Annotated in this window: 107 protein-coding genes and 2 tRNA genes (1 of these 109 running past the window's edge); 58 read left to right on the top strand and 51 right to left on the bottom strand. The window is 47.6% G+C overall.

What is annotated here, in order from left to right; all coding sequences use genetic code 11:
• Window positions 1–107: 107 nt before the first annotated feature.
• Window positions 108–4,082 (bottom strand): trifunctional transcriptional regulator/proline dehydrogenase/L-glutamate gamma-semialdehyde dehydrogenase, encoded by a 3,975-nt coding sequence (putA, locus tag M988_RS07765; RefSeq protein ID WP_064573577.1) that lies wholly within the window; start codon window positions 4,080–4,082, stop codon window positions 108–110.
• A gap of 595 nt (window positions 4,083–4,677) precedes the next feature.
• Here putA and putP point away from each other — a divergent pair.
• Window positions 4,678–6,159 carry a sodium/proline symporter PutP gene (gene putP / locus M988_RS07770; protein ID WP_008813820.1) on the top strand — a complete coding sequence of 494 codons (1,482 nt, stop codon included), beginning with the start codon at window positions 4,678–4,680 and terminating at the stop codon, window positions 6,157–6,159.
• Window positions 6,160–6,239: 80 nt separating this feature from the next.
• On the opposite strand, the gene csgC is transcribed toward putP, so the two are convergent.
• The 3 genes from csgC to M988_RS07785 are packed head-to-tail and all read right to left on the bottom strand — an operon-like array spanning window position 6,240 to window position 7,788.
• A complete protein-coding gene (gene csgC, locus M988_RS07775; RefSeq protein ID WP_064573582.1) occupies window positions 6,240–6,569 on the bottom strand; it encodes a curli assembly chaperone CsgC in 330 nt (109 codons plus the stop codon).
• Between the two features lie 60 nt (window positions 6,570–6,629).
• Window positions 6,630–7,226, bottom strand: a complete 597-nt coding sequence (locus M988_RS07780; RefSeq protein ID WP_008813818.1) for a hypothetical protein — start codon at window positions 7,224–7,226, stop codon at window positions 6,630–6,632.
• 52 nt (window positions 7,227–7,278) lie between these two features.
• Entirely contained in the window at window positions 7,279–7,788 is a 510-nt protein-coding gene (locus M988_RS07785; protein ID WP_064573584.1) for a curlin, read from the bottom strand.
• Between the two features lie 834 nt (window positions 7,789–8,622).
• Here M988_RS07785 and csgD point away from each other — a divergent pair.
• From csgD to aqpZ, 5 genes are all read left to right on the top strand, one after another.
• Window positions 8,623–9,270 carry a biofilm master transcriptional regulator CsgD gene (gene csgD / locus M988_RS07790; protein WP_039186896.1) on the top strand — a complete coding sequence of 216 codons (648 nt, stop codon included), beginning with the start codon at window positions 8,623–8,625 and terminating at the stop codon, window positions 9,268–9,270.
• Window positions 9,271–9,273: 3 nt separating this feature from the next.
• Window positions 9,274–9,663 carry a curli production assembly/transport protein CsgE gene (gene csgE, locus M988_RS07795; RefSeq protein ID WP_039186897.1) on the top strand — a complete coding sequence of 130 codons (390 nt, stop codon included), beginning with the start codon at window positions 9,274–9,276 and terminating at the stop codon, window positions 9,661–9,663.
• A gap of 9 nt (window positions 9,664–9,672) precedes the next feature.
• Entirely contained in the window at window positions 9,673–10,083 is a 411-nt protein-coding gene (csgF, locus tag M988_RS07800) for a curli production assembly/transport protein CsgF (RefSeq protein ID WP_008813814.1), read from the top strand.
• A gap of 16 nt (window positions 10,084–10,099) precedes the next feature.
• The gene (csgG, locus tag M988_RS07805) at window positions 10,100–10,933 is read left to right on the top strand and encodes a curli production assembly/transport protein CsgG (protein WP_008813813.1); all 834 of its coding nucleotides are present in this window, start codon (window positions 10,100–10,102) and stop codon (window positions 10,931–10,933) included.
• Between the two features lie 983 nt (window positions 10,934–11,916).
• Window positions 11,917–12,612, top strand: coding sequence for an aquaporin Z (gene aqpZ / locus M988_RS07810; RefSeq protein ID WP_008813812.1), 696 nt, complete (start codon window positions 11,917–11,919; stop codon window positions 12,610–12,612).
• A gap of 83 nt (window positions 12,613–12,695) precedes the next feature.
• On the opposite strand, the gene ydfZ is transcribed toward aqpZ, so the two are convergent.
• On the bottom strand, window positions 12,696–12,899 hold the full coding sequence (gene ydfZ / locus M988_RS07815) for a putative selenium delivery protein YdfZ (protein WP_004092906.1): 204 nt from the start codon (window positions 12,897–12,899) through the stop codon (window positions 12,696–12,698).
• 381 nt (window positions 12,900–13,280) lie between these two features.
• On the opposite strand from ydfZ, the gene M988_RS07820 reads away from it, so the two are divergent.
• Complete coding sequence (locus tag M988_RS07820; RefSeq protein ID WP_064573586.1) at window positions 13,281–14,387, top strand: glycerol dehydrogenase; 1,107 nt, start codon at window positions 13,281–13,283, stop codon at window positions 14,385–14,387.
• Window positions 14,388–14,745: 358 nt separating this feature from the next.
• On the top strand, window positions 14,746–16,392 hold the full coding sequence (gene fumA, locus M988_RS07825) for a class I fumarate hydratase FumA (protein ID WP_064573588.1): 1,647 nt from the start codon (window positions 14,746–14,748) through the stop codon (window positions 16,390–16,392).
• Between the two features lie 99 nt (window positions 16,393–16,491).
• On the opposite strand, the gene fetB is transcribed toward fumA, so the two are convergent.
• The 3 genes from fetB to pyrC form a co-directional block, all read right to left on the bottom strand.
• A complete protein-coding gene (gene fetB, locus M988_RS07830) occupies window positions 16,492–17,250 on the bottom strand; it encodes an iron efflux ABC transporter permease subunit FetB (RefSeq protein ID WP_008813808.1) in 759 nt (252 codons plus the stop codon).
• The gene (gene fetA, locus M988_RS07835; RefSeq protein WP_064573590.1) at window positions 17,247–17,909 is read right to left on the bottom strand and encodes an iron efflux ABC transporter ATP-binding subunit FetA; all 663 of its coding nucleotides are present in this window, start codon (window positions 17,907–17,909) and stop codon (window positions 17,247–17,249) included. The genes fetB and fetA overlap by 4 nt, the downstream gene beginning before the upstream one ends.
• Before the next feature lie 68 nt (window positions 17,910–17,977).
• Window positions 17,978–19,021, bottom strand: a complete 1,044-nt coding sequence (gene pyrC, locus M988_RS07840) for a dihydroorotase (protein WP_039186351.1) — start codon at window positions 19,019–19,021, stop codon at window positions 17,978–17,980.
• A 269-nt stretch (window positions 19,022–19,290) separates the two neighbouring features.
• On the opposite strand from pyrC, the gene M988_RS07845 reads away from it, so the two are divergent.
• Window positions 19,291–19,581 (top strand): putative quinol monooxygenase, encoded by a 291-nt coding sequence (locus M988_RS07845; protein WP_008813805.1) that lies wholly within the window; start codon window positions 19,291–19,293, stop codon window positions 19,579–19,581.
• Between the two features lie 303 nt (window positions 19,582–19,884).
• Here the strand turns inward: M988_RS07845 and rne are convergent, their stop codons facing one another.
• Complete coding sequence (gene rne, locus M988_RS07850) at window positions 19,885–23,283, bottom strand: ribonuclease E (protein ID WP_064573592.1); 3,399 nt, start codon at window positions 23,281–23,283, stop codon at window positions 19,885–19,887.
• Window positions 23,284–23,902: 619 nt separating this feature from the next.
• Here rne and rluC point away from each other — a divergent pair.
• Window positions 23,903–24,859 carry a 23S rRNA pseudouridine(955/2504/2580) synthase RluC gene (gene rluC / locus M988_RS07855; RefSeq protein WP_008813803.1) on the top strand — a complete coding sequence of 319 codons (957 nt, stop codon included), beginning with the start codon at window positions 23,903–23,905 and terminating at the stop codon, window positions 24,857–24,859.
• A 47-nt stretch (window positions 24,860–24,906) separates the two neighbouring features.
• Here rluC and M988_RS07860 read toward each other — a convergent pair whose 3' ends face one another.
• Complete coding sequence (locus tag M988_RS07860) at window positions 24,907–25,506, bottom strand: Maf family protein (protein WP_064573594.1); 600 nt, start codon at window positions 25,504–25,506, stop codon at window positions 24,907–24,909.
• A 141-nt stretch (window positions 25,507–25,647) separates the two neighbouring features.
• Here M988_RS07860 and yceD point away from each other — a divergent pair, with 141 nt between their 5' ends.
• The 14 genes from yceD (at window position 25,648) to ptsG (ending at window position 38,089) form a co-directional block, all read left to right on the top strand.
• The gene (gene yceD, locus M988_RS07865; protein WP_004092920.1) at window positions 25,648–26,169 is read left to right on the top strand and encodes a 23S rRNA accumulation protein YceD; all 522 of its coding nucleotides are present in this window, start codon (window positions 25,648–25,650) and stop codon (window positions 26,167–26,169) included.
• A 16-nt stretch (window positions 26,170–26,185) separates the two neighbouring features.
• Window positions 26,186–26,356 (top strand): 50S ribosomal protein L32, encoded by a 171-nt coding sequence (gene rpmF / locus M988_RS07870; RefSeq protein WP_004092921.1) that lies wholly within the window; start codon window positions 26,186–26,188, stop codon window positions 26,354–26,356.
• A 27-nt stretch (window positions 26,357–26,383) separates the two neighbouring features.
• The gene (plsX, locus tag M988_RS07875) at window positions 26,384–27,418 is read left to right on the top strand and encodes a phosphate acyltransferase PlsX (protein WP_008813801.1); all 1,035 of its coding nucleotides are present in this window, start codon (window positions 26,384–26,386) and stop codon (window positions 27,416–27,418) included.
• A 6-nt stretch (window positions 27,419–27,424) separates the two neighbouring features.
• A complete protein-coding gene (locus M988_RS07880) occupies window positions 27,425–28,375 on the top strand; it encodes a beta-ketoacyl-ACP synthase III (RefSeq protein ID WP_008813800.1) in 951 nt (316 codons plus the stop codon).
• A gap of 104 nt (window positions 28,376–28,479) precedes the next feature.
• The gene (gene fabD, locus M988_RS07885; protein ID WP_008813799.1) at window positions 28,480–29,409 is read left to right on the top strand and encodes an ACP S-malonyltransferase; all 930 of its coding nucleotides are present in this window, start codon (window positions 28,480–28,482) and stop codon (window positions 29,407–29,409) included.
• A gap of 13 nt (window positions 29,410–29,422) precedes the next feature.
• Window positions 29,423–30,157 (top strand): 3-oxoacyl-ACP reductase FabG, encoded by a 735-nt coding sequence (fabG, locus tag M988_RS07890; RefSeq protein WP_008813798.1) that lies wholly within the window; start codon window positions 29,423–29,425, stop codon window positions 30,155–30,157.
• Between the two features lie 154 nt (window positions 30,158–30,311).
• Window positions 30,312–30,548 (top strand): acyl carrier protein, encoded by a 237-nt coding sequence (acpP, locus tag M988_RS07895; RefSeq protein WP_004092933.1) that lies wholly within the window; start codon window positions 30,312–30,314, stop codon window positions 30,546–30,548.
• Between the two features lie 89 nt (window positions 30,549–30,637).
• On the top strand, window positions 30,638–31,879 hold the full coding sequence (gene fabF, locus M988_RS07900) for a beta-ketoacyl-ACP synthase II (protein WP_008813797.1): 1,242 nt from the start codon (window positions 30,638–30,640) through the stop codon (window positions 31,877–31,879).
• Window positions 31,880–32,020: 141 nt separating this feature from the next.
• The gene (pabC, locus tag M988_RS07905; protein ID WP_008813796.1) at window positions 32,021–32,833 is read left to right on the top strand and encodes an aminodeoxychorismate lyase; all 813 of its coding nucleotides are present in this window, start codon (window positions 32,021–32,023) and stop codon (window positions 32,831–32,833) included.
• A gap of 18 nt (window positions 32,834–32,851) precedes the next feature.
• A complete protein-coding gene (gene mltG / locus M988_RS07910) occupies window positions 32,852–33,877 on the top strand; it encodes an endolytic transglycosylase MltG (RefSeq protein ID WP_061059946.1) in 1,026 nt (341 codons plus the stop codon).
• Window positions 33,867–34,508 (top strand): dTMP kinase, encoded by a 642-nt coding sequence (gene tmk / locus M988_RS07915; RefSeq protein ID WP_039186365.1) that lies wholly within the window; start codon window positions 33,867–33,869, stop codon window positions 34,506–34,508. Before mltG ends, tmk begins: the two co-directional genes overlap by 11 nt.
• Window positions 34,505–35,491, top strand: coding sequence for a DNA polymerase III subunit delta' (gene holB, locus M988_RS07920; protein WP_008813793.1), 987 nt, complete (start codon window positions 34,505–34,507; stop codon window positions 35,489–35,491). The genes tmk and holB overlap by 4 nt, the downstream gene beginning before the upstream one ends.
• A 49-nt stretch (window positions 35,492–35,540) precedes the next feature.
• Window positions 35,541–36,329 (top strand): metal-dependent hydrolase, encoded by a 789-nt coding sequence (locus tag M988_RS07925; RefSeq protein WP_008813792.1) that lies wholly within the window; start codon window positions 35,541–35,543, stop codon window positions 36,327–36,329.
• Window positions 36,330–36,655: 326 nt separating this feature from the next.
• Complete coding sequence (ptsG, locus tag M988_RS07930; protein ID WP_008813791.1) at window positions 36,656–38,089, top strand: PTS glucose transporter subunit IIBC; 1,434 nt, start codon at window positions 36,656–36,658, stop codon at window positions 38,087–38,089.
• A 78-nt stretch (window positions 38,090–38,167) separates the two neighbouring features.
• Here the strand turns inward: ptsG and ribA are convergent, their stop codons facing one another.
• On the bottom strand, window positions 38,168–38,755 hold the full coding sequence (ribA, locus tag M988_RS07935) for a GTP cyclohydrolase II (protein WP_008813790.1): 588 nt from the start codon (window positions 38,753–38,755) through the stop codon (window positions 38,168–38,170).
• 287 nt (window positions 38,756–39,042) lie between these two features.
• Here ribA and pgpB point away from each other — a divergent pair, with 287 nt between their 5' ends.
• From pgpB to yciH, 5 genes are all read left to right on the top strand, one after another.
• A complete protein-coding gene (pgpB, locus tag M988_RS07940; protein ID WP_064573598.1) occupies window positions 39,043–39,807 on the top strand; it encodes a phosphatidylglycerophosphatase B in 765 nt (254 codons plus the stop codon).
• Between the two features lie 253 nt (window positions 39,808–40,060).
• Window positions 40,061–40,366: a LapA family protein gene (locus M988_RS07945; protein ID WP_004092950.1), complete on the top strand. Its 306-nt coding sequence runs from the start codon at window positions 40,061–40,063 to the stop codon at window positions 40,364–40,366.
• 5 nt (window positions 40,367–40,371) lie between these two features.
• Window positions 40,372–41,541, top strand: coding sequence for a lipopolysaccharide assembly protein LapB (gene lapB, locus M988_RS07950; RefSeq protein ID WP_008813788.1), 1,170 nt, complete (start codon window positions 40,372–40,374; stop codon window positions 41,539–41,541).
• A gap of 100 nt (window positions 41,542–41,641) precedes the next feature.
• Window positions 41,642–42,367 (top strand): orotidine-5'-phosphate decarboxylase, encoded by a 726-nt coding sequence (gene pyrF, locus M988_RS07955; RefSeq protein ID WP_039186372.1) that lies wholly within the window; start codon window positions 41,642–41,644, stop codon window positions 42,365–42,367.
• Window positions 42,368–42,379: 12 nt separating this feature from the next.
• Window positions 42,380–42,706 (top strand): stress response translation initiation inhibitor YciH, encoded by a 327-nt coding sequence (gene yciH / locus M988_RS07960; RefSeq protein WP_008813786.1) that lies wholly within the window; start codon window positions 42,380–42,382, stop codon window positions 42,704–42,706.
• A 74-nt stretch (window positions 42,707–42,780) separates the two neighbouring features.
• Here yciH and osmB read toward each other — a convergent pair whose 3' ends face one another.
• Entirely contained in the window at window positions 42,781–42,999 is a 219-nt protein-coding gene (osmB, locus tag M988_RS07965) for an osmotically-inducible lipoprotein OsmB (RefSeq protein WP_004092957.1), read from the bottom strand.
• Window positions 43,000–43,369: 370 nt separating this feature from the next.
• On the opposite strand from osmB, the gene araD reads away from it, so the two are divergent.
• The 3 genes from araD (at window position 43,370) to gntU (ending at window position 46,307) form a co-directional block, all read left to right on the top strand.
• Window positions 43,370–44,065, top strand: a complete 696-nt coding sequence (gene araD / locus M988_RS07970) for an L-ribulose-5-phosphate 4-epimerase (RefSeq protein WP_064573605.1) — start codon at window positions 43,370–43,372, stop codon at window positions 44,063–44,065.
• 363 nt (window positions 44,066–44,428) lie between these two features.
• Window positions 44,429–44,965 carry a gluconokinase gene (gene gntK, locus M988_RS07975; protein ID WP_064573606.1) on the top strand — a complete coding sequence of 179 codons (537 nt, stop codon included), beginning with the start codon at window positions 44,429–44,431 and terminating at the stop codon, window positions 44,963–44,965.
• Window positions 44,966–44,969: 4 nt separating this feature from the next.
• Window positions 44,970–46,307 carry a gluconate transporter gene (gene gntU / locus M988_RS07980; protein WP_008813783.1) on the top strand — a complete coding sequence of 446 codons (1,338 nt, stop codon included), beginning with the start codon at window positions 44,970–44,972 and terminating at the stop codon, window positions 46,305–46,307.
• 78 nt (window positions 46,308–46,385) lie between these two features.
• On the opposite strand, the gene M988_RS07985 is transcribed toward gntU, so the two are convergent.
• Entirely contained in the window at window positions 46,386–47,234 is an 849-nt protein-coding gene (locus tag M988_RS07985) for a DUF817 domain-containing protein (protein WP_064573608.1), read from the bottom strand.
• 303 nt (window positions 47,235–47,537) lie between these two features.
• Here M988_RS07985 and M988_RS07990 point away from each other — a divergent pair, with 303 nt between their 5' ends.
• Window positions 47,538–48,773: an MFS transporter gene (locus M988_RS07990; protein ID WP_008813781.1), complete on the top strand. Its 1,236-nt coding sequence runs from the start codon at window positions 47,538–47,540 to the stop codon at window positions 48,771–48,773.
• A gap of 170 nt (window positions 48,774–48,943) precedes the next feature.
• On the top strand, window positions 48,944–49,591 hold the full coding sequence (locus M988_RS07995; RefSeq protein ID WP_064573611.1) for a DsbA family protein: 648 nt from the start codon (window positions 48,944–48,946) through the stop codon (window positions 49,589–49,591).
• A 78-nt stretch (window positions 49,592–49,669) separates the two neighbouring features.
• On the opposite strand, the gene M988_RS08000 is transcribed toward M988_RS07995, so the two are convergent.
• The 4 genes from M988_RS08000 to M988_RS08015 all read right to left on the bottom strand — a co-directional run bounded on the left by M988_RS08000 (window position 49,670) and on the right by M988_RS08015 (window position 54,351).
• Window positions 49,670–50,335: a DedA family protein gene (locus M988_RS08000; RefSeq protein WP_008813779.1), complete on the bottom strand. Its 666-nt coding sequence runs from the start codon at window positions 50,333–50,335 to the stop codon at window positions 49,670–49,672.
• Window positions 50,336–50,699: 364 nt separating this feature from the next.
• Window positions 50,700–52,220, bottom strand: coding sequence for a peptide MFS transporter (locus M988_RS08005; RefSeq protein ID WP_008813778.1), 1,521 nt, complete (start codon window positions 52,218–52,220; stop codon window positions 50,700–50,702).
• 543 nt (window positions 52,221–52,763) lie between these two features.
• A complete protein-coding gene (locus M988_RS08010; RefSeq protein WP_064573612.1) occupies window positions 52,764–53,198 on the bottom strand; it encodes a DoxX family protein in 435 nt (144 codons plus the stop codon).
• Between the two features lie 274 nt (window positions 53,199–53,472).
• On the bottom strand, window positions 53,473–54,351 hold the full coding sequence (locus M988_RS08015; protein WP_064573614.1) for an MBL fold metallo-hydrolase: 879 nt from the start codon (window positions 54,349–54,351) through the stop codon (window positions 53,473–53,475).
• A gap of 128 nt (window positions 54,352–54,479) precedes the next feature.
• Here M988_RS08015 and M988_RS08020 point away from each other — a divergent pair, with 128 nt between their 5' ends.
• A complete protein-coding gene (locus M988_RS08020; RefSeq protein ID WP_064573616.1) occupies window positions 54,480–55,376 on the top strand; it encodes a LysR family transcriptional regulator in 897 nt (298 codons plus the stop codon).
• Here M988_RS08020 and M988_RS08025 read toward each other — a convergent pair.
• Window positions 55,317–56,291 carry a DMT family transporter gene (locus M988_RS08025; RefSeq protein WP_064573618.1) on the bottom strand — a complete coding sequence of 325 codons (975 nt, stop codon included), beginning with the start codon at window positions 56,289–56,291 and terminating at the stop codon, window positions 55,317–55,319. The genes M988_RS08020 and M988_RS08025 overlap by 60 nt on opposite strands.
• Before the next feature lie 141 nt (window positions 56,292–56,432).
• Between M988_RS08025 and M988_RS08030 the strand changes: the two genes are divergently transcribed.
• Both M988_RS08030 and trhO read left to right on the top strand, forming a co-directional pair.
• Window positions 56,433–56,993 (top strand): helix-turn-helix domain-containing protein, encoded by a 561-nt coding sequence (locus M988_RS08030; protein WP_064573620.1) that lies wholly within the window; start codon window positions 56,433–56,435, stop codon window positions 56,991–56,993.
• A 217-nt stretch (window positions 56,994–57,210) separates the two neighbouring features.
• Window positions 57,211–58,260, top strand: coding sequence for an oxygen-dependent tRNA uridine(34) hydroxylase TrhO (gene trhO, locus M988_RS08035; protein ID WP_064573622.1), 1,050 nt, complete (start codon window positions 57,211–57,213; stop codon window positions 58,258–58,260).
• A gap of 4 nt (window positions 58,261–58,264) precedes the next feature.
• Here trhO and pdxR read toward each other — a convergent pair whose 3' ends face one another.
• Window positions 58,265–59,737, bottom strand: a complete 1,473-nt coding sequence (gene pdxR / locus M988_RS08040) for a MocR-like pyridoxine biosynthesis transcription factor PdxR (RefSeq protein WP_008813771.1) — start codon at window positions 59,735–59,737, stop codon at window positions 58,265–58,267.
• A 286-nt stretch (window positions 59,738–60,023) separates the two neighbouring features.
• Here pdxR and M988_RS08045 point away from each other — a divergent pair, with 286 nt between their 5' ends.
• Complete coding sequence (locus M988_RS08045) at window positions 60,024–61,070, top strand: AI-2E family transporter (RefSeq protein WP_039186400.1); 1,047 nt, start codon at window positions 60,024–60,026, stop codon at window positions 61,068–61,070.
• 746 nt (window positions 61,071–61,816) lie between these two features.
• Window positions 61,817–63,358: a glycine betaine/L-proline transporter ProP gene (gene proP / locus M988_RS08050; RefSeq protein ID WP_008813769.1), complete on the top strand. Its 1,542-nt coding sequence runs from the start codon at window positions 61,817–61,819 to the stop codon at window positions 63,356–63,358.
• A 109-nt stretch (window positions 63,359–63,467) separates the two neighbouring features.
• On the opposite strand, the gene M988_RS08055 is transcribed toward proP, so the two are convergent.
• From M988_RS08055 to M988_RS08070, 4 genes are all read right to left on the bottom strand, one after another.
• The gene (locus tag M988_RS08055; RefSeq protein ID WP_039186403.1) at window positions 63,468–64,094 is read right to left on the bottom strand and encodes a LuxR C-terminal-related transcriptional regulator; all 627 of its coding nucleotides are present in this window, start codon (window positions 64,092–64,094) and stop codon (window positions 63,468–63,470) included.
• 175 nt (window positions 64,095–64,269) lie between these two features.
• Entirely contained in the window at window positions 64,270–65,382 is a 1,113-nt protein-coding gene (gene solA, locus M988_RS08060; protein ID WP_064573624.1) for an N-methyl-L-tryptophan oxidase, read from the bottom strand.
• A gap of 207 nt (window positions 65,383–65,589) precedes the next feature.
• Window positions 65,590–65,844 (bottom strand): biofilm formation regulator BssS, encoded by a 255-nt coding sequence (gene bssS, locus M988_RS08065; RefSeq protein WP_004092990.1) that lies wholly within the window; start codon window positions 65,842–65,844, stop codon window positions 65,590–65,592.
• A 165-nt stretch (window positions 65,845–66,009) separates the two neighbouring features.
• A complete protein-coding gene (locus tag M988_RS08070; protein WP_039186407.1) occupies window positions 66,010–66,297 on the bottom strand; it encodes a hypothetical protein in 288 nt (95 codons plus the stop codon).
• Window positions 66,298–66,532: 235 nt separating this feature from the next.
• On the opposite strand from M988_RS08070, the gene tehA reads away from it, so the two are divergent.
• Complete coding sequence (tehA, locus tag M988_RS08075) at window positions 66,533–67,552, top strand: dicarboxylate transporter/tellurite-resistance protein TehA (RefSeq protein ID WP_008813765.1); 1,020 nt, start codon at window positions 66,533–66,535, stop codon at window positions 67,550–67,552.
• A 198-nt stretch (window positions 67,553–67,750) separates the two neighbouring features.
• On the opposite strand, the gene dinI is transcribed toward tehA, so the two are convergent.
• Entirely contained in the window at window positions 67,751–67,999 is a 249-nt protein-coding gene (dinI, locus tag M988_RS08080; RefSeq protein ID WP_008813764.1) for a DNA damage-inducible protein I, read from the bottom strand.
• A 333-nt stretch (window positions 68,000–68,332) separates the two neighbouring features.
• Here dinI and aphA point away from each other — a divergent pair, with 333 nt between their 5' ends.
• Window positions 68,333–69,046, top strand: a complete 714-nt coding sequence (aphA, locus tag M988_RS08085) for an acid phosphatase AphA (protein WP_004092994.1) — start codon at window positions 68,333–68,335, stop codon at window positions 69,044–69,046.
• 39 nt (window positions 69,047–69,085) lie between these two features.
• Here the strand turns inward: aphA and M988_RS08090 are convergent, their stop codons facing one another.
• From M988_RS08090 to M988_RS08105, 4 genes are all read right to left on the bottom strand, one after another.
• On the bottom strand, window positions 69,086–69,331 hold the full coding sequence (locus M988_RS08090) for a DUF2164 domain-containing protein (protein WP_008813763.1): 246 nt from the start codon (window positions 69,329–69,331) through the stop codon (window positions 69,086–69,088).
• The gene (locus M988_RS08095) at window positions 69,328–70,089 is read right to left on the bottom strand and encodes a DeoR/GlpR family DNA-binding transcription regulator (RefSeq protein ID WP_008813762.1); all 762 of its coding nucleotides are present in this window, start codon (window positions 70,087–70,089) and stop codon (window positions 69,328–69,330) included. Before M988_RS08095 ends, M988_RS08090 begins: the two co-directional genes overlap by 4 nt.
• Before the next feature lie 73 nt (window positions 70,090–70,162).
• Window positions 70,163–72,595, bottom strand: coding sequence for a formate C-acetyltransferase/glycerol dehydratase family glycyl radical enzyme (locus tag M988_RS08100; RefSeq protein ID WP_039186413.1), 2,433 nt, complete (start codon window positions 72,593–72,595; stop codon window positions 70,163–70,165).
• A 4-nt stretch (window positions 72,596–72,599) separates the two neighbouring features.
• On the bottom strand, window positions 72,600–73,499 hold the full coding sequence (locus M988_RS08105; RefSeq protein WP_064573626.1) for a glycyl-radical enzyme activating protein: 900 nt from the start codon (window positions 73,497–73,499) through the stop codon (window positions 72,600–72,602).
• A 156-nt stretch (window positions 73,500–73,655) separates the two neighbouring features.
• Between M988_RS08105 and fsa the strand changes: the two genes are divergently transcribed.
• Window positions 73,656–74,321: a fructose-6-phosphate aldolase gene (fsa, locus tag M988_RS08110; protein ID WP_004093003.1), complete on the top strand. Its 666-nt coding sequence runs from the start codon at window positions 73,656–73,658 to the stop codon at window positions 74,319–74,321.
• A 98-nt stretch (window positions 74,322–74,419) separates the two neighbouring features.
• Here the strand turns inward: fsa and M988_RS08115 are convergent, their stop codons facing one another.
• Window positions 74,420–74,707: a hypothetical protein gene (locus M988_RS08115; RefSeq protein WP_064573628.1), complete on the bottom strand. Its 288-nt coding sequence runs from the start codon at window positions 74,705–74,707 to the stop codon at window positions 74,420–74,422.
• 298 nt (window positions 74,708–75,005) lie between these two features.
• Here M988_RS08115 and fadR point away from each other — a divergent pair, with 298 nt between their 5' ends.
• Complete coding sequence (gene fadR / locus M988_RS08120) at window positions 75,006–75,725, top strand: fatty acid metabolism transcriptional regulator FadR (RefSeq protein ID WP_004093015.1); 720 nt, start codon at window positions 75,006–75,008, stop codon at window positions 75,723–75,725.
• 93 nt (window positions 75,726–75,818) lie between these two features.
• Here fadR and M988_RS08125 read toward each other — a convergent pair whose 3' ends face one another.
• Window positions 75,819–77,354, bottom strand: a complete 1,536-nt coding sequence (locus M988_RS08125; protein ID WP_008813756.1) for a SpoVR family protein — start codon at window positions 77,352–77,354, stop codon at window positions 75,819–75,821.
• A gap of 711 nt (window positions 77,355–78,065) precedes the next feature.
• Between M988_RS08125 and M988_RS08130 the strand changes: the two genes are divergently transcribed.
• Both M988_RS08130 and dadX read left to right on the top strand, forming a co-directional pair.
• On the top strand, window positions 78,066–79,370 hold the full coding sequence (locus M988_RS08130; protein ID WP_039186419.1) for a D-amino acid dehydrogenase: 1,305 nt from the start codon (window positions 78,066–78,068) through the stop codon (window positions 79,368–79,370).
• A gap of 145 nt (window positions 79,371–79,515) precedes the next feature.
• Entirely contained in the window at window positions 79,516–80,586 is a 1,071-nt protein-coding gene (gene dadX / locus M988_RS08135) for a catabolic alanine racemase DadX (protein ID WP_064573630.1), read from the top strand.
• Window positions 80,587–80,660: 74 nt separating this feature from the next.
• Here dadX and M988_RS08140 read toward each other — a convergent pair whose 3' ends face one another.
• From M988_RS08140 to M988_RS08150, 3 genes are all read right to left on the bottom strand, one after another.
• On the bottom strand, window positions 80,661–81,860 hold the full coding sequence (locus M988_RS08140) for a multidrug effflux MFS transporter (protein WP_008813753.1): 1,200 nt from the start codon (window positions 81,858–81,860) through the stop codon (window positions 80,661–80,663).
• A 53-nt stretch (window positions 81,861–81,913) separates the two neighbouring features.
• Window positions 81,914–82,483 carry a 3'-5' exonuclease gene (locus tag M988_RS08145; protein WP_039186423.1) on the bottom strand — a complete coding sequence of 190 codons (570 nt, stop codon included), beginning with the start codon at window positions 82,481–82,483 and terminating at the stop codon, window positions 81,914–81,916.
• A 65-nt stretch (window positions 82,484–82,548) separates the two neighbouring features.
• Window positions 82,549–82,764, bottom strand: coding sequence for a YccJ family protein (locus M988_RS08150; protein WP_004093025.1), 216 nt, complete (start codon window positions 82,762–82,764; stop codon window positions 82,549–82,551).
• A gap of 335 nt (window positions 82,765–83,099) precedes the next feature.
• Here M988_RS08150 and M988_RS08155 point away from each other — a divergent pair, with 335 nt between their 5' ends.
• Window positions 83,100–83,339 carry a YceK/YidQ family lipoprotein gene (locus M988_RS08155; protein WP_008813751.1) on the top strand — a complete coding sequence of 80 codons (240 nt, stop codon included), beginning with the start codon at window positions 83,100–83,102 and terminating at the stop codon, window positions 83,337–83,339.
• 12 nt (window positions 83,340–83,351) lie between these two features.
• Here M988_RS08155 and M988_RS08160 read toward each other — a convergent pair whose 3' ends face one another.
• On the bottom strand, window positions 83,352–83,606 hold the full coding sequence (locus M988_RS08160; RefSeq protein ID WP_008813750.1) for a hypothetical protein: 255 nt from the start codon (window positions 83,604–83,606) through the stop codon (window positions 83,352–83,354).
• A gap of 495 nt (window positions 83,607–84,101) precedes the next feature.
• Here M988_RS08160 and ompC point away from each other — a divergent pair, with 495 nt between their 5' ends.
• Complete coding sequence (ompC, locus tag M988_RS08165) at window positions 84,102–85,205, top strand: porin OmpC (protein ID WP_064573677.1); 1,104 nt, start codon at window positions 84,102–84,104, stop codon at window positions 85,203–85,205.
• Between the two features lie 59 nt (window positions 85,206–85,264).
• On the opposite strand, the gene M988_RS08170 is transcribed toward ompC, so the two are convergent.
• The 3 genes from M988_RS08170 to M988_RS08180 form a co-directional block, all read right to left on the bottom strand.
• On the bottom strand, window positions 85,265–87,040 hold the full coding sequence (locus tag M988_RS08170; protein WP_064573632.1) for an ABC transporter ATP-binding protein/permease: 1,776 nt from the start codon (window positions 87,038–87,040) through the stop codon (window positions 85,265–85,267).
• Window positions 87,041–87,199: 159 nt separating this feature from the next.
• A complete protein-coding gene (locus tag M988_RS08175; protein ID WP_004093035.1) occupies window positions 87,200–88,477 on the bottom strand; it encodes a YeaH/YhbH family protein in 1,278 nt (425 codons plus the stop codon).
• Window positions 88,478–88,582: 105 nt separating this feature from the next.
• Complete coding sequence (locus M988_RS08180) at window positions 88,583–90,517, bottom strand: PrkA family serine protein kinase (protein ID WP_008813747.1); 1,935 nt, start codon at window positions 90,515–90,517, stop codon at window positions 88,583–88,585.
• 471 nt (window positions 90,518–90,988) lie between these two features.
• Between M988_RS08180 and M988_RS08185 the strand changes: the two genes are divergently transcribed.
• Window positions 90,989–91,732, top strand: coding sequence for a MipA/OmpV family protein (locus M988_RS08185; RefSeq protein ID WP_008813746.1), 744 nt, complete (start codon window positions 90,989–90,991; stop codon window positions 91,730–91,732).
• Between the two features lie 81 nt (window positions 91,733–91,813).
• Here M988_RS08185 and M988_RS08190 read toward each other — a convergent pair whose 3' ends face one another.
• Entirely contained in the window at window positions 91,814–92,686 is an 873-nt protein-coding gene (locus tag M988_RS08190) for a D-hexose-6-phosphate mutarotase (protein ID WP_064573679.1), read from the bottom strand.
• Window positions 92,687–92,783: 97 nt separating this feature from the next.
• Window positions 92,784–93,779, bottom strand: coding sequence for a glyceraldehyde-3-phosphate dehydrogenase (gene gapA / locus M988_RS08195; RefSeq protein ID WP_008813744.1), 996 nt, complete (start codon window positions 93,777–93,779; stop codon window positions 92,784–92,786).
• 482 nt (window positions 93,780–94,261) lie between these two features.
• On the opposite strand from gapA, the gene msrB reads away from it, so the two are divergent.
• Entirely contained in the window at window positions 94,262–94,675 is a 414-nt protein-coding gene (gene msrB / locus M988_RS08200; RefSeq protein ID WP_008813743.1) for a peptide-methionine (R)-S-oxide reductase MsrB, read from the top strand.
• Between the two features lie 74 nt (window positions 94,676–94,749).
• Entirely contained in the window at window positions 94,750–95,025 is a 276-nt protein-coding gene (locus M988_RS08205) for a YeaC family protein (protein ID WP_004093042.1), read from the top strand.
• A 71-nt stretch (window positions 95,026–95,096) separates the two neighbouring features.
• On the opposite strand, the gene pncA is transcribed toward M988_RS08205, so the two are convergent.
• From pncA to sppA, 3 genes are all read right to left on the bottom strand, one after another.
• Entirely contained in the window at window positions 95,097–95,732 is a 636-nt protein-coding gene (gene pncA, locus M988_RS08210) for a bifunctional nicotinamidase/pyrazinamidase (protein WP_064573634.1), read from the bottom strand.
• Between the two features lie 36 nt (window positions 95,733–95,768).
• On the bottom strand, window positions 95,769–96,785 hold the full coding sequence (gene ansA / locus M988_RS08215; protein ID WP_008813740.1) for an asparaginase: 1,017 nt from the start codon (window positions 96,783–96,785) through the stop codon (window positions 95,769–95,771).
• Window positions 96,786–96,959: 174 nt separating this feature from the next.
• Complete coding sequence (sppA, locus tag M988_RS08220) at window positions 96,960–98,810, bottom strand: signal peptide peptidase SppA (RefSeq protein WP_064573635.1); 1,851 nt, start codon at window positions 98,808–98,810, stop codon at window positions 96,960–96,962.
• A gap of 427 nt (window positions 98,811–99,237) precedes the next feature.
• Here sppA and M988_RS08225 point away from each other — a divergent pair, with 427 nt between their 5' ends.
• From M988_RS08225 to M988_RS08245, 5 genes are all read left to right on the top strand, one after another.
• Window positions 99,238–99,786, top strand: coding sequence for an NAD(P)H nitroreductase (locus M988_RS08225; protein ID WP_008813737.1), 549 nt, complete (start codon window positions 99,238–99,240; stop codon window positions 99,784–99,786).
• A gap of 224 nt (window positions 99,787–100,010) precedes the next feature.
• Window positions 100,011–101,054 (top strand): selenide, water dikinase SelD, encoded by a 1,044-nt coding sequence (selD, locus tag M988_RS08230; protein ID WP_008813736.1) that lies wholly within the window; start codon window positions 100,011–100,013, stop codon window positions 101,052–101,054.
• Window positions 101,054–102,187 (top strand): tRNA 2-selenouridine(34) synthase MnmH, encoded by a 1,134-nt coding sequence (mnmH, locus tag M988_RS08235; RefSeq protein ID WP_064573637.1) that lies wholly within the window; start codon window positions 101,054–101,056, stop codon window positions 102,185–102,187. The genes selD and mnmH overlap by 1 nt, the downstream gene beginning before the upstream one ends.
• Window positions 102,187–104,106: a DNA topoisomerase III gene (locus M988_RS08240; RefSeq protein WP_008813734.1), complete on the top strand. Its 1,920-nt coding sequence runs from the start codon at window positions 102,187–102,189 to the stop codon at window positions 104,104–104,106. Before mnmH ends, M988_RS08240 begins: the two co-directional genes overlap by 1 nt.
• Window positions 104,103–104,402 (top strand): DUF1496 domain-containing protein, encoded by a 300-nt coding sequence (locus M988_RS08245; RefSeq protein ID WP_008813733.1) that lies wholly within the window; start codon window positions 104,103–104,105, stop codon window positions 104,400–104,402. The genes M988_RS08240 and M988_RS08245 overlap by 4 nt, the downstream gene beginning before the upstream one ends.
• Window positions 104,403–104,470: 68 nt before the next feature.
• On the opposite strand, the gene M988_RS08250 is transcribed toward M988_RS08245, so the two are convergent.
• The 7 genes from M988_RS08250 to M988_RS08280 form a co-directional block, all read right to left on the bottom strand.
• The gene (locus tag M988_RS08250) at window positions 104,471–104,893 is read right to left on the bottom strand and encodes a pyrimidine (deoxy)nucleoside triphosphate diphosphatase (RefSeq protein ID WP_008813732.1); all 423 of its coding nucleotides are present in this window, start codon (window positions 104,891–104,893) and stop codon (window positions 104,471–104,473) included.
• A gap of 5 nt (window positions 104,894–104,898) precedes the next feature.
• On the bottom strand, window positions 104,899–105,708 hold the full coding sequence (gene xthA / locus M988_RS08255; RefSeq protein ID WP_008813731.1) for an exodeoxyribonuclease III: 810 nt from the start codon (window positions 105,706–105,708) through the stop codon (window positions 104,899–104,901).
• Window positions 105,709–105,845: 137 nt separating this feature from the next.
• On the bottom strand, window positions 105,846–106,415 hold the full coding sequence (locus M988_RS08260; protein ID WP_008813730.1) for an LOG family protein: 570 nt from the start codon (window positions 106,413–106,415) through the stop codon (window positions 105,846–105,848).
• Between the two features lie 172 nt (window positions 106,416–106,587).
• Window positions 106,588–106,672: transfer RNA gene (locus M988_RS08265), tRNA-Tyr, on the bottom strand.
• 84 nt (window positions 106,673–106,756) lie between these two features.
• Window positions 106,757–106,841 (bottom strand) — tRNA-Tyr (locus tag M988_RS08270).
• 154 nt (window positions 106,842–106,995) lie between these two features.
• Complete coding sequence (gene purU, locus M988_RS08275; protein WP_008813729.1) at window positions 106,996–107,844, bottom strand: formyltetrahydrofolate deformylase; 849 nt, start codon at window positions 107,842–107,844, stop codon at window positions 106,996–106,998.
• A 49-nt stretch (window positions 107,845–107,893) separates the two neighbouring features.
• Complete coding sequence (locus M988_RS08280) at window positions 107,894–108,391, bottom strand: YchJ family protein (RefSeq protein WP_064573639.1); 498 nt, start codon at window positions 108,389–108,391, stop codon at window positions 107,894–107,896.
• 243 nt (window positions 108,392–108,634) lie between these two features.
• On the opposite strand from M988_RS08280, the gene rssB reads away from it, so the two are divergent.
• Together rssB and galU are read left to right on the top strand one after the other, a co-directional pair.
• On the top strand, window positions 108,635–109,651 hold the full coding sequence (gene rssB / locus M988_RS08285) for a two-component system response regulator RssB (RefSeq protein WP_064573641.1): 1,017 nt from the start codon (window positions 108,635–108,637) through the stop codon (window positions 109,649–109,651).
• Between the two features lie 218 nt (window positions 109,652–109,869).
• A complete protein-coding gene (gene galU / locus M988_RS08290; RefSeq protein WP_008813726.1) occupies window positions 109,870–110,784 on the top strand; it encodes a UTP--glucose-1-phosphate uridylyltransferase GalU in 915 nt (304 codons plus the stop codon).
• Window positions 110,785–111,567: 783 nt separating this feature from the next.
• Here the strand turns inward: galU and hns are convergent.
• Window positions 111,568–111,975 (bottom strand): histone-like nucleoid-structuring protein H-NS, encoded by a 408-nt coding sequence (gene hns, locus M988_RS08295; protein WP_004093062.1) that lies wholly within the window; start codon window positions 111,973–111,975, stop codon window positions 111,568–111,570.
• A gap of 619 nt (window positions 111,976–112,594) precedes the next feature.
• Between hns and M988_RS08300 the strand changes: the two genes are divergently transcribed.
• Complete coding sequence (locus tag M988_RS08300; protein WP_008813725.1) at window positions 112,595–113,170, top strand: thymidine kinase; 576 nt, start codon at window positions 112,595–112,597, stop codon at window positions 113,168–113,170.
• A gap of 371 nt (window positions 113,171–113,541) precedes the next feature.
• Here the strand turns inward: M988_RS08300 and adhE are convergent, their stop codons facing one another.
• A protein-coding gene (gene adhE / locus M988_RS08305) for a bifunctional acetaldehyde-CoA/alcohol dehydrogenase (protein ID WP_039186438.1) crosses the window boundary here: on the bottom strand, window positions 113,542–115,343 show its 3' portion. Its footprint extends 868 nt past the window's final position; 1,802 of the gene's 2,670 nt are visible here — the last part of the coding sequence; the start codon falls outside the window, past its right edge; its stop codon occupies window positions 113,542–113,544.

The following is a 115,343-nucleotide window of genomic DNA, read 5'->3' on the forward strand; positions in this document are numbered from 1 at the left end:
AACTCGGACGCTAGCACAATGGCTATGTGGATTTCGATGTCTTAAGCGTACGAAATCTTACACATACAATGCCCCCCCACAACCAACACCCCTCCAAATCTTACCTATCACCCTATCGTCATCAAACTCGCATTCCCACCAGCGGCGGCGGTATTCACACTCAGTGAACGCTCTAGCAGCAGGCGCTCTAGCAGAATACCGGTTTCTCCGTGTGAGAACCCTTGTACTGACACAATCGCACCAGGGCGTTCGGCGATTTTTTCGCACAGGCAGCGTAGCTGGTCGGAGTCACCGTGGTAGATCACCGCGTCAAACTCAACGCCCTCGGCATCCCACGATTTCGCTACGTTAATCTGCTGCTGTACGGCTTTAGGCAGGCGACGATAGAGCGCGCGCTGAACTTCGCTATCAATCCACTGAACACGGCTACCGACCGCGAGCACGGCAGCGAGCTGGGTCAGGGCGTCTTGCTCATTGTCGAACAGACATAGCACACGTTCACGCGGGAGGAGTGCATATGTATTGCGCTCTCCTGTCGGACCTGGCAATAAGCGGACGGTGCCGCCTTGCGCCCAATCACCAAACTCTTGGCAGCGCTGCGCCAGCGCGGTGTTTTTCTCTTGCTGCGCCCATGTTAGCAATGCTTGATGGGCTGCCAGCAATGGTTGGCGTAGGGTTGCGTCAACGTTTTGCTCATAGTCTTGACGTGCCAGCGTACGGCTTACCGCATCGTCTGGACGGCTAGAAAGCAGACGGTAGACGTAGAGTGGTCCACCGGCCTTAGGCCCTGTACCGGACAGTCCTTCACCGCCGAATGGCTGCACGCCAACTACGGCGCCCACCATATTGCGGTTAACGTACTGATTACCCACTTTTGCCTGTTCGGTTACCTGCGCGATGGTTTCATCAATACGGGTGTGGATGCCGAGCGTGAGTCCGTAACCCGCCGCGTTGATTTGCTCGATCAATGCATCAAGATTCTGGCGGTTGTAACGAACAACGTGTAACACGGGGCCAAAAACTTCCTGCTCGAGCTCGTCAAAGCTCTCCAGCTCAATCAGGGTGGGTTTGACGAAAGTGCCTTCAGACCACTCTTTGCTATCTTGTGGATGTTCAAACGCGGCCTGATAGACATTATGGCCTTTGGCGCGCATAGCCTGTATGTGACGATCGATATTGTCTTTAGCTTCGGCATCGATAACAGGGCCAATATCGGTTGATAGGCGTTCAGGATTCCCCATGCGGCATTCGGCCATCGCGCCGCGCAGCATTTGCAGTGTGTGATCGGCGATATCTTCTTGCACGCACAGAATGCGTAGCGCTGAGCAGCGTTGTCCGGCACTGTCGAAAGCAGAAGCCACGACATCGGTGACGACCTGTTCGGTCAGCGCGGATGAGTCTACGATCATTGCATTCAGACCACCGGTTTCGGCGATCAACGGCGTGGTGCGACCTTGAGGATCCAAACGCCCAGAAATATTACGCTGCAAAATACCGGCTACGGCGGTAGAGCCGGTAAACATGACGCCGCGTACGCGGCTATCACCGACCAGTTTAGCGCCCACGGTTTCACCTTCACCCGGCAATAGCTGCAGCACTCCGGATGGCACGCCGGCTTCAAGCAGAATGCGTACGGCTTGAGCTGCGACCAGCGGCGTTTGTTCGGCGGGTTTGGCTAACACGCTATTCCCCGCAGCTAGCGCGGCTGCAACTTGTCCGGTAAAGATAGCTAGCGGGAAGTTCCATGGACTGATACACACGACGGGACCCAGCGGACGGTGAGTATCATTGGCGAAATCGTGGCGTACCTGCTGAGCGTAGTAGTGCAGGAAATCGACCGCTTCGCGAACTTCTGCAATGGCATTGTTAAACGTTTTACCTGCTTCACGAGCCAGCAAACCCAACAGGCTCTGCAACTGAGCTTCCATTAAGTCAGCGGCGCGATCCAGCACGGCAGCGCGTTGCTCCGGCGGTGTAGAGAACCAGATGGGCCCCGCATTCACTGCGCTGGTCAGCGCGGCTTCAATATCTGCATCGCTGGCCGGCGTGACGTAGCCTACGATATCGCGTGGCTCGGCAGGGTTAATCACCGGCTGAGATGGCTGATCTCCACTGGCGGGATGCTCGAGAATAGGGGCACAGTTCCAATTATGGCTAGCGCTACTCAGCAGCGTGCTGGAGAGAGAGGCCAAGCGCTGCTCATTGGAAAGATCCAAGCCGCGTGAGTTACGGCGTTCTTCACCATACAGCCCACGCGGGGATGGAATACGCGGATGAGGTAGGCCAATAGCCCCCTCTTTGGCTGCCATCGATTCAACTGCGGATACGGGGTCGGCAACCAGTTCATCCAGCGGCAGCGAGTTATCAGCAATACGGTTGACAAACGATGTATTCGCCCCGTTTTCCAAAAGTCGACGTACCAAATAGGCTAACAGCGTTTCATGGGTTCCCACTGGCGCATAAATACGGCAAGGACGGTTGAATTTACCTTCGGCTATTTTTCCAACCACCTGCTCGTACAGTGGCTCACCCATGCCGTGTAAGCATTGGAATTCATACTGCCCAGGATAGTAGTTTTGCCCCGCGAGGTGATAGATCGCCGATAAGGTGTGGGCATTATGCGTGGCGAACTGCGGATAAATGGCGCTAGGAACCGCCAGAAGTTTACGCGCACAGGCTAAATAAGAAACGTCGGTGTAAACCTTACGGCTATAAACAGGATATCCTTCTAAACCATCCACCTGCGCACGCTTAATTTCGCTGTCCCAATAGGCGCCTTTCACTAAGCGAATCATTAGGCGGCGATGGCTGCGCTGGGCTAAATCGATGACATAATCGATAACCGCCGGACAGCGTTTCTGATAGGCCTGAATCACAAAGCCAATGCCGTTCCAACCGGCTAGTTCTGGCTCAAAGCACAAGCGTTCAAGCAGGTCGAGTGAGATTTCCAGACGGTCAGCTTCTTCAGCATCGATATTAATGCCGATATCATAGCTGCGTGCCAGCAATGTCAGGGAGAGCAAACGAGGGTAAAGTTCGTCCATCATTCGCTCATATTGTGCACGGCTGTAGCGAGGATGCAGAGCGGAAAGCTTGATAGAGATCCCCGGACCTTCATAAATACCACGACCGTTAGAGGCTTTCCCGATGGCGTGAATGGCCTGCTGATAGGAAATCATATAACGCTGGGCGTCAGCTTCGGTCAGCGCGGCTTCACCGAGCATGTCGTAAGAGTAGCGGAAGCCTTTTTCTTCGTGCTTACGCGCATTTGCCAGCGCTTCAGCGATGGTTTCTCCTGTAACGAACTGTTCGCCCATCAGACGCATTGCCATATCAACGCCTTTGCGAATCAAGGGTTCGCCGCCTTTGCCGATAATACGGTTCAGCGAGCTAGAAAGCTTGGATTCGTTGTGGGTGGCAACCAGACGTCCGGTGAGCAGGAGTCCCCACGTGGCGGCGTTAACGAACAGAGAAGGGCTACGACCTAAATGCGAATGCCAGTTACCATTGCTAATTTTGTCGCGAATCAGCGCATCGCGCGTTGCTTTATCGGGAATACGCAGTAAGGCTTCGGCCAGACACATCAGCGCCACGCCCTCTTGCGAAGAGAGTGAAAATTCCTGCAACAGGTTTTGAACAATCCCAGCTCTGCCATTGGCACTTTTTTGGTTGCGCAGTTTTTCTGCGATTTTATAAGCCATCTGGTGCGTCGACTGCGCGAGTTCAGGCGCCATACGCGCCTGTTCGAGCAGCATAGAGACGGCTTCATGCTCAGGACGGCGATAGGCCGCGGTGATGGCAGCACGCGCGACGGACTGAGGCAAGATTTGTTCTGCAAAATCAAGAAACGGCTGATGTGGTTGATCTGGCTGCGTTACGGTATCGTCGCCGTCGCTGGAAAGTGTGTCAGATACGGGAAGGGGCAGTTCAGGGAGCGTACTGCCACTCTCGACTCGCTCGAGATAATTAAATATCGCCTGCTTGATTACCCAATGCGGCGTGCGATCGATCTGCTGTGCGGCGGCTTTAATACGATCTCGCGTCGCTTCGTCAAGTTTTACACCCATAGTGGTGGTGCCCATGCCGTCCTACTCCATTTTATTTTTGTAAGGTAGAGCCTGAGCATATCCTGTTCATTATGAATGTTGCAACTTTGTGCAACCTTGTTAAAAGGTACAAGTTTTGAATGTGTGAAATGGCGCAGGTTTTATCCGGCGGTTTAGCTCAGGTAGGCACAAGGAAATGTGAAAGAAGTTATGTGAAGCATTAAATATTTCATTATAAATTAGATGGATATTTTAGCGGTGAGCTATGTCAAAGCACATGTTAATGGATCGTTGTTGCAACCTGATGCAGGTCAAAATGTGATGAATGGTAAACTTTGTGTAACTTTTGAGTTAAATAACTTGTGAATAAGCTAAGCCTGTTCATAAGATGCCGACGTTTAGATTTTCATTATTGGTTGTATTTAAGATGGGGTTTGGCCGCATCATCGTTCCGATGCGGCTGAGTTTTTAAAGCAGCTAGGTATTTAAAACCGAAATACAGCATAAAAATGCCTGATTGATAAGCATATAGCCTGAGTAGTTGGAGCTGTGTCTGAGTCGTTAGCTAGCATCGTTAATAACAGAAAACACTCCAAGTGTGACGGATAAAAATAAATACGGAGACACCTGCATGATAAGTACACCGATGTTGGTGACCTTTTTGGTCTACATCTTGGGAATGATCGTCATTGGCCTAGTGGCATATCGCGCTACCAACAACTTTGATGACTATATTTTAGGCGGACGCAGTTTAGGTAGCGTGGTTACCGCATTATCAGCTGGCGCATCTGACATGAGCGGCTGGCTATTGATGGGCTTACCAGGCGCGATTTATCTTTCAGGGATTTCTGAAAGTTGGATTGCCATCGGATTAACCGTTGGAGCGTATTTAAACTGGAAGCTGGTTGCAGGACGTTTACGTGTGCACACCGAGGCTAACAATAATGCTCTGACGCTGCCCGATTATTTTACCAGCCGCTTTGAAGACACCAGCAAGCTGCTGCGCGTAATCTCGGCGGTGGTCATTTTGGTATTTTTCACGATCTATTGCGCATCAGGCATCGTTGCGGGTGCGCGCTTGTTTGAAAGCACCTTTGGTATGAGCTATGAAACGGCTCTGTGGGCAGGCGCAGCGGCGACCATCCTCTATACCTTTATAGGGGGTTTCTTGGCTGTCAGCTGGACCGACACGGTTCAAGCTAGCCTAATGATTTTCGCACTGATCTTAACGCCGGTATTCGTTATTTTGGCCGTGGGGGGTATTGATACTTCCATGCTCGTCATCGAAGCCAAGAATCCGGCCAATCTTGATATGTTCAAGGGTTTGAACCTGATCGCCATCATCTCTCTGATGGGCTGGGGATTAGGCTATTTCGGTCAGCCACATATTTTGGCGCGCTTTATGGCAGCAGATTCTCATCAAACTATTCGCAAAGCACGTCGAATTAGTATGACCTGGATGATTTTATGTCTGGCTGGTGCGGTTGCGGTGGGCTTCTTTGGTATTGCCTACTTTGAAAATAATCCTGGCCAAGCGGGAACCGTGTCTGAAAACGGTGAACGTGTGTTTATCGAGCTGGCTAAAATATTGTTTAACCCTTGGATTGCAGGGATCTTGCTGTCGGCCATCTTAGCGGCGGTGATGAGTACGCTGAGTTGTCAGCTGCTGGTATGTTCAAGTGCAATTACTGAAGACTTGTATAAAGCCTTTTTCCGTAAGAAAGCATCACAGCGTGAGCTGGTGTGGGTAGGGCGTCTGATGGTTCTGCTGGTGGCATTGATTGCCATCGCTTTGGCGGCCAATCCAGAAAACCGCGTGCTGGGGTTAGTGAGTTATGCATGGGCCGGTTTTGGTGCGGCATTTGGCCCAGTGGTATTAATTTCTGTGATGTGGTCTCGTATGACGCGTAATGGCGCGTTAGTCGGTATGTTGATCGGGGCAATCACCGTCATCGTATGGAAGCAGTATGGATGGTTTAATCTGTATGAGATTATCCCTGGATTCATTTTCGCCAGCATTGCGATTGTGGTTGTTAGTCTGATGGGGCGATCGCCTTCACAGATTATCCAGACACGTTTTGCCAATGCGGAAGCAGAGTATAAAACCATCTAAATAGGAATCTATTGATGTGCAAAAGGAAATGTCTGCGAAGGCATTTCCTTTTTTTATGGGGGAACGTAGGCGACATTGGTTCAAACCTTATCGGGGAGTATCACTTGTTTCTCCAAGCGCACGCTATCGCCATCGGTTAAGACAACGGTAACTTGCAGCCAGTCACCTTGCAGTACGGAAAAACTCATTTGCCCTAACGCGTGTTTTCGGTTGGCCGTTAGTTGAACCGTGCCTGTCTGTTGGGAGATGCTTTCGCCATGAAGGCCGTGTCGGATTATGTCTACGGTAATATTGCATACGCAGCTATTGGTGATCGAAGCCATGGGCTTAAGTATGTAATATTGACCCTCTTGGGTAGTATCGAACCAAAGTTGATTAGATAAAACAGAGGCGATCAGAAGAGGATGCATTTGCGGCTCCGGAAATAAAAACAAGACAGGGCAACGCCCTGTCTTGTTGGGAGGAGAAAGTTAGTTCTGATTAACGTATGAGGCGTTGCCTGCACCGACTTGATTTACGTTGGAGTAAGAGAAGTCAGCTGTTTGTGAGCTATTAGCGTAGTTGGATGCACCGCTTTGGCGGACAACAATAACGGCGGCATCGCCGCTTTGACTGGTTACGGCATTATTCAAGCCAAAACCAGACTGAACCACGGCAGTTCTGGAGAAGTCACCACTTTGATTTGTGGTTGCGGTGTTGCCGAAGAGACCCGATTGAGAGACTTCAGTGACAGACCAGTTCCCGTTTTGACTTGAGGTGGCGGCGTTATTATTACCTTGCTGATTAATATCAACAACGCTGACGTTGCCATTCTGGTTTACCGATGCGTAGTTGCCCGTGCCACCTAATAGACCCCCGCTTTGAGATACGGATGTTTTAGAGAAAACCGCAGAATCTTGATTAACGCTGGAAATATTACTGGTGCCTTGCTGATAGACCTGCACCTCACCGCCTAATGCCCCGGTTTGAGGTGTGAATTGGAAAACGTAAGCTGGGTTAGTTAACGCCATTGCATTACTCATAGCAAAAACAAAGCTAGATGCTGCGATGATTTTCCACTTATTCATGATGTTACCCCGTCGGTTAAAGAATCAGATGTGTGTATCAGATAAACAATAACTAATGTTGTGTAACTCTAATGGCCATTCCTGAAGCATTTTGCACAACACCGGCTGAGCGGTTTGTGCCCGTTTGGGTAATCTGCGTTATATTATTTTTCCCGAAGGAAATGATATAAGCAGAATTACCAAAACTGTCTTGAATGATTGAATCACTATTTCCACTACCTAGTTGAGCAATAACTGCATTGTTATTGCTGCTAAGTTGAGTAATGTCCGCAGAGTTTCCCGAACCTCGTTGAGCAATTAATGCATTATTATTGCTACTGGATTGGGTAATTCTGCCTTGGTTACTATTTCCCTGTTGTACGATAATCGAATGATTGTTCGTACCTTGCTGATGGGTAAAAGCTCTATTATCGCTACCTATTTGGTTAATAAGCGCACTTTGGCTATAACGACTATGCAAGTCACTATAACCAGTGCTCATATCAGCGTTAGCCAAATCACTATTTGCTACTGCCAAATAAGGGGTGACAAGCAGAGCGGCTGACAAGACAATCTTTTTCATTTTGCCGTCCTAATGTAATCGGTGAATCAAATTATGACGTGATGAATCGTATGTTAACGTCCTGAGAACTCTTTCAGGAATATTCCGGTTTATGATTTGAGTATGTGCCGAAGAAAAATTAAATAACTCACCTAGAAGTCGTATTTTAAAAATAAAGCCTGATAAGAAAGTATGAGGCGATAATGTTTATTCGTTGTAATAAAAGCTAAAGAGTCGATTAGTCGAGCATTAACATGTTGATAGCTGTTTTTCATCTTACTCATGTAATGAAGTTTGCCACCCCAGCGCATGCGCTACGGGTATGACCTATGGCATCACTGACGCGTGGTAAAATTTCATGCGCTAGCATGAGCGCATTGTTTTCTAGCAAAGATACAATTCACATACCACTTACCTAAGGGAAATGCATGTGAATATACCAAGCAAGCTAATCATAAAGTGGTATTTCCCATTATCATGTGCGCTAAGTGCTTTGCTGAAAAGAATAAATTTACCCTCTCTATATTTTTAAAGAAGATCACCTGCTTGCTATTTCTTGGATGAATCTAAAGAAACGATTAAGGATTATGTAAATTAGAAGTAATGATAAGACTTATTTATAAATATCAAGTTACATTTTGAAACACAAATAGCACTTGCGTTAGAAGCGCCAATGGCTAGATTAAATCATGTAATATGCCCGCAATAACGGATGGCATATACGGCTCGTCTCTGTGCATATTTCAAATTTTTCTTGCACTGCCTTTTACACAGCAGCGGATAAGTAGCGCTCGATAAAAACTGTTTTTAATTAAGCAGGGAGTGTTGCGCTTCGCATAAATGCAGGGTTTTATTATGCTTGATGAAGTAGAGCGTAAGAAGTATTTATTGGTATTAATAACTAAACCGTCATTGCAAGCAACAGCACTACTGCACCAGCTTCAACTGACGTTACAGGTCAATACCAAGATACATAATATCAACAAAGATTTAAATGATCCCGTAGACAATACTCTCTATCTATTCGACCTTATGGAGGCTGACCGACGAACGACCGTTTTATGGCAATCAGAGCTGAGCCGTTGCCGGCAGAGAAATAGAATATTGTTATTAAATACTCCTGATGATTATCAAAACCAAGATATTGAGTCATGGCCAAACATTAGTGCAGTATTCTATCCATCAATGGATGAACGGACGCTAACGGAAGGAATAAAGAGTGTTATCAAGGGAGAATGTTTTTTTAGTCAGGGTGTTGCTAGTTATTTAATCAGCCAATCTTCACATTATCGTTATCATAGCCCAGAGGCAACAGGGCTCACTCATCGAGAAAAAGAAATACTGAATAAGCTAAGAGCGGGGGCCTCGAACACCGAAATAGCCAAGCTGTTATTCATCAGTGAAAACACGGTAAAAACGCATCTTTATAATCTATTTAAGAAAATATCGGTAAAAAATCGCACACAGGCGGTTTCCTGGGCTAACGATCATCTCAGGCGTTAAATGATGAAAAAAATTATGTTTATTCTTGTAATTGCCTCTATATGCAGTGCAGGAAAGAATGCCTCTGCGGCTGAAATTGAGGTTCCCGGATTAATTACCGATCACACGGTAACGTCAATAGGTCATGCCTTTTATCGTGATTTTAGCGACAACTGGGGAAAAGAATACCCGGGAACACTAACGATCAATGAAAGACCGAGTGCCCGCTGGGGAAGTTGGATCACTATCAAAATTGAACAGGATACGGTTTATCAAACGTTTTTATTTCCAAACAAACGCAGCTTTGACAAAGATGTTGCCGTAGCTATTGAAAGCGTTAACGAATCGCTATCTCGCCGTTCTATCGATAAAGCGCTTCTCAATACTGGTGACTTAACCGCAGATGAGTTTTAAGGAGTCACAATGCGAGTCACTTATCTAGCCTTTATATCAATACTAATTTCCCCAGTATCGTGGGGCGGTAATATGGTTTTTCAGTTTGTTAACCCTAATTTTGGAGGCAATCCGAACAATGGTGCATTTTTGCTCAATGAAGCGAATGCGCAAAATTCGTATAAAGACCCCAACGGATATAATTTTGATACCGCAACACCGTCGGCATTAGACAACTTCACTTCAGTTATTCAATCTCAGCTATTGGGGAATCTGATGGGCAATATTAGCCAAGGGAAACCAGGGCGTTTAGTGACCAAGGACTTCATTGTTGATGTGAAAAATATTGATGGGCGGTTAACCATGAATATTCTCGATCGCACTACGGGAAAATCCTCAACCATCGAAGTTGATGGTCTCTCAAGCGTTAATTCCAATTAGCACGGGATGATGAGACATGCGCAGCTATTTATTAATTATCTCAGTTCTTTTATTGAGTGGATGCCTAACGGCTCCGCCAAAGCAAGCGGCTAAACCCACATTAATGCCTCGGGCGCAAAGCTACCAGGATTTAACGCATCTGCCTGAGCCTGCGGGAAAGCTGTTTGTCTCTGTGTACAATATTCAGGATGAGACAGGGCAGTTTAAACCGTATCCGGCCAGTAATTTTTCGACCGCCGTTCCTCAAAGTGCGACGGCAATGTTGGTTTCTGCCTTGAAAGATTCAGGTTGGTTTATTCCTTTAGAAAGACAGGGTTTACAAAATCTATTAAATGAACGAAAAATTATTCGTGCTGCCCAAGAAAATGGTACCGCTGCTGTGAATAACCAGCGTCAGCTTTCATCTTTGGTTGCTGCAAATGTGCTTATCGAAGGCTCAATTATCGGCTACGAAAGTAATGTAAAATCTGGGGGCGCTGGAGCTCGTTTCTTTGGTATTGGTGCGAGTACACAATATCAGTTAGATCAAATCGCAGTTAATTTACGCGTCGTTGATGTTAATACCGGACAAGTATTATCATCGGTAAATACCAGTAAGACGATTTTGTCCTATGAAGTTCAGGCTGGGGTATTCCGCTACATTGATTACCAGCGTCTGCTTGAAGGCGAAATTGGCTATACCACAAATGAGCCAGTTATGCTCTGCGTCATGTCAGCGATTGAAACCGGCGTGATCTACTTGGTCAACGATGGTATTACGCGTAATTTATGGTCGCTTAAGAACCCTAAGGATGTCTCATCTCCGATACTCGAACGTTATAAGAGTACGATTGTACCTATAGCCTCTTAAGTATGCTTAAAGAAGCCAGTCGTAAGACTGGTTTTTGCCTTTTATCATTTATTCAATATGTTAGACGTAGACCGCAGAGGGAGAATCTTAATCATTTTGCATTGGAAAATTCGGCGAAGTCTTAGATTACAATATCTTGAAGGGGGGAGGCTTGAAAGTTTTAGCAAGCCAGCCTATCCTTGGATGCATTATGGAAGTGGTAACAGAGAAACGTGTTCGGCGCCTCCATGTAGCGCGTGTCTTTTCGTGCCGAGTGCGTTTCATCTGTTAGCATTATGTGCTACCTATCTTGTTTAGAGTAAGTCCGTAGAGCCTTAGTTTAACTTTCTGTTGTTAAAGTAGGGGTAGCCTACTTACATAGCCTAAAGAAGCTCCTACCTACTTACGATGAAAACAAAAATCTTACTTGTCCTTTCTTGCTTATTCGGCTTCATTATTTTTTGCTATATGATGGTTTTTGCCGTTGATAAGACCTGTGAAAGAATGCAAATTTTTACTGAAGTTTGTAAAAAAGCCGATATATCAAAACCTCATATTACCCCATAGGCATGGGCAGACAATCTTTTGTCTAAAAAGATGATGGCCTGAATGTTGTATAAAGTTCAGCCAGACAGCGTGTTGATTTGTTAAATAAACTCCATCTATGTAGGTGTTTTGTTCTAATTGATTGATTCACCATGATATCTGAGAATAATCTCACTATTTTTTCCTTGAGAAAAAATAATACATGTGGAAAATGCATCCAAAAAATGGATAGTTATATGAATAACACTTATATTGAGTACTGGAAGTCTCAGTGTTGAGTTTATTTAATCATGGATGTCAAAACTGTTTGTCTACGGAGAGCGCTAGGCAAAGGGTTTTATTTTTTTATTGTATAGAACATAGCCTGACGAAACAAAAGTGCCTATAGAAATATGGTGCTGGCGTTGCGTTTAAACGCAATTCTGTAGCCACCTTTTATTTTGATTGTTGAGGTAATAATGTTTAAAAAAATGTCGGCCGAGTTTTTTGGTACGTTCTGGCTCGTATTTGGTGGTTGTGGTAGCGCCATTCTAGCGGCTGGATTTCCTGAGTTAGGTATTGGATTTGCTGGTGTTGCATTGGCATTTGGCTTAACCGTTTTGACTATGGCGTATGCCGTTGGACATATTTCAGGTGGTCATTTTAACCCTGCTGTGACTATTGGCCTGTGGGCTGGTGGTCGTTTCAGTGCGAAAGACGTGGTGCCTTACGTTGTAGCTCAAGTGATTGGTGGTATTGCAGCTGCTGCCGTGCTTTATGTTATCGCTAGCGGTAAGGCTGGCTTTGATGCCACAGTCAGTGGTTTTGCATCAAACGGTTATGGTGAACATTCACCTGGCGGATTCACATTGCAATCTGCTGTTGTAGTTGAGATGGTTTTGAGTGCATTCTTCCTGATTGTTATTCATGGCGTGACAGATAAGCGTGCACCGGCTGGTTTTGCTCCATTAGCGATTGGTCTGGCGCTAACGCTGATCCATCTTATCAGTATTCCAGTGACAAATACGTCTGTAAACCCAGCACGTAGTACTGCAGTGGCTATTTTCCAAGGCACTTGGGCATTGCAGCAACTGTGGCTATTCTGGTTAATGCCAATTATTGGCGGCATTATCGGCGGTTTAATCTATCGTCATTTGCTCGAGAAGAAAGACTAAATTTGTTTATACCAGACAAAAAGCCTGAGCAATGCTCAGGCTTTTTTATATCAGTATCGTAAAGTGACTATCAGCCTTGTTTATTAATGGCCGAGTAAAATCAGATCCTGTGGTGCATAATATTCATTGCTATCGTTGCATACGACGCATTTTGCCGCGCGAATTTTTTCTCTTGCTAAATTCTTATCGTTAATCGCTTTAATCACCATGACATTACGCGTGCCGTTTTCTATAACGTGGGCGCCAACGCGTAAAGGGTTTCTGTTTCTATCGTAAGCAATCTGCATATAATTTCTCCATCAAAAGATAAGCAATAGGGCAATGCTAGCCCTATCAAATCTGTAGATAAAGTCCGTGCTTAGTTTTAATTGTAATATGAATTGATTTTTAATTTTCATCGAGAATAAAACCCTTCAGAGAAAAATCTGATGAATTTATGTCGCAAAATTTAAAAGCTCATTATCCTATTTGGCCGCTTAATTTTTCAGCTAAACCTAGCCTTTTCTCTAAAATCATCTCGCAGATAAAATAATAACCCTAAATAGTTAGTATTATCTTGTCTTAGGTAGTTTAGCGGTGGATGAAGGCGTATCCTTTTATGAAGATAAAATTTTTCTTAACGAAAGATCACCTTCAGCAAATCGTGCTGTTATTTTCAGGAGCGTCATATGAATAAAACACCTCGTACGGTTACTTCACCGAAAAAATTTGTTATTGGGCGCGGCCTTCTTCAACAAATGCATGATTACGTGAAAGATTTTGGTGATAATGCTTTTATCATCAGTGATGAGTTCATATTGCCACGAGTGAAAGATGAGGCCGTTACAGGGTTGCAAAAGGCGGGACTAAAAGGTACCTGTGAAAAATTTAACTACGAATGTACTGAAGTAGAAATTAAGCGACTTGGAGCATTAGCCGAATCGCAGAGTGCAAATGTTATTGTCGGCATTGGCGGAGGCAAAACCTTAGACGCTGCTAAAGCAGTCGCTTACTACCATAAATTGCCGGTTATTTTATTCCCAACGATTGCGTCTACCGATGCTCCATGCACTGCGCTGGCGGTCATCTATAGCGAAGAAGGGGAGTTCGAACGCTACCTATTTTTGCCGCAAAACCCTGATGCTGTTATTGCCGATACTTCAATTATTGCAGCCGCGCCGGTACGTTTCTTTGCTGCCGGTGTGGGTGATGCGCTTGCAACCTATTTTGAAGCGCGTGCCTGCTATGCAGCTGACGGCGTGAATTTGGTGCTGAAAAAGCCATCTCGAACAGGACTCGGTCTGGCTCAACTGTGCTATGAGCTGTTGAGCGAAAATGTCGATGCGGCGATGGATGCGGTAAGAAATAAAGTTTCTACGCCTGCGCTTGAACAAACCATTGAAGCGACGATTTATTTGAGTGGCGTTGGGGCAGAAGCGGGAGGGTTAGCCGCTGCTCATGCGGTCAACAACGGTATGTCTGCGGTGCCTGATTTACATCGTGCGCAGCACGGTGAAAAAGTGGTATTTGGTCTCCTTACCCAGCTTGTGCTGGAAAATGCCCCACGCACCGAACTCGACGAAGTTATTCGTATTATCAAAGTCGCTGGCTTACCTCTGACGCTACAAGACATGGGACTGAAAAACTTTGTAGAAGCTGAATGGCGCAAAGTGGCAGAAATTGCCTGTGCGGAAGGGGATACTATGGGCAATATGCCAATGGAATTAACCGCCGATGATGTATATGAAGCAATGGTTGCAGCAAATGCCATGGCTGAGCGTTACAAAAACGCTTAATACTTAATGCTGAATATGTTGCTAATGCGGCCTGATGGCCGCTTTTTTATGCCTATGTGAAAAGCAATGTCTTACATTGAGACTCTGATCGGGTCTCAGCGATTGTAATCATTGTGTTAACTGCGAGATAATGACTTTAGCAATTAAAAATCTGTACCCGCAGTTCTCACCCTGTGAAGATGGAAAGCCCCATTCAAAAAGTACCCCTTTATCATTAGAGGGTATATTTTGGATTTAGCTCAAGAATCAACAGGCTAAAAACACGTAAGGTGGTGGTGTTTTCTTTACACAGTGAGCCGACGAGAATACGTCGCGTGAGTGTGAATCTACTGAAGCTGATGTTGCAAGTGAGAAAAAAATGTCAAATAAGCCATTTCATTACCAAGATCCGTTCCCACTAAAAAAAGACGAAACCGAATATTATCTGTTGAGTAAGGATCATGTTTCGGTCGCTGAGTTTGAAGGGCAAGAAATCCTAAAGGTTGAACCGCAAGCGCTGACTCTCCTTGCCCAACACGCGTTCCACGATGCTTCCTTTATGCTCCGCCCAGCCCATCAACAACAAGTTGCCCAAATTCTTGACGATCCAGAAGCCAGCGAAAACGACAAATATGTCGCACTGCAATTCCTGCGCAATTCTGAAATTGCAGCAAAGGGTATTTTGCCAACTTGTCAGGACACTGGAACCGCGATTATCGTCGGTAAGAAAGGTCAGCGAGTTTGGACGGGGGGCGGTGATGAAGCAGCCCTGTCTCGCGGCGTATACAACACCTTTATTGAAGATAATCTGCGCTATTCGCAAAACGCCGCGCTGGATATGTATAAAGAAGTTAATACCGGCAGTAACCTGCCTGCGCAGATCGATTTATATAGCACCGACGGCGATGAGTATAAGTTCCTGTGCATCGCTAAAGGCGGCGGCTCAGCGAATAAAACTTACCTTTATCAAGAAACTAAAGCGCTTTTAACTCCGGGCAAGCTAAAAAATTATCTGGTCGATAAAATGCGTACTTTAGGTACTGCTGCATGCCCTCCATACCACGTTGCTTTTGTTATCGGTGGCACTTCAGCCGAAGCGACGCTGAAAACTGTGAAGCTCGCTTCTACCAAATATTATGATGGTTTGCCAACGGAAGGTAATGAACATGGTCAGGCGTTCCGTGATATTGAGCTTGAGCAGGAGTTGCTGAAAGAAGCTCAGAATCTCGGCCTAGGTGCACAGTTTGGTGGCAAATATTTCGCCCACGATGTTCGTGTTATTCGTTTACCTCGCCATGGTGCTTCTTGTCCAGTAGGCATGGGGGTTTCCTGCTCGGCAGACCGTAATATCAAAGCGAAGATCAATCGTGATGGTATCTGGATTGAGAAACTGGAAAGCAATCCGGGTAAATATATTCCTGAACACCTGCGTAAAGCCGGTGAGGGGGAAGCGGTTAAGGTTGATTTAAACCGTCCAATGTCTGAAATATTGCAGCAGCTATCTCAGTATCCTGTCTCGACACGTCTATCGCTGAGTGGCACCATTGTTGTTGGTCGCGATATTGCCCACGCTAAATTGAAAGAACGTTTAGACAAAGGTGAGGGGCTGCCGCAATACATTAAAGATCATCCGATTTACTACGCAGGACCGGCGAAGACGCCTGCGGGTTATGCATCTGGTTCATTAGGGCCAACAACGGCAGGGCGTATGGACTCCTATGTCGATTTGCTGCAGGCCCACGGCGGTAGCATGGTCATGCTGGCGAAGGGTAACCGCAGCCAGCAGGTGACTGATGCCTGTAAGAAACACGGCGGTTTTTACCTCGGCAGCATCGGTGGCCCAGCTGCGGTTCTGGCTCAGCAAAGTATTAAGAGCTTGGAGTGTCTGGAATATCCAGAACTGGGTATGGAAGCGATCTGGAAAATTGAGGTTGAAGACTTCCCTGCATTTATTCTGGTTGATGATAAAGGCAATGATTTCTTCCAAGTGATCCAGTCTGAACAATGTACTCGCTGTGTGAAATAGTATTTTACGCATAACCGTTATAAAAAAGCCCTGCTTATTGAGCAGGGCTTTTTGCCTATATACGTGTTATATGGTTGGCGTATTTACCAACGAATCAAACTACAATAACTGTGACCGATCAGAATAAAACTTTTTGTAGGCGAGATAGCCGGCAATGATGGTCGAGAGGCTGGCGGTAGAGAGCAGCATAAATGTCACCATGATCTGATAGCGAATCGCTTTCACAGGATCTATCCCCGCAAAAATAAGCCCCGACATCATCCCAGGTAAACTGACTAACCCGACAGTTTTGGCTGAATCAACGGTCGGTATTAGCGCGGCTTTGATGCTGGCACGGATAATTGCGGCAGATGATTGTTTAGGTGTCGCACCGAGGCTGAGCATTTCTTGTACTTTTTGTTTTTCATCCGCAAAACGCTGGCGCAGATTGTTGTAGCACAGTCCGACAGCGACCATCGCATTACCCGCAATCATTCCCGAAATAGGAATAACCTGCATAGGTGTAAATGTTATGGAGCCGCTGAGGATCAGCACTGCTAAGGTAAGCGCGGTACCCGTCACGATAGCGATTAGTGAGATAACAAAGGCATGGCTTAAATTTTTGCTGCGCTTCTTGGCGTTGTAAGCCGCATTGACGCAAATAAATAGCACCATTAAAAGTGTTAGCAGGGCATGATCAATATTAAAAATATACTTCAGGACATAGCCAACGATAATCAACTGAATAATGGCGCGGGTTACGCTCCATATAATGTCTTTTTCTAACCCCAGCTTTTCTTTACCGCTGATCAGGAGTGCGATAGCGACGAGTGCTAGAGCCATAACCAGTGATTGATCGGTTATATTATGTTCGCTCACTGTTCTTCCCCTTTGGCTTCATGTTTTTCCATGCGTAGAAGATTATGAGATTGACGGATTTCATCGCTGTTGTGTGTGACCCACAAAACGGCGATGCCAGAGCTCTTGATTAAATCATCAATGACCTGGTGCACAATTTCTTTATTCTTATCGTCAAGAGCGCTGGTTATTTCATCAAGCAATAAGATTTCAGGTTGGTATTGTAGATTGCGCAGCAGAGCCACACGCTGCTTTTCACCACCGGAAAGTTCATCAATCTTCTTGTCTAAAATGTGCAGAGGGAGATCGAACTGTAGCAATCCCTTTTTTATTTTTTCATTGTCGACTTTATCCCCGCGGATTTGATACGGAAATCTGAGGTTATCACTGACTATCTCACCAAATAGAACTGGGGTTTGGAAACAGTAAGAAACCTTCTGACGGTACTCTTCAGGTTTGATCGTAATAATATTTTTCCCATGGAGAAAAATATCGCCCGAGGAGGGGGGGAATAAAGAGGCTATTATTTTCAGCAGAGTGCTCTTACCGCAACCGGATGGACCGGTAATCACTTTGAACTCGTTGGGCTGAAGCGTTAAAGAGAGATTGTCGATAATGATCTGTTGATCGACGCTAAAACAAATATTGCGCAGTTCAAGCAGATTCTCCGTGTTACTCATTTTATGTTCCATCTGGTGTTGCAGCCCACTGAATAAGTGGGCTGGGCCCAATTCTGGATATTAGTCGTTTACTTGACCGTCCATTGAACGGTTTCTCCGGCTAAGAATGGGATCAATGTATCGTCACCACAGGAGATAGACTCGGCCACGGTGACGGGGGTACGTACCAGCTCGATATAGCTCTCGTTAACTGGCAGGTTATAGAATGCAGGGCCATTGAGTGAACAAAATGCTTCAAGGTGTTGTAGCGCATTTTCCTCTTCAAACACGGTTGCATAGGCCTGTACGGCCGTTGGCGCATTAAATACACCGGCACATCCACAGCTGGATTCTTTGCGATGGCGTGAATGTGGCGCAGAGTCGGTGCCAAGGAAGAAGCGACTGTTACCGCTGGTGGCAGCCTTACGCAACGCTTGCTGGTGCGTGCTGCGCTTCAGTATGGGCAGGCAGAACAGATGTGGTCGGATGCCGCCAACCAGCATGTGGTTGCGGTTAAACATCAAATGCTGCGGGGTGATAGTTGCGGCTAAAAAGCTATCCCCTTCGGTCACAAACTCGGCAGCCTCTTGGGTCGTGATGTGCTCAAAGACAATTTTCAGCTCTGGGAAATTTTTGCGCAGAGGCAGCATAACTTCATCGATGAAACGAGCCTCGCGGTCAAAGATATCCACGTCGTGCAGGGTAACTTCACCATGGATCAGCAGCGGCATGCCCACCTTTTGCATCTTCTCAAACAGCGGATATAGGCCAGGAACCGATGTTACGCCATGTTTAGAATTAGTTGTTGCATTAGCAGGATAGAGCTTTGCCGCAGTAAAAACCCCTTCGGCGTGCCCCGAGATCAGCTCATTAGCATCGAGATCGTCGGTAAGATAGCAGGTCATTAGCGGCGTGAAATCGTGCTCCGCCGGTACGGCAGCGAGAATGCGTGCGCGATAGGCCTGTGCCTGAGCAACGCTGGTGATCGGCGGAACCAGATTAGGCATTACGATGGCACGGGCAAAATGCTGGCTCGTGTGCGGTAAAACGGTTTTCAGCATCTCATCATCGCGAAGATGGAGATGCCAGTCATCTGGGCGGCGGATCTTAAGGGCGTGCTGCATTACGGTCATTACAAGGCTCCGGCTGACAAGACTGTCTTGAGTGATGTTGACGATACAGATCGAGCGAGACACATTCTTAAATTAACGATGAAAATGTGTTTTTATGGCGGGGAATAAGGATAAGGGGAAACGCGTCAATATGCACTCGTTTGTTGTGATCTATCGATAATTAGTATGATTCATGAGAATTCCTGCGGGATTTTGTGTGACAAAAAGCGTAATGTGAAAGCAGGTATTAAATGAATGAATCTGTGAAATCAAAGAAAAGGAGTACCACGATGAGTGAGATTCGTATAGTTGCAACCTTGATCGCTAAACCAGAGCATACAGCAACCATTCATAGAGCAGTAGAACGCGTTGTCGATCCTAGTAGACAAGAGGTCGGTAATATTCAGTATGATCTGCACGAAGAAATTGGCCATAAAGGCACCTATGTATTCTTTGAAGTATGGGCGTCTCAGGAAGCGGTAGATCACCATAACAATACCGTACACTTCCAGAATTTTGTGAAAGAAATTGAAGGGAAGTTGGAGATGCTTGATATTAAGGTTCTACATCAGATTGCTTGATGAATAAATAATAGCCAGTCTCCGGGGGCTAAGGTTTTCCTTCATGCCCATTGCGTCATGCAGCCGGAGACTGTGCGGAAATAATACATTGTGATGCCAGAAACTCTAGGCAAATTATATTTCATCTATAATAAACTTATCCTAGCTCAAACGATGAATAATAATTGTCCTAATTGTTGATGCATATATATTATTAAACATATGAGAATGGTTTTTATTATTTAATAAAGTAATTCTGAGGTCAGTTTACAAATAAAAAACCCGCCAATGGCGGGTTTTTTATTTAGTGCAATAGCCAACTCATCAATCAACGGCTGGTGGCTTAGTTGCCGGTGCTGTTGCCTGACTTACCGCTGCATGTCCACCGGCACCGCCTTTGCTTTGTAGATCCAAAGCAGGGCGCTGCCAAGTGCTCACAGCCGGAGTCGAAGGAACATACTCAGGTGCGGGAGCCTTAGTCATTGGTGCTGTTGCTACGCGCTGCGCTTTAGCCGCAACCACAATAACCGGTTTAGCTGGAGTCGCCACCGCAGGCTGTACAGGCGCCTCGACGACAGCGTCTTCAGTAGCCCTAGTCTCTACTGTTTCAGTCGCTGGCGTTTCAACCGCCGCCGTTTCTGGCTGAGTCTCTGCTAGAACAGGAACTTCAGCAGCATCGATTGCCGTGGATTCAGCAGTCGTTAGCTCTTCGCTCACTGATTCAGCAGGAGTTTCTGCCACTACGGGAGCAACAGCCTCCGCGGTTTCTTCAGTAACACTCTGCTCGACCACTGTCTCTTCGGCTGCTGTTTCTTCAACAACAGGGGCGTTAGAAGCAACTTCTACCGCGTCGATGCTCGGTTCTGCAGGTTTAACTTCAGTCACAGGCTCTGCCGCAACGGTATCCGTGGTTAACGATGCAGCCGGTGCCGCAGCAACTGAGGTTGCTACTACAGAAGTGACCACCGCAGGGATGATGACTGGCTTAACGACGGGTGCCGCCACAACGGTTTCAACCACTGGTTGTTCTACTCTGTGTTCCACAACGTTTTCAGCAACAGGAGAAACATGTGTTTCGGTCTGGTGTTGTTCGGTTGTAGAAGCATGCGCTTCAACTTCAGTCGTTGCCGTTGGTGCAACTGGATAGCTGATCCACACTTTGCCAGATGCCATCTCTGGAGAGGCGGCGGCAAATGCCAGAGGCATTGGCGACTGAGTTGGGTAACGCTCATCACGATAACGACGACGGCGCTGACCGCTAACACGCAGATGACGAGGTGAGCGGCGAGAACGACGAGGCATACCGTTTTCACCCTGACGGTTATCACGGAAGCTTTCTTCTTCGTTTGCCTGCTGCTGTGGTGCATCAGTCTGAACAGCCGGCGCAGGTTCAGATACCGTCGGCGTGACGACTACCGCAGGAACGGAGGCTTTAGCTAACGCTGCGGCATCGTCTTCAGCCTGCGTTGTGAAGCGTACTTTTTGAGTCAGTTGGCGGCGCTGACGGCGCGGCATGTGCTGATTCTCTTCACGGTTGCTTTCTTCGGCTTCGGTCGTGGCGACGACGTCGTTGTTTTCTAGCGCTTTTACTTCTTGCTGAGCCTGACGTTTATCCTCGGTACGACGACGCTGACGGTCGTTGTTACGTGGTTCACGACGTGGCTGCTGTTCATCACGCTGTTCAGTTGGCGCTGCATCAACGTTAACGTCAGTATTGACAGCTTGTGCTGGCTGGCGGCGATTACGGCGCTGGTCTTCACGGTTGCTGTTACGTTCGTTGCGATCGTTGCTACGCTCGTTATTACGGTCGTTGCTGCGTTCAGGGCGGTCGCTATTGCGGTCGTTATTACGATCGTTGCGGTCATTACGATCGCGACGTCCATTTTGACGGCGGTTGTTGTTGCGACGATCCTGATTCTGGCGGCGAGGTTCTTCCACCGGCGCAGCGGGTTCGGCAGCTGGTTTTTGCTCTGACTCTGAACCAGCAAACATATTTTTCAGTGCAGAGAAGAAGCGGCTAACCAAACCTGGTTGGGTTGGTTCAGCAGGCTTAGCAACGGCTTTCGTCGCAGGTGCTACGGTAGCAGGTGTGGCAGTTTCAGCCGGCGGAGCCTCAACATCCAGAGAGAACGGCGCTAGTGCGGGTTGTTCAGGACGTTTACGCTCAAGTACCGGTTCTTCTTCAGCAGTCAGGCTCTCTGCTTCATGGAGTTGAGGCAAGAGATAGCTGAGGGTGCTGGTTTCTTCACCTTTACGCACGCGTACGACGGAATAATGTGGTGTTTGCATCTGATCGTTAGGAACGACGATGACTTTCACACCATCCTGACGCTTCTCGATAGCACTCACGGATTCACGCTTTTCGTTCAGCAGGTATGAAGCAACCGGAACAGGAACAATGGCGTGGACTTCGTTGGTGTTTTCCTTCAGCGCTTCTTCTTCAATCAGGCGCAGAATCGAGAGAGACAGAGACTCATTGTCACGTACGGTGCCTGTACCGTTACAGCGCGGACACACGTGGTGGCTGGACTCGCCAAGAGACGGGCTCAGACGTTGACGAGACATTTCCAGCAAACCGAAGCGTGAAATACGGCCAATCTGAATACGAGCGCGATCCTGACGGACGGCGTCGCGTAGACGGTTTTCAACTTCGCGCTGATGGCGTACCGGTGTCATATCGATAAAATCGATCACGATCAGGCCGCCAAGGTCACGCAGTCGCAGCTGGCGAGCAATTTCATCAGCCGCTTCGAGGTTAGTATTGAACGCCGTTTCTTCGATATCACCGCCGCGAGTTGCACGAGCGGAGTTGATATCGATAGCGGTCAAGGCTTCAGTCGAGTCAATAACGATGGAGCCGCCGGAAGGTAGGCGTACTTCACGCTGGAATGCAGACTCAATCTGGGATTCGATCTGGTAGTGGCTAAACAGCGGGATTTCACCGGTATACAGTTTAATCTTGCTGCTGAAATCAGGACGCCCCAACGCAGCAATATGCTGTTTGGCGAGATCGAGAATTTTTGGGTTATCAATCAGGATTTCGCCGATATCAGGGCGCAGGTAATCACGGAATGCGCGAACGATAACGTTGCTTTCTTGATGGATTAGGAATGGAGCAGGGCGGCCTTCAGCGGCTTTTTTAATGGCATCCCAGTGTTTCAAGCGGAATGACAGATCCCATTGCAGAGCTTCGGCAGATTTACCCACGCCTGCGGTACGAACAATTAGACCCATTCCATCAGGCAACTGCAGAGAAGAAAGGGCCTCTTTCAATTCTGTACGGTCATCACCCTCGATACGACGAGAGATACCACCTGCACGCGGGTTGTTCGGCATCAATACCAAGTAGCTACCAGCTAGGCTGATAAACGTTGTTAGCGCTGCGCCTTTGTTTCCACGTTCTTCTTTATCAACCTGAACAATAACTTCCTGACCTTCGCGCAAAACATCTTTGATGTTTGGGCGGCCATGAGAGGAGTAATTGCTAGGGAAATATTCGCGGGCGATTTCTTTGAGGGGGAGAAAACCATGTCGTTCAGCACCGTAATCTACAAAAGCAGCTTCCAGACTTGGCTCAATACGGGTTATTTTTCCCTTGTAGATATTCGCTTTTTTCTGTTCGTGGCCTGGGCTTTCAATATCCAGATCGTACAGACGCTGTCCGTCTACTAGGGCAACACGCAACTCTTCCTGCTGAGTTGCGTTAATCAACATTCTTTTCATCTTAAACTTACTCATTTTTTTTGCATTGGCAACTAAGCTGCGGGCAAAATAACGTCCTGACCGAGAGGAAGACCGATGACCCCGAGTCTTATCGCAAAGTCGTCAACCTCACGGTTGTCGCCTGCATAGGGGCGCATATTTCGGTAAGCCTATGTTTCTTAGCGAAAAAACAGCTTTGTGAAACAGAGCACTGTTTATCAGTAGATAACCCTACAAAATTTGAGTATTACTGATTCCATGATTTTGGTCAGACTGCTACCCACAGCCCGCTAATTACTTGATTTCACACTACGTCTTACGCCATTGCTGCATTTCTGTGTCATCAAGTAAACGTCAAATCCCGTCGTTTTCCCTGTCTTAATGAGAATAAACGCGGAAATCTTTGTCATTATTCCACTGCAATGCCCTGTATAGCAAGACGACTTTTGCCCTTATCCGGAAGATTCTTGCAGTAGTTCACAACAAGGCTGTCTGGTTGCTCGTATATTAGGCATAATGCGGGCGCAAACGTTCTCTCAACCGTGTCCACATCGTCTCTTTTTCATTCCTTTCATGATTATCTTCGGCGAGTTCAAAAAAGAAGTGGCATGCAGAGAGTTGCCTCTTTAAAATCGCGCCCATGAATATGAATAACACCTCAGTAAAGTTAGTCACGATTGCCGCCGATGAGGCTGGGCAGCGTATTGATAATTTTTTGCGCAATCAGCTGAAAGGCGTGCCAAAAAGTATGATTTATCGCATCGTGCGCAAGGGCGAGGTGCGGGTTAATAAAAAACGCATTAAACCAGAATATAAACTGCAGTCTGGAGATGAGGTTCGCATTCCTCCGGTGCGCATTGCGGAGCGAGATGAAGCGCCTGTATCCGCAAAACTGGACAAAGTCGCCGCGCTCAACGACTGCATTATCTTTGAAGATGATTATTTGTTGGTGCTGAATAAGCCCTCTGGGACAGCGGTTCACGGCGGCAGCGGCCTAAGCTTTGGTGTTATCGAAGGATTGCGTGCGCTGCGCCCTGAAGCGCGTTTCCTTGAGTTGGTTCATCGTTTGGATCGTGAAACCTCGGGTGTGCTGTTAGTTGCTAAAAAACGCTCTGCTTTGCGTGCACTGCATGAACAACTGCGTATGAAGGGTATGCAGAAAGATTATCTCGCACTGGTGCGTGGACAGTGGCAGTCGCACTGTAAAGTGGTGCAGGCGCCATTGTTGAAGAACATTCTGCAAAGCGGTGAGCGTATCGTGCGGGTGAATGCCGAGGGCAAACCGTCAGAAACTCGCTTCAAAGTGGAGGAGCGCTTTGAGAATGCTACGCTGGTGAAAGCAAGTCCTGTCACGGGACGTACACACCAGATTCGTGTTCATACGCTGCATGCGGGGCATCCGATTGCCTTTGATGATCGCTATGGCGACCGCGAGTTTGATAGCGAACTGAAAGGCACAGGCTTGGATCGTTTGTTCCTACATGCTGCAGCATTGCGTTTCGAGCACCCGAATACGGGGGAAACCATGCGTGTTGAAGCGCCGTTGGATAAGAAATTGCGCCATTGCCTTGACGTATTGCGCAAGACAAAGGCGTAATACTTTTCTTATTGCTCATGAATAAGCCGGAGTGATTCCGGCTTTTTTTATGCTTTGTTTTTGCTGTGTAGCAGGGCGTTGTAACCTGATTTAAGTAGCATTTCATTGAGCGCAATCAGCGGGAGGCCGATCAGCGCATTGGGATCTCGGCCTTCGAGACGGCTAAATAGTAAAATTCCCGCACCTTCACACATAAAGCTTCCTGCGCAGCTGAGTGGCATTTCTAGCTTGATATAAGCGCGAATTTCTTCATCACTTAAATGACGAAAATGAACGTGGAATGTTTCACAGATCATCTCTCTATGCATGGTGTGACTATTAACTACGCACAGACCGGTATAAAAGGTGATCATTTTTCCACTGGCGGCGCGTAATTGGCGCTGTGCATTCTCCACCGAACCCGGTTTACCGACGATATTTCCATCGATGACACATACCTGATCGGAACCAATAATAAAATTATTTGGGAATTTATTTGTCAGCGATAGCGCTTTTTCTAACGCCAAACGTTGAACCAAATCGGTTGCTGACTCCCCATCTTTCGGCGTTTCATCGGTATCGGGCGCTGCGCAGATAAACTCAACGCCAAGCTTTTCAAGCAAAGCTCGGCGGTAAGGCGAAGTAGAGGCTAGAATCAAAGGTGACATATTTTTTCCATAAAGCATGGCGTAATTGAATCTGACATTTTAAACTGTCCGCCGCTCAGGAAGCGAATATTGGAGGGAAAGTGCGCCCACAAGGCCTTTTCCTTTGACTCTCGGTCTTTACAAAGTTAATATGCGCGCCCTATGCAAAAGGTAAAATTACCCTTGACCCTCGATGCAGTTCGTACTGCACAGAAACGATTAGATTACGTTGGTTTCTATTCGTCTGAGCAGGTAACGCGAGTTGCTGAATCTGTGGTCAGTGTGGATAGCGATGTTGCCGTGTCGTTGTCATTTAATATTGATAACCAGCGGTTAGCGGTGATTACTGGTCATGCCGACGTAACGGTAACGTTATGTTGTCAGCGCTGTAATCAGACGTTCCAACAGCAAGTCCATACAACGTATTGTTTCAGCCCGGTCGCCAATGACGAGCAGGCTGAGGCATTGCCGGAAGCTTACGAGCCGATCGAAGTCAACGAATTTGGTGAAGTCGATTTGCTGGCAATGGTAGAAGATGAAATTATCCTCGCCCTGCCGGTAGTTCCGGTGCATGAATCTGAACACTGTGAAGTGTCCGAAGCGGACATGGTCTTTGGCAAACTGCCTCCAGAGGCGGAGAAACCAAACCCATTTGCCGCATTAGCCAGTTTAAAGCGTAAGTAATCAAGGAGTAAGGTCAATGGCCGTACAACAGAACAAAAAAACCCGCTCTTGCCGTGGTATGCGTCGTTCACACGATGCGCTGACCACGACTACCGTCTCTGTTGACAAGGTTTCCGGTGAAACTCACCTGCGTCACCATGTCACTGCGGACGGTTTCTACCGCGGTCGCAAGGTTATCGTTAAGTAATACTTTTAGTATTTACAAGGCGATACTTTGACTCGTCTAACCCTAGCGTTAGATGCTATGAGCGGGGATTTTGGTCCTTGCATCACAGTGCCTGCAGCTTTGCAGGCACTGGCCTCTACTTCGTCGCTATACCTTCTGATTGTCGGACAACCCGACGCCATCGCACCTTATCTTGCTAAAGCCGATCCGTCGCTTCAAGAACGTTTGCGTGTGGTTCCTGCTGAGTCTGTAATTTCCAACGATGCTAAACCTTCTCACGCGATCCGTACGAGCAAGGGAACATCGATGCGCGTTGCTCTCGACTTAGTGAAGAATGGTGAAGCGCAGGCCGTCGTTAGCGCGGGAAATACCGGTGCGCTGATGGGGCTGGCAAAAATGATGCTTAAGCCTTTAGACGGTATTGAGCGTCCAGCGTTAATGACGGTTTTGCCTAATCAGCAAAAAAGTAAAACGGTAGTGCTAGACTTAGGCGCTAACGTTGAAAGTAGCAGCGCCATGTTAGTGCAGTTTGCCGTGATGGGTGCGGTAATGGCCGAAGAACTCGTTGGCGTAGCAACGCCACGCGTAGCCCTGCTAAATATTGGTGAAGAAGAGTGTAAAGGTTTAGACAATATCCGCGAAGCCGCCGCTGTGCTTAAGAGCACGCCAGCGATTAACTATATCGGCTATCTGGAAGGCAATGATTTGCTAACGGGCAAAACAGATGTGTTGGTTTGTGACGGCTTCGTGGGTAATGTTACGTTAAAGACAATGGAAGGGGTGGTGCGTATGTTCCTGTCCCTTCTTAAATCACCGGGAGAGAAGCGCAGACGCTCCTGGTGGTTAAAGTTATTGGGACGCTGGATACAAAAAAGAATCGCTAAGCGTTTCGGTGACTTGAACCCCGACCAGTATAATGGAGCTTGTCTGGTAGGATTGCGTGGCACCGTGATTAAAAGCCACGGCGCAGCGAACCAAAAAGCGTTCGCTGTTGCTATCGAACAGGCTGTGCAGGCGGTGCAAAGGCAAATTCCTCAGCGAATTGCCCTGCGCCTTGAGGCGATATTACCCAAGAGTGATTGATCGTACATGTATACAAGAATTCTCGGTACGGGGAGCTATCTGCCCGTACAAGTGCGTACCAACGCTGATTTAGAACGTATGGTTGAAACGTCTGATGAGTGGATTGTTTCCCGTACAGGTATCCGCGAACGCCGCATTGCAGCGCCGGATGAAAACGTGTCAACCATGGCATTTGAAGCGGCTAAGCATGCGCTTGAGATGTCTGGGCTTGATAAAGATGAGATTGGCCTGATTGTTGTTGCGACAACATCTGCGACTCACGCGTTTCCAAGCGCCGCTTGCCAAGTTCAAAATATGCTGGGGATCAAAGGTTGCGCGGCGTTTGATGTTGCTGCCGCTTGTGCTGGCTTCACCTATGCGCTGAGCATTGCCGATCAATATGTCAAAAACGGTGCGGTAAAACATGCGTTGGTGATTGGCTCTGATACTTTGAGCCGCACATTGGATCCTCAAGATCGCGGCACGGTGATCTTATTCGGTGATGGGGCGGGAGCTGTGGTGCTGGGCGCTTCTGACGAGGCGGGTATTTTGTCTACGCACATTCACGCTGATGGTCGTTATGGCGAATTGCTGACGTTACCAAATCGCCAGCGTTATACCGACGATCAAGCATACCTGACGATGGCAGGTAACGAAGTGTTTAAAGTTGCTGTGACAGAACTCGCCCACATTGTTGACGAGTCTCTTGCTGCGAATAACCTTGAACGCAGTGACTTGGATTGGCTAGTTCCGCATCAGGCAAATCTGCGCATTATCAGCGCGACGGCGAAAAAGCTGGGTATGACGCTGGATAATGTGGTGGTAACACTGGATCGTCACGGTAATACTTCTGCCGCATCGGTGCCTTGTGCACTAGATGAAGCGGTGCGTGATGGTCGTATCCAGCGTGGTCAACTGATTCTGCTCGAAGCCTTTGGTGGCGGTTTCACCTGGGGTTCTGCTTTAGTTCGCTTTTAATTGTTAAGCTTTTTCTAATAATGTGTGGGATGAAGTTATCCTAAGTGACAGGGTAACTTTGTTCTATCGTGCTGAATTAGAAATAGAATATCAGGAATATAAAAATGTCTAAATTCGCAATGGTATTTCCGGGGCAGGGCTCGCAGACTGTCGGCATGCTGGCCGATCTCGCGACTCAATTTCCGATTGTAGAGCAGACTTTTGCTGAAGCCTCTGATGCTTTGGGTTACGACCTGTGGAAACTGGTTCAGGAAGGTCCAGCCGAAGAGTTGAATAAAACTTGGCAGACTCAGCCAGCGCTGTTGGCGGCGTCTGTCGCTATTTATCGTGTATGGCAGCAGCAGAATGGTGCACAGCCTGCGATGATGGCGGGTCACAGCTTGGGCGAGTATTCCGCGCTGGTTTGTGCCGGTGTGCTGGATTTCAAACAGGCGATCCGTCTGGTTGAGCTGCGCGGCAAGCTGATGCAGGAAGCCGTTCCAGCAGGAACAGGTGCGATGTCTGCCATTATCGGTCTGGATAATGACGCTATTGCTAAAGCGTGTGAAGAATCTGCGCAAGGGGAAGTTGTTTCTCCTGTAAACTTTAACTCGCCAGGTCAGGTTGTTATTGCTGGTAACAAAGATGCCGTTGAACGTGCCGGTGCTGCATGCAAAGCTGCCGGGGCAAAACGTGCGTTGCCGTTGCCTGTCAGCGTGCCATCGCATTGCGCGCTAATGAAGCCAGCGGCTGAGAAATTGGCCGTTGCGCTGCAAGAAGTGACATTCAATGCTCCGAAGTTTGCAGTAATCAATAACGTCGATGTGAAAACCGAAACCTCTCCAGAGGCGATTCGCGATGCACTTGTTCGCCAATTGTATAGCCCAGTTCGCTGGAGCGAGTCGGTAGAATTTATGGCAGGTGAGGGCGTTGAGCATCTGCTGGAGGTTGGACCGGGCAAAGTTCTGACTGGCCTGACCAAGCGTATTGTAGACACTATGACTGCAGCAGCGATTAACGATGCCGCATCAGTGTCCGCAGCGCTTGCACAATAAGAAGAGGAAAATGATGAGCTTCGAAGGAAAAATTGCACTGGTCACCGGCGCTAGCCGTGGTATTGGCCGCGCTATTGCTGAAAGTTTAGTGGCCCGTGGCGCACGCGTTATTGGCACAGCAACAAGCGATAAGGGTGCTGCAGATATTAGCGCTTACCTTGGTGAAAACGGCAAAGGCTATAACCTAAACGTCGTCGATCAGGCTTCTATTGATGCAGTTTTAAGCGCTATCCGTGCTGAATTTGGTGAAATTGACATTTTAGTCAATAATGCCGGTATTACTCGTGATAACCTGTTGATGCGTATGAAAGACGACGAATGGCAGGATATTTTAGATACAAATCTGACCTCCGTATTCCGTCTGTCAAAAGCGGTTTTACGAGCTATGATGAAAAAACGCTGTGGCCGCATTATCACCATTGGCTCTGTTGTTGGTACAATGGGTAATGCAGGACAAGCAAACTACGCGGCCGCTAAAGCAGGATTGATTGGCTTTAGTAAGTCTCTAGCACGAGAAGTTGCTTCTCGTGGCATTACCGTTAACGTCGTGGCACCCGGTTTTATTGAAACTGATATGACTCGTGCGTTAACGGATGAACAGCGTGCCGGTATTCTTTCGCAGGTCCCGGCTAACCGCTTGGGTGATGCAAAAGAAATCGCGAATGCTGTTGCTTTTTTAGCTTCAGATGAAGCTGGCTATATCACCGGTGAGACCTTACATGTCAATGGCGGCATGTATATGATCTAAAAATCACGAAAAAAATTTGCGTTTTTTGAGGGAATGACCGCAAAATAGCGCAAAATCGTGGTTTGACCAGCCGGGATTTAGTTGCATCTTTTTCAACTTTCAATACACTACGAAAACCATCGCGAAAGCGAGTTTTGATAGGAAATTTAAGAGTATGAGCACTATCGAAGAACGCGTTAAGAAAATCATTATCGAACAGCTGGGTGTTAAAGAAGACGAAGTCGTGAATGCTGCTTCCTTCGTTGACGATCTGGGTGCTGATTCTCTTGACACCGTTGAACTGGTTATGGCTCTGGAAGAAGAGTTTGATACTGAGATTCCGGACGAAGAAGCAGAAAAGATCACTACTGTTCAAGCAGCAATCGACTACATCGAATCTGCGAACAAGTAATCGAACACATCTAGGCGGTCATTCGACCGCCTACGTTTTTTCCTGCTCTCATAGAGTTTCAAATTAAATTCCCTCCCTGGAGGACAAACGTGTCTAAGCGTCGAGTTGTTGTGACCGGACTGGGCATGTTGTCTCCTGTCGGCAATACTGTAGATTCCACTTGGGATGCTATCGTGGCCGGGCAGAGTGGCATCAGCCTAATCGACCATTTCGATACTAGCGCCTATGCAACGCGTTTTGCTGGCTTAGTAAAGGATTTTAATAGTGAAGACTATATCTCGCGTAAAGATGCACGCAAGATGGACGCCTTCATTCAGTACGGGATCGCTGCCGGTATTCAGGCATTTAAAGATTCTGGGATTGAAGTTACAGAAGAAAATGCTCCACGTATTGGTGCCGCTATCGGTTCTGGTATTGGCGGGCTTGGCCTGATTGAAGAAAACCATGGTGCGCTTGTTAAAGGCGGACCACGTAAAATCAGCCCATTCTTCGTGCCTTCAACCATCGTGAATATGGTGGCAGGTCATTTGACCATCATGTTAGGTCTACGTGGCCCGAGCATTTCCATTGCAACGGCGTGTACTTCTGGTGTGCACAACATCGGACATGCAGCACGTATGATCGCGTACAACGACGCAGACGTCATGCTGGCAGGTGGTGCAGAGAAAGCGAGCACGCCTCTGGGTGTTGGTGGCTTTGGTGCCGCACGCGCACTGTCAACGCGTAACGATAACCCGCAAGCGGCAAGCCGCCCATGGGATAAAGATCGTGACGGTTTCGTTCTCGGTGATGGCGCTGGTATTCTGGTTCTTGAAGAATACGAACATGCGAAAGCGCGTGGTGCAAAAATTTATGCTGAAATCGTAGGTTTCGGTATGAGTAGCGATGCTTACCACATGACTTCTCCACCGGAAAACGGTGAAGGTGCAGCACTGGCGATGGTGAATGCTTTGCGTGATGCGGGCTTGAATGCATCTCAGGTTGGCTACATCAACGCTCACGGAACTTCTACTCCGGCGGGCGATAAAGCAGAAGCTCAGGCTGTGAAAAGCGTATACGGGGCAGATGCCGGTAAAGTCATGGTGAGTTCTACCAAATCGATGACAGGTCACCTCTTAGGTGCCGCTGGTGCGGTTGAATCCATCTTTACCATTCTGACACTGCGTGACCAAATCGTTGCGCCAACCATTAATCTGGATAATCCAGATGAAGGTTGCGACCTTGACTTTGTACCTGGTGCAGCTCGTCAGGTGAAGGGTCTGGAATATGCGCTGTGTAACTCCTTCGGCTTTGGTGGCACTAACGGTTCTGTGATTTTTCGCAAAATCTAAGCTACGTTAGCGGGTAGCGTTATTATCTGCATAAATCGAATGGCCCTTATGGGGCCATTTTTTTTACCTGCGTAATTTGAAACGCTAAAATATGAAAATCACACTGAGATAGCGTGTCTTGGGCCGCGTCGGGAGTTTGTTATGTTTTGGCTTAATGGGAAACCTGCAGAGACGATACCGCTCGACGATCGGGGGTTGCACTACGGTGATGGCTGTTTTACCACCGCACGCTGCGTGCAGGGAAAAATCGATCATCTAGAAGCACATTTAAATCGAATGCAGACGGCCTGTGAACAGTTGCTGATCGGCAATGTGAACTGGACTGTGTGGCGAGATGAGTTTCTTTTTGTTGCACGATCTGCTGGGGATGGCTTTGTTAAAGCTATCATTACTCGCGGGAGTGGAGGCCGCGGTTATTCTATTGCGGGAGCCGATCAGCCAAGACGCATTTTCACTAACGGCCCGTTGCCGCCGCAATATTCCCAATGGCAGCAGAATGGTATCTCACTCGCGATTAGCCCAATCCGTCTAGGCATCAACACTACCTTAGCCGGCATAAAACATCTTAATCGTTTGGAGCAGGTACTGATTAAGGCAAGTCTTGAGCAGACAGACGCGCATGAGGCTTTGGTGCTTGACACCAAGGATAGGCTAGTGGAATGCTGTGCGGCTAATTTGTTTTGGCGTAAAGGAAAGCAGGTTTACACTCCGTCTCTTGAGTACGCTGGGGTAAACGGTTTGATGCGCCAACGGATTATGGCCTTGCTAGCAGACAGCGTGTACGAATTAGCCGTGGTTTCCGAACCTATGCAGACATTGCAGGATGCGGATGAAGTTTTTGTATGTAACTCTTTAATGCCGTTACTGCCAGTAAATGAAGTGGGGGAGTATCACTTCCATTCTCGGCAGTTGGCGAACTATTTATTACCAGGGTGTCTTAGCCCCGTGGCGTGAGTAAAGATTGGCGGTTGAATGAAGAAAAAACTGTTTGGACTCCTTGTTGTCTGCATGCTGATTCTGCTGGCGACCCTGTTTTGGGGCTATTATCAGGTGCAGAAGTTTGCCCGAACGCCTTTGGCGATCTCTCAGGAAACACTCTTTAAACTTCCGGCTGGAACTGGCCGCGTTGCGCTTGAAGGGTTATTGGTGAGAGATAAACTGATGACTCATTCTTATTACTTCCCATGGTTATTACAAATAGAACCAGAGCTCGCTAATTTTAAAGCGGGCACGTATCGCATTACGCCGGGGATGACCGTACGTCAGTTTCTTGAGTTGCTGAAAAGTGGCAAAGAAGCGCAGTTTACGGTGCGCTTTATCGAAGGGACGCGTTTACAGGATTGGATGCAGGTACTAGCTGCATCGCCTAGTTTGAAGCAAAACGTAGCCAATAAAAGCGAGGCTGAAATTGCTAAAATGCTTGGCTTACCCGAAGGGCGATCCCTTGAAGGCTGGCTGTATCCTGATACCTATCATTACACTGCAGGTAACAGTGATGAGATGTTGCTTAAGCGCGCCTATAGCCGCATGAACAAAGAAGTTGATGAAATATGGCAGGGACGTGAGAAAAATCTGCCGTATAAAACGCCGGAAGAATTAGTCACTATGGCGTCAATTATCGAAAAAGAGACGGGTGTGGGTGAGGAGCGAGGTAAAGTTGCTTCGGTATTTATCAATCGTCTGCGTATTGGGATGCGTCTGCAAACCGACCCTACCGTCATTTATGGCCTAGGCAACGCTTACAACGGCAACTTGACGCGGCGCGACTTACTGCAGCCAACCGCATACAATACCTACGTTATATCAGGATTGCCGCCAACGCCGATTGCTATGCCAAGCCGAGCCTCTTTAGAGGCGGCGGCGCATCCAGATAAAACATCTTATTTATATTTTGTCGCTGATGGTAAAGGTGGGCACGTATTTACCACCAACTTACAGAGTCATAATCAAGCCGTGCGGGATTATTTGCAGGTGCTAAGGGAAAAGAATGGAAAGTAAGTTCATCGTGATAGAAGGCCTTGAAGGGGCAGGGAAGACGACAGCGCGTGATACCGTGGTTGATGTATTACGTCAGCAGGGGATTCAGGATATCGTTTTCACACGTGAGCCCGGCGGTACACCATTGGCAGAGAAACTACGCGATCTCGTCAAACAGGGCGTCGAGAACGAAAAACTTACCGACAAAGCAGAAGTGTTGATGCTTTACGCCGCGCGGGTACAGCTGGTTGATAACGTGATTAAACCTGCGCTGGCTCGTGGGGCGTGGGTGGTCGGCGATCGTCACGATCTCTCTTCACAGGCGTATCAAGGCGGTGGACGTGGTATTGATTCTCGGTTGATGCAGTCGCTGCGCGATACTGTCTTGGGTGATTTCAAACCGGACTTAACGCTCTATCTGGATTTACCGCCGGCGATAGGTCTAGAGCGTGCGCGTAGTCGAGGTGCTTTAGACCGTATTGAAAAGGAATCTTTGGCGTTTTTTGAGCGTACTCGCACACGTTATCTGGAATTAGCGGCGCAGGACGCAAGCATTATCACCGTTGATGCATCACAAACGCTTCCTGAAGTAACCGCAGCGATTCGCTTAGCGCTTGAAGCTTGGTTCAAACAGCAGGAGCATGGCGAGTGAACTGGTATCCGTGGCTGAGTGCACCTTATCGCCAACTGGTAGGGCAACATCAGGCTGGACGAGGGCATCATGCTTTGCTGGTTCATGCGATTGCAGGATGTGGCGATGATTCGTTGATGTATGCTCTTGGGCGCTGGCTGATGTGTCAAAGGCCAAACGGCGATAAAAGCTGTGGCGAGTGCCATAGCTGCCGTTTGATGCTGGCCGGCAATCATCCCGATTGGTATCACTTACAGCCAGAAAAAGGGAAATCTAGCCTCGGGATCGAACCCGTACGCCAGATTATCGAGCAACTCTATGCGCATGCTCAGCAAGGGGGCGCAAAAGTCGTTCTCTTGCCATTGGCTGAAACCTTGACAGAAGCGGCGGCCAATGCGCTTTTGAAAACGCTTGAGGAGCCACCCGAGAAAACCTATTTTCTCTTAGGTACTCGCGAACCGGCAAACTTACTGGCTACCTTGCGTAGCCGCTGCTTCTATCTCCACCTTCCTGTTCCTGACGAAGCGCTAAGCCTACGTTGGTTGCACACACAGCAGCCAGGTGACGAAACGGCGATGCGTACGGCATTACGCCTGAATGGAGGCGCCCCAGTTGCTGCGTTAGCACTGCTTGAGCCAACTATCTGGAAACAACGCCTTCAACTATGTCAGGGATTGCAGCAGGCCATTCCTCAGCGTCAGTGGATGCAGTTATTGCCGCTGCTGAATCATGAAAACGTTGATCATCGTCTTACATGGTTATGTGCATTGTTACTGGATGCAATAAAACTTCAGCAGGGTGTCACTACGGCGCTCATGAATTTGGATCAGCAGCCGCTGGTACATCAGTTAGCATCAACTCAGGCAACCCTAGTGCTGCAACAGCAGCTAGAGCAATGGATTTTCTGCCGTCATCAGCTTCTCACCACCGTTGGGCTGAATCGTGAGCTTATGCTCACGCGTCAGCTGTGCTTGTGGAGCGAGTCTTTCCCTCCTGCCGTGTAGTAACGTCGTTGACGGCTGCACGGCTAGCTATTTTATCAGGTTATAAATTATGTATTTAGTTGATTCCCATTGCCATCTAGATGGACTGGACTACGAAAACCTGCACAAAAGCGTCGATAGCGTTTTAGCCGATGCAAAAGCTCGTGATGTGGGTTTTGTGTTGGCGGTAGCAACGACGCTGCCGGGATATCTGGCGATGCGCAAGCAAATTGGTCAGCGCGATAATGTTGCATTTTCCTGTGGTGTACATCCACTCAATCTGGATGGCGGCTATGATTATGCCGAACTGCGTCAGCTTGCTAGCGCGCCAGACGTGGTTGCCATGGGCGAAACGGGTCTGGATTACTTCTATCAGAAAGACAATATTCCTTTGCAACAAGAGTCATTTCGCCAGCATATCCGCATCGGCCGTGAGTTGCATAAGCCGGTGATTGTTCATACGCGAGATGCGCGTCAGGACACATTAGACATTTTGCGAGAAGAGCAGGTGCATGAATGTGGTGGCGTCTTGCACTGTTTCACTGAAGATCAGGACACGGCTCGCCAACTGTTAGATATGGGTTTTTACATTTCATTCTCTGGCATTGTGACTTTTCGTAACGCCGATGCGTTGCGTGAAGTTGCCCGCTACGTACCGATTGACCGAATGCTGGTTGAGACCGATTCTCCCTATCTGGCTCCTGTTCCACATCGTGGTAAAGAGAATCAGCCTGCCTATGTGCGTGACGTCGCTGAATATCTTGCGGTGCTAAAAGGAATGACGCCAGAGGCTTTAGCGCAACAAACGACAGATAACTTTGTTAGCCTGTTTGGAGTGGCTTTGCCACAACGTGGATAATATCTATTTATTTTATAGCTCGTAATTAATCATTCAAACGCGTATCTTTCTGGTCGAAAATAGCTTTTCAAAGGTTTGATACGCATCACAGTGGTGATTTTTTTAACGATTAAATACCAAAAGTGTTATTTAGATCTCTGTATTTGCTGAAGCGTGACAACCATCAAACACATTAGAGGGTATTTATTTTACCCTGTGTAAAAATTAAGGAAGTGCAACGACACTTCTACTGCGTTCAGGTTCTCTTCCTGCGCGTGGCGTGATTCTCGGGTATACGCGAACGCGCTAATAAAAGAGCACTATTTTATTCAGGAGCACTCTCAACTATGTTTAAAAACGCATTCGCAAACCTGCAAAAAGTAGGTAAGTCGCTGATGCTGCCGGTGTCCGTTTTGCCCGTTGCAGGCATTCTGCTGGGTATCGGCTCGGCCAACTTCACTTGGCTACCCGCAGTAGTCTCGCACGTGATGGCTGAAGCCGGTGGTTCGGTATTCGCCAATATGCCGTTGATTTTTGCAATTGGTGTCGCACTTGGCTTTACCAATAACGACGGCGTTTCTGCGCTGGCTGCAGTGGTTGCGTATGGCATCATGGTGAAAACCATGGCCGTTATTGCACCGCTGGTATTGCATATTCCGGCTGCTGAGATTGCCGAAAAGCATTTAGCCGATACCGGTGTGTTGGGGGGGATCATTGCAGGTTCTATCGCAGCCTATATGTTTAACCGCTTCTACCGCATTAAGCTGCCTGACTATTTGGGCTTCTTCGCGGGAAAACGTTTTGTTCCGATCATTTCAGGCCTAACTGCTATTGCGTTTGGTATTGCCTTGGCCTTTATTTGGCCACCGGTGGGTTCGGCAATTCAGTGGTTCTCTCAGTGGGCGGCCTATCAAAATCCAAAAGTAGCATTTGGTATTTATGGCCTCGTTGAACGTGCGTTAGTACCTTTCGGCTTGCACCACATCTGGAACGTACCATTCCAATTCCAAGTGGGTTCGTTTACGGATGCGGCCGGTCAGGTGTTCCACGGCGATATTCCTCGCTATATCGCGGGTGATCCAACAGCAGGTAAACTGTCTGGTGGCTTCTTGTTCAAAATGTACGGTCTGCCGGCAGCGGCGATTGCGATTTGGCATTCTGCTAAGCCAGAAAACCGCGCTAAAGTCGGCGGGATTATGATCTCGGCGGCGTTGACCTCTTTCCTGACGGGGATCACCGAGCCGATCGAGTTCTCGTTCATGTTTGTTGCCCCAATTTTGTATGCTATTCATGCTATTTTGGCCGGTCTGGCGTTCCCTATTTGCATCATGTTGGGAATGCGTGATGGCACGACATTCTCTCCTGGGTTGATCGACTTTATTTTACAAAGTGGTCACAGCAGCAAAATTTGGTTGTTCCCTATTGTGGGGATTGCTTACGGTTTGGTGTACTACGTTATTTTCCGCGTGCTAATAACCAAACTGAACTTGAAAACACCTGGCCGTGAAGATTCGTCTTCAGAACAGAAGGCCCAGAGCAGTGACGAAATGTCTGCGGCGTTAGTGGCTGCGTTTGGGGGCAAAGACAATATTACTAACCTGGATGCGTGTATCACTCGTCTACGTGTGAGCGTAGCGGATGTGGCGAAAGTGGATCAGGCTGGTTTGAAGAAATTAGGTGCCGCAGGCGTTGTGGTTGCTGGTTCAGGCGTACAGGCTATTTTTGGTACCAAATCAGATAACTTAAAAACGGATATGGACGAATACATGCGTAATCACTAATCCGTGATTGGACTATGAAGAAAAAGAAAGGAGGCCATGGCCTCCTTTCTTTTGTCGGTATAATGGTGTGATGCGGAATTAATCGAGCAGATGACCCATTTTAGCGGCTTTAGTCGATAGATAACGCTCGTTTTTCGGATTACGGCCAACAATAAGAGGAACGCGCTCGGTGATGTTAATGCCCGCTTCGGTCAGAATCTCAACTTTTTTCGGGTTATTTGTCAGTAACCGAACCTGATCTACCCCTAAGAGTTTGAACATATCCGCGCATAAGGTGAAGTCGCGCTCATCAGCAGCGAAGCCAAGTTGATGGTTTGCTTCCACCGTGTCTGCGCCCTTATCTTGTAAAGCGTACGCGCGGATTTTGTTCAGCAGTCCGATGTTTCTACCTTCTTGGCGGTGGTACAGCAAGATACCCCGACCTTCTTCTGCAATGTGCTCAAGTGCAGCTTCTAACTGAAAACCACAATCACAGCGCAAGCTGAAGAGTGCGTCGCCGGTTAAACATTCTGAATGTACGCGCGAAAGCACGGGTGTTGCGCCAGACACATCACCATAGACTAAGGCTAGATGATCATGGCCGGTAGCAATTTCTTCGAAGCCGACCATCAAAAAGTCACCCCAAGGTGTCGGCAATTTTGCTTCAGCCACTCGTTTAAGCTGCATGTTGATCTCCACAACTACATCTTTTTAGATACTGCCCATTATGGACACCGGTTATTGTGTGCTGCCGATGCAGGTGAGTGCAGGCACAACCGAAGTAAATCCGGAAAAACCGAATCTTTAATATGACGCCTATTTTGCCACAACTATTGGCGATACAGCAGTTTTCGGTGATGACCGCGTCTTTTTTGTTCTAAGCGTTCAATAAAACACCGCGTGATATTTCCTGATAGGCTTCATTGATATGGTATTGCTACACTGAATATTCAATAGAAAGAAAGGATTAATTGATGTTACAGATTGCAAAGCGTACCACGGTAGGTCTGATTGTGTTACTCGCCATGCCCGTGACCGTCTGGATGAGCGGCTGGCACTGGCAGCCAGGGGGGACTGATTACATTCTCAAAGCGCTGTTTGCGATGACAGAAACGGTGACCTCGCCGTGGGGGGCGCTCACTAGCATCATATTGGCAGGATGGTTTCTGTGGTGTTTACGCTTTCGGATCAAAGCAACGGTTATCTTATTTATTATACTGACAATAACTGTTGTTGTGGGACAACAAATAAAATCGACAATTAAAAATTGGGTGCAAGAGCCTCGTCCTTATGTCATGTGGTTGGAAGGTGAACACAATGTTGATGTGAAGGCATTTTATAGCCTCAAACGTGGTGCTCGCGGTGATTTGGTGACTGAACAACTACAGAATGAAACGCGTATCCCGCAGTGGTTAAAGGGCCATTGGGCATTTGAAACCGGTTTTGCGTTTCCTTCAGGGCACACTATGTTTGTTGCAACGTGGGCTTTGCTCGCGTTTGGGTTGTTGCTTCCACGACGTCGCTACATTTCGACGTTGGTGATCAGCATTTGGGCTATTAGTGTGATGGGAAGTCGTTTAGTGCTAGGGATGCACTGGCCGCAGGACTTGATTGTCGCAACCTTAATTAGCTGGGTATTAGTGACGATATCGTGCGCGCTGGTACAACGATTTTGCGGTTCTTTAGATATTAGTGCACCGGAATCTCAAGAGATAAAACAACGCACTGAAGACGAGTAACTTCAAGGAAAACTTGAAGTTTTAGGGGATAACCCCCATATAGTTCTCATATCTATATACTGGTTGTTTGACTGGGATACCTTTGAATCTCAAAAGTGAATTGCATGAGACATAATGAGATCTGGGAGTACTGAAACAGGGTTTTAGTGCTGCGTGGGGTTCCCCTACGATATAACTAAATGATAATTTAAGCATTCGGGTGCTGTTTTCTTTGGCATAATTCATCCGGTTAACCTGATTTACAGGAAGAAATGTGAAATATCTGCTAATTTTTTTGATCATCTTGGCTGTTTTTGTGCTTTCCGTCACGTTAGGTGCGCATAACGATCAGACTGTTGCGTTCAATTATTTGATCGCCCAAGGTGAATACCGCCTTTCTACGCTACTTGCGACGCTGTTCGCGGGTGGGTTCATTCTGGGTTGGATTATCTGCGGCTTATTTTATATACGCGTCCGTTTGGGGTTGGTTCGTGCCGAGCGTAAAATTCGCCGCTTAGAACAGCAAGCTGCGCCTGCGGAGCCTGATAATCTGGCGCCTCCCGCGACGCTGAAGGAATAGAGACTATGTTAGAGCTGCTGTTTCTGCTTCTTCCCGTTGCTGCCGCCTATGGCTGGTATATGGGACGCAGAAGTGCTCAGCAGGATAAGCAGCAGGAAGCCAGCCGCCTTTCGCGTGAATACGTGGCAGGGGTAAATTTTCTGCTTTCTAACCAGCAGGACAAAGCGGTTGACCTGTTCCTCGATATGCTTAAAGAGGACAGCAATACGGTCGAAGCGCATCTTACGTTAGGTAACTTATTCCGCTCGCGTGGCGAAGTTGACCGCGCTATTCGAATCCATCAGGCCCTGATGGAGAGTGCTTCTTTGACTTTCGATCAGCGTTTGTTGGCTGTTCAGCAGCTTGGGCGCGACTATATGGCCGCGGGGCTTTATGATCGCGCTGAAGAAATGTTTAATCAGTTGGTCGATGAGCAAGACTTTAAGGTCTCGGCGTTACAGCAATTATTAATTATCTACCAAGCCACTAGCGATTGGCAAAAAGCGATAGACGTGGCTGAGAAGTTGGTTAAGCAGGGCAAAGATCAGCAGCGCATCGAAATTGCACATTTTTACTGCGAGCTTTCGCTGCAGGCGATGGGGAGCGATGATTTAGAACGAGGCATGGCGCTGCTAAAAAAGGCCGCCTCAGCAGATAAAAATTGTGCGCGCGTGTCTGTGATGCTCGGTAGGATCTATATTGCCAAAGATGAGCCCGCCAAGGCGGTCGAAGCGTTGTCTCAGGTTTTAGACCAGGACAAGGATCTGGTCAGCGAAGTCTTGCCTATGATGCATGATTGCTATCAACAGCTCAATCAGCCCGAGCAATGGGTGGCCTTCTTACGTCGCTGTGTAGAGGAAAATACGGGCGCTGCGGCTGAACTTATGTTGGCCGAGGTCTTGGAGCAAAATGAAGGTATTGAGGCGGCACAGGTTTACGTTGGACGTCAATTACAGCGGCATCCAACTATGCGCACCTTCTATCGCTTGATGGATTACCATTTGGCGGAAGCCGAAGAGGGCCGAGCGAAAGAGAGCCTGCAATTGCTGCGAGATATGGTTGGCGAGCAAATTCGCACTAAGCCGCGCTACCGCTGCATGAAATGTGGGTTTACTGCCCATACGATGTATTGGCATTGTCCGTCGTGTCGCGCATGGGCAACCATCAAACCGATTCGCGGACTTGATGGGCAGTAATTTAGCGCCTCTCTGCGCTAGGCACACGGTCTAACGCTGTGTACAATGCCCTCCCTGATAAAGGCCTTATTTCATTTACCGCCAGCTTCAGGGAGTTGCCATGTCCATTTCTACGCCATCTCAGGCAAACGCTACCTCGTCACCGATCCTAGTTGCTCTTGATTATGCAGATAAAAATGCCGCTTTGGCGTTTGTCGATAATATCGATCCGCGTGACTGTCGCCTAAAAGTGGGCAAAGAGATGTTCACTCTGTATGGCCCTCAGTTGGTTAGCGAGCTACAACAACGTGGATTTGAAATCTTTCTCGACCTGAAGTTTCACGATATTCCTAATACGGCTGCGCATGCAGTTGCGGCTGCGGCTGAATTAGGTGTATGGATGGTGAATGTCCACGCCAGTGGCGGGGCTCGTATGATGAGTGCAGCGCGTGAGGCACTGGTTCCCTTCGGCAAAGATGCACCGCTGTTGATCGCCGTTACCGTTTTGACGAGCATGGAAGCGGAAGATTTGCGTGGCATTGGCATTGAACAATCACCCGCTGATTACGCTGAACGTCTGGCTAAACTCACTAAAGCCTGTGGACTCGATGGGGTTGTGTGTTCAGCTCATGAGGCAACGCGTTTAAAAAATAGCTGTGGTAAAGATTTCAAACTGGTAACACCGGGGATCCGTCCCGAAGGCAGTGCAGCAGGCGATCAACGTAGAATTATGACGCCGGTTGAGGCGGTTCAAGCGGGCGTTGACTATATGGTGATTGGCCGTCCTATTACCCAATCTGCGACGCCAGCAGAAACATTGCGCTCCATTTTAAATTCTTTAGCTTAAGCAGGAAGTTCTATGCAGGACAAGAACAGCAGACTAGTTTATTCAACGGACACTGGCCGAATCGATGAAGAAAAAGTACCAGTGGTACGCCCGAAAGGGGACGGTATTGTCCGAATTCAACGGCAAACCAGTGGGCGAAAAGGCAAAGGGGTATCTCTGATTACGGGTTTAGATATTGATGACGCCGAATTGCAAAAGCTGGCTGCTGAACTGAAGAAAAAATGTGGCTGCGGTGGCGCGGTGAAAGAGGGCGTGATTGAAATTCAGGGGGATAAACGAGACTTACTTAAGCAACTGTTGGAAGCCAAAGGGCATAAAGTCAAATTGGCTGGTGGCTAAGCATTACCTCAAAGTAGATCTCACTGATCCATGTTGTTTTATACGGGCTGAGATGATTCTCAGCCCGTGGCATATTATTTACCAACCTGATGGCCGATAATTCCGCCAACAGCTGCGCCGCCCACGGTACCGAGCGCGCTGCCATCGGTAAGAACGGCACCGCCCAAAGCACCTGCGCCTGCGCCGATTGCGGTGTTACGGTCACGCTTAGACCAGTTAGAGCAGGCACTTAGAGAAGCAACCAGCGTCACTGCCAGTGCTGCCGCTGCAAAACGTTTCATAGTGGTATTCATCACTTACTCCTTTTAAGTTTCTGACGATTATATTTCTCTATAAGTATAGGACATGATTTGTGCGAGAAATTAGCTGCTGCATATAGGTTGCCCCATGGGTAGTGCTCGCAAAAATCGTTTTTTGCAAAATATAATTCTACATAACAGCATGTCACAAGTGCGGCTCAGTATATTCATTTGCTAAATTCCTAATAGGTAAATATTCTTATTTTGAATCACTGCCTTTTAGCTTATCGTGCTAAGAACCACGACTGTCGATGTTCCCACGTTTTCTTATTCAGCTAATTCACTCGCGCTTTGTAGCCAGTTCTCCCATACCCGAACCGGATGGTGTTCTAGACAATAAGGTTATTAACGCGGGAGATAACTCATGCTGGAACAATTGAAACAACAGGTGCTGGCGGCCAATCTGGCGTTGCCAAAATATGGTCTGGTCACTTTCACTTGGGGCAACGTAAGTGGGGTTGATCGCGCAAGTGGACTGATGGTCATCAAACCATCAGGGGTGGATTACGAAGGAATGGGTATTGATGATATGGTCGTGGTCGATATCGTTTCCGGTGAAGTGGTGGAAGGTAAATGGAAACCATCGTCAGACACCGAAACTCATCGCGGGCTTTATTTGGCATTCCCTCATATTGGCGGAATTGTGCATACGCACTCGCGGCACGCGACGATTTGGTCACAGGCTGGTTTGGACATTCCCGCTTGGGGGACAACACATGCTGATTATTACTATGGCAACATTCCCTGCACACGCTTAATGACTGAGTCAGAGATTCAGCATGATTATGAGTGGAAGACAGGTCAGGTGATAATTGAAACTTTCCAGCAATCTCATCTAGATCCCGATCAGATGCCTGCTGTGCTCGTTCATTCACATGGGCCATTTGCTTGGGGTAAGGATGCGTTAGACGCAGTGCATAATGCTGTGGTATTGGAGGAGGTGGCGTATATGGCTATTTTTACGCGTCAGCTTAGCCCACAGCTGCCGGATATGCAGCAAGAACTGCTCGACAAGCATTACTTACGCAAACATGGAGCGAATGCATATTACGGGCAGTAGTGGCAGTCTATCGTTAGCAAAAAGAGCGCATAAGCGCTCTTTTTTTATGCTCTCATAATCGATTAACTAACTGATTTTATATAGAAATAATCACTCACATCAACAAAGTTGGGGCTAAAGGCAATTTAGCTCAAGCCTGTCAGTTCATCAATAACTGTTACATTTCTGTTATCTATTCTCATGGTGATTGTTTTGATGCTAATTAATTATGAGATATAGATCACACAAGAAGGTTTTGTGCGCTGGCTCACATTGCAAGTTTATGTAAAGCCGCTGACAATGTTACCGATAACAATTACCGGTAACATTGGCGAAGAATAGTTATTCGGCGCCAACCAACCATTCAATGTCTGGAGCCAATCTATGAAAAACACACTAAAACCTCACCATGTGTATGTCGTGATGGGCGTATCTGGCAGCGGCAAATCTGCTGTCGCAAGCGCAGTGGCTCAAAAATTGTCGTGTGGTTTCCTAGATGGCGATTTTCTACACCCGCGTAGCAACATTAATAAAATGTCCGAAGGTCATGCGCTGAATGATGAAGACCGTGCTCCGTGGCTGAGTGCTTTGAACGACGCTGCATTTGCCATGCAGCGCACCAACGATGTATCCGTCATTGTCTGCTCTGCACTGAAAAAACGTTACCGCGACCGACTGCGTGAAGGTAACGCTAACCTCTCATTTATCTATATGGATGGCGATTTCGAACTCATCGAATCACGTATGAAGGCCCGTAAGGGACACTTCTTCAAACCTCAAATGCTGGTTTCTCAGTTTGAAGCACTGGAAGTGCCAAACGCAGATGAACAGGATGTTTGCGCCATTGATATCAATCAGCCACTCGACGCGGTCATTGCTGACACGTTGAAACACATCCAACAACGTTCGATTCAGGAATAAATCTGTGGATACCATGACTCTCGTCGGCACCGCTGTCGGCTCTGTATTGCTATTACTCTTTTTAGTCATGAAAGCACGGTTGCATGCTTTTGTGGCACTGATGCTGGTCTCTATTGGTGCTGGTATTTTCTCAGGCATGCCATTGAGCAAAATTACTCAGGCTATGCAGGATGGTATGGGGGGCACCCTTGGCTTCCTGACTATCGTTGTCGCGCTAGGCGCAATGTTTGGCAAAATTCTGCATGAAACAGGGGCGCTGGATCAAATCGCCGCTCATCTGCTGAAAAGCTTTGGCGAAAAACGCGCTCACTATGCGCTAGGGATTGCGGGTTTAGTCTGTGCACTACCGCTGTTTTTCGATGTCGCCATTGTATTGCTGATTGGCGTGGTCTTTGCCGTAGCGCGTCGCACTAACGGTAACGTTGTCAAAATGGCGATCCCACTGTTTGCTGGCGTGGCCAGCGCTGCCGCGTTCTTGCTGCCTGGCCCCGTACCGATGTTGCTGGCGGCTCAGATGAATGCGGATTTTGGCTGGATGATTGCTATCGGTTTAGTGGCTGCTATTTTGGGGATGCTGCTAGCGGGTCCATTGTTTGGTAACTTCATTAGCAAACATGTTAGCTGGCCAATGCCAGAGGAAGAGAATGCGCCAGTACTGGATAAGTCCAATATGCCGTCGTTTGGTCTTAGCCTGATACTGGTGCTATGTCCGCTGGTGTTAGTCGGGATGAAAACCATTGGAGCGCGATTTGTTACACCGAATACCTCTTTGTATGATTGGTTAGAATTTATCGGCCATCCATTTACTGCGATTCTGATTGCCTGCCTCATTGTCATCTACGGATTGGCAAAGCCACGCGGCATGAGCAAAGAACAGATCATGTCTATTTGCTCGGCAGCCATTCAGCCGGCGGGGATCATATTGCTGATGACCGGTGCGGGCGGTGTATTTAAGCAGATCCTAGTCGATTCAGGCGTAGGCCCTGCGCTGGGGGATGCGCTGATTGGCGCGGGTTTGCCAATCGCAGTTGCCTGTTTTGTATTATCTGCCGCAGTGCGTGTGATCCAAGGTTCTGCCACTGTGGCATGTTTAACGACCGTGGGATTGGTCCTGCCAGTCACTGCTCAACTGGGGTTAAACGGGGGACAACTGGCGGCATTGGCGATTTGTATCGCTGGTGGGTCAATTGTGCTTAGCCATGTGAACGATGCCGGTTTCTGGCTATTCGGGAAATTTACCGGAGCCAACGAACTGCAAACGCTAAAAACATGGACCGTGATGGAGACCATTTTGGGAACCGTGGGCGGTATTGTCGGGATGATGGCCTTTACGCTGTTCTAATGGTCAGATTTTGATAAAAAGCCCACGGGGGAAACGCCGTGGGCTTTTTTGTCTCTGGTATCTGCTTCGAATCATGGGCTATTGGGCGATATGGATACGTCGCTTAATATTTTTCAGAAAGGTGGTAATCGTAAACGTCATGATAACGAGCAGCGCCCATGAACTCCATTTGCCGACGTGTACGGCCGACCATGCACCTAATTGATTAGGATATTTCCAGATCCCAAAGAAAGTGCTGATGTTTTCCGCTAGCCAAATGAAAAATCCAATGAGAATGAAGGCCAACAACAGTGGCATTTTACGTTCGCGATCGTAAGGTGTGAAAATCACCGTGCTACGAGCATAAATGCCTAATATAAAAGCCGTAATGTACCAGCGATAGTCACCGATATAGTGATGAGTGAAGAAGTTTATATAGATCAGTATCGCAACGCAGGTGCTGTAAAAATAGGGCGGGTGGTGACGAACTTTCAGATCGAATAGGCGCCATGACTGAATGATAAAGCTACCTACCGAGGCATACATAAAACCGGCAAACAGAGGAACACCAAACAGTTTGGTATAAGCAAAATCGGGATAGCTCCATGACTGTATGCTACCGGACGTTTTAAATACCTCGAGCGCAAATCCTACCATGTGAAAAAGAGTGATCGCTTTTAGCTCATCCCAGGTTTCTAACTTACTGGCGACCATCCATAGCTGAATAAAAATAGCGATAATAAATAAGAGATCGTAGCGAGCAATATGGAGAAAACCAGCGCGTGGCACAGAGAAAACGGCGATAAAAAATAGGCCGACAAATAGACAGGCGCGCGCTTCTTTCAGTCCAAAATACCAAAACTCAGTACAGAATCGACGTATTCCGGTGAGCTCAGGCGCATTTCGCTGGCGGAGCAAATGTTGATCGAGTAACGAGAATGGCGACATGGATGTCCTTATATCATTGGCCATTTTTAGGGGAGAAATCTTAACCTGACCATATTGCTACGTCATGGGATTCTCGCGAGATACTCAGCTTAATAACGTAATTCAGAATTAAGCTGCACTACCTGCCATCGCAGGCACATCGACCACAACAACACAGAACCGCAAATTCAACGAAAAATTAACAAAATAGTAGAAGCTAATAGGTAGCTTCGGTATTCTGCTCACCTTATTTATAATGTGACCTAAATCACTATTTCTGTCATGAACGGTGACACGAATATTTTTCTGATATCAGGGGCCGATATGTCAACATCATCATTGCCACCGACACCATCACCGGTGGCGCATCGCCGCGGCGCTGAAATTGCATTGGCCGTTGGCGGTTTCGGGATCGGCACCGGCGAATTTGCCATTATGGGATTGTTGCCTAATGTCGCTAAAGATCTGGCGATTTCGATCCCTCAGGCCGGACACGTCATCAGTATTTACGCTCTGGGAGTGGTGATTGGTGCGCCAGTCATCGCTACGCTCGCGGCGCGTCTGTCGCGTAGAACGCTGCTGTTACTGTTAATGGTGCTCTTCGCTGTGGGAAATATTGCCAGCGCGCTGAGTTCTAGCTATGGCAACCTGATGGTGTTCCGTTTTATTAGTGGGTTACCGCATGGTGCGTATTTTGGCGTGGCGTCGCTGGTGGCGGCTTCGATGGCAGGCGTCGGGCAGAGAGCTAAAGCCGTAGGGCGGGTCATGCTTGGGCTGACGCTGGCCACATTGCTAGGCTCACCGCTTGCAACATGGATTGGTCAACTGATGGGATGGCGAGCGGCTTTTGTGATGGTTGGGGTTATCGGTGCTCTGACCGCGCTTCTGGTTATGCTGTGGTTGCCGAAAGATCGCGTGGAGGAAGGGGCGAGCCCGCTGCGTGAATTGGGGGCTTTGAAGCGTAAGCAAGTCTGGCTCACGCTAGGTATTGCCGCTGTTGGATCGGGTGGACTATTTGCGGTGTTTAGCTATATCGCGCCGACACTGATTCATCAAACGGGAATGTCGCCATCTAGCGTGCCTTTAGTGCTGATTATTTTTGGTGTCGGTATGATTTTAGGCAATATTTTCGGTTCGCGTCTGGCAGATCGTTCACTGATGGGCACCATAGTCGGCGTGTTGATCTGGAATGTGGTTATCCTCACCACTTTCTATTGGGTCGCTGATATTGCTTGGGCAACGGTGCTGGTTGTGCTGCTCACCGGTGGTAGCTTTGCGTTGGTGCCTGCCTTGCAAACGCGCTTAATGGATGTTGCGGAAGATGCTCAAACGTTGGCTGCGGCGTTGAATCATTCGGCGTTTAATATCGCCAACGCGTTAGGCGCATGGTTGGGCGGTGTAAGCATTGCCGCAGGATTTGGCTGGTCTTCGACAGGTTGGGTAGGTGCAGGCCTCGCCGCTGGGGGGATACTGTTGTTTCTGTGGTCTTACTACTCAGATCCTGACATTAAACCTAAAAAATCGCGACGAAATAAAAGTATCCGTAGCATCGAACTTTAACGTTATTTATGGGTTAAACGACGGCGAATTCTGGTAGCAGGTGGCAACTCTATGATTTTGAGCCAGACTATAAATTATTCGCATGTCGAATATTGGCTGCATCACAAGCATCCATAATAGCTATTGCAGTACCCATGGTGCTATGAGCTGAACAACATCAAGGAGTCCGAATGAAGACCCGAGAACTTGTTTACCTTTTTGATCCCCTTTGTGGCTGGTGTTATGGCGCGTCGCCAAGAATTAGCCAACTGATAGACGATCCCGATTTTCACGTCACTTTCCGCCCGACAGGTTTGTTTGCTCGCGAAGGCGCTAGAGAGTTGACACCCGAGTTTGCTCAATATGCGTGGCAAAATGATATGCGTATTGAATCGGCAACTGGACAAGTATTTAGTGAAGCCTATCGTGAAAATGTGCTGAATCAAGGTGGCGTGTTTGATTCTTTCTCTGCCACGTTAGCATTGATAGCCGCCGAACTCAGCGAGCCTGAGCGCGTTTTCGCCGTGTTGAAAACGTTACAGCGAGCACGTTATGTTGAGGGCTTAGATAATTCCAGCAGTCAGGGAGTGGTTGAAATCCTAGAACGTGAGGGGTTTGAAACAGAAGCCTTGGCCGTTTCTCGACCAACAGAAGCATTATTACGCCGCTATGAGCATTGTTTGCGTGATACTCAGCGTTTATTGGACCGACATAATGTGAAGGGTGTTCCTGCTCTGGTCGTGGTTGGTGCCCAGGGAGAGCGTTTACTGCCTTCAGGTAAGCTCTTCACATCTTATGAGGAACTGAAGGCGGAACTGCTGCGATTCGAAAAGCTTTGATTCAGGCTGTTCTGCGGTTATCACAGTCCTGTAAGGTCAGTTTGAGGGCTTACAGGACTGTATCCATAACGTATTGATTTATTGCGCAGTGGTCTGACGTTTTCTACGTACAACCATCACAATGGTTCCCACCAATCCGCTAATGAGCAAAATGATAGGTAAAATCATCAAACAGGTCATGACCTGATCTTCGTGGCGTTTGACGAACGGAATATAGCTGATGGCTAAGCCAACCCCTGTCACAGAACAAACCCATAGCAATGCACTTAGCCAGTTAAATACCTGAAAACGGGCGTTCTTGAGCCCCGATAAACCCGCGATAGTAGGCAAAATCGTCCGTACAAAAGCCAAGAAGCGACCAACAAGCAGCGCAACCAAGCCGTGCTTATGGAACATGTGATAGGCACGCTGATGGTAATGCGCAGGTAACTGTACCAGCCATCCTTGTACCAGCTTAGTGTCACCTAACCAACGCCCTTGAATGTAACTCATCCAGCAGCCGAGGCTTGACGCAATAATCAGAACGCTGATGGTGGGAAAGAAAGGTAGAACACCTTTGGCGATTAACGCGCCGGCTAGTAATAGCAGGCTATCACCGGGTAAAAATGCTGCAGGAAGAAGCCCATTTTCCAATAACAGCGTGGTGAATAAAATACCGTAAATCGCCCATATCATTTTAGGGTCGCTTAGCACGGTGAAGTCCTGGGCCCACAGAGCGTGCAGGATCTCTTTAATTACTTCCATTACTCTACCTTTATGACTGCGTACGCTATGTGATCAAAGTGTACTTGGAAAAACCGAGCTCATGGGGTCATTGTAATCTAAATGCCACGAAGTTTCGGAGATACCGCTCATCAATTTACTGCTTATTGATAGTTTAATTGGCAAATAGGCTTATTTTTCAAATGGGGGGTTCCCGTAACGTTCTTTTGAAAAATGATTCACCTGCTTTTCTTGTATTTTACCATGTTTTTAGTATGACAAATGTAAATCTAGCGCAAAATGGATGGCGGTATGTGTCAGGTCTTCATCCCTAAATAACAGAAAAGGCACCCAGTAGGGTGCCTTAAGTGCGTTATTTTATTTGATGGGAGTAGAGGTGATTGGTTTAGATTTCCGCATTTTGCATCATACGGCGCATCGGTTTGATCAGCAGCGCCAGAACCACGGCACAAATCACCAATGCAATAGAGCAACGCGCAAACAGATCTGGCAGCATGTCGAGTTGGTCGGCTTTCACCTGCCCACCAATCAAGCCCGCGGCTAAGTTACCTAATGAGCTTGCGCAGAACCAGAGTCCCATCACCTGTCCGCGCATGCGGTCGGGTGCCAGTAAAGTCATGGTTGCCAGTCCAATTGGGCTTAGACACAGTTCACCCAACGTTAACAGTAGAATACTTCCCACTAACCAGAATGGCGAAACGGCTTCACTGGTTGCCAGTACATCTTGCGCAGCTAAAATCATGATGCCGAAACCTGCTGCGGCAAACAGGATGCCGATAACAAATTTTACCATGCTGCTTGGCTGCATTTTGCGGCGACCCAGCGCAGGCCATAACCAGCTAAACAGCGGAGCTAAGATGATAATAAACAGCGCATTCAGAGACTGGAACCAAACGGTTGGGATTTCAAAATCACCAAACTGACGTTGGGTATAGTCGTTGGCAAACAGGTTGAATGAGGTCGGTTTTTGTTCAAACGCTGACCAGAAGAACGCGGCGGAAACCAAAAGAATAAAGCAAACCAGCAAGCGAACGCGCTCTTCGGAGGCCAAGCCGGCAAAGGCAAACAGATAAACAAAGTACAGGGTCACCGAAGCGGCAATCACATAAACCATGACGCTGGCGATCAACACAGGATTGATAGGGATAATGCCGTAAGACAGCAGACCGATCAGTACAATCGCGCCGACGGCCAACAGTGAAATCCAGCGGCCTACGTTTTTACGTTCAACGACAGCGTGATTCCAACTGGAGTCTAAACCAACTTCGCGATCGTAACGACGCATAGAAGGCACTGCGAAGAAACGGAAGATCAGCAATGCCACCAGCATTCCCAGACCACCGATACCAAAGCCCCAGTGCCAGCCTTTTTCGCCGACCAGCAAACCGGTGACCAATGGCGCCAAAAATGACCCTAGGTTAATGCCCATGTAAAACAGCGAGAATCCGCCATCGCGACGGGAATCGCCATCTTTATACAGGGTGCCAACCATGACGGAAATACAGGTTTTAAATAGACCGGTACCAAGAACAATCAACAGCAGGCCGATAAAGAACAGGGTATTGCCCCATAGCGCGGATAGCGCAATGGCTAAGTGACCGAGAGCAATCAGAATCGAACCATACCAAACGGCTCGGCGCTGTCCTAGCCAGTTATCAGCCAGCCATCCACCGGGCAGAGCGGCAAGATACATGCTACCGGCAAAAATACCGACGATAGCAGAAGCCTGCTCGCGTGGAATGCCCATTCCGCCTTCGAAAACGCTGGCGGCCATGAATAAGATCAGAAGGGGACGAATACCGTAGAAAGAGAATCGTTCCCACATCTCGGTGAAGAACAGCGAACCGAGTGGATAGGGATGACCGAGGAAAGTACGGCCTTGCTGAGTATTATCAGAGGATTGCATGTTGTATTCCCATTAACTATACGCAAAGAACGAGAGCGTATGATTGATAACTTAAAATCTAAATATTTAACTTCTTGTATTTATAGCATTTATTAATGAACAATCAGGCTTTTGCCATGTTATTCGTATATTCATTAATAATGCGGGATTTGGAAACTAACATAGATTTGCACGCGAGGTCATCTTTTTATCATCAAAATCGTTGTTTTGTGAACAGTTATTTGGTTTTTTGTAACGAAAATGAGGTGTTAAGCAGGGTAAACATCGACGATTGTGAGGTTTTGTTGATGTTAGTCGCTAAGAATCGTTGTCATCGCCATAGCATGTTTTTAATCAAGACATCAGCCTGCTGGTTAAATACTCTGAGCAATGGAGTGGTGGTGTGATTTTATATCGCGTAGTCGACAGTGGTGGGATAAATGGGGAGTTTAGTTTTTATAGCAAGTTTCACGTGCATGGTGCTTAATGAAACTTGCCGTAGCTAATTCATTCTTGGTGATTGAATCAAGAGTGAAAGTGTTATTTCTAGCGGCGTGTTTTCCGTTATCTCAGCGCTTCATTACGCATAATTGAGTAGCGCCCGCACCCCAATAACATAACGACAATGCCGCCCATAAAGTACAGCATTTCATTTTCCAGTCCCCATGCGCCGACATCGGTCAAGGTAAAGAACTTACCTGTGCCCACCATGAGAGTGGCGACTAGTAAGTTGATGGCATAAATCAACGCGGCAGGGCGAGTGAATAGCCCTAAAATGATCAGAATAGGCGTCACGATCTCACCAATAAACACGCCATAGGCGATAAAACCGGGTAAGCCTTGTTCTTGTAGCATGGTTGAAATCCAACCAATGCCATGCTCAATTTTCGCGACGCCATGGAATAACATGAGTAGGCCAAAAGTGAGCCGTAGCAATAGCTTGCCGCCGTCCTGATGATCGGTTAAACGTGTAAAAGACTGATTTAATGAAGTGATCATTGCTACATCCTTAGTAGGCAGGGCATTTATCTGCACGAATAGAAAAAGTATTGGGTAAATAGAGTGTAATGCTTGTCAGGTAAGCCCGATTTTAGGGGAAGTACACCGATGGGGTCGTAGCGGCGAAACCGTCGGAGTGCCCTGCGGTGTACTAGCCCGTGTATCTCGATCTCTTAAATGAACAGCATGAGTCAATCGTGTGGGGATTATCGGGCCATTAAGGCCCGTAAGTAATTAGATAATCTTGATGAAAAACATCAAATTATCTGTCTAATTACCACTTCATTTCACCGGTATTCACTTTGGCACTGAGATCTAAGCTTTCAGCATCTTTGAGCGTCGGATAAGCCTTTTTCATTTCGTTAATGACAGCCTGACTGTTTTTGTTGGTGCTGAGCACCTGCTCAAATTTTTTCAGATAGTCACGACTAAAGACGATAGCGGCATCGCCTTTTGGTGCGGTTCCTAAATAGTGACCAGGAACGACGGTTTCAGGATGAAGTGCCTGCATGCGGTCTAAGGCCATAATCCAATTTTCACGCGAAGCTTTGGTTTGCGTATCCGCGGTCCAGATATGCTGATTAGCTGAAACGAGCACACCGCCCACGATGGCTTTCAGCGATGGGATCCACACATAGGTACGATCTGGGGAAGCGCTATCAAGATCTTTGATAATCAGTTTTTGGCCTTCAAGCACAATCTCATTGCCTGGTAACACCTCGGGGGTGATGATTTTCGCTGGAGCCTGATCTTTCATCAAAGGACCCCAGTATTGCAGCTTGGCCTGTTGGGTGGTTTTGATATGCGCTACCGTGGGCTGAGTTGCTACTACTTTAGCCTGTGGATAGGCCGCCAGCAGGGTATCTAGACCAAAATAGAAATCAGGATCTCCGTGGCTGATATAAATCGTAGTCAGCGTTTTGCCACTTTTCTTAATCATGTTGATCAGAGCATTAGCATCTTTTTTCTCAAATTGTGCATCAATCAGCACCGCTTCCTTGTCGCCGGTAATGAGCTCTGATGAGACGGGGAATAGGCTGGTAGCACCGGGATTATAGACCGAAATTTCAAGCGGCTTTGCCTGAGTAGCAAAAGCGGCTCCTGCGAGAATAAGTGACAAAACCAGCGGTTTAACTGCGATGATTGGTTGCATAATGACAGGCCTTTATTATTAATGTGAGTTATTACTGTTTGGCAGTATATTCAGCATTTGGCGAAAGAAATACGTCAGAATAGTAGACATACTGTTAACCAAATCGAGCAAATTGAAGGGAGAGGGACATGGATCGACTCAGCGCGATGCGGGTTTTTGTTTGTGTCGTTGAGCAAGGCAGTTTGAGCCGCGCTGCAGAAAAGCTGAATCTGTCACGTGCGATGGTTTCCCGCTATCTGGCTGATTTGGAAAAGTGGATTGGTGGACGTTTGTTACACCGTACGACTCGCAGCCAAAGCTTAACAAGCGCCGGAGAAGAGGTTCTCGCTCGCTGTCAGGCACTGTTATTGCTGAGTGATGAGATTGAACAGATCGTTGATAATAAACAGCAAATTCCGCGAGGGTTGCTGCGAATAACGAGCAGCCAATCACTGATTCAAGCTTTTCTTACGGATGCTGTATGTGACTATTTAACGTCCAATTCGGCGGCGCAAATTGACATTTGCCGACAGGAAAAAACGCTTAATTTGGTTGATGAACGAATTGATCTCGCTATTCGCATCACGAACCAGCTCGATTCAAATCTCATAGCTCGTCGTTTAGGCACCTGCTATTCCGTGATGTGTGCGTCGCCTAACTATGCGGAGCGGCATCCTTTGCCTCAAAAAATAGAGCAGTTGAGTAAGCATAACTGCCTAACACATGAGCACTATTCCCATCATCAATGGGGGTTCACATATCATGGGAACTCGGTAGTGGTCCCCGTGAGCGGTAACCTCAGTGCCAACTGCGCAACGGTACTCACGTCGGCTACGCTACGAGGATTTGGTATTAGTTTGCTGCCGCGTTATTTAGTTAATCAATTGCTAGAAGAGGGGCAACTACTGGAAGTGTTACCTGATTATCAGCCTGAAACGTTGGGCATATATGGCGTTTATACGTCGCGCCAATTTATGCCCACGACATTACGTGTGTTCCTCGATTTTCTGGTTAGCCGTTTTGCGTCTGACCCGCGTTTTGCCTGATCCGCGCGTGGACGCCAGACTATGTGCAATCATGCCTAAAATGACTAACGTGATACCGAGTAACGATATCGGTGCAGGCAGTGCAGCACCAAGAAAAATCATTTCGCCAAGTAGGGTGAATAGCACTTCTCCAGACTGAGTCGCTTCAACGGCGGCCAGTTGAGTGGGGTCATTGCGCACAATGTTCGTGGCGGCAAAAAAGAGCAGGGTGCCAATCACGCCAGAAAAGAGAGCGACCAGAACCGATTGTTCGACTTGAGTCGTGGAAGGCCATCCTACGCGTTGGTAAGCAACGAGCGAGAGCAGCAGCCAAAACGGCAGACTGGCGAGCGTCATGTTCAAAACACGCTGTAAGGTATCCACGTTGTAATGGCAGATATTCATCATCTTACGATTGCCTAGTGGATATAAAAATGCGGCGACAAGTACGGGAACCAGCCCTGCTACAGCCTGAAATACGCTGATATGCTCAGCCTGCTGCCATAGCATCAGGGCAATACCAAGAAGGATCAGCAGCGACCAGCGTAGTCCATACCACGGGATTTTGTGTCGAGGCTCACCTTTCACACCAAGCCATGGAACCAGCAGCGATCCCGCGATGATGGTGAACTGCCACGTTCCGGCGACTAACCAGCCTGGTCCATAGGTGCTGGCGAGGGTAATTAGGGCATAAAACAGGCCGAACCCTAAGGTGCTCCACAACAGGTAAGTGCCAATATTCTGCGACAAATGACTGAGACTTTGGCGCAGTTGGCCACGCAATGCGACTAAAACGAATAGCATGGGCGCCATAAACCAAAAGCGCAGACTCGCGCTCCACATCCAGTCACCACCGCCAATTTCCATTGCGCGATTTAGTATAAAGGTGAACGCGAAAAATAGGGAGGCGATCACGCCGTACACAATAGCCTGCATTAAGGTGTCCGAATTATTTATTTGAGACGATTGGTGACATGCGCGTACTGAGCTACAATTTCACCGGACATGTGCGCTATAACGCACAAGGTCAAAGATTAGCACTGTGCGTTATAACGCACAAACAAAAAAGAGAACCTCATGACCGATCTTTCCCTCCATATTGGACAAACTTTGCGTGACCTGCGTCAGCAGCGGGGATGGAGCTTAGACAAGACCGCACAGGCGACAGGTGTGAGTAAAGCGATGCTCGGGCAGATTGAACGCGGAGAATCTAGTCCTACGGTGGTGACGCTGTGGCGTATCTCCAGTGGTTTACAAGCTTCATTCAGTGAGTTTTTACCCAAACAGTTAACCGACGCGGAACCTGCAAGCCTTCATCATGAGGATGAAGCGATTACCGCCCAGACGCTGCTTGGCTATGATGTCCAACTCGGCTATGAGGTGCTGCTGATTACGCTACAGGCAGGTTACACCCATAACTCCTATGCGCATGATAAAGGCGTCGTGGAAGATATTTTAATGATTGAAGGTGAGGTGGAAGTACAAGTAGAAGGAACCTGGCATAGCGTTACCGTTTCCAAGCCTTTACGCTTCTGCGCCGAGCAGACTCACAGCTATCGCAATCGTGGTTCAGCGGTCGCAAAATTCCATAACATTGTGCATTATTCACAGCCCACTAAGATGCAGCGTGAAGTCTGACGGGCAACTATTTTAGATAACCACACACTCTGTCGGTGGAATATTCATCAATGAATATCCATAATCGCCGCCCTACACGATTTCTGCTCGTTATATCTAAAATAGTCAGAGTGGCATCAGACCTGCAAATGCGTGGGCTCGGAGGCTGCGACCAGTATGGCGGGATAACGTTAGCCAGATTCACCTGCAACGCCAAATATAAAAGGAAATGGACACCATGCCAGTGTTACATAACCAAATCTCAAATCAGGAACTGAAAGCCCGCATGCTGGCTGAGACGGAACCACGCACCACGGTTTCATTTTACAAATATTGCCGTATCGACGACCCGCAACGTTTTCGTGATGCGCTGTATATCACTTTTCGTGAGCTCAGCGTTTTTGGGCGAATTTATATTGCCCAAGAAGGCATAAACGCGCAGATTTCGGTGCCAGCTAGCCGTTATGAATCCATGAAGGCAGCCTTATATCAGGCTCATCCCGATTTTGACGGCCTACGAATGAATGTGGCGCTAGATGACGATGGAAAATCGTTCTGGGTGCTACGTATGAAGGTGCGCGAGCGTATCGTAGCCGATGGTATAGACGACCCAAGTTTTGATGCGACAAACGTGGGACAATATCTCAACGCAGCAGAAGTCAACGCCATGTTGGACGATCCTGATGCCGTTTTTGTGGATATGCGTAACCACTATGAATATGAAGTCGGCCATTTTACTGACGCTATGGAAGTTCCATCAGATACTTTCCGCGAGCAACTCCCGATGGCGGTGGACATGCTTCAGCAGGATAAAGACAAGAAGATTGTTATGTATTGCACGGGAGGTATCCGCTGTGAAAAAGCCAGCGCATACATGCGACATAACGGCTTTAACAACGTTTATCATGTGGAAGGCGGGATCATAGAATACACGCGACGTGCGCGTGAGCAGGGGCTACCGCTGAAGTTTATCGGCAAGAATTTCGTTTTTGACGAGCGCATGGGCGAGCGTATTACCGACGACGTAATATCGCATTGTCACCAGTGCGGTACTCCGTGTGACACGCACACCAACTGTTTAAACGACGGCTGCCATTTACTGTTTATTCAGTGCCCAGTCTGTGCCGAGAAATACAGCGGCTGCTGTAGCCCCGAGTGTCAGGAAGAAAGTGTGTTGCCGATAGAAGAGCAGCGCGCTCGTCGCGCAGGGCGTGAAAACGGCAATATGATTTTTAATAAATCACGCCACAAACCGCTGCGTCTTCGTATTCCCAACCGCGACGAATAATCAATCAAGCTTTGCCGGAGGACGAGATCCCCAGTTCCCGGCAGGCTTTGCCGATGATTTCGAGTGCCAACCGAATATGTCCCTGCGACAGTGCGCTGAAGCCAAACAACATCAGTGTATCTTGATTTTCAGCCAGATAGGCATTCTCGGAACCGTTACACATGCTGCCTAAGGTGTCGAAACGCACCCCCTCATGTAGGCAGCGCTCACGTAGCTGACTCACGGTATCAGCAGATAGCGCGGTTTTTAAGGTGATATGTAAACCTGAAGAGATGCCGAGCAACTTCGCTTGCGGAAAAAGCGTCATTAGACCTTCACACAATAGTTTTTGCCGCGCGCCGTATTCAATTTCCAGCTTACGCAAATGGCGGTGGTAGCCTTGATCATGCATGAAATCAGCCAAAAATTGCTGATACAGCCAGCTTGCGCCGTGATTCCACAGCGCTTTTAAATTCAGAATGGGCTCCACCAAGCGCTCAGGACACACCATGAAACCAATTCGCATTCCTGGCCCCAACGTCTTTGAGAAGCTGCTGAGATAAATCACGTTATTGGCATTTTCTAGCGATTTAAGTGCGGGCAGTGGCTGAGTCCCATAAAGAAACGTGGTGTCATAGTCGTCTTCAATCACGTACGCATTGGAACGTCGCGACCATTCGAGTAGTGTTTTTCGTCGTTCGAGCGGTAACGTTCCTCCCACGGGGTACTGGTGAGAGGGGGTTACATAGGCGAGCGCACATTGCTGATTTGGTAAGCGCTCTGTTTGTAGGCCAAAGTCATCAACGGGAATGGCGTGCCTGTGTGGTGTACAGCTACTGAACAAATTCCATGCGCCGGAATAGCAGGGGGATTCAACCGCAATATGCTCCTGCGGCGTTAGCAACGTGCGCGCGACTAAGGCGAGTCCTTCTTGAACGCCATTAGTAATGATGATGTGGTCAGGGTCAGTATGAATACCACGTGCATTCGCCAGATACTTCACCAACTCTTGGCGTAAAGACATCAGGCCTGCAGGGGGGTGGTAGCGCGTCATCAAAAGATGTTTGCTGCGTGACGCCTTATTATTCCAACTGCGCCAGCGCTGCCACGGAAATGAAGATTCATCTGGATTTCCTAGACTGAAGAACATCGGGCTATCGACGTCTACATAGGTGTCTGGAGCCTGAGTCTGCAAGACGCTTGGCGGATGATCTAAATCACTCTGCGGTGTTTTTATCTCGGGCAGCTCAACGCGAGAAGAGCGAATGACGTTATAGCCAACGCCTGGGCGGCTGGCGATAAAACCTTCGAGCACCAGTTTTTCATATACAGCGGTAATCGTGTTGCGCGAAACCTGTAACTTCTCTCCGAGTTCTCGAATGGATGGCAGTCGTTCTCCATTGGTTAACACTCCGTTGTGCAGCGCCGTATGAATTTGCTGATAAATCTGTTTTTGCAGCGACAATGAGTCGTGGCGATCGAGGTTAAACGACAGCATTCGGAATCCGGATCAAAGAGAGTAAAAACGCCAGTATACGTGATTTTAGTAAGTTGAATGGGATAACCATCAATATGTTGATACTAAATACATTATAATCAATTAATTACTTACCAATGCATCTCATTCGCTGAGCTTGTTTACCTATATTGGTCATGAGAAGCTTTCTTGCGATAATCTATAACGAGTTAGGGTTTCTGAATAGAGACAGCTGGCAAAAAATATTGGGTTAGCAAGATTGGGGGCGGAACGCGCCGATCAGGATGCATTTATACAAGGAAATACTATGTCCCGAACTGTACTGAGCGCTCAGGGGACGCGTATCGCGATTATGGCTTCAGCCTTAGTCATTATTTTGGCCGGCGTTCGCGCCGCATCAGAGATTATTGTGCCATTTCTTCTGGCATTGTTTCTGGCCATCATTCTCAACCCGCTAGTAAAAATTTTAATGAAGCTACGCCTGCCTCGTTCCGCCGCGGTGGGACTGGTGTTGGTCATCATTATTCTAGGTTTGACGCTAATGATTGGCATGTTGGGAGCATCGCTGAATGACTTTAGCCGAACCTTGCCACAATATCGTGGAATGCTCGCCAGCAAATTGGTGGCTTTGCAGCATATTGCTGAGCGATTAAATTTAAACTTTTCAGCTGTAGAGTTGGCGAACCATTTCGATCCCGGCGTGGTGATGAATATGGCGACACGAATAGTTACGCAGCTATCGGGCGCCATGTCGAGCCTGTTTCTGTTGCTGATGACCGTGGTGTTTATGCTGATGGAAGTTCCTCATTTGCCCTATAAATTGCGCAAATCCCTATCAAACGCCGATGCAGGGATGGGGAGTATTCAGCGTGCGCTCGACGGTGTAACGCAGTATCTGGCGCTCAAAACGGGGATCAGCCTGATTACGGGGGTAGTGGTATGGCTCATGCTGCATCTGATGGGCATTCGTTTTGCCATGATGTGGGGGGTTTTAGCCTTTGTTCTCAACTATATTCCGAATATTGGGTCGGTGATTGCCGCTATTCCACCGGTTATTCAAGCGCTGTTGTTTAACAGTTTTGGTGATGCAGTCATGGTGGCTTCAGGGTATATCGCCATCAATATGGTGTTTGGCAATATTCTGGAGCCACGAGTCATGGGGCGTGGTTTGGGGTTATCGACGCTAGTGGTATTTCTATCATTGATATTTTGGGGGTGGCTGCTGGGTCCGATAGGCATGTTGCTTTCAGTACCGCTAACTATTGTGGTGAAAATTCTTCTGGAGCTGACTCCGGTTGGCTCTCGGTTTGCCGTTTTACTGGGGGAAGGTATTGACGAGAGGAAAGCATCTTAGACATTCGCTGTTCTGCTTGCCCCCTTCTATTCGTGAAGGGGAGACGGCAAAACGGCGGTTTTAAGCGTAGAAAAGGTAAATATCTAACAGGAGTAGCAAAAGCGAAATAAAAGACCAGATGGCTACGAACATTGTTAATAATCATCTGAATTAATTTGTCAAACATGAGTGCTACTCAAAAATGTCGTTGCGGAAATTATAAATTTTTATATTTCAAATCACAATGTGACACGGATATTTATCATCACTTTTTTGTGACTATTTTGAACGGTATTTTTGCTTGATAAAGTTGTCATTTTTTGTCAATTCGTCCTGCCATTATCCTCAGAAAAAGAGGCATATTTCTTACTGAAATTAGCGTGTGATTTACCGTTTTTTATGCTTTATAAATGGCGATGATTTTATTTTAATTAACTGAAATATATAGATATTAATCTGAATCGGCTAGATTGGTAACGTCAGGAAATTAGTGGTGAGTTATCTTAGACAAAAAGTCAAAAACTTGACCAATGTCACTAAAATGTGTCAATATAAAGATATGTAAAGACCAAGCAAGAAATAAAAAAACAGCTAAGGAGCGATAATTAATACAATAATTTCACGGGTAAAATTAACGAGTTTTCGTTAACGCTGCTGCATAGATCTCGCCTCACGCTGCGATCCTTAAATGTGATTAAGCCGTAATTACGGGGACGCGAAATCTATGGTGCTGCTGAGAATTAATTTAATGCACATCAAGGGTAACTATGACTGATCCTAAAGATACACTCGTATCCAATTCGCGAGAGAATAGCGCGCAACCACATTCTTCACATCTCGCTTTCTGGCGTAAAAACCAGAAGACAAATCAAAAACCAGAAATGACCGTCGATGATATCACTATCGTAGACCGCAGCATGCTCAAGCGCGCTGTTGGCGCAGCTGCGTTAGGTAATGCTATGGAGTGGTTCGATTTTGGTGTGTACAGCTTTTTAGCCGTCACCATCGGTAAAGTCTTTTTCCCAAGCGGAAGTCCCGCGGCACAGTTGATTGCGACTTTCGCCGCCTTTGCTGCGGCATTTTTAGTTCGTCCATTGGGCGGAATGGTCTTTGGTCCCTTAGGCGATAGAATCGGTCGTCAGAAGGTGCTGGCCTTCACCATGATTATGATGGCGGTAGGGACATTCTGTATCGGCCTCATCCCTAGCTATGAAAGTATTGGTATTGCGGCGCCTATATTGCTGCTGGTTGCTCGTTTGGTTCAAGGCTTTTCGACCGGCGGTGAGTATGGTGGTGCGGCGACCTTTATCGCGGAATACTCCACGGACAAACGCCGCGGATTTATGGGGAGCTGGTTAGAGTTTGGCACCTTTGGCGGTTATTTGCTTGGTGCGATGTTGGTCACGGGTTTAACCGCGGCGATGCCAGAGGAAACCTTGCTTGCTTGGGGCTGGAGAATTCCGTTCTTTATTGCCGCACCTTTGGGACTATTTGGCCTTTATATCCGCCTGAAGCTGGAGGAAACACCAGCGTTCCAAAAACATATGGAAAAGCAGGAAGCTATCGAAGAGAGCAAGCCAAAAATGGGCTTGTTCGAAATGATGGGAACCTACTGGCAGCAGATGCTGAAATGTATCGGCCTAGTGCTGTTGTTTAACGTTTCAAACTATATGCTGACGTCCTATATGCCGAGTTACTTAACCGGCGTGTTAGGCCTGAGTGAATTGAGTGGCCTGATGCTGATTATGGTGGTGATGTTTATCATGATGCCGCTGACGTTACTGTGGGGGCACTGGAACGATCGGTTAGGACGTAAACCGGTGATTATGTTTGGTGCGCTTGGTTTGATTGTACTGGCTATTCCATCGTTGATGCTGATTGGTACTGGCAGTATGTGGGCGGTGTTCGCTGGCCTCATGATTTTAGGCGTATTGCATACCTGCTTTAGTGGGACGATGCCATCGGCACTGCCTGCGTTGTTCACTACACAAACACGCTATAGCGCGTTGGCCGTCGGCTTTAATATCTCCGTCTCTTTGTTTGGCGGTACTACGCCGCTGATTACCTCATGGTTGGTGTCTACCACGGGTAATCATCTGGTACCTGCTTACTATTTGATGGGGGCTGGTGTGATTGGTGCGATCACGGTGATGTTTATGCGAGAAACCGCACGTAAACCGCTACGCGGCTCGGCTCCTGCCGTTGCCACGAAGGCTGAGGCTAAGGCACTGATCCATAAGCTACGCTTACGCCGTCAGCGAAAAGAGCATGACCTTGTTCTACAAAATAACCAAAGTACTGTAAATTAATGCATTGCATTATTTAATTGTTGTATAAATAAGTATGCAATAATTTACATCACGATATAAACGAGTTTGATATAAGAAAGCCCGATTGTTCGGGCTTTTTAAGTTTGAATTAAGCTGTCGTTATTCTTGCTGGTGCTGGAAAAATAACATACTTGATAACGTTATAGAGATAGCAAAACTCAAGACGATTTCTAACATGCATCTTTTCGGTAATATGTTGCTTGTGAACATAAACTGTGCGACTGCATATATTGAGTCTACGTGCAATTTTATAGTTAGGCATTTCCTCCATCCAATATTGGATGATAGAGGATTCTCGTTCAGTGAGCACAGGGTAATCGCCAAAATATTGCTGTAACGTTTTTTGCAGGTTAGGCTTAAGGTGAAGGTCTGACAGGGTGACTAGTAACGGGATTAAGTTTTGTTTATTAATGATATAGACATGACTGTCTAGTATCACGGGTCTGGCGCTGTTCGGATACTCGGTATCGATGTATATGAATATTTTAGCCGAAGAGAACTGGGTGAAAAAATGGAGTAACGTTGAGTCCTGCCCATTAATTCGACAATAATCTGTCAGATTTACCAGAATAACATCGGGGTTAGGCATATCATTTTGTTCGGAAGCATCAATGACTGAATTCACATGGTGAATATTTATAGCGGGCGCTTCTGAAAAAAAACAAGAAATACCTATTCGTGTGTAGAGACATTTGTCTACAATTAATACGTTCATTCATCATCCTTGAAAATAACGTGTTATGTCGAGCACTAATGTTTATATAATCAAATCCCTTATAACTTAGTGGTTTTAAACCGTGGTTGTCAATTTAAAAATAACAATCTGACTGGATATCGATGAATTTCATTAATACTTGCCCGCATAGGCATGCGGGCAGATAGGCAATAAATTAGAAACGATTAAGTTTGAACGCGGAAAGATCATACGGAACCGGTTTCCCAGCAGCCTGTAGTGCGATAACTTCGCCGAGAACGGTAGCGAATTTGAAACCATGACCGCTTAAACCCGTCACAACGCTGATTTGAGGGGCGTCTGGCAGAGTATCGATAATGAAATCTTCATCGGGTGAAACATCGTAAGTACAGACCTCACCATGCAAACAAACGCCGACACCAGGTAAGAATCGGCGTAAAAAGCCGAAAACTTCGCTACCATCCTGAGGATTTGAACCGAACGGACGTCGTTGTTCAGGTCCACTGAGCGGTTGGCCGCCGTTGTGTTTACCGAGCTTCAATCCATCGTTGTTGAATGGGAAACCATAGAACTGATCTCCATCGGGAGTTTCAACGGTAAACGCGGGGAATTTATTGTTCTCGCTATAGCGCCCATCAGCCTGATACCAAGAAAAAACCTTACGCACCGGCGTCATAGGAAGTTCAGGTAGCAATGTTTTTGCCCATGTTCCCGCTGTTACTGCGACCCGCGCTGCGCTGAATTCACCCTCGGCGGTAGAGATTTTAACGCCGTCCTGCTCAGGGGTAATGGCAGTCACCGGACAGTTAAAATGCAATGTCGCTCCCGCCTCAGCCGCTTTCTCATTCAATAGTCCAACGGCTAATTCTGATTTCAGATATCCCGCGTTGGATTCTAATATGCCGATGTAGTCATCGGGGACACTCCATTCTGGCCAGCGTTGTTGTAGCTGGCTGGCGTTCATTTTTTCAACATTGAGCTGATAGTGCGTCGCACTGTTTTCTACGTTACGCATGAATTCAGATGTAGCAGGGCCGATGTTAAGTACACCGCTACGATGGAAAAGTTGGACGGCGGACACGTCCTCCAGTTTCTCCCAAAGCTGCTGTGCGCGAAGCACTAATGGAACGTATTTCTCACCTTCACCATAGGCGTGACGGATAATACGAGTATCACCATGATGGCTACCATGACGATGGGGCGGGGTATGGCTATCGAGCATGAGGACGTTGAGGCCGGACATAGCGGCATAATAGCCGGCTGCTGCACCGACAGAGCCACAGCCAATGATAGCTAAATCGTACTTCATAGGGGATCCTCCGTGTCATGGCTTTTTCCATGATTGCGCCATTATTGTTCGAAACCAGTATTGTGTTGTTTCAATCATTTGGAATTCACAACATCTATAATCTATTTTACAACCTGATGATAACCTCTGCACCGAAGGCGTAGGGCAATCGAAAGATAAAAAAACACCGCCTTGTGAGGGGCGGTGTTTTAGCGTTGCAAAAATATACTAATGTTTGAGGTAATCAATGTCTTGGTATTCCGAGGACTCTATTTTTTCAATTCCGGCTTCAAGGATGTCAATGAGCTGCCGCGCCACGTCAGTGGTTAACCACAGCGTGCGATCCACTTCCGCTTTCTCAGGATCTTGATCGCGTGAAGAAAGATAGTGCAGGCGAATCATTAGAGCATCATAGCTATCAACAGTACTAATATCCCAACCAACTACTGGGTGTGTCTGAATTACTTCATCTTTTCCATTCATAAAGACCCCCTATAACATAGTGACTGTCGTGAGCTACTAACCAGGATCTATGTGGCCCATAATGACTGGGCACTTTCAGTATACGCATCTAACTGTTTGAATGGCGCCTTTTTTGCGTTCTTTTACTAAAAAAGTTTTGTGATATCGGTTTGGCTAAAAATCGACTTAGCTGACGCGATCGCTGTTAGTAGACGGAATGTCCCCCATTCCTGAATTACGCATTTCAAACAGCTCAGCAAGTTTGGCGAAATACTGTTGCGTCTTTTCATCATAGGTTTGGTTGTTGGCTTCTAATTTCAAGCTATGAGTCAGCAATTGGCAGCTTTTTTTCTCGAGACCGAATGCCAAATAGGAAAAGGCAGTTTCCAATACATTGATTCTCCGCTGCTGATCGTGAATCAGTTCTAGAAGCTCACCAAATGTCATTGCATGTTCAGGGTTGTCGCTGTTCATTACTGCTGCTCCTCTGGCAAATGTCCTAGGGTATGAAATCTAAACCACATGTTGAAGTTAAGCGTAGACCACTCTTTTATACCAATACCATCAGACAAAGGAGATTTATGAGGATGAACAAAAGACATAACTCGTAAAAATAATGCTACTTTTCGCTTTTGTAGGATGAACGGCGATCCGTTCAAAGCCGTATCCGCTATAATTTGCGTCCCGTTTTTGGCTGGTTAAGATTTTTATGAATAGTTCTTTGCATCCTTCGACGCTTGAGCGAGCTCCTCAAGTCATCAATATTCCCGCGGGATACTTTGGTATGGTGCTGGGTATCATCGGTATGGGGTTTGCGTGGCGTTACGCATCAACGATCTGGCCGGTTTCGCCTTTCATAGGGGAAGGGCTAGTGGCGGTCGCCACGCTTATTTGGTTGAGCTTAGCGTTCGCTTTTGTATACCGCCTTTTACGTTATCCCTCGTTGGTTGTTGCCGAAATGCGCCATCCACTGACCGGTAGTTTTGTCAGCCTTTTTCCGGCGACGACCATGCTGGTATCCATTGGGCTAGCGGCTTATTCACAGACGCGTCTTTTAGCCGATATCCTATTTTTTGTAGGAGCATGCGTGCAGTTGTGCTACGCCGCATGGCAAAGTGCGGGATTATGGCGTGGCGAGCATCCGGCAGAGGCCACCACTCCAGGGCTATATTTACCAACGGTCGCGAATAATTTCATCAGCGCTATGGCGTGTGGGGCGTTGGGTTTTCACGATCTGGGAATCATGTTTTTTGGCGCAGGCGTATTTTCATGGCTGAGTCTAGAACCCGCAATTCTACACCGTATGCGTAGCCACGGAGAGATGGCAAAACCGGTGCGAACCTCGCTAGGGATCCAGCTAGCGCCTGCGCTGGTGGCATGCAGTGCCTATCTCAGCGTCAACGGCGGGCACACCGATTTTGTCGCCAAAATGCTGTTTGGCTACGGTTTGTTGCAGCTGATTTTTATGTTCAGGCTGATGCCTTGGTATTTAAAACAGCCGTTTAACGCGTCGTTCTGGAGTTTTTCATTTGGTATCTCAGCGCTCGCGACCACTGCTTTGCACCTCAGCGTGGGTGAGCAGGACGGTCTATTCTCAGCGCTTGCTGTACCGATGTTTATTTTCACTAACGGGGTGATCGCGTTGCTGATGATTAAAACGCTGATCTTGTTATTACAGGGGCGTTTGATTCCACGTAGCGAAAGGCCGTGTTGTAAGCTCGGTGAATGAAAAATGTCGTTAGCGCTAGGTAAAAAAAAGCCGGGAAGCGACTCCCGGCCTACGTATTTTATTATATCCGCAGATATCCGTAGAAATAGCCTATGGCTAACGGAGATGGAACTCATAGCCTATTGTCACCCATTACAGGCAGTGAACTAGGCCTATTATTGGCACAAGATTGGATATTTCTTATGCTGTTGAATTGAGTTATTCGCTAAATCCGTTATCGAACCAGTCATCGGCACTTTCCCACGTCTCTTGCAGGACTTCCTCGATGCGTTCTTTATCCGCTTTTAAGCCACCCATAACGGTCAGCGTATTCGAGTTAGTCATTCGTACCTGTACAGCGGTATCAGGATAGATATGGTTTACTCGCTTAGAAAATTCATGGTTTAATGCTTCCAGAGCACCCTCTGGGAGTTTGTTGCGTTTATCCAAAGTTAATTCAATGCGCATGGTCGCCTCCGCATTCATAATATACTGTATATATATACAGTTGCTGTAAATCTAACGCAATACTGTACAAGCAATATTTTTTGATTTCTCAGTCGTTATCGCCACATTTTCCCTGAATCTGCGAACCGCCTCCGGTTTATGCTTCTGCGTAGCATGCCAAATTCGAGCCAGTGCACATTTTCTAATGTTTATGCTGCATATTATGAAACCTCATTGTGATAAAGATCCTAGGTAAACTAGCGATAACTTGGCTGTGCAACGCTCCATTGGCGATGTTTTAGTTTGGGTATAGAAGCAATTTTATGTGAAAAACAACAAATAAAAGGATCCTCCATGCGTAAGATTACCTTGGCACTCAGTGCTATCGCTCTTGTGATTGGTCTAAACCACTCGGTACAAGCAAAGATATCAACGGATACGCCGCTTAATGCTGGGGTGACCGTGGCCCAATTGGCGCACCAAATGCCAATCCACTGGGTGTCCGTAGAACAGATTGAGAACAGTTTACAAGGCATTCCTGCGATGGCAGTCGGCTTTGATATTGACGATACCGTACTTTTTTCCAGCCCCGGTTTTTATCGTGGACAGAAGGAATATTCGCCACAAGATCAAAGCTATCTGAAGAATCCTGAGTTTTGGGAAAAGATGAACAACGGCTGGGACAGTTTCAGTATGCCAAAGCAGGTGGGCAAAGATTTGATCGCCATGCATCTTAAACGTGGGGATAGCATCTATTTCATCACCGGACGCAGCCCAACGAAAACTGAAACGGTGACAGAGACGCTGCGCGACGATTTCTCAATTCCGGCTGCCAGTATGAATTCGGTGATCTTTGCAGGCGATTTGCCCGGGCAAAATACCAAGGTGAATTGGATTAAGGACAAGAAGATTAAGATTTACTACGGTGATTCTGATGGAGACATCAACGCGGCTCGTGATGTTGGGATCCGAGGCATCCGCGTGTTGCGTGCTTCAAACTCAAGCTACCAGCCGTTGCCGAAGGCCGGTGCGTTGGGGGAAGAGGTTATCGTCAACTCTGAATACTAATGCATAGATTTAGCGGGGCAGAATGTCTGCCTCGCTAAGTTAATCAATCGGCTTTTGCAGCCAGGTTAAAGTATCAACCAGACTTTCAGTTTTTTCTTCCACCACGCGTAGTGCGTCTGCCATACCTTGGTTATAGAAATGAGCGCCGAGCTCTTTGGCGAAAAAATCCAGCAAAAACTCAGCGTCAAAATCGCCGATTTCCACGTCTAATTCGCGCTGCAGATACTTTTGCAGTTTATCCACCATGTGGGCCGTTTGGTCACGGCTGAACGTTATTTCACTCATAGCATGGCCTGATCTTCATCAACAGTATCAACAAGAATATTTTGCTGTTTAAGATGATTTTTATACCCATCGGCAAGGCGATAATCGGTAATGACTCGGGAAATAGCCTTCAGCGGTTGCAGCGGATTAGGATGAATTTGCCCAAATTTTGATGAGTCGGTAAGTATGATATTTTCCACGCCCTTGGCTAGCACCGTGTTGGCGACATCGGCGCGCATCATATCGCGTCCGGTAAAACCGGTTTCGGGATGATAGCCGTCAATTCCCAGGAAAGCCTTGCTGAAATAGACCTGCTGAATACATTGGCGGGTGAGCGGCCCAACCATGGTTTCACTTCCCTTTTGATATAATCCGCCCATCAGGATGACCTCACACTCGGTTTCTTTTAATAAGTGGGCGATATAGGTACTGACGGTGATTAACGTGACCCGTTTGCGTTCTGCCAAATAGCGAGCCAGTAGAGCGTTGGTGCTGCCGTTTTCGATGAAAATGGTCTCGCCATCGTTAACCAACGAGGCGGCATAGGCAGCAAGCTTCTGTTTTAGCGTGAAGTTAATCATCATTCGAGCATCAACGTCGTCGCTCTCAAAGGCAACGGCGTAGCCATGTATGCGCTTAAGGTAGTTACGTTTTTCCAACAGATTCAAATCCTGACGGATCGTAACTTCTGAAACGCCGGTATTACGTGACAAATCCGCCACGCTGACACGGCGTAGATCGTTAACATATTGCAGAATGGCTTGCTGTCTTGAATTCATGAGTTCCTTGGCTTAGCGTCGCATCACATCGGTGGCCGCAGCCACCGATGGTTCAGAGGTGAGTCGCCACACATCAAAGCGTATGTTCGGTACGGGCGATAATATCATCCTGAGCGTCAGGAGATAAGGCCGTAAAGAAGGCAGAATAGCCTGCGACGCGAACAACGAGATCGCGGTAGTGCTCTGGATGCGCTTTGGCTTCTAACAACGTTTCGCGTGAAACAATGTTGTACTGAACGTGCCAGCCGCGATGGACTTCGAAGAAGGTGCGTAACATCAGCATCAGCTTTTCACGATCCCGAGGAGCTTCGAGCGTTGCCGGGTTCAATTTTTGATTCAGCAATACGCCGCCCAGTATTGCTTGGGTTGGCAATTTAGCCAGTGAGTTAAATACCGCTGTTGGTCCTAGGTGGTCGGTTCCTGATGCTGGACTAGCGCCTTCGGCTAAAGGTGTGTTGGCTTTGCGTCCGTCCGGCGTGGCTTGAGTGGCTGCACCAAAAGGCACGTTGGCGGAAATGGACGATGTCCCTGCGTAGTAGGTGCCGCCGATAGGGCCGCGACCATAGCGGGTATTGTGATATTGCTTCAACTCCTCAATATAGGTTTGATAAGCGCGAACCAGCAGATTATCGACGTCATCCACGTCATTGCCGTATTTAGGGGCGTGGTTCATCAAGCGTTGACGCAGCAGTTCTCCGTCTAAACCATCAAAGTCATTTTCCAATGCGGCGGCCAGTTGTTGTTGACCAATGGCGCCTTGCTCAAACACCAGTTTACGCACGGCGGCTAAGCTGTTACCCAAATTGGCGATCCCTACCTGTAGACCGGATACCCAATCGTATTTAGCTCCGCCTTGCTTCACGCTTTTGCCCCTTTCTATGCAGTCGTCAACCAGCGCGGAACAAATGATGTCGTGCGCATTTTCTTCCAGCACGGTATCAACCACACATTCGATTTCGATGGATTTGCGCGTGTAGTAACGAATTTGCTCGTCCCATGCCTGCATGACCTGATCGAAATCATCAAAATTGCCTTTCGACAGGGCGCGTTCTTGAGGGAGGAAAACTTTGCCGCTGGTGGCATCACGTCCTTGCTCCAGCGCGGCGAGCATCACCCGAGCAAAGTTGATAAAACTCATGCCGGTGCAGCGATATCCCCATTTGCCGCCGACGGCGGTTTCAATACAGCCAATAGCGGCATAATCGTAGGCATCCTGCGGTTCAACGCCTAACTTGATAAATTCTGGAATCACAATTTCATCGTTATTAAACGCAGGCATACCGAAGCCGCAGCGAATGACCTGCACGCAGGCATCAAGAAAATCATTACTCATTCCCGCGTGATAGCGGACGCTGAGATTTGGCTGCGTTGAGCGTAAACGGCCGCAAGACTCCAACACCGCATAGGAGAGGGGATTAACCGCGTCACACGGCTGTCCGTTTAGCAGTGTTTGTCCGCCTATGGTGACATTTTGGTACAGCGGACTTCCCGCAGACGCTTTAGAGTGAGACCCCGAACGGATTTTATTCACCTCGAGCAGTTTCAGCCAGCAACCTTGCAGAAGCTCAATCGCAAATTCACGGCTGATATGTTGAGTTAACTCCACGTCGCGTCGGTACCACGGATAGAGATATTGATCGAGGCGGCCAAACGAAACCGAATGACCATTGGATTCAATCTGCAATACCAACTGGATGAAATAACAGAGTTGGAGTGCCTGCCAGAATGTTTGCGGTGGCTGATGGGCAATCAGCTCGCAGTTTTCAGCGATATGAATGAGCTCAGATTGGCGCTCGGCACGGGTTTCCTGCTTCGCCATTTTTCGCGCTAATTCAGCATAACGTAAAATGTGCTCGCTCAGCGCGGCTAATGCGATATCGATAGATTTAAGAAACTGCTCTTTATGCAAGTCATCCCAGTCTGTGAGCTGCAAACGGCCACGACGCTCATCGACTTTTTCACGCAGTCCATCCAAACCTTTTTCTAATAACAACGGAAAATTCACCGCCAGATGGGCATCGCCGGAGGTCATATTCCCTTCAGCTTTGATAATGCCCGTCGCTAGCAATGCTTTCTGCTCATCGGTAAAGATACCGTAGCAGCGGTCTTGTACCGTCTGTCCACGCCACCATGGGCAAATTTTGTGTAATACCGCTTTGTTTTCTGCTGAAACAGAGAACCCTGCGCCAGGACGATCGGCTAACTCATCGATCTCCTGCTCAATCCAACTGACGGTGTATTCTGGGAATATTGGCGCGGCACGGACTTCGCTGGCCTGATTACCTATAATTAATTCATCGTGTTTGATCCAGATCGTGCGCTGTTGCAAATGGTGAGCCAACGCCAGCGCGCGGCGAACGGGTAACGGCTTATCCTGATGATGTTGATACATTGCGGTGTAGTGTTGAGCGCGTTCGGTACATACCGGCGGTTTACCAATATGGATCAGAGTTTCTTTATGTGCGCGAATGCGTGGCGACAGCGTAGTCAAATCAAGTTGAGTCATAGCATTATCCTCGTAACAGAGCCGTTAGACCTTTGTCGCGGGCGTATTGCTGCGCAAAGTCGAGTAACTCTGGGTTATCCAATGGTTTGTCCGCGGCTAGATAGGGCATATCTAACAGACGGTATTTGTTAATACCAAGGGTGTGGTAGGGCAAAAAATGAATGTCTTTAACGCCAAGCTCTTCAGCGGCAAAATCGGTAATGGCGCGAATAGAGGCTTCATCGGCGTTGAAATCGGGAATAAGGGGGACGCGGATGGTCATGTTTACACCGCGCTGGGCAAGACGACGAAAATTATCCATAACGCGTTTTGCAGAACCGTCAGTCCACAGCTTAAAGGTCTCTGCGTTGACGTGTTTAAGATCGGTCAGTAGCAGGTCTAGGTACTCAAGACTGGGTTCGATATTGTGCCAAGGTACGTGCAGACAGGACTCTACCGCCGTATGGATCAGGTGTTCATGGCAACGTCTGAGTAATTCTGAGCAGGCTTCGGGTTGCATAAATGGTTCGCCGCCGGAGAGTGTTAATCCTCCGCCAGTGCGCCGATAAAAGGGGGCGTCGCGCAATACGATGGCCATCACTTCTTCTAGATCCAGCGTGGAACCGCACACAGATAACGCGCCAGTGGGACAGCACTCTTGTAAACGATCTAAATCGGTTTCACTGAGTGCTTCACGGTTGATCGCAATGCCGCTATCGCCATGAAGAATGGCCTGTGGCACACATTGCTCGCACAGCTGGCAGCCTTCGATACACAGACGTGCATCAAACAGCACCTGACGTTTACGTGAACGGCTTTCTGGGTTTTGGCACCAACGGCAACCCAAAGAACATCCTTTGAGAAATACCACGGTGCGGATACCTGGGCCGTCATGAGTGGAATAGCGTTGCAGGTTGAATAGCATGCGAACTCCGAAGCGTATTAATTGCGCAAATATTTCTAACGAAGATTAATGCACTTTCGAATGAAAGTAAGTTTGACATTGATCAACTAGAGATTGGTTTAATGCTTTATAGTGTTCACAATCAGACGTTGAGCACATTTTCGTGAGGGGAAGTAAATGGAACTGTATCTGGATACGGCAGACGTTATTGCGGTGAAAAGATTGGCGCGCGTTTTGCCATTACAGGGTGTCACCACTAACCCAAGCATCATTGCCAAAGAGGGCAAATCTCTGTGGGAAGTTCTGCCGGCGCTGCGAGATGCGCTGGGTGGGACGGGTAAACTATTTGCACAGGTCATTGCGAATGACTCAGAGCGTATGGTCACCGAAGCGGTGATGATGACCGAGCGGGTCTCTGGCGTTATTGTGAAAATACCCACCACGGCCGAAGGGTTAGCGGCAATCAAGAAGCTGAACACGATGAATATCGCGACGTTAGGCACAGCCGTATACGGTGCAGGTCAAGGCTTGCTGGCTGCGATGGCGGGAGCCGCTTATGTTGCACCTTACGTGAATCGCGTGGATGCGCAGGGCGGTGACGGCATTGGTATGGTGCGCGAATTACATCAGTTGCTAAAAATGCATGCACCTGATTCCCGCGTGCTAGCGGCTAGCTTCAAAACGCCTCGTCAGGCTCTAGATTGCATGCTGGCGGGCTGCGAAGCCATTACGTTGCCTATTGATATCGCCGAGCAAATGCTGCTCAGTCCTGCGGTGCAGTCAGCGGTTGAGAAATTTGAGCAAGACTGGCAAGGAGCCTTTGGTACTAACGTACTGGGCTAATCAAATTTGAGGACGGTTTTAAAAGAAGTGATTCTTCCACCCTGTGAGTGAGACCTGACAGGGTGGTTTTCTTTCTATGCCAGAGAGAAATGTAAATGTTAGTACGCTTCTCTGATATCACCGATCACGGTTTGAGCAACAGGGAGAGCGATATTCAGATCGCCCACTGCGCTCATGGCTGGCAACGAAATATTGAGGTCACCAACATCAGGTGATTTGCCATCTTCTAGCGCTGAGTCCTCGACTGACTGTTGGTATTGTGGTTCAGACTTAGGCTGAGGTTTGCGGAAAAATCGTGGCATACCGCTACCACCATAGACCGTCACCAGTAGGGCGGAAGTCGTCAACACACAGGATGCGCTAATCAAAATACCTGCAAGATCCATACTGTCCTCTGAACATGATTGATAACGATTTTTATTTTAACTCTCATGCCAGCTATCAATCCAGATCTAATTGAGTTTTATTCTTATTTGCTACGTAAGTGTTAAGTAGAGATTGAGTTTTTTACATAGAAATGCAGGCATGCAACATAATTACCGCCGCGAGATGAGGTGGTTTTTGTGATGAGTGATCTATTGTTTCGTATAATCGCGAGCATCAATGCTATATCAGCCATAGTCGATCTGGTATGATGAGCGCTATGTTATTAGTGGAATATCGTCGTTACGGAACGTCAAAAATATGGTTATTAAGGCGCAGAGTCCAGCAGGGTTTGCAGAAGAGTATATCATTGAAAGTATTTGGAATAACCGCTTTGCACCTGGATCAATCTTACCAGCAGAGCGCGAGCTATCTGAGCTTATTGGTGTCACTCGCACCACTCTGCGTGAAGTTCTACAGCGTTTAGCGCGAGATGGTTGGTTAACGATTCAGCATGGTAAACCAACAAAAGTGAATAATTTCTGGGAAACCTCAGGATTAAACATTTTGGAAACATTGGCTCGCCTTGATCACGACAGCGTTCCGCAGCTTATTGATAACCTGTTATCCGTACGCACAAACATCGCTTCTATTTTTATCCGCACTGCGGTTCGTCAGCATCCTGATAAAGTTCAAGAGATCTTGGCACAAGCCGAAACGGTAGAAGATCACGCTGAAGCCTTTACCGATTTGGATTATGGTATTTTCCGTGGTTTGGCATTTGCTTCGGGCAACCCGATCTATGGATTAATCCTCAATGGATTAAAAGGGTTATACACTCGCGTAGGGCGCTATTACTTCTCCAATCCTGACGCGCGTAAGCTTGCACTTTCGTTTTATGCCAAGCTGAGCCAGCTGTGCCATGAGCAGAATTACGAGAAAGTTATGGAATATGTGCGTAACTATGGTAAAGACAGCGGTGCCATTTGGCATAGCATGCAGGGTTCCATCCCAAGCGATTTGGCTGAAGGTCGTCGCTAGTCGTTGATTGCTTCGTCGTTGATCACGTCGCAAATAAGATAGAAAGAGGGCGCATCTAGCGCCCTTTTTGCATTCGGCTAAAGTGCCAAAATATTAAAGCGGGTTGGGGCGAGAGGGGCAACGCTCCAACAGCTCAACGTTCCCCTCTTCGTTTACCTGCTCTAAATAAACATCAAAACCCCATAGGCGATGCAAATGTTTAAGCACTTCGCGCCGACCTTTATCCAGCGGTGCCCGATTGTGCGGCACGTAGCGCAGGGTTAAGGAGCGATCACCGCGCAATGCAACGTTCCACACCTGAATATTTGGCTCATGATTACTGAGATTGTACTGGGCTGAAAGCTGTTCACGTATCCGACGATAACCTTCTTCGTTGTGGATTGCGTCAATTTCCAGATAGTTGTTTCTATCATCATCCAATACCGTAAATAGCCTAAAATCACGCATTAGTTTCGGTGATAAAAATTGGCTGATAAAACTCTCATCTTTAAAGTCACGCATGGCAAAGTGCAGCGTTTCTAGCCAATCAGAGCCGGCAATGGCGGGGAACCAGTGGCGATCCTCTTCTGTCGGATTTTGACAGATTCGTTTGATATCTTGGAACATGGCGAAACCGAGTGCATACGGGTTAATACCGCTGTAATACGGGCTGTTGTAGGCAGGCTGGTATACAACGTTGGTGTGGCTGTGCAGAAACTCCAACATGAAGCGATCGCTAACCAAATTTTCATCGTAGAGATGATTCAGTATGGTGTAGTGCCAGAAGGTAGCCCAACCTTCGTTCATCACCTGAGTCTGCTTCTGCGGGTAAAAATATTGGCTTACTTTACGCACGATGCGCACAATCTCGCGCTGCCATGGCTCAAGCAACGGTGCGTTCTTTTCTAGAAAATAGAGAATATTTTCCTGTGGTTCACTGGGAAAGCGTACGGCTTCAACAGCCTGTTCTTCGCGTTCTCGACGAGGCAGTGTTTTCCACAAATCGTTGACCTGACTTTGTAGATACGCCTCGCGTGACTTCTGACGCGCAATCTCTTCTTCCATTGATATTTTCTGCGGTCGTTTGTAACGATCGACGCCGTAATTCATTAATGCATGACAGGAGTCCAGCAAACGCTCGACCTCATCCACGCCATAGCGCTCCTCACATTCGCTGATGTAGTGACGGGCAAACAGCAGATAATCGACGATGGAACTGGCATCTGTCCAACTGCGAAACAAATAATTGTTCTTAAAAAATGAGTTATGCCCGTAACACGCGTGCGCCATCACCAGCGCTTGCATAGTGATGGTGTTTTCTTCCATCAAATAGGCAATACAGGGGTTGGAGTTGATGACAATCTCATAAGCCAACCCCTGCTGACCGTGCTTATACAGTTGCTCGGTTTCGATAAATTTTTTCCCAAACGACCAATGGGTGTAGTTGATGGGCATACCGACGCTAGAGTAGGCATCCATCATTTGTTCAGCGGTAATGACCTCAATCTGATGCGGATAGGTATCTAGTCGATAATGCTTCGCGACGCGATCGATTTGATCTAAATATTCCTGTAGCAACGGGAACGTCCAATCTGGGCCATCACTTAGTGTGGCGGCTTCCCGTGCCTGCTTGCGAGTTGAAATAGTCATTAGCGCATCTCCCGACGAAAACATGATTGTCAGTGGATTCTTTGTCAGCGGATCTATCAGATATGTAGACCCTGTAACAAGCGTAGCTCAAGGAAGAAAAAGCGAGATGTTTTGTCGTTGTACCAGTGACTTAAAGTTGCTGCGTTAGGGCGGCTGGTACGCTGAGGGGGAAAATCCAGCGCCGATAAAAATGCAATTTGTCGGAGTTTTATTTCGCAATTTAGGTGAATTGTTGGTTTTTAGTTTTGTGTTTTAAATAGTTTTTAGTGAGGTAGGTGATGGTTGAGCTAGGGAAAAGTCCAGAGGTGAATTCCATAAGTGTGAGAGTGAAAATCACCGTTATATTCCAAGTATCAACTTAATAATAGAGAGAGTGAGAGGTTTGTTGCTAATGAATCAGAACTAGCTGCGGCGATAAAAATTTACGCAACATAAAGTAAAAGCCAGATAAAAGCAAAGCCATCGCGAATGTCATATGCTTAAACTAAATGTTGCAAATATGTAATTATCTACATTCTGTAATTCTTTATTTTTCAATGAATTAAATTTGTTTTAGCACGGAAGGCAAAACACTGTCGATATATCGCAACATTGGAATAATCGTGATTTCATTCACATTTACAGTAAGAGTTGTTGGTCAGATTTTTATATTTGGTTATTTTTGTGTAACCAGAATATTGTGCTTTTAACCATCGGGATGTGGAGTTGTCTATGCGTATTATCGTGCTGGGGAGTGGGGTAGTCGGCGTTGCGAGTGCTTGGTATCTGGCGCGGGCTGGTCATGAGGTCGTGGTGCTGGATCGACAAGATGGTCCTGCTCTCGAAACCAGTGCAGCAAACGCAGGACAAATATCGCCCGGTTATGCTGCTCCTTGGGCTGCGCCTGGGGTGCCGTTGAAAGCCATCAAATGGATGTTTCAACGCCATGCGCCTTTGGCTATTCGGTTGGATGGCACGACCGATCAGCTACGTTGGATGTGGCAAATGCTGCGTAACTGCGATAGTTCGCACTATGCGCTCAATAAATCTCGCATGGTTCGCCTGTCAGAATACAGCCGCGACTGCCTGAAAGCACTACGTGCAGAAACCAATATCCATTACGAAGGTCGCCAGAAAGGGACTCTACAACTGTTTCGTACCGCTCAACAGTTTGAAAATGCCGCTCGTGATATTGACGTGCTGAAAGACGCTGGCGTTCCTTATCGATTAATGGAAGCCACAGAGCTTGGCTCGGTGGAGCCTGCTTTAGCGCAGGTACAGCATAAGTTGACTGGTGGTCTGCAGTTGCCTAATGACGAAACCGGTGACTGTCAGCTGTTTACTCAACAGTTAGCGACAATGGCGCAGCGTGAAGGTGTCGAGTTCCGTTTTAACACGCCGGTCGATCGCCTGTTGAAACAGGGAAATCAGATTGCGGGTGTGCAATGCGGGAACGACGTTATCACTGGTGATGCCTATGTCGTGGCTTTTGGCTCTTACTCAACGGCGCTGTTACACGACATGCTCGCGATACCGGTTTATCCGCTTAAAGGTTATTCGTTGACTATTCCGATTACGCGTCCGGACGGCGCGCCAGTGTCTACCGTTTTGGATGAAACGTACAAGATTGCTATTACGCGTTTCGACCAACGGATCCGCGTCGGCGGAATGGCTGAGATTGTGGGCTTTAATACACATTTATTGGACGCGAGACGTAAAACGCTGGAAATGGTTGTGCGCGATCTCTATCCAAACGGCGGTAATATTGAACAGGCCAAATTCTGGACTGGCCTACGACCTATGACGCCAGACGGCACGCCAATGGTCGGTAAAACGCCGATCAAGAACCTTTATTTAAACACTGGGCACGGTACATTAGGTTGGACTATGGCTTGTGGTTCCGGTCAATTGTTGGCGGATATTATTTCAGGCGTCACGCCAGCGATTCCATCTGAAGATCTTTCTGTCGCACGCTATGACAAATCTTTTCGCCAACAGAGCGGACGTAGCCTAAGCGATATTCATACCGCACACTAACAATTAAAAACGCCGCAGGAGCGGTTAATGCTAGCCCCGTGTATCTCGATCTCTTAAACGATCAGCATTACGCGGGAGGATCGTTACTCCTTCTATACGGCTGCGGTTCACCTGCATTTTCGTATTATTTTTATAGGAGAGGGCTATGCCTCGTCCCATTCGTGCGACCATCGATTTGTCGGCCTTAACTCACAATCTCGATCAGATTCGCCAGCAGACGCCAGAGGCTAAAATCTGGTCAGTCGTCAAAGCAAACGCCTACGGGCATGGGCTAAGTCGTATTTGGCGAGCGTTGGCAAAAACCGATGGCTTTGCGTTACTCGACATTGAAGAAGCGATTTTGCTGCGTGAACAGGGATGGCAGGGGCCAATCCTGTTGCTAGAGGGGTTCTTTCAACCGCAGGATCTACAACTCATTGATAGATACCGTCTCACCACGACAATCCATAATGAATCACAGTTACAAATGTTGGGGCGAGCTCGTTTAAGTGCGCCGGTTGATATCTATCTAAAAGTGAACACCGGTATGCACCGTTTAGGCTTTATGCCTGAGCAATTGATGGCGATTTATCATTCCGCGCGAGCACTGCCAAACGTGGATCACATTACGTTGATGACCCATTTTGCTAATGCCGACAACCATCTGGGCGTGGAGTCACCGCTGGCTGCGTTTAATGCGGCCGCCGTCGATATTTCAGCACCACGCTGTTTGGCAAATTCGGCAGCTACGCTGTGGCATCAACCAACGCACGCCGATTGGGTCAGACCTGGGATTGTTCTCTATGGGGCATCGCCAACCGGTCGCTGGCATGATATTGCAGAAAGTCACTTACGTCCGGTCATGAGCTTGCGCAGCGAAATTATTGCTATCCAAAACATACAATCAGGCGACAGCGTTGGGTATGGTAGCCGCTATCAAGCGGTACAACCTCAGCGAATAGGTATCGTGGCCTGCGGCTATGCGGATGGTTATCCGCGCCATGCAACATCGGGAACACCTGTATGGGTTAGCGGGCAGCGCACTCAGTTATTAGGTACGGTTTCAATGGATATGCTCGCCATTGATTTAACTGCGTTGCCAGAAGTGCAAGTCGGTGAATCTGTCGAGCTGTGGGGACAAAACCTGCCGGTAGATGATGTTGCGCAGTCCGCAGGGACTATTGGTTATGAATTACTCTGTGCAGTGGCCCCGAGAGTGCCTGTAACGGTGTTATAACGGAAAAGTATCTTGCTTGGCTCAATAAAAAAGAGCGGAACATCTCATGGTGCTCCGCTCTTTTTTTAGGGCGATTAGGCTTGATGAACCGATTTAACGCGCCCCTTTAGTTTGCTGCTCAGTAAGCGTGCGGAGAGCGCGAGCACCGCCCCCAACAGCATCACTAGCGCTAAAGCGGGTTTGGCTGCCATCGGCAGTGCGATGGCGACGAGCGCGATGCAGGAGCCTATCGCCATCTGCACAAATCCAACCAAGGCTGACGCAATCCCTGCTTCGTCAGAATAAGGCTCTAGTGCATAGCTAGTGGCAGGTCCCATGATAAAGGCCAAACCGGCACAGGCGCTGGCTACGGGCAGCATATAGCTCAGCCAGTGCTGGCTGGCGTCTACTGGCAGCAAGTGCATGCCCACAAAAAGGCCGATGCAGCCCAATGCCATTAGCAGAGTCCCCAGCATCAGGCAGAACGGGCGGCCTGCACGTTGAATCACTTTATTGGCGATGAGGCTGACGAACAAAATCCAAAAGCCGTTACCACCAAAGATAAGCGAGAACACCAGCGGAGAAAGTTTGCCGTCAGTCATGAGTACGGTAGGCGCGAAGGAGACATAGGTAATCGCCATTCCCATCGCGCCAGCGTTAACCAGCGCAAAGCGTAAGAAGCGACTGTTGCTTAGAATACGAGCATATTGTTTTAACGGAAGACCTTTCACCGGTTTAGTGTCGGCAGGGCGAGTTTCTGGCAGCCAAATAGCGATAATGACGAAAACTACGACGGCATAAAACACCAGGAACCAGAACGGAGCGCGCCAGTTAAACAACTCGGCCAGAATGCCGCCGAGTAGCGGCGCTAACGCTGGCACGATATTTAGCGTACCGTTGAGAAATCCAAATGCTTTCGCCGCTTCGTTACCGTTCAGACGATCGCGAACACCGCTGAAGCACACCACGCCGGTGCAGCATACGGCGCATCCTTGAATGACACGAGCGAGCACAAAAATATCCGAAGAGTTGGACAGCGCGGCGACGGTTGAGCCTAAGATATACAGGGCTATGCCGATCAGTGCGATAGGCCGCCGACCAAACTTATCAACCAGAGGCCCCGCGATAAGCTGTCCTAGTCCCATCACCAACAGGAACAGTGAAATCGTGGACTGAATGACTTCGTTTTTAACCTGAAAATCCGCGGCAATAGCGGGGATGGTCGGTAGGAAAAGATCTATCCCCAAAGGGCCAAATAAGACAAGACTGAGCAGGAGCAGAATATAGTTTCGCATAGGTTTATTTTATGGTTTTTGTGGTCAGTTAAGCAGGTAGAACTTATCAGCTATCAATGATGACTTTCTAGCGCCGACGGTATCACACGTAGGGAGCGGAAGATATCTGAGACATAGCGCGCTTGGTGGCAGGCATCGTCTAATGGCAAATGCGGAACCCCTTCGAAAGCGCGTGTTTTCTTTGGGTCAAAGCCCAGTGTTCTGGCTAACGTCACTAAAGTGCGAACGTCTTGAGTTCGCCAAAAATCCCATGGACAGACCATTTCCAACTGTTGATAGGCGTGCTCGAGTATGCTGCAGTCAAATTCTTTACCGTTGCCCCAAACATGAATTTTATCGCTGCTGTTGATGTGAATAAATCGGCTAAATTGCGTCAGCGTTTTCTTTAAGGTTTCTGTGCCTGAAAAGGCTTCTTTACGCGCGGCGTCAGACTGCTGCGCCCACCATGCGACGGTATCGGCGCTGATCGTACGGTTAGGCTGTGGTTTTTGTGGGCTAATTTGAGCAGCAAATGTTTCGCCCAGCGCCCCTGTCAACGGCTCGAAAAATACGGCAGCAATGGAGAGGATCACCGCGCTCGGGGTGGTATCCAGCGTTTCAATATCCAGCATGAGGTGGTGCATAGCGATCCTAACGTTGATAAGAAAAAAAATGCCCGATAAACGGGCATTATCTGAGCAAAGACGAATTATACGTTGGCGCGGAAAATAGTCTCTTCACCCCAAAATAACTCATCTTTATCTGTTTTAGAGAACGCTAGAGGCAATACTTCATCGCTGCCTTCGTCCCAAATTTTTTGTGCTAGAACTTCGTCGTTCTTCGCTAATTCGAAAATGGCGTGTGCAATTTCGATAGAGGTTTCACGTAGACGCGCCCATTCGGCAATATGGTGTGGATCTGACATAACGGTCTCCTTAGATGCGATCGAAGTAACCTGATCTAGTATGAACCTGTTTTCGCTGGTGGGTTAGTTTTGTCAGGCTAAGTGCTATAAATTTAACCACTTACCTCAGAGAGCATCGACAAAATCCCCGAGCCGCTTGTGTTTTACCTTATCGCAGGTATTAGCATCTCGCCACTGATATATACATCGATGCCGCTTATTGCTTGAACTATAATCGTCATCTTTCAGGCTTCCGATGCGTTGGCTACTTTTGCTGCCCTAATCACTGACTGATGTAAGCTCATTGGGGCTCACTTGCCGCCTGAAATCTATTGAGTATATAGAGAGACATTTCGATGACAGCTTTATGGCTAAAATATCTATTGCTGATGGTATGTGTTGCGTCGCTCAGCGGTTGCGGGAGCATCATTAGCCGAACGGTAGGGAAGGGGCACGGATACCAATATTATCCGGGAGTGCAGTGGGATTTACGCGACAGCCCATGGCGCTATGTAACTGCGCTGGACGTGCCGTTCTCGCTGATTGCCGATACGTTTATGTTGCCATTTGATGCTAAGCATGGCCCATACGACTGAGTTCGCTCTGGATTATTTGCTTTCGACTAATCGCTTACGACGCAGCAGGTTTTCATCTCCGATCAAGCGATCGATAGCGCTCAATAATAACGTCTTGCGCTCTATGCTGGTCTCCTGATCGGCGGAATGAGCAAGTGAGTTGATTAATTTCCCATAAACGATATCGCCTTCGGCACCGACTAAATCGCTAACGGCTTCACCAATAATTTTCGAAACTTCACTGCGAAACAAACTCTGAGCCACATCATCAATCAGCAAGGTATTCATCGGTAAATTCCTTAAGAGTGTTGAAGCACATGGTGTTTAAACGTGTTTTTTAAAATATCGCGTTTACGTTTTAAATAAGTTTAAAACGTTGCGCTTCGAGGCATGCGTTTTAGTTGACCAAGATAACAGTCGAGCTAGGAAACTAAACCTCAGAAGTATAGCCTCATTTGTCGCAGGTCTACTTCAAATCAGGCTTTTGATAATTTAAAAAATGTTAGCAAACATTTTTATATTTCTGTTGTGCTGCCAAGAAGTCGCGCGGTGAATTAATCGCCAAGTCAATAACGTTTCAAAGACCTTTTATTAGGTACTTAATTAACCAAAGTTTTTCTGGGAAATAACCATATATTCATTAAGCCTAAATCAATGTCATCAGAAGTATTATTTCTGCAATAAAATTTTCATCTCCATCCGGTAAAACATCTTCGCCTTCAGAGGTAGTGAGATGAAAGGCATACCAAATTTAATGCAGATAACCATTCGATGGATGAAAAAATGAAAAAAAGCGCGCTGGCAATGATGATGACCTTGGCCGTTGCTTCTTTGGCAACACCTGTTTTGCATGCAGCAGAAGTTTACAATAAAGATGGCAATAAGCTGGATATGTATGGTCGCGTAAAGGCTGAACACTACCTTTCAGATAATCAGTCGGTGGATGGCGACCAGTCCTATGTACGCTTTGGCTTCAAAGGTGTTACCCAAATTAGCGATACCTTGCAGGGTTTTGGTCAGTGGGAGTATCAGATTGCCGCTAACCGCGCTGAAAGTGATGGCGCCACGGGAACCAAAACGCGTTTAGGTTTTGCTGGTCTGCGATTCAGTGAATTTGGCTCGTTTGACTATGGCCGTAATTATGGTGCGTTGTATGACGTGGAAGCGTGGACGGATATGCTTCCTGAGTTTGGTGGCGATAGCTATACCAAAGCCGATAATTTCATGACAGGGCGTAGTACGGGGGTTGCAACTTACCGTAACCGTGATTTCTTCGGGCTGGTTGACGGTCTGAATTTTGCTCTGCAATATCAGGGCAAAAATGAAAACGATCGCGATATTACTAAGCAAAATGGCGATGGTTATTCGTTATCAACGACTTATGAAATTGTCGATGGCATTTCTATCGGTGCAGCCTATGCGTCTTCCGATCGTACTCAAGATCAGCAGAATTTAGCTTTTGGTCATGGGGATAAAGCGGATGCATGGACGGGGGGCTTAAAATATGATGCTAATAACGTTTACCTGGCCGCAATGTATGCAGAAACGCGAAATATGACGCCTATTTCAGGGACTGCAGAGATCAATGGGGTGAATACCAACGTGAAAGGTCTTGCAAATAAAACACAAAACGTCGAGGTTATTGCTCAATACCAGTTTGATTTTGGCCTGCGTCCATCGCTGGGATATATCCAGTCAAAAGGTAAGGATATTGAGGGGATCGGCGATGCGGATCTGGTGAAATATATTGATGTAGCGGCAACCTATTACTTCAACAAAAATATGTCAGCCTTTGTTGATTACAAAATTAATCAGCTCAATGATAATAATCCGCTGAATTTGAAGACCGATGACGTAGTAGCATTAGGGCTGGTTTATCAGTTCTAATTCATTATCGCACAGCGATAGAACCCCGCCATTTTTTAAAAGAATGGCGGGGTGACTATTTAATGGGCCAGTGAACTGATTTCGATCACCGATGGGGCTGAGTAGTATGCTTCTTCCTGAGTCGCATCGGCCTGTTTGACAAATTTCCAGCGTATATTATGGAATGGCGCCACGCTGCTGCGATGCGCCACGCTAATCAGGGTGGTATCTGGCAGTCTTTGATTAAGTAACTGATAAACGCGCTGTTCGGTTTCTTCGTCCAGAGCGCTGGTGGCTTCGTCAAGATAAAGTACATCAGGTTTTATTACCAAGGCACGGGCAAACGACAGGCGCTGCTGCTCGCCGGGAGACAGTTGGTGAGTCCAGTTCGCTCGAATATCCAGTGCTTGATGCAGATGGTGTAAACGACACGCCTTCAATACCTGTTGCAACTCTTCATCACTAACGCCTTGTGATCCGCGTGGATAGCACAGCGCGTCACGCAGTGTGCCAATAGGTAAATAGCTACGCTGTGGCAGGAACAATACGTTTTTCTTGTCGCTGTCCGGCTGCGAAATTTCACCTTGCCCATAAGGCCAAACTCCGGCGATCGCGCGTAACAGCGTTGATTTACCACAGCCTGAAGGGCCAGTGATAAGGATTTTATCACCACGGCGTGCGTGTAAATTAACATGGCTGAAGAGTTCACGCCCCTGATGCAGGCACAGAGAAAGATCGCGCGCAATCAGCGAATCATCGCTATCGGTGGTGATCGTGCGGGAAATATTATTGGGCTGCTGCTCAATTGCAGAGATGGCCGCATTGAAGCCCGCTAAACGGTTGACACAGGCTTTCCATGATGCCAAATCGGTAAACGCACCAATGAACCACGACAGCGCTCCCTGAACCTGTCCAAATGCGGAAGCCACCTGCATCAATGTGCCAAGCTGAATAGCGTTTGAGAAATAGCGTGGTGATGCGACCAAAATGGGGAAAATATTGGCGAACTGATCGTAAAACGTTGAAGCGACGTTCAAACGTTTGGTTAGGCGCATGATCGACCACCAGTTGCTACGGATATTTTCAAATTGACCGCTGAGCTGGTTTTTTTCCTGTTGTTCGCCATGATAAAGCGCAATCGGGTCGGCGTTATCACGGATACGGATCAGGCCGAAACGGAAGTTCGCTTCAAAGCGCTCTTGGTCGAAACTTAGCCCAACCAGTGGACGTCCAATCCACCAAATCAATACCGAGCCCATGCCCGCATACAACAGCGCAAACCACACCATATAGCCGGGAATAACGAACTCATGGTCACTGAGCATAAATGAAATTGAACCGCTAACGCTCCACAGAATTGCGACAAAGGAAAACAGCGTCACCAGACTGGAGAGTAACCCAAGGCTTAATGATAGGGTGCCGTTGGTCAGCGCGTTTAAATCCTGAGATATACGCTGATCGGGGTTATCAATGGTCTGCTGAATTTCCGTGTGGTAATAGGCTTGATGGGACAGCCATTTACTCATGTATTTCTCAGTCATCCAGCGACGCCAGAGCATTTGTAGCCCCTGTGTCAGATAGATCCGATAGATGGCAATGATGATGAAGATCACCGCCAGATAGCTAAATCGGATTAACTGCGCCTTAAACACGGCGTAGTTGCGATTTTGCAACGCATCGTAAAAAACGCGGTTCCATTCGTTGAACAAAACGTTGATATAAACGCCTGCCAGCGTGAGAGCGATAATCGCAATGAGTCGAGTCCAGGCGCTGACTTTTTCTTCAGAAACCCAATAGGGCTTAATGAGCTGCCACACTTCTGACCAGTGTGTTGTTCGGTGAAGAGGTTGCTGCATAAGACGATATTCCTGATGCAAAAGTGACAAAAAAACTGTTCTCTAGATTGTGACAGACAGCACAATCTCACAAATGTTCAGTTGTAAATGAAGGTGTCAGGGGAGACAGAACAGAAAACCGCCAACGACATGATCTGCTGCGTTGGCGGTTTGGGGGATTCAGTTCTTATTGACTTGAGCCTGAAACAGTTCTCTGAATACCGGGTAGATATCGTCAGGTTCTCGGATATGCTGCATCGCAAAGTTCTCAAAACGTTGTTGGAGACCTTCGTATTCACGCCATAGCGTTTGGTGCGCTCGGCGGGTGATTTCGATGTAGCTGTAATACCGCACCTGCGGTAGCAATTTATTTGCCAGTAGCTCAGAGCAGAGCGGTGAGTCATCGGCCCAGTTATCGCCGTCGGATGCTTGCGCCGCGTAAACGTTCCACTCGGCCGAGTTGTAACGCTCGCGTACAATTTCATCCATCAGTTTCAGCGCGCTTGAGACAATTGTGCCACCGGTTTCCTGCGAGTAGAAAAACTCCTGTTCGTCTACTTCTTTGGCTTGAGTGTGGTGGCGGATATACACGACATCCACGTTTTTATAGGTTCGGCTCAAGAATAAATAGAGCAGGATGTAAAAACGCTTCGCCATATCTTTCGTGGCTTGATCCATAGAACCGGAGACGTCCATCAGGCAAAACATCACCGCCTGACTGGAGGGCTCAGGTCGACGCTCGTAGTTTTTGTAGCGTAAGTCGAATGTATCGATAAACGGAACCCGGTCGATACGTTGACGCAGATCCGCAATCTCTTTACGAATACGCTCTTCTTCCAGCAGTTGTGCCGGTTCGCTATGACGTAACTGCTCCAGCACGTTCTCCAATTCATGCAATTCGCGCCGTTTTCCTGCCGTCATTGCCGTGCGACGTGCTAAGGAGTTTTGTAATGAACGTACCACGCTGATATTGGCAGGTACGCCATTTGAGGTAAAACCTGAACGATGGGTTTTATACTCAGTCAGCTGTTTGTATTGATTCTTCCGTAAATTAGGCAGCGCTAAATCTTCGAACAGAAGATCCAGATATTCGTCTTTGGAAATCTGAAAAACGAATTCGTCTTCACCTTCGCCGTCTTTACTTGCTTCACCTTGGCCACTTCCGCCACCGCCGCCTCCGCCTTGTGGGCGTTCAATGCGATCGTTTTGTACAAAATGGTCATTGCCTGGATGGACGCGATGACGCTCGCCACCACGTCCTTGATGAAACATCGGTTCGCTGATGTCCTCATTGGGAATGGAAACGGATTCTCCGCTCTCAACGTCGGTCACTGAGCGTTTATTTATGGCATCAGCAATGGAATGCTTTATTTGCGACTTATAGCGGCGTAAAAAGCGCTGGCGGTTGACCATGCTTTTATTCTTACCGTTCAATCGCCGATCAATGAAATAGGCCATATTTCCCCCAAACGACGTTACCGTCTGAAATACGCCGTAATTTCCCGTCTGCCAACTCGGGTGAGCCGTGTCGGCCAATGGTCGACACGGTCTTGGTTACGCGTATTATGATGATTTTCTAACTCGCAGATACCACTCGCACAGCAGACGAACCTGCTTGCGGGTATAGCCTTTCTCCATCATACGGTCGACAAAATCGTCGTGTTTCTTCTGCTCATCGGTAGAAGTTTTGGCATTGAACGAGATAACGGGTAACAGCTCCTCGGTATTGGAGAACATTTTCTTCTCGATAACGGTGCGAAGTTTTTCGTAACTCGTCCAGTTTGGGTTATGCCCATTATGGCTAGCACGGGCACGCAGCACGAAGTTAACGATTTCATTGCGGAAATCTTTCGGATTGCTAATACCCGCGGGTTTTTCAATTTTCTCCAGCTCAGCGTTCAGTGACTCACGGTCAAACAGTTGGCCGGTTTCGGGGTCGCGATACTCTTGATCTTGAATCCAGAAATCGGCGTAGGTGACATAGCGGTCAAAGATATTTTGACCGTATTCAGAATAAGATTCCAAATACGCGGTCTGGATCTCTTTGCCGATGAACTCGACGTATTTCGGGATCAGATAACCCTTAAGGTGCTCAAGGTATTTCTCTGCGACATCCTGTGGGAACTGTTCACGCTCAACCTGCTGTTCAAGAACATAGAACAGATGAACCGGGTTGGCGGCCACTTCGGCATGATCGAAGTTGAATACGCGTGACAGGATCTTAAAGGCGAAACGCGTCGAAAGACCGTTCATCCCTTCGTCCACGCCCGCATAGTCACGGTACTCCTGATATGACTTGGCTTTGGGGTCGGTATCTTTCAGGCTTTCGCCGTCATACACCCGCATTTTTGAATAGATGCTGGAGTTCTCGGGTTCTTTCAAACGAGACAAGATTGAGAAACGAGCCAGCGTTTCCAGCGTACCGGGGGCGCACGGCGCATGATCCAACTCACTGTTGTTAAGCAGTTTGTCGTAGATTTTCATCTCTTCGGAGACGCGCAGGCAGTAAGGCACTTTGACGATGTAAACACGGTCAAGGAATGCCTCGTTGTTTTTGTTGTTACGGAACGTCACCCATTCTGATTCGTTTGAGTGCGCCAAAATAATGCCGTTAAACGGCAGGGCGGAAATGCCTTCGGTGCCGTTGTAGTTGCCTTCCTGAGTAGCGGTCAGCAACGGATGCAGCACTTTGATTGGCGCTTTGAACATTTCCACGAATTCCATCATCCCTTGGTTTGCACGGCATAGCGCACCGGAATAACCATAGGCATCAGGATCGTTCTGGGCATGATTTTCGAGTTTACGAATATCAACTTTACCCACCAGCGCAGAGATATCTTGGTTGTTTTCATCGCCGGGTTCGGTTTTCGCAATGGCAATCTGTTCCAAAATAGACGGCCAGACTTTAACCACTTTAAATTTGGTAATATCGCCACCAAAGTCATGCAGGCGTTTTGCTGCCCACGGCGACATGATGGTGCCGAGATAGCGTGGAGGAATGCCATACTCTTTATTCAGAATATTGGCGTCCTCTTGAGGATTGAACAGGCATAGCGGATGATCGTTAACCGGACTCCGTTCGCCGTTGGCGCTCAGAACATAAATTGGAACTCGCTGCATCAACGCTTTGAGACGTTCAGCCAGAGATGATTTACCACCGCCGACCGGCCCCAGTAGATACAAGATTTGTTTTTTCTCTTCCAGACCTTGTGCGGCATGCTTTAGATACGCCACGATTTGTTCAATGGCTTCTTCCATGCCATAGAATTCTTCAAAAGCAGGGTAGCGGGCTATGACCCGGTTTGAGAACAAACGCGACATGCGGGACTCAAGCGCGGTGTCTATCATGGCAGGCTCGCCGATAGCCATTAGCAGACGCTCAGCGGCGTTAGCATAGGCGCTGCGATCCTGGCGGCAGATGGTAAGGAAATCCTGCAGAGTGAACTCTTCGTCCTTGGCAGCTTCGTAACGCTGGCGATAGTGGTCAAATATGTTCATAGCGATGCCCGTCCTGATAAAATGGTTGGGAACAAAAAAGTAACAGTCTTCATTTTGGGGGTTAAAATTTTGAAACTGTTACCATATTGTTATGATCGGCTTTCCTCAGTTGGTCAAGTTACGGACAGACAAGATTTGCATATGTGTTTTCGGCGCTTTGAAAAGTATTCAGATATAAATGCTGGATAAACTTGAGTAAAAAGCGATAAATCCAGCATTTAAGATGAAAAAAATACAAGACTGCCAATATTTTCGCCGAATCCGCTACGACAAATATTTATTTATGCTATTGACGTTATAAGAAATATACAAAATGGCGGCGATAATGAGCCGTTTTTCGGTATAGCCTGTTTGATAGGGTTAATGATTCCGAATGTTCAAACAATTTTGTAAAAAATCGACTTAAAACAAGTTTTTGGTCTACAATCAGCGCGTTGTTTATAGACTATTTAGTTAGGGACAAGAAAAAACGTGAAAACATTAAAATTAACTACGCTAGGGCTATTAGTACTGGCAGCGACAAGTGCTGCACAGGCTGGAACCTGGTCATTGGGCGCATCAGCTTTAGTGAGTCCAGATCCTTATCGCGGCAATAACGATCGCGTATATCCTGTTCCAATTATTAACTATGAAGGCGATGATTTTTATTTCCGCAGTCTGACCGCAGGTTACTACCTGTGGAAGGATGAGCAGAATCAGCTGAGCGTAATGGCTTTCTATAACCCGCTGCATTTCAAAGCAAGCGACAGCGACGATCGTCACATGAAACAGCTGAGCAACCGTCACTCAACCGTGATGGCTGGTGTTTCTTATACGCATAAAGAAGACTGGGGCTCTATCCGTACCTCATTTGCTGGTGACATTCTGGATAACAGCAACGGCTTAATTGCTGATGCTGCGTATCTATTCCCGATCACCGCAGGTGCATGGTCGTTCACGCCGGGCGCGGGTGTAACATGGAATAGCGCTAACCAGAACGATTACTACTTCGGCGTTAGCGGCAGCGAGTCTAACCGTAGCGGCTACAAGCGTTATACGGCTGACGATAGCTGGAACCCATACGTTGAATTAACCGCTCGTTATCAGATTAACAGCAGTTGGAACGCATTCTTTACTGGCCGCTATATCCGTCTGAGCGATGAAGTTAAAGACAGCCCAATGATTGATAAGAGCTACAGCGGTCTGCTGTGGACGGGTGTGACATACACCTTCTAATCAGGCGATTGGATACGAAACGACTCGTAAATAACAAGGGACGCATTGAGCGTCCCTTTTTTGTCAGTGAGTCACGTCGGATTAACGAAGCGCGTGAGTACGCAGCGTGACAGAGAGGCGAGTCGGGTTATCGACGGAAGCTTTGAGCGGGCTAGTGACATGCGCAGTTTCGACACAGACCATGGTTTTGTAACCGTCGTTTGGCATGTCGGCCATGCTTACAGAGAGTTCAGACCATGGATTCCACGCGACAACATCGGTGTTGTTGTGGTGGTGTACTTCAATCACGCGCTGCAGCGCTTTATCGGTAATGACGCTAAAAGGTTCTGGTGCAGTATAAATGCGGTCAGTACGAGTAGCAAAAGTGAGGTTGCCTTGCTGTTCTCCCGTACCTGAGTTGACTTTATCGATATACGGAGTGCCTAAGCCACTCACGTCAACACGCGTAATATCACCGATATTGAAGTAGGTGTGCAGCGCTGCGGCATAATCATACTCGCCGTGAGACTCCAACTCCATCTCACATTCTGCGCCTAGCTTGTAGCGGGCAATCAGGCAAAAATCATGCGGCCAATATTTTTTACTTTCAGGGCTTTGCTCAAGCGTGAAGGTTAAGATTACGCCATTCTCATCTTCGTCATGTGCAGTTAATGTCCACGGCAGATTACGAGCGAAACCGTGCGCAGGTTGTCCTGCAGGGCCAAACCACGGCCAACAGATTGGAATACCGCCGCGAATAGCTACACCATTTTTGAATGCAGATTCACTGCTCAGCCATAAAACAGGTTTCTCGCCGGACGGTTGCCACGTCAGTAAATGTGCGCCTTGCAAGGTAACCGCAGCACGTACTTTCGGATGATTAACCACGACAACGGGCAGTTCGTCGATCTGGCGTTGGGAAATATAGGGAGTGATTTGTTCTTGAACGGGCAGGGAGAAGATCTTTTCAGACAGATTTTGCTGTGACATTAGATTGGCCTTCATATGCTAGGTGCAAAAACCAAAAAAAAGGGCGACACGAATGTCGCCCTCTCATCAGCTTATCACTAAATTATTTAGAGATGTGAGCGATCAGATCCAGAACTTTGTTTGAGTAGCCAGTTTCGTTATCGTACCAAGAAACCAGTTTCACAAAGTTGTCGTTCAGCGCGATACCCGCTTTAGCATCGAATACTGAAGTGCAAACTTCGCCGTTGAAGTCAGTAGAAACTACGTCATCTTCGGTGTAACCCAGAATGCCTTTCAGTTCGTTTTCTGAAGCGGCTTTCATTGCTGCACAGATGTCTTTGTAAGACGCTGGTTTTTCCAGACGTGCAGTCAGGTCAACAACGGAAACGTTAGGGGTAGGAACGCGGAACGCCATACCAGTCAGTTTACCGTTCAGCTCAGGGATAACTTTACCTACTGCTTTAGCAGCACCGGTAGAAGAAGGGATGATGTTCTGGGATGCGCCGCGGCCGCCGCGCCAGTCTTTGTGAGACGGGCCATCAACAGTTTTCTGAGTAGCGGTGGTAGCGTGAACAGTGGTCATCAGCGCTTCAACGATACCGAACTTGTCGTTCAGAACTTTAGCCAGTGGAGCCAGGCAGTTAGTGGTGCAAGATGCGTTAGAAACGATATCTTGGCCAGCGTAAGTTTTATCGTTTACACCCATAACGAACATAGGGGTGTTGTCTTTAGAAGGACCAGTCAGAACGACTTTCTTAGCACCCGCAGCGATGTGCTTACGTGCAGTTTCGTCAGTCAGGAAAAGGCCGGTAGCTTCAGCAACAACGTCAACGTTGACTTCGTTCCACTTCAGGTTAGCCGGATCACGTTCTGCGGTAACACGGATAGTTTTGCCGTTAACGACTAAGTGGCCATCTTTAACTTCAACAGTGCCGTTGAAACGACCGTGAGTAGAGTCGTACTTCAGCATGTAAGCCATATACTCAGCGTCTAACAGGTCGTTGATTGCAACGATTTCGATGTCAGAACGTTCTTGAGCAGCACGGAAAACAATACGGCCGATACGGCCAAAACCGTTGATACCTACTTTGATAGTCATATATTCCACCAGCTATTGGTTAGTGAATATTCCCGTCCTAATTCACGTTGCATGTGTGTTGGCTGCTTGTGATTACCGAAGTCACTTACTGACGTAAGCGCCTAAAGATTCACTCAGTTGCCGCCTTCCTGCAACCCGAATTATTTAGGGTATAAAAGGTTGGTTGTAAAATTACAAAAACCTTATAAAGCGTCAAGCGGAATCGTGTCAATTCTTGCTGTAAATCAAAGCACAAACCTGACACGAACAGTAATTACACGCTCCCAATTAACACTCTTTTCGGATTATACATGGGGGCAGTCCTTTGAGTCTCAATCCATCTCGACTCTCATTTGTGATGCCTGTCACAAAAATGAGGCTGCCGCCGCTTCGCTAAACAGTTTAGACCAAAATCGGCTGAACCATTGTTAACTGTTTGTTATAATTAATCGCCAAAAAAAGTGAGCGGCAATAAATTAAAACACCTCTTTGAGAACGCACAAATGGCTAAAGACGATTTCTCTACTCAACACCCAAACGATTTAACTGAGATGCAACGCTACGTTACACAACAGCGGGGCACTGAGCCGCCATTCAGCGGCAAACTGCTACACAATAAACAGGACGGCATTTATCACTGCCTGTGCTGTAACAGTCCACTGTTTTACTCAAACAGCAAATATGATTCCGGCTGTGGCTGGCCTAGCTTTTACCAGCCTGTCAGCGCAGATGCTATCCGTTATCTTGAAGATAACTCACATGGCATGCAGCGTACCGAAATTCGCTGTGCTCATTGTGATGCGCATCTGGGGCATGTCTTCCCTGATGGGCCTCAGCCAACCGGTGAACGTTACTGTGTGAATTCTGCTTCACTCAGCTTCACCGATGAAGACTCTGGCGAAAAGACTCAGGGTTAACGAAACTCTTTTCTATGTGCTTATTATAGCGCAGAAGAAACGATTCAGCAAAGTGCATCTTAGTGAGGCTTAAAATGGAACTTGACGATTTGCTGGCCGCGATGACGCCGGAGATTTATCAGCGATTAATGACGGCGGTCGAACTGGGAAAATGGCCGGATGGCGTGAGCCTAACGCCCGAGCAGAAAGAAAACAGCCTGCAGATGGTGATGTTATGGCAGTCGCGACATAACACTGATGCTCAGCATATGAGTATCAATACTCAAGGTCAGATCGAGATGAAAAGTAAACAAGATTTTAAAAAAGGGTTTGAGCGCGACGCGATTATTCGTTTGAAACCAGAGGCGTAGCGTCGCAAGAGAAGAGGGCGAGTGCATTGCGTGCCCGCCCTTATGATTTTTTACCCGAAGTGGTGTATCCGTTACACACAGAACGCAATTTCGTCTAGCCGAGACAATACCGCGCCATGTTCCCGCATTTCTTGCAGTGCCGCTGAGCTGTCATCAGGATGGATATTAACGCCACGACAACCGTCGATAATGACCACAACCTGATAACCTAGTCGTAGCGCATCCAACACTGAAAACTTCACGCAGTAGTCGGTCGCTAATCCCATAACATATAGCTTGTCGATCTGATGATGCTGAAGCCACTGATGTAGCTCGGTTGAGGCTTTTTGCCCGTTATCAAAGAATGCGCTGTAGCTATCGATTGATTTGTCGGTGCCTTTTTGCACAACATGATCGAAGGCATTGCTATCCAGAGAAGGATGGAATTGCGCCCCCACAGAACCTTGAACACAGTGATCGGGCCACCAAACCTGTGCTAGACCTGCGAGCTCGCCCACTTCACCAATATTTCCACCAGACTGACTAGCAAAACTGCTGTGATGAGCTGGGTGCCAATCCTGTGTTGCGATAATCGGTATACCATGATGTTGCGCGATATCGATCGCTTTTAACGCAATAGGCATGACCCTATCACCTTCAGAAACCGCCAACGCCCCGCGAGGGCAAAAATCATTTTGTAGATCGATAAGCAATAATGCTGCTGACATTGGCAATTCCTTTTTCATCGTCATGGACGAGGATGACTAATCGGTTACACTCAGTTCGCCGCGCAGATCCTGCTTCATTTGCTCTCGGATTTGCTCAGGAGTGAGATTCTGACATAGCAGATAGTGCAGCTTTGTGAGCGCTGCTTCAACCGTCATATCAAAACCGCTAATCACGCCGGCGTGTGCTAGCGCATTTCCAGTGGCATAGCCTTCCATATTCACGCGGCCTGAAATGCATTGGGTCAGATTGACCACCACAATTCCACGGTCAGATGCTTCCTGTAATTCTGCAAGCAGATCGGCTTTTTGTGGCGCATTACCCACGCCATAGGAGCGTAGAATTAACGCTTTAACCGGCTGGCGTAAAAAATTACGCACAACGTCTGCTGAAATACCCGGATAGATCGTCACCACCCCAATCGGCTGTGGCGTTATCTGGTGTACTTTTAACGGCTCACTATGCAACTGATTCATCAATGGTGCGATACGGCGAATGTTAATTCCAGCCTCAAGCAGCATTGGGTAGTTGGGGGACGCGAAAGCGTCAAAGCCATCGGCATGGGCTTTAGTCGTGCGGTTGCCTCGGAACAGCTTGTTATTGAAAAACAGAGAAACTTCGTTGATCGGATAGTTTGCCGCGAGATACAGCGCGTTAAGCAGGTTGGTTTGCCCGTCGGAGCGCAGCTCGGCTAATGGAATCTGTGAGCCGGTTACAATCACCGGTTTGGCTAAATTCTCCAGCATGAAAGACAGTGCCGAGGCGGTAAACGCCATCGTATCAGTACCATGCAGGATCACAAATCCATCGTAGTTATCGTAGTTGGCGGCAATATCGTCAGCAATATGCTGCCAGTCTTCCGGCGTCATATCGGAAGAGTCGATCAGCGGCTCGTAGGCATGGATGGTGAAATCAGGCATCTCAGGGCGATGAAACTCAGGCATCAAGGCTAATTGGCGCTGTAGATGTCCAGAAACAGGGATATAACCGTTTTCTGAACGCTGCATGCCAATGGTGCCGCCCGTGTAGGCTACGTAAATGGATTTCTTCTGCATGGCTTTGGATTCTGTTGGGTGAGCGTTTCGCGGTGGATTAGGCGTCATTACCTATTGCAGTGGATTATAGGGCTAACGCCAAATAAAAAAAGCCCACCAAGCCGATAAACCAGAATAATGGTTTAACAAATTCGGTGGGCTGTAGCTAGATACTCTTAAAAAGCGTGCTAATCGTTATTTCACATCACCGCAGCTCATGCAGAGCGCATAGCGATTTTGTGGGTCATTTAGCGTAGACATCCAGTCTGTTTTATCTTTCAGCAGCGCGGAGATACGCACTAGAGATTCAGGCAACATCGCACGAACCGCTGATGGCAATGCGGCTTGCACGGAGCCGGTAAATTGGCCTAATAGCATTTGGCCAAAGCTCGGATCTTCAACGAACCAGTTCAACTGATAGGTTTTCAGCTTGGCTAATTCAGCCGCTTTATTGACTGCGTCGTCAAAGTCACCCAATTGATCGACCAAACCGTTTTTCTTGGCGTCAGAACCTAACCACACGCGGCCCTGTGCAATTGCATCAACTTGCTCTGGGGTTTTGTTACGTGCTTTGGCGACCAGATTGATAAAGTTGTTGTAGCCATTCTCAATGTTGATTTGCATCATTTGTGAGAACGCTTCTGGCAACGGTTTAGTGACCGTGAGGTCAGCTAACGGCGAGGTGGCCACACCGTCGGTATGAACGCCGATACTATCTAAGGTATTTTCAAAGGTGTTGATAACACCGAAAATACCGATAGAACCCGTTAACGTGCTTGGACTCGCTACGATGTAATCCGCTGGAGTTGAAATCCAATAGCCGCCAGATGCCGCTAAGCCGCCCATAGAAACGACGACCGGTTTACCTGCAGCACGTGCAGCAGCCAACTCAGAACGAATCACTTCAGAGGCAGATACGCTGCCACCTGGGCTGTTCACGCGTAGCACGATGGCTTTGATTTTCGGATTCAAACGCGCATCACGAATTTGATTCGCGGTGGTATCGCCGCCAACATTACCCGGCGTAGCTTCACCATCCATAATTGCGCCATCGGCGAAAATTACCGCAATTTCACTACCGCTTTGTTTCGCCGCCGGTGGCGTATAGTCATACATGCTGATCGCGCTGAAATCCTTAGTCGATTTATTCCAACCGAAGGCTTTGGTGAACAGACTCTCAACCTCAGAGCGTGAAGCCAACGCATCGACCAGCTTATTGCTTAACGCATATTTCGCTGTATCTCCGCCAACGGCCTGCAGACCTTTTAATATGCCTTCAGCGCCAGGGAACAGTTGCTCTGTAGTGATTTGGCGGTTAGCCGCCACCGTGGTCAGATAGTTGTTCCACATACCGCTCAGCCATTGATTATCAGCATCGCGCGCAGCAGGAGACATATCATCACGAATCATTGGCTCAACCGCTGATTTGTAAGTGCCTACGCGGAAGATATGGGTGCTGACTTTTAGCTTATCGAGCAGTGTTTTGTAATAGAGGTTATTAGTAGCCATCCCATGCAAATCGACCACGCCCTGCGGGGAGAGGTAAATTTTGTTGGCATAGCTCGCTAAATAATACTGAGCTTGATTGTAACTATCGGCGGTAGCAAAGATAGGCTTACCGCTATCGCGGAATTCACGCAGCGCTTTACCGAAATATTGCAGTGATGGCTGATCGGCACCGGCGAAATCATTGAGCGATAACACCATGCCGGTAATGTTAGGGTCAGTTTTTGCCTGACGGATCATATCAACCACATCGAACAGAGAGTTTTCCTGTAGACGGTTGCTGTTTGCCCCAAGGATCTCTCGGCCTAACTGGCTAAATTTATTGCTGATCGCCGGATTGTCGACGACGACGCCGGTAAGGTTAACCAGTAGCGCACCTTTTACCGGTTCGACCGGTTTGCTTTGCATCTGGAAATAAATCCCCACGCAGACCAAAATCAGTAGGATCAGGAATACGTTCAAAATAAACTCACGGATGAAATTCAGTATCCGCCAGGTCCATCGAAACACACCTGAAATGCATCTCCACAAAAAGTGCATGTGCTCTCCATATAAAATTTAATTGTCTTATACCCGTCATACTGCAAGCGGCATTTTGTTGGCGGCATTGGTTATTCGTCTCAACGTTGTGACTCACCCTGCGCGCCAATGCTAGCATTGTTCAAATCTGTTCCAGACGAATCTGTCACTCACTTGCCGTTTCAATGCAACTCGAATTATTTTGGGTTACCGTCTCGCCAGTATCTGAAAACATCGGCGATTAACGATGCTTTCACTATGCCAGAGTTACGGTTGCTGTGCCGTATATTACTGTAACAAGCATAATGGTGCCTCAACACCTTTGCCATTTAGATTAGAGCTTATGCTATGCCCAGATGCTGCGCAAAAACGATGAGGTACAGGTTAACAAATCGTGATAATGTTGATAACAGTTATCAATTAGAAAGAGATCATTTTGGAGATCGTTATGGATGCGCTTGAACTTTTATTACAACGCCGATCTGCTTCACGTTTGGCGGCACCGGCTCCAACCGGTGATGCATTAGAAGCGATTTATCAAGCGGGCTTACGTGCGCCAGACCACGGCGCGCTGCAACCGTGGCGTTTTATTACTGTAGAAGGTGAAGGGCAGGAACGCTTAAGCTCGCTGTTACACGCTATTGCGCTGGAAGAACAGCTGGATGAAAAAGGTATTGAGAAGGCAAAAAATGCGCCGTTCCGCGCGCCATTGATCATCACTGTTGTCGCCCATTGCAATACGGAAACCAAAGTACCGCAGTGGGAACAGGTGGCTTCTGCATGCTGTGCAGTCATGGCGATGCAAATGGCTGCGCAGGCGCAAGGGTTCAATGGCATTTGGCGTACAGGTAAATGGACCAGCGATGCTAAGGTTCGTGAGGCATTTGGCTGTCGTGAACAGGATGAAATTGTCGGCTTTTTGTATCTCGGAACGCCGCAGCTTAAAGCCGCTCGTGTTGCGCCGTTAGACAGCAGCAAGTTTGTCAGCGCCTTCTGATTTTTCTGCGCAGTGATCCGTTTTTGCTGGTTTACTGCGCAATCAAACGATTTATTCCACAGATCTTTCCGGTATTTTCTCTGCTCCCTTACTAAGTTAGCCTCCAAGCGCTAACATAGCAGTCATTGATTTTTTTTGACTACCAACCTCCTTAGTCGAAATTGCTGCGTAGCGGTATGCACAGCAATCCCAACTAATTTGAGGATTAATGGAAAGGAGTAGATATGACTGCGCCAGCCATTCGTTTGACTCAGTACAGCCATGGGGCGGGATGTGGATGTAAGATCTCCCCTAAAGTGTTAGAAACCATTCTGCACAGTGAACAAGCCAAGTTTGTCGATCCAAATCTGTTAGTTGGCAATGAAACCCGTGATGATGCAGCCGTTTATGATATCGGCAACGGTATTGGCATTATCAGCACTACCGACTTCTTTATGCCTATCGTGGATGATCCCTTCGACTTTGGTCGAATTGCCGCGACTAACGCGATTAGTGATATTTACGCGATGGGCGGTAAGCCAATCATGGCTATTGCTATCTTGGGCTGGCCGGTAGACAAGTTGGCACCGGAAATTGCCCAGAAAGTGATTGAAGGCGGACGCTTTGTTTGCCAACAGGCGGGGATTTCATTGGCGGGGGGACATTCTATTGATGCTCCTGAGCCCATCTTTGGCTTAGCTGTGACGGGCATGGTGAGCACCGATCGCGTGAAGAAAAATAGCGCTGCGCAGTCGGGGTGTAAGTTGTATCTCACCAAGCCTTTAGGGATTGGCGTACTTACCACCGCTGAGAAGAAAAGCAAACTGCGTCCAGAACATCAAGGCGTGGCGACTGAAACCATGTGTCAGCTTAATAAGCCCGGCGCTGACTTCGCCGATATTGCTGGCGTTACCGCCATGACCGATGTCACCGGTTTTGGTTTGCTGGGGCATCTGAGCGAAATTTGCCATGGGTCGGATCTGCAAGCTACGATTTGGTTTGATCAGGTGCCTAAGCTGCCTGACGTAGAAAACTACATTAATGAAGGCTGCGTACCGGGGGGAACTGGGCGTAACTTTGAAAGTTATGGTCATCTTGTGGGTGACATGACCGAGCTGCAACGCAAACTGCTGTGTGATCCACAAACATCTGGCGGTTTACTGTTGGCAGTATTGCCAGAAGCCGAAACTCAGGTGCAAGAGGTGGCTAATCGCTTTGGCCTGACGCTCAGCGCTATCGGTGAGCTGCATGTACGACAGCCAGATCAGCCTCTTATCGAGGTGCGGTAATGGTTTTGCTCTCTAATTCGCGGGTCAGTTCTCGAGCTGACAGCGCGGATTATCACCGCATTTTGGTCGATGATGTTCCGCTTATTGACGTTCGCGCTCCCGTTGAGTTCCAACAAGGTGCTTTTCCAAGCGCTCAGAATCTACCGTTAATGCTCGACAGTGAGCGTGAAGCCGTGGGGATTTGCTACAAGCAGCATGGGCAGGATGCGGCGATCAAACTTGGCAACGAGCTGGTGTATGGTGCAGTGCGTGATGCACGCATTGCCGCATGGCGTGAACAGTGTAAACGTCACCCACAGGGCTACATCTACTGTTTTCGAGGCGGATTGCGTTCGCATATCGTTCAGCAATGGCTGCATGAAAGCGGTGTGGACTACCCTCTGATAGAGGGCGGTTACAAAGCGTTGCGCACCTACGCTTTTCAAGCGACCGAACAAGCGTCACTGCTGCCGATGGTATTGATCGGCGGTAATACCGGCAGTGGTAAAACCCGTATGCTGCGCGAGTTGGCGGCGGGGATCGATCTTGAAGGCGTTGCGCATCACCGCGGATCGTCTTTTGGACGAACGCTGGTCAGCCAAAGCAGCCAAGTCGATTTCGAAAATCGTTTAGCCGTTGATTTATTAAAGAAACAAGATGCAGGTATCCGTCATTGGTTCCTTGAAGACGAGGGACGAATTATCGGCTCGAATCATCTGCCCGTTTGTTTTTATGATCGGATGCAAAAAGCGCCGGTGGCGGTGGTAGACGATCCGTTTGAAACACGTGTACTGCGCCTACAGGAAGAATATATCGACCTGATGCGCGTGGAGTTTGAGCGTGTTTACGGACGTGAGCAGGGTTGGGATAACTATGCCGAGTATTTAAACCACGGCTTATTTGCCATTCGTAAACGTCTAGGCATGGAACGTTACGCCAAGTTGAAACAGTATCTGGAACAGGCACTGACTCAGCAGCGCGAAACGCGAAATAGCGATGGACATCTGGCATGGCTCGTGCCGCTTTTGAATGAATATTACGACCCGATGTACCGCTATCAACTGGAAAAGAAAGCGGAGCGTATTGTCTTTCGAGGTAACTACTCGGAAGTTAAGGACTATTTATTGGCGACCAGCCAGACTTACGGTGACTGATGCGTCTGTTTATTGCGGAAAAACCAAGCCTGGCGCGCGCGATTGCTGACGTGCTGCCAAAACCTCACCGTCGCGGTGATGGTTATATCTCTTGTGGTTCAGGTGACACTGTCACGTGGTGTATTGGACATTTGCTCGAACAGGCTGAGCCCGATGCCTACGACACACGCTATGCGCGGTGGAATCTGGCTGATTTACCCATCGTGCCCGAGAAGTGGCAGCTTAAGCCAAAGCCTTCGGTTGCCAAGCAGCTCAATGTGATTAAAAGATTGCTGGGTGAGGCAGAGCAAGTGATCCACGCCGGTGACCCGGATCGCGAAGGGCAGTTACTGGTTGACGAGGTACTGGATTATTTGGAGCTCGCGCCAGAAAAGCGTCAAAACGTCCAGCGCTGCCTGATCAATGACTTGAACCCTCAGGCCGTCGAGCGCGCAGTGTCGCGTTTACGCGATAACCGCGAGTTTATTCCGCTGTGCGTATCGGCGCTGGCTCGTTCGCGAGCTGATTGGCTATACGGCATCAATATGACCCGCGCCTATACTATTTTAGGTCGGAATGCAGGTTACAACGGTGTGCTATCGGTTGGGCGAGTGCAGACGCCTGTACTGGGGCTGGTGGTGCGTCGTGACGAAGAGATTGAAAACTTCGTCAGCAAAGATTTCTATGAAGTCAAAGCGCATATTGTTACGCCAGCGGAAGAACGCTTTACCGCGATGTGGGTACCCAGTGAGTCTTGTGAGCCTCATCAGGATGAAGAGGGGCGCTTGCTCAACAAGGCGTTAGCTGAACACGTCATCAAGCGTATCGAAGGCCAACCCGCGATGGTGACGGGCTATAACGATAAACGTGAATCAGAGACCGCACCGTTACCCTTCTCACTTTCTACGTTGCAGATCGAGGCCGCCAAGCGTTTTAATCTCAGCGCCCAGCAGGTTCTCGATCTCTGTCAACGCCTGTATGAAACTCACAAATTGATCACCTATCCGCGTTCAGATAGCCGCTATTTGCCAGAAGAGCATTTTGCTGGACGCCATGCGGTGATGAATGCGATTGCATCGCACGTTCCAGAGCTGCAACAGGTAGCAGCGGTTGATCCCGACAAACGTAATCGCTGTTGGGATGACAAAAAAGTCGATGCTCACCACGCCATTATTCCTACGGCTCGCGCTGGAAATATCAATTTGAGCGACGATGAACGCAAAATTTATACGCTAGTCGCCCGTCAGTATCTCATGCAGTTTTGTCCCGATGCTATGTACCGTAAATGTGTCATTGATCTGGATATCGCTAACGGCAAATTTGTCGCTAAAGCACGTTTCTTAGCTGAAGCAGGCTGGCGTGCGTTGCTGGGAGCGAAGGAGCGAGATGACGAAGATGAAGGCTCTCCATTACCGGTAGTAGCAAAGGGCGATGAGTTGCTGTGTGAAAAAGGTGAGCTGATGGAGCGTCAAACTCAGCCGCCACGCCCGTTTACCGATGCGACGTTATTATCGGCGATGACGGGTATCGCACGTTTTGTACAAGATAAAGAGCTAAAGAAAATCCTGCGAGCGACCGATGGTTTAGGTACCGAAGCAACGCGTGCCGGAATTATAGAGTTGTTGTTCCGGCGTACATTTTTGTACAAAAAGGGTCGCTATATTCATTCGTCAGAAGCGGGCAGAGCACTGATCCACTGTTTACCGGAGATTGCTGCTCGTCCAGATATGACGGCTGACTGGGAAGCCACGCTGACGCAAATCAGTGAAAAAACGCGACGCTATCAGGATTTCATGCAGCCTTTGGTCGGTACTTTGTATCAGCTTATCGAGCAGGCGCGTAGTAATCGAAATCCGCAGGCGTTCCGTGGATTGCCACCCGCAGCGGAAAAGAGCGCCAAGAGAAAATATAAGCCTAAAGCAAAGGAGAATAAGGCATGAACAAGAGTTCGATAGGATTCTGGGTATTGCCAGTGGTGCTGCTCAGCGCCTCAGCGTGGGCAAATCATAACAAGGGTATTGATGTGGTGGTGCCGGTTTCTCCAGAGATCCTCAATAATGCGAACGGCTATAGCAATACTGAAAGTAACGTTAACTGTCCACGCTGCTGTATCTATGATAATCGTAGCTACTCAGAAGGGGCGGTGGTTAAAGCTGAAGGCGTGTTATTGCAGTGTACGGCAGATAAAAATGTATTAAGCACCAACAACTTACGCTGGGTTGTATTACGTAAATAATAATTTTGTTGAATTCCGCCCCAGCGTAAAAAGTTAAGGGCGGAATTCAACGGCAGGCTAATGGCTAATTAATCCTGCTGCGAAAGTGACTCAAGTTTGGTTCGATAAGCTTTCAGCAAAGGGACGTCGGCCGGAGCTAAATGATAGGACTCTGCTTCCTGTGGAGTGACCCACACCAGAGCCGCGTGCTCATTTGCAGTGAATTCTCCGTCAGTATGTTGAACGCGCCACGCATGCAAATGAATGGTTTTGTTCTCCAGTTTCAACGTACTGCTCGCCACATAGTCTGCAACGCTGCATGTTACCGACAGCTCCTCCCGTAACTCTCGGCACAAGGCTTCCGGCTGCGTTTCACCGGGCTCGACTTTACCGCCGGGAAACTCCCATAATCCAGCCTGATCCTTATGATCGCCACGTTGCGCCAGCAGGATCTTGCCGCGAAACTCGACGATCGCGGCTACCACGTCAATGGGTTTAACAGAGGCTGTCATCGTGATTACGCCAGCTTGAAATCAGCCCAGATTGGGGCATGGTCAGACGGTTTTTCCATACCACGGATTTCATAATCTATGCCCGTATCAATGCAGCGCTCGGCCAATGACTGACTGGCTAAGACTAAATCTATGCGCAGACCACGATTTTCATCGAAGCCTTTTGAGCGATAGTCAAACCACGAGAACTGATCGTTACGCTCTGGGTTAGCTTGGCGATAAGTGTCAATGAGACCCCAATTTTTCAGGCGGTCCATCCACTCACGCTCTTCCGGCAAGAATGAGCATTTGCCCGTGCGCAGCCAGCGCTTGCGGTTCTCTTCGCCGATGCCAATGTCGCTGTCTGTCGGGCTGATGTTCACGTCGCCCATGACAATCACTTGTCCTGCTGGGGTCTGCTCTGTCTCAAGATAGTTTTGCAGGTCTTGATAGAACTTGGTCTTTGCAGGGAATTTTATTGGATGGTCGCGGCTTTCTCCCTGTGGGAAATAGCCGTTAATGACGGTGAGCACGCCGGTTGGTGTCGCGATATCAGCCATGATAATGCGACGCTGAGCATCTTCCTCATCAGTAGGAAAACCTTTACGTACGGCTAATGGCTGCTCTTTAGTGAGTAGGGCAACGCCGTAATGTCCTTTCTGACCATGATAAAAAATGTGGTAGCCCAGATGTTCCAGATCAGCCAGTGGGAACATATCATCGTGAACTTTGGTTTCTTGTAGACCAATCACATCTGGCTGATGTTTGGCGATGATGGCTTCGAGTTGATGTGGACGAGCTCGTAGTCCATTAATATTGAAAGAGATAAATTTCATAAGCGCAGGCCATTTTGAAGAATTCTTGTTAATAAACAGCGGATAACAAAAATTTGTTAACAAACAGTTATTAACTACAGTGGTCGGTGAATAGTAGCAGAAAGCTCTACGATTCAGAAATCGCAGAAACTAGCCGATTACGCCCATCGGTTCAGATTATGCGGCTGGTAGCGATCGAATTGATCTAGCAAGGCCAATGGATCTTGTAAACACATCAACGTATCGATGTATTGCTGTCGCACAAAGCCTTGCTCGGCGCTGAAGCGCAGAAACTCGATAAGCTTAGCGTAATAGCCGTTGACGTCCATTAATGCGATTGGTTTGGTGTGATATCCAATCTGGCTCCAGGTCCAAATTTCAAACAGCTCCTCAAGAGTGCCAATGCCGCCAGGTAGGGCGATGAAACCATCGGATAGCTCTGCCATGCGGGCTTTGCGAGTATGCATATCAGGAACAATATCAAGCGAGGTCAAGCCGTAATGCGCGGTTTCAGCCTCGACTAAACGCTGAGGGATCACGCCGTGTACCTCACCGCCGGCATCAAGTACCGCATTAGCTAATATTCCCATCAAGCCCTTGTTGCCACCGCCATAGACTAAACGGCGCCCTTGTTGAGCCAGAGTGTGACCTAAGCGTTTTGCTGCGTCGGCGTAAGCTGGGGATACACCTTCACTCGCGCCGCAAAAAACGCAGATATTATTACGCATGACAGAACCTTACTGCTGGAGAGAAAAACAGTGGTATAGCGGATTGGTACAAGGAATTCAAGAAGATGATTCAGAATGCGACAATCTAAATGAACGAGATGCTTCTCAACTTTCCCCGTGGGGAATATGCGATTTCTGTGTTCGTATGAGATTGTATTGCTATAAGAAAGGATGGTGGTGGGGGAAGGATTCGAACCTTCGAAGTCTGAGACGGCAGATTTACAGTCTGCTCCCTTTGGCCGCTCGGGAACCCCACCACGAAATTCGTGGTTGCGAATTGTTGTCCGGTTTTCTCCGGAAAGCTGTGGCTGACAGCTTTTTATCGACTCTGAAAGAGAAGATGGTGGTGGGGGAAGGATTCGAACCTTCGAAGTCTGAGACGGCAGATTTACAGTCTGCTCCCTTTGGCCGCTCGGGAACCCCACCAGATTTTTTGTCGCCCCGTTATTAGCGGAAGCGGGGCGCATAATAACAAATCGCGCCGCGCTGTAAAGCATTGGGAGGTAAAAAATATTTCGTTTGCCGTTTTTTTGCTCTTAACGCTTTTTGAATGAACAATATGCAGAGCAAAAATCGACAATTAGAATATAACCGTCCGATTCCCATAAACAAATACGCGTTGTGCTAGCACACGATAAAGTGCACGACTTAGCACGTTTTTCTCGACGTCGCGTCCCGCGCGCATCATTTCATCCGCAGTATAGGTATGATCGACGTTAATCACGTCCTGCATGATGATTGGACCTTCATCCAAATCGTTATTCACGAAGTGCGCCGTTGCGCCTATGATTTTCACTCCGCGCTCGTAGGCCTGATGATAAGGTCGAGCACCAATAAACGCGGGAAGGAAAGAGTGATGGATATTAATGATTTGATTTGGGAAGTGGCTAATGAAGTCGGGCGTCAGTATGCGCATATATTTAGCCAGCACGACATAGTCAGGCGCATGTTTTTTAATTTCACCCACCATGGCTGCATCATGTTCTTCGCGCGATAGTCCTTCATGGCTCACTAAGGTGAAAGGAATATCAAAACGTTCAACTAATGACTGTAATGTGGCGTGATTACCGATTACCGCCGCAATTTCAACGTCTAATCCGCCAAACGCACTTTTCATCAGCAGGTCGCCAAGACAATGCGCTTCTTTAGTGACCAGCACCACAATGCGTTGACGTCCAGCAACGGTCAGTTCGCGTTCGGAGCCGGAAGGCAATGCACCATCGAGATCGGCAAGTAGTGTTTCGTCGTTGAAAATCCCTTCCAGTTCCGTCCGCATGAAAAATCGTCCGGTAAGGTGATCAACAAACTCATTATTCTGGATGATATTAAGTTGATGTTTGTAACAAATGTTAGTGATTTTCGCGATCAGACCTTTAGCATCAGGGCAGATGGTACGAAGAACTTTGCGTTGAACAACGGGCTGTGACATGTGTTGGTTTCCTGTCTGTACGACGATCGATTTATTGTTGCTGATGAGCTTACTGCCCACAGCATTTCTTATATTTTTTACCAGAACCGCAAGGGCAAGGATCGTTTCTGCCAACCTGAGGTTTGGTTCCATCCACATAATACCAACGTTGATTCAAACGAATAAAGCGCGAACATTCATGAATCGAATTATTTTGTTGCTCGGTTTCAGAAGAGTATCGGGCAAAGAATTCGACAAAGCCCTCATCTTCATTTCGTCCTTTGTCGGTTTTAACAATAGTCAACCCAAGCCACTTGGTATCGGAAAAACTTTCTTCTATTGCTGCACGTTGGCTCTGCATTTGGCAATCAGGATGCCAGCTGTCAATCAGGTAGTCGGCGTTGTGCGTCACGTAGGCGGTATAGCGCGAACGCATCAGCTGCTCGGCTTCGACGGCAAAGGATTGACCACCAATAATGGGTCCACAGCACTGTGCGTAGGTTTTGCCACTGCCGCACGGGCACAGCGCATCATCACTGAGGGATGAAGAAATAGATGACGAGAGCATAAGTTGGCCTCAAAGCTAAAACAAAAATATGGCCACTATGGTAGCGAATCCTCATTGCAGCGGCTATGAAGGAATGGCTTGATATGCGTTGTGGATAATGCCTAGTAAATCTTTGTAACGAATAGATCTTTTAGTTAAATGTGCGCAATAGCCCGCAAAACACGCGATTACAGAAATATCTATGCGGCACAAGGGCACATCTTGAGCCAAAATAGAAGGAGCACTAGTGAAAGGAGGTTATAAATGGCGCAGCCACTGGAAAGTAAGCGGATCTTGATCGTTGAGGACGATCCTGTTTTTCGCAGTGTACTTACCGGATACCTCCAAGCCCAGGGCGCCTTAGTTCAAGAGGCCGCCAATGGAATAGAGGCATTAAGTTTACTGGATCCATATATCCCCGATGCTATCTTATGCGATCTGGCGATGCCCGAAATGGGCGGGATTGAATTCGTAAAGCGGCTAAGAGAAAAAGGTCTTCAAACACCGGTGGTTGTGATTTCAGCCACTGAAGAAATGGCTGATGTCGCGAATGCGATGCGGTTAGGCGTGCGTGACGTTTTACTCAAGCCAATAACCGATCTGAGTCGGTTGCAAGAAACATTACTGTCATGTTTTTACCCCGATTTGTTTGATTCTCCTGCGTTAGAAAAAGATGAATTGGCGCATGATTGGGAATTACTAAGCCGAGATCCCGAATATGCTGCTCGGCTACTGAAGCAGCTGCAGCCGCCGGTTCAGCAGACGATCTGTGGCTGTAAGGTCAATTATCGCCAACTGACTTCATTCAATAATCTGGGGCTGGTTTTAGATATTGCGCCTTTATCTGATACCGATCTGGCGTTTTATTGTTTGGACATTTCTCGGGCTGGGGAAAACGGCATTTTAGCGGCATTAATGGTGCGCGCGATTTTTAACGGATTGTTGCAGGAACAGTTAGCGCATCAACAACAGCGCTTGCCTCAGATGTCAACGATTCTAAAACAGGTGAATCAACTGCTGCGGCAGGCAAACCTTGAAGGGCAGTTTCCCTTGTTGGCGGGCTATTACCACACGCAATTACAAAATCTGATTCTGGTATCTGCAGGGCTGCATGCCAAAATTCATGCCGGAGAGCATTTGATACAGCTGAGCAGCGGTGTTCCGCTAGGAACCATGGGATCAATCCATGTCAATCAGGTGAGCCAACGCTGCAGTCACTGGCAGAGCCAGATTTGGGGCGCAGGTGGACATTTAAAGTTGATGCTGACATCCCCGCAATAATAAATCCGTTTTCAGTTTTATCTGCTTCCAAGAATGAGGCATTGATGGGCAATTAATAATCTAAAAGCAGGTTTGCTGGTAATATCTTCAATCAATCTGTAATTGCCTTGAAATTAATGCGCATAAACTACGAACTGATATACTCGCGCTGGTAATTAGCATTCATGTCCGGAAGAAGAACGGAAATGAACATAGAGCTAAACGATTAGAGAGGTTGTATGTCAACGTCAGTAAGAAAAATCAGAAAAGCTGTTATACCTGTTGCCGGACTTGGAACTCGCATGTTGCCAGCAACCAAAGCTATCCCAAAAGAGATGCTTCCGTTGGTCGATAAGCCGCTGATTCAATATGTTGTTAATGAGTGTATTGCTGCGGGTATTAACGAGATTATTCTGGTTACTCACTCTTCAAAAAACTCTATTGAAAACCATTTTGACACCAGCTTTGAATTAGAAGCCATGCTGGAAAAGCGTGTAAAACGCCAGTTGCTCGCCGAGGTTCAATCTATTTGTCCTAAGCATGTCACTATTATGCAGGTTCGTCAGGGACTGGCTAAAGGGCTTGGACATGCAATCCTATGTGCTTATCCACTGGTTGGTGATGAGCCGTTCGCTGTCATCCTGCCAGATGTGATTTTGGATGAGTACACTTCGGATCTGAGTAAAGATAACCTAAGCGAAATGTTGTCACGCTACGAAGAAACTGGTCACAGCCAAATTATGGTTGAGCCAGTACCGATGGAAAATGTGTCTAACTACGGCGTTGCAGATTGCAGCGGTGTTGATCTGAAGGCCGGTGAAAGTACTCCGATGAAAGCGGTAGTAGAGAAGCCTGCGCGCGATAAGGCGCCTTCAAATCTTTCCATCGTTGGTCGCTATGTCTTGTCTCCAGAAATTTGGCCTCTGCTTTCTAAGACACCTCCTGGTGCGGGTGAGGAGATTCAGCTCACAGATGCCATTGCCATGTTAATGAAGAAAGAAACCGTTGAAGCATATCATCTGAAAGGCTTAAGCCACGACTGCGGCAACAAAATGGGCTATATGCAAGCCTTCGTGGAATACGGTATGCGCCATGCTTCTTTAGGCAAGGAATTCACTAGCTGGTTAAAGTCACTGGACTTAAATGACGAATAGCGACAGCGCTAGCTAAGCGATATCGTGATAGAGGGGATGCATGTGCATCCCTTTTTTTATTTGGTAAATTTTTTTTGATAAAGAGTGAATAGTTTTTGAAGTAAATAATTGTCACAAACTAGATACGGTTTAATTTAAATTTTGTCTAATATCTCAGTGGAAGCAACAAACTATGACAAGGGCGAGCTTGCTTTACAAAAGCGATGTCTTCTTCAATCATGTTCGCCATTCAGGAATCTTCTTGTCTCAACTCAGATATTCGGGAACAGTCCCATACCTCTTTTGTAGTAATGATGGCTTGTGTGGAAAAAGATTAGCCAGATTGAAGATTCATAATATCAATATAACCATAGTTTCTGATGTTTATTACTTAAAGCCTATGTTGCGCTATCCTCTAGCGAAAATGGATTTCGCTACTGAGCTATTCTCTGCACAACAAAGAATGAAACGACAGAGAAGATGTAAAAATTAAACCAAAGGAGATCTTTTTCAGCCGTTGTCCCATGATGCCTTTAGCGTTTCATTTAGCCTGATGGTTTCCCTAAAGGGTTTGCATTCCTAAATTGATAGATAGGAGAAGTGTTCATAACACCCTCGTCTGGTGTTTGGCATGGATGTGAAATGGCACAGAATAGTGGCGCAATATCCTCTATCTTTAAGTTTATAAACTGGCGGGGAAATCGTGAGGAGAGGGATATTGAAATGACAGCGAATTGCAGGTAAAAAAAATAGCCTCATAAGAGGCTATTTTGACTGATTCAATGGTAATGTTCGCGAGGAAAATTACAGCAGGAAATCGTCCAGAGACTTACCTTGTTCTTCAATAGCGTGCTTGATAACTGCTGGGGTACGGCCTTGGCCGGTCCAGGTTTTAGTTTCGCCATTTTCATCAACATACTGGTACTTAGCTGGACGCGCAGCGCGCTTAGCTTTACCTGGTGCTTTACCCGCAGCCATGCTCTGCAGCAGTTCGTTAGGGTCGATACCGTCTGCAATCAGCATTTCGCGATATTGCTGCAGTTTGCGGGTACGCTCTTCGATTTCTGCTTGAGCCTGGCTATCTTCTTCACGACGTTCTTTTACGACAACTTCCAACTTCTCCAGCATTTCTTCCAGAGTTTCTAAAGAGCATTCTCTAGCCTGAGCACGAAGAGTACGGATGTTGTTCAGAATTTTTAATGCTTCGCTCATTGTCCTAATCTCAAATTATATTGGTGGGGGGCGTCTCGATTATAATAGAGTGCCAGTTTATTTAACGCAATAGTGAATTTTGTAAGATTAGCAAAATATTTCGTAATATAAGCAAATAATGCCTCTTTAAACACTACAACGAATATAGCTGCTTGTTATTCAGATTACAATAGACCTCATTACCAGCAAAACCGATAGAGGTGACTATTAAAATATATACCTACAAGCCTCATTGCTATGTCCCATCGGTGGATATTTTTTGTTGATTAAATCTACAGGTTTTAAGCAGAGCATACTCATGTAACAGAATTCATCGTTACATATAAGATAGTAAAGAGTGACGATTATCAGAGCTTCGGAGTGCTAAACCCCTTTATAGTTGCAATTCTATCAATTAGCAAAAACAGAGTTTGTGAGGGAATGATTTTGTTTGATTAAGTGATGCCGCACTCATTTTTAGCCAAAATATTGTTTTAACAGATATTGATATAGATACGGGCTTTAAGAATATCTCAGTTAGACAATCAGCATTTTACCTAATTTTCTCCCATCATCGTTGTGCTGGCTGTGATAAAATCGCGCCAGTTACGCAATTCTAAATGGGGGCTTAGGGCAGGTTGTGGCACAACTATATTTTTATTATTCAGCGATGAATGCAGGTAAATCAACGGCGTTACTCCAGTCTTCCTACAACTATCAGGAACGAGGAATGCGGACTTTGGTATTTACTGCGGAAATTGATAATCGCTTTGGGGTAGGGAAGGTCAGTTCACGTATTGGTCTGAGTTCACAGGCTCAGCTATATAATAGCCAAACGGCTCTATTTGACATGATTCGCCAAGAGAATGAATCTCTACCGGTCAACTGTGTATTGGTTGATGAGTGCCAGTTCTTAACCAAAGATCAGGTAAATCAACTTTCCGACGTTGTGGATTCTCTTGATATTCCCGTGTTGTGTTATGGGCTGAGGACAGATTTCCGCGGTGAGCTATTTGGTGGTAGCCAATATCTATTAGCCTGGGCAGACAAACTTGTCGAACTTAAGACCATTTGTCACTGCGGTCGCAAGGCGAATATGGTTCTGCGCTTGGATGAGCATGGTAACGCGCTGAAAGACGGTGAGCAGGTCGTTATCGGTGGCAATGAAAGCTATGTATCGGTATGTCGTAAACACTACAAAGATGCGCTAGCGTGATATTTGACGACGCTACACAAGCCAGATAAGACCATAGATAAAGCGCACCTCAGTTTCTGGGCGTGCGCTTGCTCCGTTAGATACCTTTCTATTCATGTGGCTATCGCCGCTTCTATTTATCTAGCGTTGAGCCTCGTTAGCGAACATTTTACGGGTCATGGCGTTTCCATAAGGCTTTCAAACAGCGAATTTCAATTTTCTTACTTAATACATAAATTTTATTTATATTTTATTCTAATTCATGCGGCGATAGAGTTTTAAAATAGAAGATATGAGTTTTAAGAATTATAAAAATAGATTAAACAGCAATTAACTGAGTACAGGACAAAAAAAACCCGCCATCGGCGGGTTTTTCTATAAGAAGAGTCTAATTATTTTTTAGATTTCTTTTCCGGTTTTGCGGCTGGAGCTTTAACGGTTTCAACTTCAAGCGACTCACTGAATTCACGGCCGTAGTAAGTATCCATCAGAATCTGCTTCAGTTCGGAGATCAGTGGGTAACGCGGGTTAGCCCCCGTACACTGGTCATCGAACGCATCTTCAGACAGTTTGTCTACTTTAGCCAAGAAGTCTGCTTCCTGAACGCCAGCTTCACGAATAGACGCAGGGATACCCAGCTCTGCTTTGATGCTATCCAACCAGACCAACAGTTTTTCGATCTTAGCTGCAGTACGGTCGCCCGGTGCACTCAGACCCAAGTGGTCTGCGATTTCAGCATAACGACGACGAGCCTGAGGACGATCGTATTGGCTGAATGCAGTCTGTTTGGTTGGGTTGTCATTCGCGTTATAGCGGATCACGTTAGAGATCAGCAGGGCGTTAGCTAAACCGTGAGGGATGTGGAACTCAGAACCCAGTTTATGAGCCATTGAGTGACACACACCCAAGAAGGCGTTGGCAAATGCAATACCCGCAATAGTTGCTGCGTTATGGACACGCTCACGAGCTACTGGGTTTTTAGCGCCTTCTGCATAGCTTGCTGGCAGGTTTTCTTTCAGCAGTTTCAATGCTTGTAGTGCTTGACCATCGGAGTATTCGTTAGCCAGTACAGAAACATAAGCTTCCAGAGCATGAGTCACCGCATCAAGACCACCGAAGGCACACAGTGATTTCGGCATGTTCATGACCAGGTTAGCATCAACGATGGCCATATCTGGCGTCAGTGCATAGTCAGCTAATGGATATTTCTGGCCTGTCGCATCATCAGTTACAACGGCAAACGGAGTGACTTCTGAACCGGTACCTGAAGTGGTTGTGACCGCGATCATTTTCGCTTTCACGCCCATTTTAGGGAATTTGTAGATACGCTTACGAATGTCCATAAAGCGCAGTGCCAGTTCTTCGAAGTGAGTTTCTGGATGCTCGTACATCACCCACATGATTTTTGCAGCGTCCATCGGTGAACCACCGCCCAGCGCAATAATCACGTCAGGTTTGAAGGAGTTCATCAGCTCTGCACCTTTACGAACAATGCTCAGAGTTGGATCAGCTTCAACCTCGAAGAACACTTCAGTTTCGATACCGTGGCCTTTCAAGACCTTCGTGATCTGATCGGCATAGCCATTGTTGAACAGGAAGCGGTCAGTCACGATGAAGGCACGTTTTGCACCGTCAGATGCTACTTCATCCAGCGCGATTGGCAGGGAGCCACGGCGGAAGTAGATAGATTTCGGAAGTTTATGCCACAACATGTTTTCTGCTCGCTTCGCTACGGTTTTTTTGTTCATCAGGTGTTTAGGCCCGACGTTTTCAGAGATGGAGTTACCACCCCAAGAACCACAACCCAGAGTCAACGATGGAGCAAGTTTGAAGTTATACAGGTCACCGATACCACCCTGAGAAGCCGGGGTGTTAATCAGGATACGTGCGGTCTTCATTTTTTCGCCGAAGTAATTCACACGTTCAGGTTGGTTATCCTGATCGGTATACAGGCAAGAGGTGTGGCCAATGCCGCCCATCTCAACCAGTTTTTCAGCTTTTGCGACGGCTTCTTCGAAGTTTTTGGCACGATACATGGCCAGCGTTGGCGACAGTTTTTCATGAGCGAATGGCTCTGATTCGTCAACCACTTTGACTTCACCAATCAGGATCTTGGTGGTTGCAGGAACAGTGATACCCGCCATCTTCGCGATTTCAGTCGCAGGCTGACCAACGATAGCCGCATTCAGTCCGC

Source organism: Hafnia paralvei ATCC 29927, assembly GCF_001655005.1.
GTDB classification, from domain to species: Bacteria; Pseudomonadota; Gammaproteobacteria; order Enterobacterales; family Enterobacteriaceae; genus Hafnia; species Hafnia paralvei.

Excerpts from the sequence above, each read along its gene's own strand:
- putA (WP_064573577.1), bottom strand. The coding sequence starts at position 4,082 with ATGGGCACCACCACTATGGGTGTAAAACTTGACGAAGCGACGCGAGAT.
- putP (WP_008813820.1), top strand. The coding sequence starts at position 4,678 with ATGATAAGTACACCGATGTTGGTGACCTTTTTGGTCTACATCTTGGGA.
- csgC (WP_064573582.1), bottom strand. The coding sequence starts at position 6,569 with ATGCATCCTCTTCTGATCGCCTCTGTTTTATCTAATCAACTTTGGTTC.
- M988_RS07780 (WP_008813818.1), bottom strand. The coding sequence starts at position 7,226 with ATGAATAAGTGGAAAATCATCGCAGCATCTAGCTTTGTTTTTGCTATG.
- M988_RS07785 (WP_064573584.1), bottom strand. The coding sequence starts at position 7,788 with ATGAAAAAGATTGTCTTGTCAGCCGCTCTGCTTGTCACCCCTTATTTG.
- csgD (WP_039186896.1), top strand. The coding sequence starts at position 8,623 with ATGCTTGATGAAGTAGAGCGTAAGAAGTATTTATTGGTATTAATAACT.
- csgE (WP_039186897.1), top strand. The coding sequence starts at position 9,274 with ATGAAAAAAATTATGTTTATTCTTGTAATTGCCTCTATATGCAGTGCA.
- csgF (WP_008813814.1), top strand. The coding sequence starts at position 9,673 with ATGCGAGTCACTTATCTAGCCTTTATATCAATACTAATTTCCCCAGTA.
- csgG (WP_008813813.1), top strand. The coding sequence starts at position 10,100 with ATGCGCAGCTATTTATTAATTATCTCAGTTCTTTTATTGAGTGGATGC.
- aqpZ (WP_008813812.1), top strand. The coding sequence starts at position 11,917 with ATGTTTAAAAAAATGTCGGCCGAGTTTTTTGGTACGTTCTGGCTCGTA.
- ydfZ (WP_004092906.1), bottom strand. The coding sequence starts at position 12,899 with ATGCAGATTGCTTACGATAGAAACAGAAACCCTTTACGCGTTGGCGCC.
- M988_RS07820 (WP_064573586.1), top strand. The coding sequence starts at position 13,281 with ATGAATAAAACACCTCGTACGGTTACTTCACCGAAAAAATTTGTTATT.
- fumA (WP_064573588.1), top strand. The coding sequence starts at position 14,746 with ATGTCAAATAAGCCATTTCATTACCAAGATCCGTTCCCACTAAAAAAA.
- fetA (WP_064573590.1), bottom strand. The coding sequence starts at position 17,909 with ATGAGTAACACGGAGAATCTGCTTGAACTGCGCAATATTTGTTTTAGC.
- pyrC (WP_039186351.1), bottom strand. The coding sequence starts at position 19,021 with ATGACCGTAATGCAGCACGCCCTTAAGATCCGCCGCCCAGATGACTGG.
- M988_RS07845 (WP_008813805.1), top strand. The coding sequence starts at position 19,291 with ATGAGTGAGATTCGTATAGTTGCAACCTTGATCGCTAAACCAGAGCAT.
- rne (WP_064573592.1), bottom strand. The coding sequence starts at position 23,283 with ATGAAAAGAATGTTGATTAACGCAACTCAGCAGGAAGAGTTGCGTGTT.
- rluC (WP_008813803.1), top strand. The coding sequence starts at position 23,903 with ATGAATATGAATAACACCTCAGTAAAGTTAGTCACGATTGCCGCCGAT.
- M988_RS07860 (WP_064573594.1), bottom strand. The coding sequence starts at position 25,506 with ATGTCACCTTTGATTCTAGCCTCTACTTCGCCTTACCGCCGAGCTTTG.
- yceD (WP_004092920.1), top strand. The coding sequence starts at position 25,648 with ATGCAAAAGGTAAAATTACCCTTGACCCTCGATGCAGTTCGTACTGCA.
- rpmF (WP_004092921.1), top strand. The coding sequence starts at position 26,186 with ATGGCCGTACAACAGAACAAAAAAACCCGCTCTTGCCGTGGTATGCGT.
- M988_RS07880 (WP_008813800.1), top strand. The coding sequence starts at position 27,425 with ATGTATACAAGAATTCTCGGTACGGGGAGCTATCTGCCCGTACAAGTG.
- fabD (WP_008813799.1), top strand. The coding sequence starts at position 28,480 with ATGTCTAAATTCGCAATGGTATTTCCGGGGCAGGGCTCGCAGACTGTC.
- fabG (WP_008813798.1), top strand. The coding sequence starts at position 29,423 with ATGAGCTTCGAAGGAAAAATTGCACTGGTCACCGGCGCTAGCCGTGGT.
- acpP (WP_004092933.1), top strand. The coding sequence starts at position 30,312 with ATGAGCACTATCGAAGAACGCGTTAAGAAAATCATTATCGAACAGCTG.
- pabC (WP_008813796.1), top strand. The coding sequence starts at position 32,021 with ATGTTTTGGCTTAATGGGAAACCTGCAGAGACGATACCGCTCGACGAT.
- mltG (WP_061059946.1), top strand. The coding sequence starts at position 32,852 with ATGAAGAAAAAACTGTTTGGACTCCTTGTTGTCTGCATGCTGATTCTG.
- tmk (WP_039186365.1), top strand. The coding sequence starts at position 33,867 with ATGGAAAGTAAGTTCATCGTGATAGAAGGCCTTGAAGGGGCAGGGAAG.
- M988_RS07925 (WP_008813792.1), top strand. The coding sequence starts at position 35,541 with ATGTATTTAGTTGATTCCCATTGCCATCTAGATGGACTGGACTACGAA.
- ptsG (WP_008813791.1), top strand. The coding sequence starts at position 36,656 with ATGTTTAAAAACGCATTCGCAAACCTGCAAAAAGTAGGTAAGTCGCTG.
- ribA (WP_008813790.1), bottom strand. The coding sequence starts at position 38,755 with ATGCAGCTTAAACGAGTGGCTGAAGCAAAATTGCCGACACCTTGGGGT.
- pgpB (WP_064573598.1), top strand. The coding sequence starts at position 39,043 with ATGTTACAGATTGCAAAGCGTACCACGGTAGGTCTGATTGTGTTACTC.
- lapB (WP_008813788.1), top strand. The coding sequence starts at position 40,372 with ATGTTAGAGCTGCTGTTTCTGCTTCTTCCCGTTGCTGCCGCCTATGGC.
- pyrF (WP_039186372.1), top strand. The coding sequence starts at position 41,642 with ATGTCCATTTCTACGCCATCTCAGGCAAACGCTACCTCGTCACCGATC.
- yciH (WP_008813786.1), top strand. The coding sequence starts at position 42,380 with ATGCAGGACAAGAACAGCAGACTAGTTTATTCAACGGACACTGGCCGA.
- osmB (WP_004092957.1), bottom strand. The coding sequence starts at position 42,999 with ATGAATACCACTATGAAACGTTTTGCAGCGGCAGCACTGGCAGTGACG.
- araD (WP_064573605.1), top strand. The coding sequence starts at position 43,370 with ATGCTGGAACAATTGAAACAACAGGTGCTGGCGGCCAATCTGGCGTTG.
- gntK (WP_064573606.1), top strand. The coding sequence starts at position 44,429 with ATGAAAAACACACTAAAACCTCACCATGTGTATGTCGTGATGGGCGTA.
- M988_RS07985 (WP_064573608.1), bottom strand. The coding sequence starts at position 47,234 with ATGTCGCCATTCTCGTTACTCGATCAACATTTGCTCCGCCAGCGAAAT.
- M988_RS07990 (WP_008813781.1), top strand. The coding sequence starts at position 47,538 with ATGTCAACATCATCATTGCCACCGACACCATCACCGGTGGCGCATCGC.
- M988_RS07995 (WP_064573611.1), top strand. The coding sequence starts at position 48,944 with ATGAAGACCCGAGAACTTGTTTACCTTTTTGATCCCCTTTGTGGCTGG.
- M988_RS08000 (WP_008813779.1), bottom strand. The coding sequence starts at position 50,335 with ATGGAAGTAATTAAAGAGATCCTGCACGCTCTGTGGGCCCAGGACTTC.
- M988_RS08005 (WP_008813778.1), bottom strand. The coding sequence starts at position 52,220 with ATGCAATCCTCTGATAATACTCAGCAAGGCCGTACTTTCCTCGGTCAT.
- M988_RS08010 (WP_064573612.1), bottom strand. The coding sequence starts at position 53,198 with ATGATCACTTCATTAAATCAGTCTTTTACACGTTTAACCGATCATCAG.
- M988_RS08015 (WP_064573614.1), bottom strand. The coding sequence starts at position 54,351 with ATGCAACCAATCATCGCAGTTAAACCGCTGGTTTTGTCACTTATTCTC.
- M988_RS08020 (WP_064573616.1), top strand. The coding sequence starts at position 54,480 with ATGGATCGACTCAGCGCGATGCGGGTTTTTGTTTGTGTCGTTGAGCAA.
- M988_RS08025 (WP_064573618.1), bottom strand. The coding sequence starts at position 56,291 with ATGCAGGCTATTGTGTACGGCGTGATCGCCTCCCTATTTTTCGCGTTC.
- M988_RS08030 (WP_064573620.1), top strand. The coding sequence starts at position 56,433 with ATGACCGATCTTTCCCTCCATATTGGACAAACTTTGCGTGACCTGCGT.
- trhO (WP_064573622.1), top strand. The coding sequence starts at position 57,211 with ATGCCAGTGTTACATAACCAAATCTCAAATCAGGAACTGAAAGCCCGC.
- pdxR (WP_008813771.1), bottom strand. The coding sequence starts at position 59,737 with ATGCTGTCGTTTAACCTCGATCGCCACGACTCATTGTCGCTGCAAAAA.
- M988_RS08045 (WP_039186400.1), top strand. The coding sequence starts at position 60,024 with ATGTCCCGAACTGTACTGAGCGCTCAGGGGACGCGTATCGCGATTATG.
- proP (WP_008813769.1), top strand. The coding sequence starts at position 61,817 with ATGACTGATCCTAAAGATACACTCGTATCCAATTCGCGAGAGAATAGC.
- M988_RS08055 (WP_039186403.1), bottom strand. The coding sequence starts at position 64,094 with ATGAACGTATTAATTGTAGACAAATGTCTCTACACACGAATAGGTATT.
- solA (WP_064573624.1), bottom strand. The coding sequence starts at position 65,382 with ATGAAGTACGATTTAGCTATCATTGGCTGTGGCTCTGTCGGTGCAGCA.
- bssS (WP_004092990.1), bottom strand. The coding sequence starts at position 65,844 with ATGAATGGAAAAGATGAAGTAATTCAGACACACCCAGTAGTTGGTTGG.
- M988_RS08070 (WP_039186407.1), bottom strand. The coding sequence starts at position 66,297 with ATGAACAGCGACAACCCTGAACATGCAATGACATTTGGTGAGCTTCTA.
- tehA (WP_008813765.1), top strand. The coding sequence starts at position 66,533 with ATGAATAGTTCTTTGCATCCTTCGACGCTTGAGCGAGCTCCTCAAGTC.
- dinI (WP_008813764.1), bottom strand. The coding sequence starts at position 67,999 with ATGCGCATTGAATTAACTTTGGATAAACGCAACAAACTCCCAGAGGGT.
- aphA (WP_004092994.1), top strand. The coding sequence starts at position 68,333 with ATGCGTAAGATTACCTTGGCACTCAGTGCTATCGCTCTTGTGATTGGT.
- M988_RS08090 (WP_008813763.1), bottom strand. The coding sequence starts at position 69,331 with ATGAGTGAAATAACGTTCAGCCGTGACCAAACGGCCCACATGGTGGAT.
- M988_RS08095 (WP_008813762.1), bottom strand. The coding sequence starts at position 70,089 with ATGAATTCAAGACAGCAAGCCATTCTGCAATATGTTAACGATCTACGC.
- M988_RS08100 (WP_039186413.1), bottom strand. The coding sequence starts at position 72,595 with ATGACTCAACTTGATTTGACTACGCTGTCGCCACGCATTCGCGCACAT.
- M988_RS08105 (WP_064573626.1), bottom strand. The coding sequence starts at position 73,499 with ATGCTATTCAACCTGCAACGCTATTCCACTCATGACGGCCCAGGTATC.
- fsa (WP_004093003.1), top strand. The coding sequence starts at position 73,656 with ATGGAACTGTATCTGGATACGGCAGACGTTATTGCGGTGAAAAGATTG.
- M988_RS08115 (WP_064573628.1), bottom strand. The coding sequence starts at position 74,707 with ATGGATCTTGCAGGTATTTTGATTAGCGCATCCTGTGTGTTGACGACT.
- fadR (WP_004093015.1), top strand. The coding sequence starts at position 75,006 with ATGGTTATTAAGGCGCAGAGTCCAGCAGGGTTTGCAGAAGAGTATATC.
- M988_RS08125 (WP_008813756.1), bottom strand. The coding sequence starts at position 77,354 with ATGACTATTTCAACTCGCAAGCAGGCACGGGAAGCCGCCACACTAAGT.
- M988_RS08130 (WP_039186419.1), top strand. The coding sequence starts at position 78,066 with ATGCGTATTATCGTGCTGGGGAGTGGGGTAGTCGGCGTTGCGAGTGCT.
- dadX (WP_064573630.1), top strand. The coding sequence starts at position 79,516 with ATGCCTCGTCCCATTCGTGCGACCATCGATTTGTCGGCCTTAACTCAC.
- M988_RS08140 (WP_008813753.1), bottom strand. The coding sequence starts at position 81,860 with ATGCGAAACTATATTCTGCTCCTGCTCAGTCTTGTCTTATTTGGCCCT.
- M988_RS08145 (WP_039186423.1), bottom strand. The coding sequence starts at position 82,483 with ATGCACCACCTCATGCTGGATATTGAAACGCTGGATACCACCCCGAGC.
- M988_RS08150 (WP_004093025.1), bottom strand. The coding sequence starts at position 82,764 with ATGTCAGATCCACACCATATTGCCGAATGGGCGCGTCTACGTGAAACC.
- M988_RS08155 (WP_008813751.1), top strand. The coding sequence starts at position 83,100 with ATGACAGCTTTATGGCTAAAATATCTATTGCTGATGGTATGTGTTGCG.
- M988_RS08160 (WP_008813750.1), bottom strand. The coding sequence starts at position 83,606 with ATGAATACCTTGCTGATTGATGATGTGGCTCAGAGTTTGTTTCGCAGT.
- ompC (WP_064573677.1), top strand. The coding sequence starts at position 84,102 with ATGAAAAAAAGCGCGCTGGCAATGATGATGACCTTGGCCGTTGCTTCT.
- M988_RS08170 (WP_064573632.1), bottom strand. The coding sequence starts at position 87,040 with ATGCAGCAACCTCTTCACCGAACAACACACTGGTCAGAAGTGTGGCAG.
- M988_RS08175 (WP_004093035.1), bottom strand. The coding sequence starts at position 88,477 with ATGGCCTATTTCATTGATCGGCGATTGAACGGTAAGAATAAAAGCATG.
- M988_RS08180 (WP_008813747.1), bottom strand. The coding sequence starts at position 90,517 with ATGAACATATTTGACCACTATCGCCAGCGTTACGAAGCTGCCAAGGAC.
- gapA (WP_008813744.1), bottom strand. The coding sequence starts at position 93,779 with ATGACTATCAAAGTAGGTATCAACGGTTTTGGCCGTATCGGCCGTATT.
- msrB (WP_008813743.1), top strand. The coding sequence starts at position 94,262 with ATGGCTAAAGACGATTTCTCTACTCAACACCCAAACGATTTAACTGAG.
- M988_RS08205 (WP_004093042.1), top strand. The coding sequence starts at position 94,750 with ATGGAACTTGACGATTTGCTGGCCGCGATGACGCCGGAGATTTATCAG.
- pncA (WP_064573634.1), bottom strand. The coding sequence starts at position 95,732 with ATGTCAGCAGCATTATTGCTTATCGATCTACAAAATGATTTTTGCCCT.
- ansA (WP_008813740.1), bottom strand. The coding sequence starts at position 96,785 with ATGCAGAAGAAATCCATTTACGTAGCCTACACGGGCGGCACCATTGGC.
- sppA (WP_064573635.1), bottom strand. The coding sequence starts at position 98,810 with ATGCACTTTTTGTGGAGATGCATTTCAGGTGTGTTTCGATGGACCTGG.
- M988_RS08225 (WP_008813737.1), top strand. The coding sequence starts at position 99,238 with ATGGATGCGCTTGAACTTTTATTACAACGCCGATCTGCTTCACGTTTG.
- selD (WP_008813736.1), top strand. The coding sequence starts at position 100,011 with ATGACTGCGCCAGCCATTCGTTTGACTCAGTACAGCCATGGGGCGGGA.
- mnmH (WP_064573637.1), top strand. The coding sequence starts at position 101,054 with ATGGTTTTGCTCTCTAATTCGCGGGTCAGTTCTCGAGCTGACAGCGCG.
- M988_RS08240 (WP_008813734.1), top strand. The coding sequence starts at position 102,187 with ATGCGTCTGTTTATTGCGGAAAAACCAAGCCTGGCGCGCGCGATTGCT.
- M988_RS08245 (WP_008813733.1), top strand. The coding sequence starts at position 104,103 with ATGAACAAGAGTTCGATAGGATTCTGGGTATTGCCAGTGGTGCTGCTC.
- M988_RS08250 (WP_008813732.1), bottom strand. The coding sequence starts at position 104,893 with ATGACAGCCTCTGTTAAACCCATTGACGTGGTAGCCGCGATCGTCGAG.
- xthA (WP_008813731.1), bottom strand. The coding sequence starts at position 105,708 with ATGAAATTTATCTCTTTCAATATTAATGGACTACGAGCTCGTCCACAT.
- M988_RS08260 (WP_008813730.1), bottom strand. The coding sequence starts at position 106,415 with ATGCGTAATAATATCTGCGTTTTTTGCGGCGCGAGTGAAGGTGTATCC.
- purU (WP_008813729.1), bottom strand. The coding sequence starts at position 107,844 with ATGTCACAGCCCGTTGTTCAACGCAAAGTTCTTCGTACCATCTGCCCT.
- M988_RS08280 (WP_064573639.1), bottom strand. The coding sequence starts at position 108,391 with ATGCTCTCGTCATCTATTTCTTCATCCCTCAGTGATGATGCGCTGTGC.
- rssB (WP_064573641.1), top strand. The coding sequence starts at position 108,635 with ATGGCGCAGCCACTGGAAAGTAAGCGGATCTTGATCGTTGAGGACGAT.
- galU (WP_008813726.1), top strand. The coding sequence starts at position 109,870 with ATGTCAACGTCAGTAAGAAAAATCAGAAAAGCTGTTATACCTGTTGCC.
- hns (WP_004093062.1), bottom strand. The coding sequence starts at position 111,975 with ATGAGCGAAGCATTAAAAATTCTGAACAACATCCGTACTCTTCGTGCT.